This is a genomic window from Pseudomonas anguilliseptica (assembly GCF_021375795.1).
Classification (GTDB): Bacteria; Pseudomonadota; Gammaproteobacteria; order Pseudomonadales; family Pseudomonadaceae; genus Aquipseudomonas; species Aquipseudomonas anguilliseptica_A.
In genome coordinates this window covers 1-106,759 of the sequence record NZ_JAEIOI010000007.1, presented here as the reverse complement: position 1 = coordinate 106,759, position 106,759 = coordinate 1, and the positions used below count along the sequence as shown (strand labels likewise).

Below are 106,759 nucleotides of genomic sequence, written 5' to 3'. Positions count from 1 at the left end.
GATTTCGAAAATTTCTTTTCAATCTCAACCACTTGCGCTTTCGATCAACTTCTAGCTTCTCGTCAGCGGGAGGCGAATTCTACAGCGTTTCAAACCACTGTCAACCGCCTCTTTTACCGCTGTCGATCTACCCGACCGAACCTCCTCAGACTCAAACACTACCACCTGAAGAGGTGGCGCATTCTACGCAGCTTTCGCTGCTTTGCAAGTCCTATTTTAAATCTAACTTCTTGTTTTACAAGAAGTTTAAGGAGCCGCTTACGCCTGAAGAGCTGCGCATTATAGGGACAGAAAATCCAAGGTCAACCGAATATTGCGCTTTTGTTTCACCCTCCCAGCAAAAGCCTGCGCAACAATCCAGCACCGCGCCGCCTGCAGAAACGACAAAGCCGTTGAAGCTGACGCTTCAACGGCTTTGTCGAACCACACACCCAATTGCTAGGCGCTTTTACCGCGACGCAGACGCAACAAGTACTGGATCGGACCTGAAGCTGCGTAGGCCAGGAAGATGATCAGCAGAATCCGCGGAGGATCACTGAACACCACAGCGAACACTAGTACCACCGCCAGAATCGCCACGAATGGCACACGACCTTTCAGGTCAAGATCCTTGAAGCTGTTGTATTTGATATTGCTGACCATCAGCATACCGGCAGCTGCCACCAGAAGCGCTACCACAAAGGCCATGTTCGAGCCTTTAATACCGAAATCACTGAACGCCCACACCGTACCCGCCACCACACCAGCAGCAGCCGGGCTGGCCAACCCAATAAAGTAACGCTTGTCGACACTGCCAATCTGCGTATTGAACCGTGCCAGTCGCAGCGCAGCACCGGCTACATAGATAAAGGCGACCATCCAGCCAACCTTGCCCATGCTACCCAGCGCCCACTCAAACGCCAGCAGCGCGGGCGCCACACCAAAGGCAACCATATCGGACAACGAGTCATACTCGGCACCGAAAGCACTTTGCGTATTGGTCAGACGCGCCACACGCCCATCCAGACCATCGAGCACCATGGCCACAAACACAGCCGCAGCCGCCACATAGAAATTGCCGTTCATGGCGTTGATGATGGCGTAAAAACCAGCGAACAGATTGGCTGTGGTAAAGAGGTTAGGCAGCAGATAAATGCCACGATGGCGCACCTTACGCCCTTCAGCATCATGGCCCTCCTCTACATGCTCATCGATCGGCAGCAGACTTTCGGCGTCGGCGGGAGACTGGGGCTCATCTGGACGTTCATTCATGAACAACACCTTGCAACGGATTTGGAAAATTTCGACAGATGTCGACGCTAAGCGTTCACGACAACACCCATGCACACCCAGGCTTTATACCAGAAGCATTGCGCAACCATGAAAAAACGCGGCCGTAGCCGCGTTTTTCTCACATCGACAGCGCTTAGTTCTTGGCTTTGTCGACGATCTTGTTGGCACCAATCCACGGCATCATGGAGCGCAGTTGCTCGCCGATGATTTCGATACCGTGAGCGGCGTTGTTACGACGCTTGGCGGTCATCGACGGGTAGTTGGTAGCACCTTCGCTGATAAACATCTTGGCGTACTCGCCGTCCTGGATACGCTTCAGCGCATTACGCATGGCCTGACGGGATTCGGCGTTGATAACTTCCGGACCAGTTACGTACTCGCCGTACTCCGCGTTATTGGAGATCGAGTAGTTCATGTTGGCGATACCGCCTTCGTACATGAGGTCAACGATCAGCTTCAGCTCGTGCAAGCACTCGAAGTAAGCCATTTCCGGCGCGTAACCCGCTTCAACCAGGGTTTCGAAACCGGCTTTGACCAGCTCAACGGTACCACCACACAGAACAGCTTGTTCGCCGAACAGGTCGGTTTCAGTCTCGTCCTTGAAGGTGGTCTCGATGATGCCAGTACGGCCGCCGCCTACGCCCGAAGCATAAGACAGGGCAACATTCTTGGCATTGCCGGAAGCGTCCTGATAGATAGCAATCAGGTCAGGGATACCGCCGCCCTTGACGAACTCGGAACGCACGGTGTGGCCCGGGGCCTTCGGCGCGATCATGATCACATCGAGGTCGCTGCGCGGCACAACTTGGTTGTAATGAATAGCGAAACCGTGGGAGAAGGCCAAGGTAGCGCCCTTCTTGATGTTCGGCTCGATTTCATTCTTGTACAGCTGAGACTGGAACTCGTCCGGGGTCAGGATCATCACCAGGTCGGCAGCAGCAACAGCAGAGGCCACGTCGGTCACTTTCAGGCCATGGGCTTCTGCCTTGGCAACGGTAGCCGAGCCTTTACGCAGACCAACAGTAACGTCAACACCGGAATCTTTCAGGTTGCACGCCTGAGCGTGGCCCTGGGAGCCGTAACCGATGATGGCAACTTTCTTGCCCTGGATGATCGAGAGGTCACAGTCTTTGTCGTAATAAACTTTCATGTTCTTGGCTCTTTTAATCGAAATGGGTTGGGGTGCAATGCACCGCGACGAGGACACCTTAAGTGATCCTCACCATTGCGTAAAATGATATATTTGCAATACAACATGCCGATATTTGAAATCAATATGGACAGTCACGCACTCCGGCTCTTCCTCGCCCTGGCTGATAACCTGCACTTCGGCAAAACCAGCCGTGAGCAGCATGTCAGCCCCTCCGCCCTCAGCCGTAGCATCAAGCAACTTGAAGACGAACTCGGTGCCACGCTGTTTCTACGCGATAACCGCTCAGTACGCCTGACCCGTGAGGGGCAGCAATTTCGCGAATATGCAGGCGAAGTCATGAACAGCTGGCAAGCTATACGGCAGACATTCCAGCAGGATCAGCTCATCCTCCACGGCGAACTTTCGCTCTACTGCTCGGTGACAGCTAGCTACAGCTTCCTCTATAACATCTTGAGCAGCTTTCGCCAGGACTACCCACGCATTGAAATGAAGCTGCACACTGGCGACCCAGCAAAAGCTGTCGAGCGCGTACAGGAAGGACTGGAAGATCTTGCTATCGGCGCCCGCCCAGACAACCTGCCAGCCGGCATCGCATTTCAATCCATCGCTCGCTCGGCGCTGTGCTTTATCGGTCCACTGTCACCCCAACTGCTCACCGAAGAACAAGTGAAACACCCCGGTACTAACACCTGGAAGGACGTACCGATGATTCTCTCGGAAGAAGGCCTCGCCCGAACTCGCACCGACCGCTGGCTGAAAAGCCACAGCATCAAACCGCGTATTTACGCCCAGGTCAGCGGCAATGAAGCCATCGTCAGCATGGTCAGCCTGGGCTTTGGCATTGGCGTAGTGCCACAGATCGTTCTCGACAACAGCCCCCTTACAGCGCGCATCCGCATCTACGACATTCAACCGCCTCTGACGGCCTATGACATCGGCCTGTTCGCGCTGGAGAAACGCCTGAAAGAGCCCTTGATCAACGCCTTCTGGAACCGCCAACGCTAATAAGCCGGCAATGACCATAGGCGAAGCACCTACTTGCCAGAAAGCAAAAAGCCCTCGGGAGACATTCCCCGAGGGCTTTTGCTTGCATCAGTGCAACGTAATCAGATGCTCAGCACCTTGTCACCGCGGGCAATGCCGGTGACACCACTGCGCACGGTCTCCAGAATCGACGTAGTGCCAATAGCCTGAATAAAGCTATCGAGCTTGTCGCTCGTACCGGCCAGCTGGATGGTGTAGACGCTACTGGTCACATCGACGATCTGTCCACGGAAGATGTCGGTAGTACGTTTGACTTCAGCACGCTGTGCGCCAGTCGCCTTGACCTTCACCAGCATCAGCTCGCGCTCGACGTGAGCACTTTCCGACAGGTCGACCAGCTTGACCACCTCGACCAGCTTGTTGAGGTTTTTGGTGATCTGCTCGATGACCTCATCATGACCGACAGTGGTCAGGGTCAGACGCGACAGGGTCGGGTCTTCAGTCGGCGCCACAGTCAGGCTTTCGATGTTGTAGTTGCGCTGCGAGAACAGACCGACCACACGGGACAATGCGCCGGGCTCGTTTTCCAGCAGCAGGGAAATAATGTGTCGCATGATTAGGTACGCTCCGTCTTGCTCAGCCACATATCGCGCATCGCACCGTCTTTGATCTGCATCGGATAGACGTGCTCACTGGTATCAACCTGGATGTCGAGGAACACCAGGCGATCTTTCATCGCAAAAGCCTCTTCCATCTTCGGCTTGAGGTCTTTGAGGTCAGTGATGCGGATACCAACATGGCCATAGGCTTCGGCCAGCTTGACGAAGTCCGGCAACGACTCCATGTAGGAGTGCGAGTGACGGCTGCTGTACATCATGTCCTGCCACTGACGCACCATACCCAGCGCGCCGTTGTTCAGGTTGACGATTTTCACCGGCAAACCGTATTGCAGGCAGGTCGACAACTCCTGAATGTTCATCTGGATGCTGCCTTCACCTGTTACACAGGCTACTTCTTCATCCGGGAAGTTCAGCTTCACACCCATGGCGGCCGGGAAACCGAAGCCCATGGTGCCCAGACCACCGGAGTTGATCCAGCGATTCGGTTTGTTGAAGCGATAGTACTGCGCGGCAAACATCTGGTGCTGACCGACGTCCGAGGTCACAAAAGCATCGCCCTTGGTCACTTCGGAGAGCATTTCAATCACCGCCTGCGGCTTGATGATGCTGCCATCACCTTCGTTGTACGGGAACAGACGGCCACTGCCGCGCCACTCGTCGATCTGCTTCCACCAGCTCGCCAAGGCATCCTTGTTCAGCTGCTCACCGATCTCTTTGAGGATGGCGACCATTTCGGTCATCACGCTATCAACCGGGCCAACGATAGGAATATCGGCCTTGATGGTTTTGGAGATGGAGGCTGGATCGATATCGATGTGAATGATCTTGGCATTCGGGCAGAACTTGCTCGCACCGTTAATCACGCGGTCATCGAAACGCGCACCGATCGCCAGAATCACATCAGCGTGGTGCATCGCCAGGTTGGCGGTGTAGCTGCCGTGCATGCCAAGCATGCCGAGGAACTGGCGATCAGTACCCGGATAGCCACCCAAGCCCATCAGGGTGTTGGTGACGGGCAGGTTGAGCATTTGTGCCAGCTCAGTCAGTGGCGCGGCAGCACCGCCCATGATCACGCCACCACCGGAGTAGACGATCGGGCGCTTGGCTGTCAGCAACAGCTCGGCTGCCTTGCGAATCTGCCCGGAGTGACCGCGCAGGGCCGGGCTGTAGGAGCGCAGCTTGACCTTCTTCGGATAGACATACTCGAACTTCTCAGCCGGGTTGGTCATGTCCTTGGGAATATCCACAACCACCGGGCCTGGACGGCCGGATTGTGCCAGGTAGAAGGCTTTTTTCAGGACTTCCGGGATTTCCGAGGCGTGCTTGATCATGAAGCTGTGCTTCACGATCGGCCGGGAGATACCGATCATGTCGGTTTCCTGGAAGGCATCGGTACCGACCATGTTGCTCGGCACTTGGCCCGACAGCACCACCATCGGAATGGAGTCCATGTAGGCAGTGGCAATACCGGTAATGGCATTGGTCGCGCCAGGGCCAGAGGTCACCAGCACCACACCGGCTTTGCCGGTGGCACGGGCGTAACCGTCTGCCATGTGAGTAGCCGCTTGTTCGTGGCGAACCAGGATGTGATTGACTTCCGGTTCTTTGAACAGGGCATCGTAGATATGCAGCAGGGCACCGCCCGGGTACCCATAGATATTCTTAACGCCTTCGTCACGCAAAAAGCGGACGACCATTTCAGCGCCGGATAAAAGCTCCACGTTATTCACCTCTTGTACGCCAGAATGCCACCCAACAACGGGCAGCCCTAAGTAGGTCTTACTGTCAGCGGACGCGCACGACGGTGATCGCGGATTCGAAACATCAGCTTGACGAGTAACGGAGCAGCCCATGGTCTTGCGGGGCTGACCCTCCCAGCGCGAGGTAACGCGTTGCGGGTGTCACGGTTCGGCGCGGATAGCGCCTCTGTTCGCTGAGCTGGAGGACACTTGCGGTGGACCCCACTACAGCGAACGGTGGATTGTTCGGATTCGGCGCAGCCAAGTCAAGCGATCTGTGACTTAACCTGCAATCTTCTGCTGTGACGCAGCGCAGGATGACGATTCGAACATTTTGGTTATAGTAGTCAGCAGGCACCGCAGCTCAACATAAGGAAACCGCATGCGCCGCATGATTATCACCAGCAGCTTGCTGCTCGCCATGAGCACCACTGCCATGGCCAGCCAGGTTTACAAGTGGGTCGACGCCCAGGGCGTGACGCACTTCAGTGCGCAGCCCCCGCAGGGTCAAGAGGCGACCAGCATCAATACCGCCGTGCCGGCCGCCAAACCAGCCGCCAGTGAAACACCAAAACCTGCACCGACTTTCGAAAGCATTGCCGACCCCGAACAGGCGGCCATCGACGCGAAGGTCAAACAGGACGTTGCCGCCAAGGAAGCCGAGCGCAAAAAGTATTGCGCCGACGTGCGCACCAACCTTGCGCAACTGCAGAACAATCCGCGCCTGCGCATGGAAGTGGACGGTGAAGTGCGCCGCCTGAGCGAAGATGAGCGTCAGGCACGTATCAGCGAGACGCAGAAGTCGATTGCCGACAACTGCCAGTGAAGTGATCGGCGCGACTCAGGTCGCGCCAGCAATCAACCGATCGAACTCACCCAAGAGCCTGATTAACTCCCGCGCACCCCCCATCTCACCCTGATAAACCTGCTCGGCCATTGGCTGAATACCAGATGCTGCCGGCAAGGCTGCGGCTGACTCAAGCAGCTGTTTCATGCGCGGCAGAAATATCCACTGCAACCATTGTTCAAACGCCAGGGTATCGACACAGAACGGCTGCTGACTGGCCAGCGCTTCAGCCGCAGGCGGTTGTTCGCTCCACCAGTTCTGCAGACGCAATTCACGCTCAATCAATAGCAACTGCTCTGCCAGCAGCGGGATGCGCGCATCCATCACAGACTGACTCGCGCCTGCTCACGGGCTTGCGCAGCGCCGGCGGCATCACCTTGGCGCTCACGGGCCTGGGCAATCAGGTTCCACAGGCTGGCCTGCAGCGCCGGACGACCACTGGCATAGCTCAAACCACGCCTGGCAAATTGTTCGGCCTGTGCCGCATCACCTTGCGCCAGACGCACCTCAGCCAGGCGGTAGAGCACCTGCGGCTCACGTGGAGCAATGCGCTGAGCACGCTCCAAGCTGGAGGCTGCACCATTCAGGTCACCGCCACCCTGCTGCTGCTGAGCAGTGGTCAGCAGGGCAAGCACCGGACCATCCAGTTGCTCATCCATGGCCAGGCCACCACTGGGAATACCACTGGGGGCCGGCGCCGCATAACCACCCTGGGTAGCCGGCGGCGTTGCGCTCCATGGCTGGCTCGACGTGCCGGTGTCCAACGGCGCGTTACCGGCCGGGAACGATTGAATCGGCGTCGTGGTACCGCCACCTGGAACCATCACCACCACACCGGAATCTTCCGGCAAAGCCTGCACCTGGGGCGTTGCTGCCGGGTAACCGCTGGTAGCGGAGGCCTGGCCGGATGAAATCGAAGAGCCGCCTTCAACCACAGGAATCGAGCCGCGTGGCACGCTGCTGCAGCCCGCCAGTACCAGCGAAGCCGTTACAGCTGGAATCAACCATTTATTCACAACACACCCTCTCACTTAATCCAACCAGCCGCGTACCCAATCCATCACTTCGTTAACCGGTGCCTGAATACCGCAGGCCGGCCCAGCGACAGGCTGGCTGCCGCGAATATAAGGCATCTGTACCGCGTTCGGACAACTCGGATCCGTACCCTGCCCGCTAGTGGCATCGATCCAGGCCTGCACCACATTGTCTGGTACTGGCATGTCCAGCGGCAGCGGATCAGCCTTGCGCATGAAATCAGTCCACACCTGCAGCGCTCCGGTAGCGCCGGTCAAGGGCGTCGGTCCATTGTCATCGCGGCCCAGCCAGACTACGGCCAGAACATCCTGACTGAAGCCGGCAAACCAGCTGTCGCGCGAGTCGTTACTGGTGCCCGTCTTGCCGGCCAGCGCCAGCGAGCGCGGCAACTGACTGTACACCGAGCGCCCTGTGCCTTCTGACATCGTGCGCTGCATGGCGTTCTGCAGCAGGTAGATGGCGCCACTGTCGAAGCGTTGCTGAATCTGGAAGGGATAGCGTTTCAACGGCTGACCATCGGCCGCCAGCACATTGCGGATGCTGCGCAGAGGCGTATTGAACCCACCATTGGCCAAGGTCTGGTACATGTTCGCCACGCTCATCGGGCTCAGCCCACCCGCGCCCAGCAACATCGACGGATAAGCCGGCCACTCCTGCTCGACGCCCAGACGATTCAGCGTCTTCAGCACGTCCGGCACACCGATCTCCAGCCCCAGCTTGGCGGTGGACAGGTTGTAGGAGTTGACCAAGCCCTGATACAGGTAAATAGTGCCATGGGCCTTGCGGTCGTAGTTCTGCGGACTCCATACCTGACCATTGGCGCCTTTGATGGAGAACGGCTGATCTTCCAGCAGGCTGGTCAGGGTGTACTGACTCGGTCGCTCAAGCGCCGTCAGGTAAATCGCCGGTTTGATCAGCGAGCCAATCGGCCGTACCGCATCCAGCGCCCGGTTGAACCCGGCAAAGCGTGGCTGACGGCTGCCAATGATCGCCTGCACCTCGCCACTTTCCGGACTGGTTACGACCATGCCCGCCTCAACCTGATCAACCCCTTTGCGCCCAGACAGGCGCTTGAGCGTGTCCGCCAGAGCGCTTTCTGCCTTGAGCTGCAGAATCGGATCGAAGCTGGTGAAAATGCGCAGCCCTTCTTCGGTCAGGTCCTGTTCCTGGTAGTCCTCACGCAACTGGCGCTTGACCAGATCGAGGAAGGCCGGGAATGAACTGTCTGCCAGACTGCCGCGACGGGTGATGCCCAGCGGCTTCTGCTTCGCCGCCTCCACCTCTTCGACACTGGCTACGCCCTGCTCTGCCAGCACATCCAGCACCAGATTACGGCGCTCCAGCGCGCGCTCCGGGTTACGCCGCGGGTTGTAGTAAGTCGGCCCCTTGACCATACCGACCAGCAAGGCGACCTGATCAAGCTTCAGTTCGGACAGCGGCTGGCTGAAAAAATACTGACTGGCCAGACCAAAGCCATGCACCGCGCGCTGACCGTCCTGACCGAGGAAAACCTCGTTGAGGTAGGCTTCAAGAATATCCTTCTTGTCGTAATGCAGCTCCAGCAGCACCGCCATCATGGCTTCGGTGGCCTTGCGCGAGAGACTGCGCTCATTAGTCAGGTAAAAGTTCTTCACCAACTGCTGAGTCAAGGTACTGCCGCCCTGACGCAGCTGACCGGCGGTGGCGTTGATCCACACCGCACGAGCAATGCCCTTGGGCGACACGCCGAAGTGATTGAAGAACTCGCGATCCTCGATCGCCACCAGGGTTTCCACCAGATAAGGCGGCACCTGCTCCAGCTTGATCAGCACGCGATCTTCCTGATGCGCGGGGTACAAGCCGCCAATCAGTAACGGCTCAAGCCGCGCCACGGCCAGGTTGCCACCACCGGCCTGAGTCAGCCCGGCAACGTAATCACCAGAAAAACGCACACGCACACGCTGCGCAGGCTCGGTGCTTTCATAGAACTGGAAACCGCGCGAATGCAACTCGATGTTATTGCCCGCCACCGAAACGCCCCCTGGGCCCGCCACCGTGTTTTCACGGCGATAGCCCAAAGCGTCCAACTCCTTGAGGAAGTCATCCTTGGCCAGCTTCTGCCCCACGAACAGCTCCAGCGGCCTTGCATAGACCTTGGCGGGCACGGTCCAGCGCTTGCCGGAGAACTTCTCCTGGACCACAGCATCGAGATAAACCGCAAACACAGCGAGCACCACCAGACCGACCAGACTGAGCTTGAGAGCCCAGCCCAGCCAGGGGCGCATGCCACCGGTACGGCGTTTAGAACGGGGACGGGAAGATCGGGTACGAGTCATGGCGCGGCATTATACGCACTTTGCCCGTTTGCCAGCAGGCCGCCGCTGCGGTTTGCAGACTGATCTTGAGCGGCCATAATGGCCGCCTCTTATTTCAGTACAACGCCAAGGACCGCCCGTGAGCCAAGCTCTGATCGCCGCATTGCAGAACCCGGCACTCTACCCGCACCCGGTGGAGCAGTTTCAGGTCATCGAAACCCATATTTCCTGGGTGATACTCACTGGCCCCTTCGCCTACAAAATCAAGAAACCGGTGAATTTCGGCTTCCTCGATTTCACCGAGCTGAGCGCCCGCGAGCACTTCTGCAAGGAAGAGCTGCGCCTCAACCAGCGCCTGACTCAGGGCCTGTACCTGGACGTGTTGCCAATCAGCGGCAGCCTCGAGGCCCCACAACTCGGCGGCAGCGGCGCAGCTATCGAATACGCGTTGAAAATGCGCCAGTTCCCACAAAGCCAGCTGCTCAGCGATGTACAAGCTCGCGGCGAGCTGACTGAAGCGCACATCGATGGCCTGGCCAAGCAGATTGCCGACTTCCATGTCGCCACCCCTGCCGTGGCCACCAGCCATGTGCTGTGTTCACCAGAGTCCATCGCCGCGCCAATGCGGCAGAACTTCGAGCAGATCCGCCCGCTGCTCACTGACGCGGCTGACCTGCAACAACTGGAAGCCCTGCAAGCCTGGACCGAAGCCACCTACACCCGACTGGAGCCGCTGTTGGCCGAGCGCGCCAGCAATGGCTCGGTCCGCGAATGCCACGGTGATATCCACCTGGGCAACGCCACCTTGCTCGACGGCCAGGTGGTGCTGTTCGACTGCATTGAGTTCAACGAACCGTTCCGCCTGATCGATATCGCCTCGGATGCCGCCTTCCTCGCCATGGACCTAGAAGACCGCGGCCTCAAGGCCCACGCCTGGCGCTTCGTCAATGCCTGGCTGGAACACACTGGCGACTACGCGGCCCTGCAACTGCTGAATTTCTACAAGGCCTACCGCGCCCTGGTGCGTGCCAAAGTCGCGCTGTTCAGTCTGGCCCACCAGACCGATGCCGTGCAGAAGGCCGTCACCCTGCGCCAGTACCGCAACTATGCCAATCTGGCGGAAAGTTACAGCGCCATCCCGTCCAGCTTCCTGGCTATCACCCACGGGGTTTCTGCTGTGGGCAAAAGCCATGTGGCCATGCGTCTGGTTGAAGCCCTCGGGGCGATTCGTCTGCGTTCTGATGTAGAACGCAAGCGTCTGTTCGGCGAGCAAAAGGATGCCGACCTCGGCAAACTCAGCGCCGGCATCTACAGTCAGGATGCCAGCGCGGCCACCTACCAACGCCTGCACCAGCTGGCCGAGTCAGCCCTGCGCGCCGGCTTTCCCGTTGTTATCGACGCCACCTATCTCAAGCAAGCTCAGCGTGATGCCGCCAGCCAGGTGGCCGAGTCCTGCGGCGCGCCCTTCCTGATTCTCGAATGCCATGCACCTGACGAGGTGATTGCCAGCTGGCTGGAACAACGCCAAGCCGCCGGCACCGACCCCTCCGATGCCACCATGGACGTTGTGCGCGCCCAGCACGCCAGCCGTGAAGCGCTCAGCGAAGACGAACAGCTGCACAGCAAGCGCGTCGACACCCATGAAAGCGCCAGCCTGGACACCTTGATCGCACGCATCCGCCAGCGTCTTCCAGGGCTGTAAACCTCGCAGGGGAAACCCACCCGCGGCGCGAGCAGAGCGCGCCGCGGCCTCTATACTGAGGAAAACCCTCATATGGAGATGCCCCATGAGTCAGCCCAGACAACTGGACAACCCGTTGTATGCCCTGATCCACAACGAAAAGATTTCGGCCTTCAACGCGCAGAAACCCAAGGACGCCATCGTCGACCTGAGCGATGGCGACTTTCGCGGGCTCGACCTGCGGGCCCTGGACGCCCAGGGGATCAATTTCACCAACGCCTACTTCCGCGGTACCGACCTGCGCGGCCTGGATCTGCGTAACGCCAAACTCGAAGGCGCCAGCCTGGCCCATGCCCAGATATCCGGGGCTTACTTCCCGGTCGAGCTGACGGCGGACGAGATTCTCATGTCAGTGAATTTCGGCACGCGCCTGCGTTACAACACTCGTTGAGCAGCCAACCCATCAGCCAAGTGCTCGGTACGCGGCCAGCATCACCGATTGTCGCGCACGAGGTCTGCGAGACCACGTTGCGAGCAGCAAAACGGCCATGACCCGTTGCAACAATTGGAGCCTGAACGGCCCCAGCTCCAAGGTGATGCCAAACCGCCACGCTTTATCCAGTGGCCGCTACACTTTCTCTAAGGAACGCCATACTGACTCCATCCGCACGACTGCCAAGCAGCGCAAGGAGGCCTGATGAACGATGAACTGCAGCACCTGAAGAACCTCGGAAAAACCTCGGCCCAGTGGTTACACGCAGTAGGCATCCACAGTGCGAACGACCTGCGCCGACTGGGTGCGGTCAGCGCCTACCGAGCAGTGCGCGCCCGTGGCTTCAGGGCCTCCAAAGTGCTGTTGTATGCCATTGAAGGCGCCTTGCTGGATGTGCACTGGAACGACCTGCCGCCGGGGCACAAGGCCGAACTGAACGGCCAACTCGACGAAAGTTCACACCACAACAAGAGCTAGCTCACAACCTCTCTGCCTTTTGATTTACCTGAAGCCCGCTGGCAACTATTGTTTTAGGGACGTTCGTGCGGTTTAGTATGCCCAGCCAGTTCAAGGAAATTCGCTCATGTATTTACTCGGGGAGCAACCGGCTTACGCCGATCAGCTGATCAACCGACTACAAAGCATCCCCACCCAATTGCTCGAAGGCCTTGCGCCTGCGGGTTCTTCATTGCAACTGGAGCGGGCGGATGATCTGGCCAAGATTCTGCCGGGCAATCAACTGTTCATCATTGAAAACGGCCTGCTGCACGCCGTGGTTGACGAGCGTCCGCTGTTCTACCTGCAGGAAGGTGATTTGGTTGGCCTGCGCCAAGGGCTGGACATGCCGAGCTGCCGCTATAGCAGCGAAGAACAACTGAGTCTGATCCCCTACTCGCGCAGTGATGTGTTCAAACATATCTACGCCAGCGAGCAGCGCCAGGAGCTGTTCATTCAGTACCTGATTGGCCATACCGCTCTGCTGTCTGACGCACTCGCACGCCTGAAACAGCCTGAAATTCGTCCGTCCACCGGCTTCCAGCACTTTGCCGCCGGTGAAGAGCTGATTCATCAGGGCGATGTCGCCGATAACGTCTTTATCATTATCGAAGGCCACGCCGAAGCGTACGTCGATGGGCACAAGGTCGGCGATGTACAAAAAGATGAAATCTTCGGCGCCATGGCCGTGTTCACTCGCGAGAAGCGCAGCGCCACTGTACTGGCTAGCGAGCCGTGCACCGTGATGGTCATCCCTAAAGAGCAATTCCTCAGCCTGATGCAGAGCAACCCACGAATTGCCCACAGCCTGATCGAGAGCATGGCCAAGCGCATCGACCTCCTCAACAAGGAAGTCACCCAGCTACGCCTGCCCGCTGCAGACGCCTGATTACAAGGTGCAAGCAAACAAACCCGGCCTGGCGCCGGGTTTGTTGTTTACGGCGTCACAGATTCCGCAGGTGCAGTAAAAAGTTTTGCCTGACGTGTTGACTTGAAAATGAGAATTGTTATTATTATCTCAACTGGTCGCGAGATCAGCCGATAAGCTTAAGAGACCTTCAGTCGGCCTCTTCAGATTATCTCCTCATCAGGCTAATCACGGTTATTGACCCGGCTTTTGCCGGGTCTTTTTTTGCCTGTCGAAAAGTACGCTCAGCAACCTTTAGTAATCGACCTGCGCCAACCATTCCGGCAGATTGAAGTGCTGGCTTACCCGACAGATCTTGCTGTCACGAATCTCGAAGAAACTTGCTGCCGTCAGCTGATAGCTCTGGCCACAGGCGTCCGGCATACCATCATCAGTACTCAGGTATTCACCGCTCAGGGTGAACTCGCAGGCGGCGCGCTGCCCACTTGGCTCGGTGAGGATCTGCAGGTTATCGATGCTTTCGCGGTAGCAGCGCTGGGTACGCGCCAGATAATCGGCGAAAGCTTGTACGCCTTGCTCGCGCGCCCCCTGGTTAATATCCAGCAGCACATCATCCGTGAGCAGAGCCAGGCAGGCGCGGCTATCGCGCTCGTTGAGGGTGTTGAAATAACGAGTAATCAGGGCGTGGGCAGCGGCTGGCATCGGCGGTCTCCGGTAAAAACCGCAGACTACCTGCTCAGCCGCAGGCAAGTCGGGCTAGGGTCGCAGTTTTGCGCAGTGATCCTGCTCAGGTTGCGCCGGGGTGAACCAAACGTAATCGGCCGATTGCGCTGCCACCTGGCTACCGACCTCCGCCAGAATCAGCACCTGTACGCCTTCAGCAGCGCCTAGATCCTGCAGATGCAAGGGCACGCCTAGCTCACGGCGCACATGAAAGGCGCCAGCAAACAGCAGACTCGGCTCTGGGGCGGCCGTCAATGCTTCGGCCATACGCCGATCCCGCTGTTGCTGCACGGCAAGCATGGCAGGCAACTGGCTGTCCGGCAGCAGGTTGCAATGCGACTGGCGAATCTGCTCAAACAACGCCTCGCGCACCGGCTCAGCCGTGGAGGCCGGACCTTGCAGTTGTGGCACCTGGGCGTAAATCTGCATGACTTCACGACGCTCAAGGTTGGCAGCCAACAACGGGTACGGCTGACGCAGCGCATGCTGTACCAGCGGCCCGTACAACGACCAAGCCCAGCCCGGCTGCCAGCTCAAGGCTCCAAGTATGTCCTGCGGCGCCTGCCCGGCCGCAATGCCGGCGCGTACCTGATCGACTTTGACCTGCTGATCCGGCGTCAGCATTTCCAGCAGCAGGCTGCCTTGTGGCCGCTGCGCAGCCAGAGCGCGCAATAACCAGAGCTGCAGCGCATGGTGATCGGGATTGTCATGCCGCTCGCCAACCAGCACCTTGGGTGCTGCGGCCAAACGCTCCAGCAGCTGCGCCGGAGTAAGCCGCGCGCCAGTACGCAACTCGACAATCTGCCCCAGCTCAGGCTGCTGCAAACCTTCCGGGCTTTGCCAGGCGGGTAACGCCGGTAGCGAGGCCTGGCAAGCGCTCAACAGCGCCACCACAAGCAGTAATGCAATACGCATAAACACAACCCTAGCGAGCAACAATTAAGGGATGACCCCGTTCTGGATGCTGCTGCACCAGCACCTCAAGCCCGAACACGGCCTGCAGCGGCTCGGCGCGCAGCACTTCATCGGGGCTACCGAGCGCATGAGGGCGACCACGCCCCAGCAGCAACAAACGGTCGCAGTAGCGCGCGGCCAGATTGAGATCGTGAAGAATCACCAGCACCGCTGCGCCCTGCTCGACGAATGCTCGAGTGGCCTGCAATGTGGTGTGCTGATGCAGCGGGTCAAGCATTGAGGTCGGCTCATCGAGCAGCAGCATCTGCCCTTCCCCGCCCGGCCAGAGCTGTGCCAGCACCCGCGCCAGGTGCACGCGCTGACGCTCTCCGCCGGATAACGCCAGATAACTGCGTCCGGCCAGGTGCAAAGCATCGGCCGCTTCCAACGCCAGCTTGATAATCTGCGCATCGCGCACACGTCCACTGGCGTGGGGTAAACGGCCCATGCCGACCACTTCTTCCACGCGAAAGGCGAAGTTCAGCGTCGAGGTCTGTGGCAAAACCGCCAGGCGTTGCGCACGCTCGCTGCCGGGCCAGTCCTGCAGTCGCCGCTGATCCAGCCACACGTCGCCGTGGCTCGGTTGTAACTCGCCACACAAAGCACCGAGCAAGGTGCTCTTGCCGGCACCATTGGGGCCCAGCACGCCGAGCACTTCCCCCGGACGCAGCTCAAGGTTGATATCCGCCAACACCGTGCACGGGCCGCGCTGTACCGCCAGATTTTCCGCGCGCAGCATCAGGTACGCCCCCGCAGCAACAGATAAAGGAAGAACGGCGCGCCAATCAGCGCCGTGACGATACCGATCGGCAGTTCCGCTGGCGCCAACACCAGCCGCGCGGCCAGATCCGCCAGCAGCAGCAGACTGGCACCCGCCAACGCTGACGCCGGCAACAGCACACGATGATCCGGCCCCACCAGCAGGCGTACCAGATGCGGCACCACCAGGCCGATAAAGCCGATCATCCCCGCCGCCGCCACGGCCGCGCCGACACCGAGAGCAGTGCAGAACACCAGCTCGAACTTGACCCGTTCAACCGCAAAGCCCAGGTGACGCGCCTCGGACTCGCCCAGCAGCAAGGCATTCAACGCCTTGGCCCGGCGCGGCAGCCACAGTGCCACGGCAGCCGTCACCAGCAGCAGCGGCCACAGCCGCGGATAACTGGCACCGTTGAGGCTACCCAGATTCCAGAACGTCAGGGTGCGCAAGGTGGCGTCATCGGCCAGGTAAGTGAACAGGCCGATGGCTGCACCGGCCAATGCAGTGAGGGCGATGCCGGCCAACAGCATGGTCGCCACATGGGTTTCACCATCACGCCGACCCAGGCGATAAACCAGTGCCGTCACCCCCAGGCCGCCGATAAAGGCACACAACGACAATAGATAAGGCGCGAACGCTTCTGGTAAGCCGCCCAGTGCCGCGCCACCGACAATTGCAATCGACGCGCCGAGCGCCGCGCCGCTGGATACGCCGATCAGGCCCGGGTCAGCCAGCGGGTTACGAAACAACCCCTGCATCGCCACGCCGCATAGCGCCAGCACCGCGCCGACCAGCAAGCCCAGCAGGGTTCGCGGCAGGCGAATCTGCCCGAGAATCAACTCGGCCTGGACCAACTCGTCACCCGCTTGCGCCCAGCCAAGCAGGCGTAGTGCTGCCTTGAGGGTGTCGAGCAGCGGCAGACTGACCGGCCCCAGTGCCAGGGATAACCAGAGCGCGAGCGCCAGCAACAGGCTCAGTGCGATAAACAGTGAGCGCGGTCGAATAACAGGATTCATGGCGTGGGCTTAGCTTCGGCGACCAGAGGTTGGCTGGCAGGATAAAAGGCTGCGGACAAGGCCGCCAGCCCATCCGGCAAACGCGGGCCAAGCCCCCCGACCAGCAGCGTCGGATCGAGCATCAGCAAACGCTGGTTACGCGCTGCCCGAGTCGCCGCCAGCGCCGGGTTCTGCTGCAGCAATGCCTCACGCGCGGCGTCACCGGACAGGCTGCGGTCGGCGATGATCACCACCTCGGGATCAAGCGCCAGCAGGGCTTCGGTGGAGAGGGCCTTGAAACCGCTGTGACTGGCCAGGTTGCGCCCACCAGCGCGCTCGATCAGCCAATCGGCCGAAGTGTGCTTGCCACCGACCATCGGGCTGCCGCCGGCATGACCAAGCAACAGCAGTACTCCCGGCGCCGTCTGTTGCCGCTGCGCGGTCACCAGCCAGTCGGCCTGCTGCTGCAAGCGCTGCTGATAAGCCGCAAAGGCCTGAGCGGCGCGTTGCGGCTCGCCCAACAACGTGCCAATGCGCTGCAGACTGGCCTGTAAACTGTTCAGATCCGCCTTGGACGAGAGCATTTCCACCCGTACACCAGCACCACGCAATTGCGCCAGCACGGGCGGCGGCCCCATCTCTTCACTGCCGATCAAGATATCCGGACGCAGGGCCAGCATGCCTTCAGCCGCCAGCTGGCGCTGATAGCCGATACTGGACAACGTGCGTAACGATTGCGGGTGCTGACTGGTGCTATCCACCCCAACCAGACGGCTTTCACCGCCCAACACCACCACCCACTCGCTGAGCGAGCCGCCGGAGCTGATCCAGCGTTGCGGCAACGGTTCGGCGGCCATCAGCCAGGAACAGGACAACAGGCTCGCACCCAGGGCGAGCAGAGAACTAAAGCGCTTCATGAGGATTCTCTAGGGAAACAGACATGAACGCCGGCCCTGGCCAAGCCAGTGACGCGGCGCTGCAACTACAAACGGATAAACCGACTCAGACCGGCAGAGCCACGGCTTCCTCGGCCAGGGCACGCCAGTCTTCACGCTCAGGAACACCCGGTTTGCGCGCACCGAACAGCTGCACCACCAGCTCACCGTCAGCGTCAAATGCCTCCCAGCTGGTGATCACGCCATCACTGCTGGGCTTGCGCACACGCCACAGTTCGGTCACGCCAGGGGTTTTCAGGTGCAGGTTGAACTCGGGGTCCAATACGTTGAACCAGGTGTCCATCCAGCGCAGGTTTTTCACCGGCCCGGAGTGGATCTGAATGCAGTGGCGGTTGCCGACAAACACCATGATCGGCACTTGCCGTGCGCCAGCCTGCTCCAACAGCTTCGGCAACTCACTCACCGGCAGAGGTTCGGCCCATTCACGCCCCGCTAGACGCAGCGCCTGGGTGCGGGTGGTGCCGTGCTTCTTCAGCAGGGCAAAGAAGTGGTGGGTATCCTTCAGCGTCGACCAGCCCACGCGCAAGGCATTGGCATCAATCACTGCATCGGCCTGGGCTGGAGTCGCCTGCGGCAGGGGCTGCAAGTCCAGTTCGGCACACTGTTCACTGGCGGCAAAACGCTCCAGCAACGGTTCCCAAGCCTGTAGCTGGCTGTCCTCGGTGAGGTACACCTTGTGTACCGCTGTACCTTGGCGATCAAACACCTGAATGCTGCGCTGGGTGCCCTTGCCGGTTTGCTCTTCAATGGCAAACACACTGGCCCAGCCGCCGAGGAACAGGCGCAGGTCGATATCCGCCGACACCACCAGCCCCATCTGACCATTACCGGTAACAGTCACCTCGCGGTAGTAGCCCTTGCGTTCATGCACGCAATGCTCGTTGCGAGTCAGGGCCATCACATAACCCAGCTCACCCAATGCAGGCAGCAACTGCGCCCACTCCGGGCGCAGACGCAGGGTATCGATGCCCAGGCGGCTGGCGACCAACTCAGCCTCGCTGACCGCCAGGCGCTCAGCGGCATCACGTGCGCGCAGACGCGGCTGCTCATTACGCAGAACTTGCCAGGCCAGGTAGAGATCATTGGTAGCCGCAATGGGCTGGGCATGTGTAGTCATGAAAAACTCCTCACTGGTAATCACCGGCTCGCCGTCAGGGCAAACTGGATCGGGATATGGACCCGGCTAGGAACTGCCTGGCCATCTGTGGTTTCAGGGTTGAAGCGCCAAGCGGCAACAGCCTGCAACGCCGCACGGTCAAGACTCTCAACGCCAGAGGAACGCAGCACATTGAGGCTGCGCTGCTGCCCCAGCGCATCCAGGCGCACCTCCAGCAGAACAACTCCCTGCTGGTTGCGACGGCGCGCCTGGGATGGGTAACTCGGTTGACGCGGTGGCTCACGAAAACTCGGCTTGCGACTGAGCACTTCCGCAGCGACTGCTGCACTGGCTGGCCTGGCTGACTCGACCTGTGCCGGCGCAGAAACAGCTGCCTGTGCACTGGCAACCTCAACAGGTGCGGAGCGCACGACGGTTGGCTTCACGTCTGCCGGCAACGGCGCAGGTTTTGCCTGAACCGCCAGCTCCGGTCTGAACGTCTTCACCGCCACCGGCTTGCTCGGTAACGCGACCTTGGGCGGCGCAACAGGCAATGACGGCGCGCTGTGCGTCACCGCCGCAGGGGCCAACAACACCGCCGTGATAGACGGTTCCGGTGCTTGCACGGTCGCGTAAGCGGCACTCAACAACACAGGTTGCGCCATGCCAAACAGCTGCCAGCCCGCAAGATGCAGCGCCACTGACAGCAGCAGGGAGAGCAATAGACGAAGCATGCCGATACGCACCAATTCAAATACGAATCTATTTGATAATTATTTGCATTAACGTGTCAACATGGTTTAGCTTGCCGGCCGATGCCAACCCGGCGGTCAGAGCAACCGCCCGCATGCCCCTGGAGCCCCCATGCACAGAAGTCCTCCATTTGCCCGTCGTCCCTGGCTTGCCCTGCTGTTGCTAAGCCCTTCGCTGGCGCTGGCCGCAGAAAAAGCCCCCAACCAGTTCGATACGGTCACCGTCACGGCGACCCGCACCGAGCAAACCCTAGATCAGGTGCCCAGTACCGTGTCGGTGCAGACCGAACGCGATATCGACCAGCAGAACATCAAGAACATCAAGGATCTGGTGCGCTACGAGCCCGGCGTGTCGGTCGGTGGCAGTGGTGATCGCTTCGGCCTCTCGGGCTTTACCATCCGCGGCATTGGCGGCAACCGCGTACTGACCCAAGTGGATGGTGTCGGCATGCCAGACGCCTTCTCCTTCGGCGGTTTCCTCAGTGCCAAACGCGATTACGTTGACGTCGACACCGTCAAACAGGTGGAAATCATCCGTGGCCCGGCCAGCTCGCTGTACGGCAGCGATGCAATTGGCGGCGCGGTGAGCTTCCTGACCAAAGATGCCGGCGACTATCTGGACGAAGGCGATGACGCTTACGCGCGCCTGAAAACCGGTTACGACGGCAGCGATGACAGCTGGCAGCGCAGCGCCACCTTCGCCGCGCGCCTGGGCCAGGTCGACGGCCTGCTGCACCTGGGCCGACGCAGTGGCCAGGCCACCGATACCCACGGCGGCTTGGCTGGTATCGGCGCTACCCGCGAACAGGCCAATCCGCTGGATTACCGCACCGACAACCTGCTGAGCAAATTCGGCTGGGATTACAGCGACAGCGGCCGCCTGCAACTGACCTACGAGCGTTACCAGGACGACACCGACACCCGCGTGCTGAGCAACTACAGCAATACCGCCACCATTCGCACCCAGGATGCTGAAGACCGGGTTGATCGTGAGCGCTACTCCCTCGCCCATACCCAGCAACTCGACACCCTGTTGGTTGATCAGATCCACAGCCAGCTCAGCTACCAGGACAGCCAGACCCGCCAGCAAACCTTCGAGGACCGCGTGGTCGGCGGCCAGCCACGCTACCGCACCCGGGATTCGTACTACGAAGAAAAGCTCTGGGCGTTCAACACCAAACTGGACAAGGCCTTCAGCATCGGCAGCACGCAACATGCGCTGGTTTATGGTCTGGACATCAAACACCTGAAGAACGCAGACCTGCGCGAAGGCGGCGAAACGGTACTGGCCACCGGCGTGACCACGCCTGTTTTGCCCACCAGCGACTTCCCCGATCCAACGACCAAGGAATACGCCCTGTTCGCCCAGGACAGTATCAGCATCGGCCGCTGGACCCTGCTACCCGGTCTGCGCTACGACCACTATGAGATGAGCCCACACGTCACCCAGAAATACCTCAACAGCCAGGCAACGGATCGCAATCCGAGCGACTTCAAGGATTCAGCGTTGTCGCCCAAGTTCGGTGTGACCTATCAACTGGACGACGCCCACAGCGTCTACGGTCAGTACGCGGCTGGTTTCCGCGCCCCCCAGGCGATCGAGATCTTTGGCGAGTTCGCCAACCCCGGCATGTACCGCACCCTGGCCAATACCAACCTGAAAGCCGAAACCAGCGACAGCTTCGAGCTTGGCCTGCGTGGCCAGTACGCCATCGGCAGCTTCGGTGCGGCGCTGTTCTACAACCAGTACGACGACTTTATTGAGCAGGTCAGCCGGCCCTCCAGCGTGCCGGGCTTCCCCTTCGGCGAGTTCCAATACGTCAACCGTGACCGCGTGACCATTCGCGGTGCGGAAGCCAAAGGTGAGCTGTTCCTCGACCAACTGGGTCTGCCGGCTGGCTGGAAAGCCCGTGGCAGCGTGGCGTACGCCCGCGGCAAGGATGAAGGCACGGGCCAGCCGATCAACAGCGTCGACCCGCTCAAGGGGGTGTTCGGCCTGGGCTACAGCGAGCCGAGCGGAAAATTTGGTGGCGAACTGAGCTGGACCCTGGTGGCAGCGAAAACCCGCGTCGACATGAGCCAAACCGCCAATCACGCCGAAACCTCGGGTTATGGCGTACTCGACCTCAACGGCTGGTGGCAGATGACTGATGCCTTCGCCGTGAATGCCGGCCTGTTCAACCTGACCGACAAAGAATACTGGCAATGGGGCGACGTACGCGGCCTGACTGAAAATAGCCCAAGCATGGGCCGCTTCAGCCAGCCGGGCCGCCACGCGGCCGTCAACCTGGTCTGGGAAATCTGACCCAACAACACGTTTACCGCGCGATTAACCCGTCCCGAAAAGCGTTCCACTTGGCGCAAGGATGCGCCCTCCTCTTTCACTTCCACGCCAGGGCGGCATAATGCCGGCCTGGCGGGGAGGTTCTTATGTTGCGTTTATGTGCACCGGATGAAGTGGCCGAAGGCCAGAGCCGGGGCTTCGAGATAGCGGGTGAAAAGCTGTTTGCCGTGCGCAAGGACGGCCAGTTGTATGCCTATCGCAACCGCTGCCCGCACCGCGGCATCCCGCTGGAATGGCTGCCCGACCAGTTTCTCGATCACAGCGCCAGCCTGATCCAATGCGCCACCCACGGCGCGCTGTTTCTCGTCGAATCCGGCGAATGTGTCGCCGGTCCCTGTGCCGGGCAATCGTTGCAAGAGCTTGCCATCCGCGAAGATGATCAGGGCATCTGGATCGAGCTAAACGAAGTCTAAAGGCCTGCTGCCTGTAGCCGCTGCGCATGTTCGACAAACAATTTGACCGGCTCTGCGCCCTTGCCGACCAGACCGAAGGTCTGATTGATGATGTCGAAGTGATCCAGCGGGTACTGATCACCAATCACCACGCCCAGGTGTGAGCTGTAGCGCCCGACCATGCCGTCGCACTGCCCCGGTTCACGCTGAAAGGTTTTGGCAAATAGCCGGCAGGCAACATTCGGCCCATCGAAGCGGTTGCCACCTTTATTGGTGATACCCGGCTGCAGGGTGCCGGACCAGGAGTAGTAGCGCACGCCGTTGACCTCAGCCGCGCCCTCACCGCCCCAGACCTCCGGCAAGCCCTGCGGGTACTGCCGGTTGAAGGCCGCCACCCCGTCCAGGGTTAGCGATTGCTGCGCAGCGGCCACATCCATCGGCAGTGGCTCACCTTTATAGCCGCGCTCCAGCCAGGCCATGCAGCGGGCCACGCCACGCAGCAAAGCGCTCAATATGCGCTCACGCAGACTGCCGTGCGGGGCTTTGCGTTTGAGAAAGTCCGCCAGTTCCGAGCCATGGTTGGGCCCGGCCACCGAAGTCACGGACGCTACCCATTCGGGTTTTAGTGCGGCCGCATAGCGTGCAGTGAGGGCGCCCTGGCTATGGCCGATCAGATGGACCTTTTCGGCGCCAGTCTGCTGCAACACATCGGCGATGCGCAGCAGCAGTTGCTCACCGCGCACTTCAGTGGAGTGCACCGAAGACACCAGCACCGGGAAGACCTGTGCACCGAGGCGGCGCAGCGCCGTGACGATGCCATACCAGTAGGGATATCCGAGCAGGCTGACAAAGCCGAGTAAACCTGGCACCAGAACCAGGGGATAACGGGGTGCAGAAGCTGTCGACATAGCAAACTATCCTTGTGTCATACCGCCGAGAAAGAAGTGCGAACCACAAAACGTGCCAGGGCCGCGTATTGGGTAGGCGAGCTGTGCGTGCCTGGCATATAGTCCCGGCTCCTCTTTGCGCTGCCATGACCATGCATACCATCGAACGGATTTACCCGAAGGACCTCAACCCGCAGAACCCGGATGATCAGGCCAGCCTGCATATTCACATGCAGCGCTACGAGTTCGCCGCCGACCACTTGAGCGGCCAACGCGTGCTGGATATGGCCTGTGGTTGCGGTTATGGCACCGCCCTGCTGGCCCAGCGCAACCCTGACAAACAGGTCACTGGCGTGGACATTGACCCTGCGGCCATTGCCTACGCCCGCGAGCATTACCAGCTGCCCAACCTGCGTTATGAATGCGCCGACGCCGAACAGTTCCATGACGCCGAGGGCTTCGACTGCATTGTCAGTCTGGAAACCATCGAGCACCTGCCGCGTCCGCAGCAACTGCTAGCCAACTATGCGCGTTTATTGGTGCAAGACGGCAAAGTGATTGCGTCGGTGCCGATCACTCCAACCCTGGATGGCAATCCTCACCACCTGCATGATTTCAGCAAACGCAGCTTTCATGCGCTGTTCCGCCAGCACGGGTTGCATGCCCACCAGCACCTGGAGCAGATTCAGTGGTGGCAGTTCAAAGGATTATTTTCGAAACAGGTGGATCAACAGAAACAGCACCGCAGCGAAGGCGTCGGCAATGCCGTGCTGCTGTATTACCGCCAGCACCCGCTGTACCTGTTCAGTCGGCTGTATTCGATGCTGCGCTACGGTTTCAGCAATCGCTACCTGACGTGCGTGTTTACCCGCTGACCTTGTAGCCCGGATGTAAGCGCCCCGGATTGCATACGGGCTACGGCGTATTCGTAGGGTGAATGGTTCACGCCGTTAAGCGCCCACCGGCACGGCCTCGACCGGAGGCCGGCGGTAGATCCAGATACGTCTAAGCACCGTCCTGAACTGCCGCCACAGGCTGCCGTGGTTGTAGACCTGGCCATAACGCTCGGCAATCTCGCGTACCTCAACGGCCATCTCCGCATAGCGCCGCGCCGGCAGATCGGGGAACAGGTGGTGTTCGATCTGGTGGCTGAGGTTGCCCGTCAGAATATGAAACAGCGGCCCACCATTGAGGTTGCTGGACCCGCGCAGTTGACGCAGGTACCAGTGCCCGCGACTCTCACCGACCACCGACTCCTTGCTGAACACCGCTGCCTGCTCGGTAAAGTGGCCGCAGAAAATCACCGTGAAGGTCCACAGGTTGCGGATCAGGTTGGCCACGGCATTACCGGCGAGCACTGCCAGGGCATTGGCACCGATCAGCAGCGCCAGCAGTGGAAAGAACAGATAATCCTTGCCCCACTGACGCAGTACCTTGGCGTTGAACTGTTTGATCAGCGGACGCACTTCGGCCTTGCTCAGCTTGCCCTTGTAGACCTTGTCCAGACGCAAGTGCTGGATCGCCACCGAGTACTGGAACAACAGCGCCTGAATCGTCACCCACAGCGGCTGCCAGCGGTAGAACGGCTTCCAGCGCTGCTCGGGAAACAGCCGCACCACGCCATAGCCGACGTCATCATCCATACCCAGCACATTGGTCCAGGTGTGGTGCACATGGTTGTGGGTGTGCCGCCAGAAGTCGCTCGGCCCGGCGATATCCCACTCATAGTTGCGCCCGGCAAACTCGGGGTCATTCATCCAGTCGTACTGACCGTGCATGACGTTATGCCCCAGCTCCATATTCTCCAGAATCTTGCCCAGGCCCAGCAGCAAGGTGCCGAGCAACCAGGTCGGCGGAAACCAACCAAGCATCAGCAGGCCGCGCCCACTCCAGCAACAGAAACGTACCGCTGCGCGAATGCGGCGGATATAGCGGGCGTCCGCCTCGCCAAGCGAGGCCAGGGTTCGCTGGCGCAGCGCATCCAGCTCATGGCCGAATGCATCCAGCTCGGCAGCGGACAGGTGACGGTCAGCGCGCATGGGGTTACCTCGCAAGTTAAAGATCGATTTCCAGATCAGCGTGGGGCGCGCTGACGCATAAACGAATCGGCTGCCCCGGTTCGCTGAACAGCGCACCACTGCGCATATCGCGCACCGTGCCGCTGAGCAGGGTGCAGGTGCAGCTGGCACAGATGCCCTGACGACAGCCATGGGCCGGCTGCAAACCCTGCGTTTCAGCCAGTTCCAGCAGGCTGTGCTGGTTATCGGCTTGCATCTGCTGATGACTGCGGGCAAAACCCAGGCGCACCGCACGCAGTCCCTCGACGGCATTGAATGCTGGCGGGGTAAAGGCCTCTACTTGCAATGCACCAGGCAAGGCAGCCTGCTGCCACCACTGTTGCACCTGGGCGACAAAGCCCGCCGGGCCACAGGCCAGCACGCGGCACTGGTGCAGCGCGGTGACCGAGTGCAGATGCTCAGCCGTAAAGCGCCCGGTCAATTCTCCGGCTTCGGCAATGGCTGCCGTCAGCGACCAGCGCACCTGCAGGTTGCTGTACTGCGCCTGCAGCGCCTGCAATTCGGCAGCAAAGGCACGCTGGCCCTGCTCGCGCACGTAATGCAGCAGCGTGATCGGCGCACTGAAACCCTGCGCCAGCGCGGCACGCAGCAGGCCCAGCAGCGGTGTGATGCCACTGCCCGCCGCAAGCAGCAGCACAGCGTCCGGCGTCTCGGGCCAACTCAACTCGCCCTGCACCGGGCCCAGTTCCAGCACATCCCCCACCGCCAAGTGTTCCAGCAGGTAAGGCGACACCCGCCCACCCGCCTGATGCTTGATGGCGATCTGCACGCGGCCTTTGGCCTGCACGGCGGTCAGGCTGTAACTGCGACTCAGGCGTACGCCATCACGTTCGAGGTACAGCTGCAGGTGCTGACCTGGCTGTGCGCCGCGCCAGTTGCCGTTGGCCTGCAAGGTCAGTTCGAGCATGTCATCGGCCACCCACTGGCGCTGGGTTACCCGGGCGAACACGCGGTTCAGACGCAATGCCGGGTGCAAGAGCACCAGCACGGCGTCGACATCGCTTTCGCGCAACCAGCCATGCGCAACCAGCCGTCGCAACGGCCCTAACAACCGTGAACAGGCGCGCACCCAGGCAAATGGAATCAGGGTCATGAGCGACTCCAGTGAACAATTGCTCACCAGGCTGACAGAGCAACCACCATTCAGTCAACACTCGTACACTCAAATACAACGCACGCCGTGGTTCGACGCCTACAACACCGCTTTGTTAGAGTGCGGTGCTGAACGCCATGCCGAGCCCTGAAGTTTGAAACCACTACAACCGCGCGCCGAACAAAAACTGCAAACCCGCCACGCCCTGATGGACGCCGCCCGCAGCCTGATGGACAGCGGCCGAGGCTTTGGCAGCCTGAGCCTGCGCGAAGTGGCGCGCTGTGCGGGCATCGTGCCGACTGGTTTCTATCGACACTTTGACGACATGGATGCCCTTGGCCTGGCCCTGGTGGCCGAAGTAGGGGAAACCTTTCGCGAAACCATTCGCCAGGTTCGCCACCACGAATTCGAACTGGGCGGCGTGATTGACGCCTCGGTGCGCATCTTTCTCGACGCCGTGGCGGCCAACCGCTCGCAGTTTCTGTTTCTCGCCCGTGAACAGTACGGTGGCTCGTTGCCGGTGCGCCTGGCCGTAGGCGCTTTGCGTGAACGTATCACCGCTGACCTGGTGGCGGATCTGGCGCTGATGCCCAAGCTGCAGCACTTCGATACGCCAGCGCAGAACGTGCTGGCCGACCTGGTGGTCAAGACCGTATTTGCCACCCTGCCCGAACTGATCGATCCGCCCGCCCGCGCCCTACCACGGCATGCCACCCCCGAAGCGAAGATGATCGAGCAGCTGCGTTTTATCTTTATCGGCGCCAAGCACTGGCAAGGCTTGGGCCAGCACAACGACTAAACGCACCACAACTGAGCACGCAATTCGTGTGCGCACCAAAGCGCAGCCATCAATGCCCAATACTTAGGCACGACACACGCCGCACAGCCCGCATCATGCGGCCAGGCAGCAGTTTGGCAAGACCCTTGCTCTATAACCGGCATTGAACTGCCGGAAACTGCCCCATGTTGGTGATTCACCGCCGTATTGCCGCCCAGCCCAACTGGGACGCCGAACTCGAACTGAGCTTCGAGGCCCGCAGCAAAAGCCGCCTGCGCTGCTTCAGCCGCACCGGCGAGGATGTCGGCCTATTCCTCGAACGCGGCCAGCCGGCGCTGCACGATGGCGAATGCCTGCAAGCCGAAGACGGCCGCATCGTGCGCGTACTCGCCCGCCCCGAGCCGCTGCTACACGTCACCTGCGCCAACCCTTTCGAACTGATGCGCGCCGCCTATCACCTGGGTAACCGCCACGTGGCCCTGCAACTCGGTGATGGCTGGTTGCGCCTGCCAGATGACTACGTGCTCAAGGCCATGCTCGAGCAGCTCGGCGCCACGGTGCAGCTGATCGAAGCGCCCTACCAACCTGAGCAAGGCGCTTACGGTGGCGGCCATCACCACTCCCATGCCGGCGATGCCGAATTCAGCTATGCACCACGTCTGCATCAATTCGGTGCACGCAAGTGAATAAAGCCTGGCAGCTACTACGTCTGGCCAGCCCCCAACTACCGATCGGTGGTTACAGCTATTCCCAGGGCCTGGAAATGGCCGTGGAACAGGGTCGGGTCGATAGCGCCGAGAGCGCCCAGCGCTGGATTGCCGATCAGTTGCTGCTGAACTTGGCTCGCTTTGAAGCGCCGCTGCTGCTTGCCCATTGCCAAGCCGCCGCCAGCGAGAACTGGGCCCAGCTGCGCCACCTCGCCGAACAGCAACGCGCCAGCCGCGAAACCCGCGAGCTGCGCCTGGAAAGCCGGCAGATGGGTTACTCCCTGCAGCAGTTGCTCAGCGGTCTGCCGGAACTAGACTCGCCAGCACAGCAGCTATTCAACGAACTTGAAGAGCCCGGCCTGGCTGTGGGCTGGGCACTGGCAGCACGGGCCTGGCAGATCACGCCAGAAGATGCCCTCGCCGCCTGGCTGTGGGGGTGGCTGGAAAACCAGCTGGCGGTGCTGATGAAAACCCTGCCGCTGGGTCAACAAGCCGCCCAGCGTTTGACCTCAGAGCTGCTGCCGATGCTCGACCAGGCGCAGCGCCACGCCAGTGAACTACAACCCGAACACTGGGGCAGCGCCGCCTTCGGCCTGGCCCTGGCGAGCATGGCGCACGAGCGTCAGTACAGCCGTTTATTCCGTTCTTGATGATAAGGAAGACTTGAAGATGAACAGCCAACCCCTGCGTGTCGGCATCGGTGGCCCGGTCGGCTCCGGCAAGACCGCCCTGACCCTGGCCCTGTGCCTGGCCCTGCGCGAGCGCTACAACCTGGCGGTGGTGACCAACGACATCTACACCCAGGAAGACGCGCAGTTTCTGGTGCGTAACGAAGCTCTGGTGCCGGAGCGGATCATCGGCGTGGAAACCGGCGGTTGCCCGCACACCGCCATCCGCGAAGACGCCTCGATCAACCTGGAAGCAGTCGACCAGCTCAACCGGCGCTTTCCGGGCCTGGACCTGATCATCGTCGAGTCCGGCGGCGACAACCTCTCGGCCACCTTCAGTCCGGAGCTGTCGGACCTGACCATCTACGTGATCGACGTATCTGCCGGAGACAAGCTGCCGCGCAAAGGCGGTCCAGGCATCTGCAAATCCGACCTGCTGGTGATCAACAAGGTCGACCTGGCACCACTGGTCGGCGCCTCACTGGAGGTGATGGAGCGTGACACCCTGAAGATGCGCGGCGACAAGCCGTTTGTGTTCAGCAACCAGAAGATCGGCCAGGGGCTTGATCAGATCATCGCCTTTATCGAACGCCACGGCATGCTCACGGCCGCTTGAGAATCTATTCAGTCAAGGAGACACCCCATGAACCTGCGTAAATCCCTGTTCGCCCTCGCCCTGTTTCTCAGCCCCGCCGTGGCCTTCGCCCACGCTGGCCACGACCACTCCGGGTTGATGGCCGGACTGGCGCACCCGGTATTCGGCCTCGATCACCTGCTGGCGATGCTCGCCGTTGGTCTATGGGCCGCGCAGCAATCCGGCGCGGCGCGCTGGGCGCTGCCGCTGACCTTTGTTGGCACCATGCTGATTGGCGGCCTGCTGGGCTTTAACGGCCTGGAAATTCCGCTGATGGAAACCGGCATCGCTGCCTCGGTACTGGCGTTTGGCTTGCTGGTGGCCGTCGCCATTCGCCTGCCGATGGTGATCGCCATCGCCCTGACTGCACTGTTCGCCCTGACCCACGGCGTCGCCCACGGTCTGGAGCTGCCAGAGCTGGCCAGCCCATGGGGCTATGCCGCCGGTTTCGTGGTCGCAACCGCCGCTCTGCACGCCAGCGGTTATGCCCTGGTGCGCCTGCTGCCCCAGGCCGCTGCGCCGGTGGTGCGCGCACTCGGCGCGGCTTCAGCCGTGACCGGCGCCTGGCTGCTGGCAGGCTGAGTTGCAGGTTCGGGTGGACGGCCGGCGTCCACCCGCATCCGCCACGCCAACCATCCCTGACCGCAAAGGTCGCTAGGCTGGCGCATTTCGCCTCTCGTATGGCCTTCATGGCTTTGTCATAGTCGAGGTGTATTCAAGCTCATCCCTGACTGTCCTGGACCCTGACCATGCTGCGCGTTGCCCGCTTTCTCTCTGTTCCACTGCTGTTGCTGGCCATCGCCATCGGCGTACTGACCATGACCAGTAAACCGGCCCAACCCGCCGCAGTGCTTAGCCGCTTTGCCGAACAACCGCTGGTGATTGCCCACCGCGGCGGCAAAGGCCTGTGGCCGGAGAACAGCCTGTTTGCCTTCGACCGTGCCAGCGCGCTGGGCGTGGACATGCTGGAGATGGACCTGCACCTGTCCAGTGACAGTGAGCTGGTGGTGATCCACGACCGCACTCTGGATCGCACCACCAATGGCGAAGGCCCGGTTGCCGCGCTCAGCCTGGCGCAGCTGCAAGCACTGGACGCCGGCTACCGCTGGAGCGCCGATGGCGGCCAGAGCTACCCTTACCGTGGCCAGGGCGTGCGTATCCCTACCTTTACTGAGGTGCTCGAACGATTCCCCGATATCCCCAAGGTGATCGAGATCAAGGTGCCGGATGTCGGTATGGAAGCGCAGCTATGTGACGCCCTCACCGCCCACCAGCAGCGCGACAAGGTGATTGTTGGCAGCTTCTATGACCGTAGCCTGCAACTGTTTCGCGAACAGTGTCCGGGAGTGGCAACCTCTGCCGGGCCCGGTTCGGTGCGTCTGCTGCTGGCTCTCAACTGGGTTGGCCTGAGCAGTGTACTGTCGCCGTCCTACCAGGCGCTGCAGATTCCCGAAGCGCACAGTGGCCTGCCCATCGCTAGCCGCAGCCTGTTACAGACCGCCAGTCAACGCGGCCTGAATGTGCAGTTATGGACCATCAACGAGCAACCGGACATGCGCCGCCTACTTGACCTCGGGGCCGACGCGCTGATCACCGACTACCCGGACCGTGCCCTGCAAGTACTGGGGCGCTCGACCCGCATCAGCGCACTGGAAGCAGACTGAGGTCACTGTACAAAAAACAGCCAACACAGCTCAGGCCAAGCCCAGCGTGGCCTGAGCACAGGCGTGCGCAGGTTATCCACAGATCGTTCCACAACAACCTGGGATAAGTACCTGACAAAGGCCTTAATCACCACACTAAACCCTTGAATTAACGCGATTATTGCTTGACTCGGCGAACACAAAGTGAAGCCTTGGAAGGATGCAGCAAACTGCTCAAAAAGCGATCAAGTGGCGCAAAACCAGGCATCATCAGCCTTGCAAACAGCCATACCAAAGTTATCAACAGTTCTACCCACAAGAGTCGTGGACAACTTCAGCGCCGGCCCACACCGCTCTGAATAGACCGCTTAAGCTGTTGTTTTCACATAAAATAATGCGCTGATCAAAAACTGTACAACCACCGCAAACAGACAGCTGACTAGGCGTACATACGGCTACGCCCACCTTATCCACAACTCACTCCACAGCCTTTGTGTACAACTATCTGCACCACTCGCCTGCGCGGTGCATAAGTACTGATCAGGCTGCTGGCTATGGACGCCATCAATACAATCAACAGCCCAAGCACCAAGCAGCGGCGTAAGGTCGTGCCATCACCCAAGGAGATGTGCCATGCCTATCCATGACCTGTTACGCAGCCTGCTCGCCGCCTATGCCGGGGGTGCCAGCGGCAGCAGCGACTAGCAACCGCCGGTTTTCGTGCGGCGCGCTAAACACGTGACGGCAGCCTATGGCTGACGGGCGTGGACTCACGTATAAATCTGCGCACCATCGCCTGCTGTTCTGCCGGGCGATTACCCGAAAACCTAGAAAGGAATCCCCTGCATGGCCGGCGCTAGCCTGTTAACCCTGCTCGATGATATTGCCGCAGTGCTCGATGACGTAGCGGTGATGACCAAAGTCGCTGCCAAGAAAACCGCCGGCGTCCTCGGTGACGACCTGGCGCTGAATGCCCAGCAGGTCACCGGCGTGCGTGCCGAACGTGAGCTGCCGGTGGTTTGGGCCGTGGCCAAGGGCTCATTCAGGAACAAGCTGATTCTGGTGCCTGCAGCATTGCTGATCAGCGCCTTCGCGCCTTGGGCGGTCACCCCACTGCTGATGTTCGGCGGCGCCTTCCTCTGTTACGAGGGTTTCGAAAAACTCGCGCATAAATTCCTTCACAGCCAGGCGGATGCCCAGGCGCAGCACGCCGAGCGGCTGCACGCAGTGGCCGACCCGGAGGTGGATATCCTGGCGTTCGAACAGGACAAGATCAAAGGCGCGATCCGCACCGACTTCATTCTCTCGGCCGAGATCATCGCCATCACCCTGGGCACCGTGGCCCTGGCCAGTTTTGGCAAGCAGGTCGCAGTGCTATCCGGTATCGCCATCCTGATGACTGTTGGCGTCTACGGCCTGGTGGCGGGCATCGTCAAACTGGACGACGCCGGCCTGTACCTCAACCAGCGCAGCGGCGCAGGACTGGGCAAACGTCTGCAACGTGCCGTCGGTCGCGGCCTGCTGCTGACCGCACCCTATCTGATGAAAGCCCTGTCGGTGCTCGGCACTGCGGCAATGTTTATGGTCGGCGGCGGCATCCTCACCCACGGCGTACATGCTGCCCAGGCGTGGATCGACCAGTTGGCGCAAAGCGTTGCCGTCAGCAGCGGCCTGCTCGCCGCCCTGCTGCCAACCTTGCTGAATGCCATCGCCGGGATCATCGCCGGCGCCATCGCGCTGTTGCTGGTCAGCCTGGCCACGCACGTGTGGAAAGTGATCAAGCGCTAACTCGCCAACGGCAGCACCGTCACCTGCACCTCAGGGTCGTGGCTGCCGCCACCGAGGATCACCCCGCGCAGCGGTGAGACATCGGCAAAATCACGGCCCCAGGCCAGGGTGATATGTTCCAGAGCCGGTCGAATATTGTTGGTTGGGTCGAAATCCACCCAGCCCTGCTCTGGGCAGAACACCGAGACCCAGGCGTGCGAGGCATCGGCACCGATCAGCCGAGGCTGGCCAGGCGGCGGTTGAGTGAGCAGGTAACCACTGACATAGCGCACCGCCAGGCCGCGTGAACGCAGGCAGGCGAGCATCAGGTGGGCAAAGTCTTGGCACACACCGCGGCGCTCTTCCAGCACCTGTAGCAAAGGCGTCGCCACCTGGGTCGCCGCCGCATCAAAGCTGAATTCGGCAAAAATCTTCTGCATCAGCCCATCCACCGCCACCAATAACGGCCGGTCTGGGGTAAAGCAATCCGCCGCGTAATCGCTGAACACCTGCTTGAGGTGCACATAGGGCGACTCGAAGCGAAAACGCGCCGCCTCCAGCACATCGGGCAGTAGCGCCTGGCCGCTATAACGCAGCGCCGTGCAGGCCTGTTCCCAGGCTGGCGACTGTGTCAAATCCAGCTCGTCGCGCGCCAGCACTTCGACCTTGAGCCGCGCGCTGACCATAAGCTCATCATGCGGACGCTCAAACACCAGGCGGGTCAGCGGGTTGCCGAACACATCCAGGGCATCCTGGCGCTGGCACGGCTGTGGGCTGACCAACAGCTGCTGTTCATGATTGCGCTGCCAGGGGCAGGCGCGCGGCCACAGGTGTGCCAGCTGCTGGGCCAGCGATACCGGCGCGGCATAGCGGTAATGGGTGTCGTGCAGAATCTGGTAGAAGGCGCTGCTCATGAGGATTGCGTCCGCTGGCTGGCATCAACATGGGCAAAGAAGCGCAGGCCCAGGCGGTCTGAGGTTTGCGCAGCGGCCTGGCTGATGCTGGTCAGTAGCTCGGCCAAGCCGGCGAGTACCTCCTGCACACTGGCCGCGCCAAACAGCGGGTTCTCCAGGCTGGCCAGGCTAAAGCGCGCCAGCTGCTGCTCAAGATGCTGCAAGCGCCGCTCGGCCGGCAGTTCGAAGTGTTCACCGAGGCGCTCCAGTGAACGCAACAATGTGCGTATCTGAAACAACACTGCATGCGGGTTCTGCTCATCCAGCAGCAACAGGTCGAGCACTGGAATCAGCTGCGCCGAGGCCAGGTAACGGGTGCGGTAGGTGATGCTGCTGTTACCCAGTTCCAGCAGCCACGCCAGCGCCGATTGATCCTGCGCCGCGCTGCTGGTGAGGAAGTTGGCCAGGCTGTCGCAGAGAAACTGCAGGCGTTCGATACAACGCCCGAGCATCAGAAAACGCCAGCCGTCATCGCGAGTCATATCGTCCAGGGCAAAGCCTGAGAGCGCCGCCAGCGACAGCAGCAGGCGGTCGAGAAAATCCAGCAGCTCGCCAAAGTCGGCCTGCTCGCTGCTCAGTGACTGGGCCTCACGCTGCAATTCGAGCAGGGCCTGCCAGTTGGCCTGAGACAGCTTGCCACGCACGCTGCCAGCCACCCATTGCAGACGCTGCAGATTGCCGCGCAGGCTATCCGGCCAGTCTTCTCCGAGCAGCGCTTCGAGCAGGCGCTGCTGCAGTTCGCCGCTGTCGGCGTCCGGTAGCAAGCCCAGGCTCTCGGCCAGGCTCAGGGCGGTTTGCAGGGCTTGAGGATCATCGTCGTCATCCACATAGCGCGCCAGCATGATGCGCAGCAGCCGCGCACCGTCTTCGCAGCGTTCGCTGTAGCGACCGAACCAGTAGAGATTTTCCACCACCCGTGAAGGCAGGTAGGGGTCGCTGCGCACCAGATCGGCCACGCCCAGCGGGCGCAGCCATTGCCAGGGTTCACCGCCAGCATGCCGTTCGCCGAGTACCCAGGTGTCCTTGCTGGCGCCACCGCGTTGCATCGACACCACTTCGGCGTCGGCTTCGGCGGCGACCCGAGTCAGGCCACCGGGCATCACCCGATAGCCCTCGGCGCTGGCCACGGCGAATACCCGCATACCAATCGCACGCGGTGCCAGCGTCGCGTCCTCTGGCTGCCAGACCGGCGCCTGTGACAGTTGCGCCAGCGCCTGGGCGACATAGGCATAGGGCCGCGCCTTGAGCCGTTCAGCCAGCTCGGCGCGCTGCGTTTCATCCAGATCACGGCCAAACACCGGGGCAAAACTCTGCGAGGGAAAGCTGGCGCGCACCAGCAGCTCGTCGAGCTGTTCCAGAGCCTTGTCCAGCACCGGCGGCTCGCCGCACCACCAACTGGCGATAGAGGGCAGCAGCAGTTCTTCGCCCAATAATTTTTCCGCGATGGCCGGGAGAAAGCCCGGCAAGCCAGGGGACTCCAGCACGCCACTGCCGAGGGCATTGGCCACCAGCACATGGCCCTGGCGCACGGCTTCGAGCAGGCCGGGCACGCCGAGGGCCGAGTCGGTGCGCAGCTCCAGCGGATCGCAGAAGTCATCATCCAGACGGCGCAGCACCGCATGCACGCGGCGCAGGCCAGCCAGGGTTTTCAGGTAGACCTTGGCATCACGCACGGTCAGGTCGCTGCCTTCCACCAAGGGGTAGCCGAGCTGGCGCGCCAGGTACAGGTGCTCGAAATAGCTCTCGTTAAAACGCCCCGGGGTCAGCAGCACCACCAGCGGCGTTTCACCCGCATCAGTTGGAGCCTGGCGCGCCAGGGTGTCCTGCAGGGTGCGGAAGAAGCCGGCCAGGTATTGCACGCGCAGGTCGCGGTACAGCTCAGGAAAGGCTCGCGAGACGATCTGCCGGTTTTCCAGGGCATAACCCGCGCCAGACGGGGCCTGGGTGCGGTCGGCGGTGACCCACCAGCGGCCATCCGGCGCCCGGGCCAAGTCCACCGCATACAGGTGCAGGTAGGTGCCGCCGGGGGGCTGGACGCCCTGGCAAGGCCACAGGTAGTTGTTGTGGCCAAACACCAGCTCGGCAGGCAGCAGCCCGTCGGCCAGCAGCTGTTGCGGGCCATACAGGTCGGCCAGCACGCTGTTCAGCAAAGTGGCACGCTGCGCCACGCCAGCGGCGATCTGCTGCCATTCCTCGGCGGGGATCAGGTTGGGCAGCAGGTCCAGCTCCCACGGCCGGTCGGCGCCATCGGGGTCGGCGTAGACGTTGTAGGTCACGCCGTTTTCCTGAATCTGCCGCGCCAGCAGGGCCTGACGCTGGGCCAGCTGCGCCGGGCTGCTGCGCTGCAGACGCTCCAGCAACAGGCGCCAGTGCGGGCGCACCTGACCGGCGGTGTCGAACAGTTCGTGATAAGCCCCTGGCGTCAGGGGGTAGTCGGCAAGCAGGTCGGGCATGGCAGGCTCGGCAGTGGCAAGGCAATACGGCTTTACGCTCCCCTCCCCCATTTATGGGAGAGGGGACTGGTCGCGAAAGCCTTCATTCAAGTGAGCGACATTACGTCAAACAAGGCGCAGATCCAGGGTCATGGGCAGTTCATTATTGTTGATCGGGGCCAGTGTCGGGCGCTTGCCGGGGCTGTGGCCCAAACGGAAGAAGCGCGCCATGCGCCGGCTCTCAGCCTCGTAGGCATTCACCGGCAGGCTGTCGTAGTTACGTCCGCCGGGGTGGGCGACATGGTACTGGCAGCCACCCAGAGAGCGGTTCATCCAGCTGTCCAGCAGGTCGAAGACCAGCGGCGCGTGCACTTCGATGGTCGGGTGCAGGCAGTTGGCCGGCTGCCAGGCGCGAAAGCGCACGCCACCGACAAACTCACCGACTTTGCCGGTGGGCCGCAGCGGCACCGGCACGCCGTTGCAGGTCAGCACATAGCGGTCACTAGGCAGGCCGCTGAGTTTGACCTGCATGCGTTCCAGCGAGGAATCGACATAGCGCACCGTACCGCCGCCACCGCCCTCTTCGCCCAGCACATGCCAGGGTTCCAGGGCCTGACGCAGTTCCAGCTCGATGCCCTTGACGTTGAAGTCGCCGGATTTGGGAAAGCGGAACTCGAAGTGCGGGGCAAACCACTCGCTGTGCAGGCGATAGCCGCAGCCGTCCAGCTCCTGCAGCACGTCGGCAAAATCCTGCTCGATAAAGTGCGGCAGCAGGTAACGGTCATGCAGCTCAGTGCCCCAGCGCACCAGCCGTGCTGGCTGATAGGGTTCGCGCCAGAAGCGCGCGATCAGCGCGCGAATCAACAGTTGCTGGGCCAAGCTCATCTGCGCATGGGGCGGCATCTCGAAGGCGCGCAGCTCCAGCAGGCCGAGGCGACCGGAGGCGGAGTCCGGCGAGTACAGCTTGTCGATGCAGAACTCGGCACGGTGGGTGTTACCGGTCACGTCCACCAGCAGGTTGCGCAGCAGGCGGTCGACCAGCCAGGGCTGACAGTCGCGGCCAGCCTCGGGCATCTGCGCGAAGGCGATTTCCAGCTCGTACAGCGCGTCGTTGCGCGCCTCGTCGATACGCGGCGCCTGCGACGTTGGGCCGATAAACAGGCCGCTGAACAGGTAGGACAGCGACGGGTGGTTGTGCCAGTAGCTGATCAGGCTGCGCAGCAAATCCGGCCGGCGCAGAAACGGTGAGTCCGCTGGCGTCGCGCCACCGAGAACAAAGTGATTACCGCCGCCGGTGCCAGTGTGACGGCCATCGATCATAAATTTCTCGCTACTCAGGCGACACTCGCGGGCCTGTTCGTAGAGAAACTCGGTGCGCTCGACCAGCTCATCCCAACTGGCAGCCGGGTGGATATTCACCTCGATCACGCCGGGGTCCGGGGTTACGCGGAAGAACTGCAGGCGCGGGTCCAGCGGCGGCTCGTAACCTTCCAGCAGCACCGGGCACTTCATCTCTGCCGCAGTGGCTTCGATGGCCGCCACCAGCTCCAGGTAGTCTTCCAGGCGCACCAGCGGCGGCATAAACAGATAGAGCTTGCCGCCCCGCGGCTCGGCGCACAGCGCGGTGCGCACCACACCGGCGGCGGACTGACCCAGCAGCGGGCGTTTGTTCGTGCTGGTCTGGCTGCCCGACCAGACACCGCGCGACTGCGGTTTGATCTGCGCCGCTGCTGGCAACGGGGCGAAGCGCTGGCTCGGGTCTTCCGGGGTAATGTAGGGGTAGTCGGCCTCGCTGACCCAGGGCTGAGAATCCAGCGGCAGGCGGTAGCCCAGCGCCGAATCGCCCGGTATCAGCCGGCAATGCTCATCACGCAGAAACCAGCTGCCACTCTGCCAGCCCAGCTGCTTGGCCTGCCGGGCCAGCGGCAGGATATGCCCGACGACCTTATCCAGCCCCTGTTCGAACACCTTGCGCAGCCGTTCGCGCTCCAGCGGATCGGCCAGACGTGGGTCTTCGGCGCTGACGTTGATCGGCAGCCTGCGCTCGCGCCACAGGTAGTAGAAGCGGTCCTCATAGGCCGGCACGCAGTATTTAGCGTCCACGCCCAGGCGCTCGGCGAGCAGGGTAAGAAAGTCGGCGGCCTTGGCCGCATCGACGCCGTAGTCTTTTTGTTCATCGGCATACAGCGCCGGGTTGTGCCAGATCGGCTCGCCGTCACGCCGCCAGTAGGCATTCAACGACCAGCGCGGCAGCTGCTCGCCGGGGTACCACTTGCCCTGACCGAAGTGCACCAGCGCACTCGGCGCGTAATGCTCGCGCAGGCGATGAAACAGGTCGCTGGCCAGGCGGCGTTTGTTCGGCCCGAGGGCAGCGGTGTTCCACTCCGGATCATCCGGGTAGTCGAGGGCGACAAAGGTCGGCTCGCCGCCCATGGTCAGGCGCACGTCCTGCTCCTGCAGGTCCTCATCGATCTTTTGCCCGAGGTCGACAATCGCCTGCCACTGCACCTCGCTGTAAGGCTTGCTGACCCGCGGCGCTTCCCAGATACGCTCCACCCACATCTCGTGACTGAACTCGCATTCGCACTCATCCACACCGCCGCTGATTGGCGCCGCCGAAGATGGCTCGGGGCTGCAGGCCAGCGGGATATGGCCTTCGCCGGCGAACAGCCCGGACGTCGGATCGAGGCCGATCCAGCCGGCGCCGGGCAAATAGACCTCGCACCAGGCATGCAGGTCGGTGAAGTCCACCTCGGTGCCGGAGGGGCCGTCGAGGGATTTCACATCGGCTTTCAGCTGAATCAGGTAACCGGAGACAAAACGCGCCGCCAGGCCCAGGTGACGGAACAGCTGCACCAGCAGCCAGGCCGAGTCACGGCAGGAACCGGAGCCTTTTTCCAGGCTTTCCTCCGGGGTTTGCACACCCGGCTCCAGGCGAATCAGGTAGCTGATATCGGTGGAAAGACGCTGATTGAGTGCCACCAGAAAATCCACGCTCGGCAGCGGCGTGCGCTCGATGCTGGCCAGGTATTTGGCGAACAATTTGCCGGCCGGCAGCTTGACCAGATAAGGCGCCAGCTCCAGCTGCTCGCCCTCGGTGTAGGCAAAGGGGATTTTCTCGGCGTAAGGCTCAAGGAAGAAATCGAAAGGGTTGAACACTGCCATCTCGGCGACCAGATCGACCTCGATCTTCAGCTCACGGGTCTTTTCCGGAAACACCAGGCGCGCCAGGTAGTTACCCTGAGGGTCCTGTTGCCAATTGATAAAGTGCTCGCCCGGCTCGACCTTCAACGCGTAGGACAGCACCCGGGTACGGCTGTGCGGCGCAGGACGCAGGCGCACGACCTGCGGGCCAAGATTGACCGCGCGGTCGTAGCGATAGTGGCTGACATGGTGCAAGGCGATATGGATCGACACAGCGGGCCTCCTGCGAGCCTGGGCGATAACCCAGCAGCGCAAGACTTATGCCAGTGGCCCACCCCAGCGCTGGCGCGGCCTGGCGTACTTACCCACCGCTGACGCGCACCACAACAGGGCCAGGCATGCCCCACGCCTGCGGCGGCGCACGAAAACAGGTCGCACACTGACCTCAGGGCACCACCAGAGCCGTGGGAGGGGCTTTAGCCGCGAAAACTGCTCGCCGCTGAAGCGCCTCCCACAGCTAATAGCCCCTCAACAATCCCCTTGCAGGCTGGCAATCCAGCGTTGCAGTACGTCCACACCCTCGCCATGCACAGCGGAGCGGCCCAGCTCAGGCATCATGATGCTCGGGTCGACACTTTCCACACGGAACAGCAGCACCGATTTATCCGGCTGGCCGGGGTGAATATCCACCAGGCGATCACCCGATCCTTTACCCGCCGCCACCGGCTGCTTGCACAGGCCATAGCTGATGCCGATAGCGGTGGTCGGATCAAGCAACAGCCCAGAAGTACGCCCCGGCCCTTTGGGGTTGTGGCAATGGCTGCAGTTGGCATCCAGGTAGCTGCGCGCCTGCTGCTCCAGGCTTTCGCCAGCGCGCGGCGTCGGCCATAAGGCGTTCTGCGGCACGCCCTGCAATTCGGCCGGTACCGCCTGCAAACGACCCTGCTGCTGCCAATGCTGCAACTGATTGTGCGTGCCGTCGGCGTAGGCAAAATCCTTGTTCAGGTGCCGCGCCTTCGGCCCCAACGGATTGACGCCCTGCCCTGCGGTTTCCTCATGACAGCCAGCACACTGGTTGGCGTCTGGCACCTGATAGGCCACCGCCTGGGTTTTGCCTTCGGCATTCAGCAGGCTTAACTCGCGGCTGTCACCCGCCCATTCCAGATGGGCTTCCTGCTGCAGCTCATCCCACACATAGGGTAATGCCACCCAACCGTCTTGCTGCTTGAGCAGGATGCGCGTTTCGATCAGCTGCACACGCGCCAACTCCAGACCGCGCTGCGGGTCACGGTCATCCTGCTCGTTCAGCAGCAGGCGCCCCTGGGCATCTTTGGGGTAGTAGAAGGTCTTGCTCAGCACCGTGCCGACCGGGTAATCGAAGTGCGCCTCGGCGTAGGTCGCCGCTGTACCCGCCGGCATCCACACGCTGCGCAGCTTGTGTGCGTAGTCGGTAAACAACGGGGTATTCAGGTCGTAGGGCAAGGCCTCGGCAACGGGCGCGATAAAACCATCGGCGCGCTGCAGCATGCCCCACTCGCTGAGGGTTTGCGGGTAGTTGTCACCCTGCGGCAGGTACAGCGGCGCCGGCTGCTGCTCGCAGCCGGCGAGGAGCAACAGCGCCCCCAGTAACAGACGACGCATCAGGCCCCCTGGTCGGCGTCAGCCGAGGCCAGTTTGACCGCTGGCAGTGGCGGCAGGCTGCAACGGTAGTTGGTCATGTCAGTGCTGATGTTTTTGTAGTTGTTTGGCCCGTCGACGTTGATCATCCCCGCCTCGCCGTTATTGATGCAGATCGCCCGGTCCGCCGGCAGCTTGCCGTCCACCAGGATGTCGAGGTTGACGTAGCCGTCCCAGAGAATATCCGGCAGGCGGCCGTTCAAGCCGAACTGGCTGACCTTCAGCGCTTTCAATTCCAGGTGATCCGGACTGTCGCCACCGGGGCCGAAGCGGTTGCCATGGATATGAATGCCTTCCGGATAAGGGTCGAAACTCTCCGCCGTGGACAGGTCGGTATAGCCGGTACTGAAGTAGCTGCTGATGATCACGTTGGCGGTCTTGTGGTTGCCAATGTCGTTGTCGAACACCTCGACATCATCGTTGGAGTTGATCACCACCCCGGAACCTGCCGGCACGCTGGCCACCGGCGTGCCCTTGTGGCCGAAATTCTTGTGGTTGTTGCCTTCGATCTTGTTACGGAACACCCGCGTCACCCGTCCGGCCTGCGGCAGGTTGGGCATGTTAAACACCAGAATGCCGCCGGTGTTACCGGTAGCGACGTTGTCATACACGTCGGCGTCGATGGTGTTCTCGATTTCAATCCCGGCGACGTTGCGCTCGGCGCGGCTGTTGCGCACCACCACGTTGCGCGACTGGCCGACATAGATACCGGCATCCGATGCGCCGATGGCCACCGCACCGTCGATCAGGGTGTTCTCGGTCTGCACCGGGTAGATGCCATAGGCGCCGTTCTCGGTGGCCGGGCCGTTGGTCCACTCGGTGCGTACACGGCGAATGATGATGTTCTTGCCGCCCACCACTTTCAGCGAATCGCCTTTGGTGTCCTCGAAGGCGATGTCTTCGATGGTGAAATCAGAGGCATCCACCAGCAGGCCTTCGGCGCCGGACTTCTGCCCTTTGAAGTTGAGGATGGTTTTGTCCATGCCTGCGCCCTTGATGGTCACGCCGCTGACTTTCAGGCTCAGGCTGCGATCAAGCTGGTAGGTGCCGGCCGGAATCTCGATCACCGTACCAGGCTTGGCCTTGATCAGCTGGGTTTGCAGGTCCTTCTGGAAATCCAGGTTGGCCACCGGGGCCGGTTCTTCACCGCAAGCGGCGAGCAGCACAGACAGGGTAAGCACGGAAAGCGGGGCAAGGCGCATGGCAATCTCCAGCGTTGTTCTTATTAAGTGGAACGATAGTACCAATTAATAGAAAAAAGCCAACCCCGCACCCGCACATACCCGCCACCCGACCAACAGCCAGCCTACGCAGAGCGCCACGCATCCGTTACCATCGCTAGGGTCTGTTGCCGTTTCGTTCGGGGCCGCGCCGGAGCCTGTTATAGCGCGAGACAAGGCACGAGACACGAAGTTTGGTTGTTCCAAATGAGTGTCGAGAAACGCAGCATCGCGCTAAAACAGGCCCGGCCCTTTGGGTTGCGCGAAAAATCTCGCCATGCGGCGTTGGAGGGCTTGGCAAGGGAACAACCATTACCTGCGCCCTCCGCCTGGCCTGGCGAGATTTTTCACTGCAACGCGGCTCGCGACGAAACGGCAACAGACCCGAACAATTAAGCGAAGAGATGCGGCATGTATATCTATCGATTGGTGCTGATCCTGGTGGTGGGGATCTACCTGTTCTCCCCGGCCATCATGGACTGGTGGATCGACCCCAATGGGGCCTGGTACCGCCCCTACCTGCTGTGGCTGATCCTGATAGTCGTGACCTTCATCCTTCAGAGTCAGCGTGATGCCGATGAGCTTTAACCTGTGGCAGCGCGACCTGCGTGAGCGCTCCTTACCCCTATTCGCTTCAGAGCCAACGTGATGCTGACGAGCTTTAGCCTGAGCCAGCTGATTCTGATCAGCGCCGCCTACCTTCTTATCCTGTTCGGCGTGGCCTGGATCAGTGAACACGGCCTGATTCCACGCTGGGTAATCCGTCACCCACTGACCTACACCCTGTCACTCGGCGTCTATGCCAGCGCCTGGGCCTTCTACGGCACCGTGGGGCTGGCCTATCAATACGGCTACGGTTTTCTCGCCAGTTACCTCGGGGTGTCCGGAGCGTTTCTGCTGGCGCCGGTGCTGCTCTACCCGATTCTGCGCATCACCCGTACCTACCAGCTGTCATCACTGGCCGATCTGTTTGCCTTCCGCTTTCGCAGCACCTGGGCCGGCGCCCTGAGCACCGTATTTATGCTGGTGGGCGTGTTGCCGCTGCTGGCCCTACAGATTCAGGCGGTGGCCGACTCCATCGGCATTCTCACCCGCGAGCCGGTGCAGGAACGCGTGGCGCTGGCCTACTGCGGGTTGATCATTCTGTTCACCATCCTCTTCGGCGCGCGGCATATCGCCACCCGCGAGAAGCATGAAGGCCTGGTATTCGCCATCGCTTTCGAGTCGGTGGTCAAGCTGGTGGCGATCAGCGCCATCGGCCTGTATGCGCTGTATGGCGTGTTCGACGGCCCGCAGGATCTGCAATCCTGGTTGGTGCAAAACCAGTCGTCGCTGACCAGCCTGCACACGCCGTTGCAGGAAGGCCCGTGGCGCACACTGCTGCTGGTGTTTTTCGCCTCGGCCATCGTCATGCCGCACATGTATCACATGACCTTTACCGAGAACCTCAACCCGCGCGCCATGGTCAGCGCCAGTTGGGGCCTGCCGTTATTCCTGCTGCTGATGAGCCTGGCGGTGCCGCTGATCCTCTGGGCCGGGCTGAAACTGGGCGCCACCACCAACCCGGAATACTTCACCCTCGGCGTCGGCATCGCGGTCAACAGCCAGACGCTGGCGCTGATTGCCTATGTCGGCGGGCTGGCCGCCTCCAGCGGATTGATCATCGTCAGCACCCTGGCGCTGTCGGGCATGGTGCTCAACCATGTGGTGCTACCGCTGTACCAGCCGCCGTCGGAAGGCAATATCTACCGCTGGCTGAAGTGGACGCGGCGCGCGCTGATCCTGCTGATCATCATGGCCGGTTACGGTTTCTATCTATTGCTCGGCGCCGAACAGGACCTGGCCAACCTCGGCATCGTCGCCTTCGTCGCCACCTTGCAGTTCCTCCCTGGCGTGCTCTCGGTGCTGTACTGGCCAACCGCCAACCGTAAAGGCTTTATCGCCGGGCTGCTGGCGGGTATCGGTGTGTGGGTGGTGAGCATGCTGCTGCCGATGCTCGGCAACCTGCAGGGCTTTTACCTGCCCTGGTTCAACGTCATCTATGTCCTGGATGACAGTAGCTGGCACCTGGCCGCCATTGGCTCGCTGGCCGCCAACGTGCTGGTGTTCACCCTGGTGTCACTGTTTACCGAAGCCAGCCCGGAAGAAAAGAGCGCCGCCGAAGCCTGCGCCGTGGATAACGTGCGCCGCCCGCAACGCCGCGAGCTGCTGGCCGCCTCACCGCAGGAGTTTGCCGCGCAACTGGCCAAACCCCTGGGCGCCAAGACCGCCCAGCACGAAGTCGAGCAAGCCCTGCGCGACCTGCATCTGCCCTTCGATGAAGGCCGCCCCTATGCCCTGCGCCGCCTGCGCGACCGCATCGAGGCCAACCTCTCCGGCCTGATGGGCCCCAGCGTGGCCCAGGACATCGTCGAGACCTTCCTGCCGTATAAAGCTGGCAGCGAAACCTACGTCACCGAAGACATTCACTTTATCGAGAACCGCCTGGAGGACTACCACTCGCGCCTCACCGGCCTGGCCGCCGAACTCGACACCCTGCGCCGTTACCACCGCCAGACCCTGCAGGAATTGCCCATGGGCGTCTGCTCGCTGGCCAAGGATCAGGAGATCCTGATGTGGAACAAGGCCATGGAAGAACTCACGGAAATCCCCGCACAACGCGTGGTCGGCTCGCGCCTGAACACCCTGGGCGAACCCTGGCGCGGGCTGCTGGAACGGTTTATCGAACTGCCCGACGAGCACCTGCACAAACAGCGCCTGGCCCTCGATGGCCAGACCCGCTGGCTCAACCTGCACAAGGCCGCCATCGACGAGCCCCTGGCGCCGGGTAACAGCGGCCTGGTGCTGCTGGTTGAGGACCTCACGGAAACCCAGATGCTCGAAGACAAGCTGGTGCACTCCGAGCGCCTGGCTTCCATCGGTCGCCTGGCCGCCGGTGTGGCGCATGAGATCGGCAACCCGATCACCGGTATCGCCTGCCTGGCGCAGAACCTGCGCGAAGAGCGTGAAGGCGACCCCGAACTGACCGAGATCAGCGAGCAGATCATCGAGCAGACCAAACGCGTGTCACGCATCGTCCAGTCGCTGATGAGCTTTGCACATTCCGGCAGCCATCAGAACAGTGAGGAACCGGTGTGCCTGGCGCAGGTCGCTCAGGATGCGATTGCCCTGCTGGCACTCAACCGGCGCAGTGTCGAAGTGCAGTTCTTCAATCTCTGCGATTCCGATCACTGGGTAGTGGGTGATCCGCAGCGCCTGGCACAAGTGCTGATCAACCTGCTCTCCAACGCCCGCGATGCCTCACCACCGGGCAGCGCGATCAGGGTCAAGAGCGAACGTTTCGAGCACACCGTCGACCTGATCGTCGAGGACGAAGGCAGCGGTATTCCCAAGGCGATCATCGACCGCCTGTTCGAACCTTTCTTCACCACCAAGGACCCGGGCAAAGGTACGGGGCTGGGCCTTGCACTGGTCTATTCGATCGTGGAAGAGCATTATGGACAGATAACAATCGACAGCCCGGCCGACCCCGAGCTCCAACGCGGCACCCGTATTCGGGTCAGCCTGCCGCGGCATGTCGAGACGACGTCCATAGCGACTTAAACCAGCTACCAGCGAGCATGCCTGCCAGGCCCTTTAGCCCAGCGGCATGCCCCGAGACCGTCGAGAGACCGAATTGATGCCTCATATTTTGATCGTCGAAGACGAAACCATTATCCGCTCTGCCTTGCGTCGCCTGCTGGAACGTAACCAATACGAAGTCAGCGAAGCCGGCTCGGTACAGGAAGCGCAAGAGCGCTTCAGCATCCCCAGCTTCGACCTGATTGTCAGCGACCTGCGCCTGCCCGGCGCGCCCGGCACCGAACTGATCAAGCTCGGCCAAGGCACCCCGGTGCTGATCATGACCAGCTATGCCAGCCTGCGCTCGGCGGTCGACTCGATGAAGATGGGCGCGGTGGACTACATCGCCAAACCCTTCGACCACGACGAAATGCTCCAGGCCGTGGCGCGTATCCTGCGCGATCACCAGCAGGCCAAGAGCGCTCCAGCGCCTGCCGCCAGTGTGGCAAAAGCCAGCACCGACAAGGTGGTGGACAACAGCAACGGCGAAATCGGCATCATCGGCTCCTGCGCCGCCATGCAGGAGATGTACAGCAAGATTCGCAAGGTCGCGCCCACTGATTCCAACGTACTGATCCAGGGTGAGTCCGGCACTGGTAAGGAACTGGTCGCCCGCGCCTTGCACAACCTTTCGCGCCGAGCCAAGGCACCGCTGATTTCGGTGAACTGCGCCGCCATCCCGGAAACCCTGATCGAGTCCGAACTGTTCGGCCACGAAAAAGGTGCCTTTACCGGCGCCAGCGCCGGGCGTGCCGGCCTGGTCGAAGCCGCTGACGGCGGTACTCTGTTCCTCGATGAAATCGGCGAGCTGCCGCTGGAAGCTCAGGCGCGTCTGCTGCGCGTATTGCAGGAAGGCGAGATTCGCCGGGTCGGCTCGGTGCAATCACAAAAAGTCGATGTGCGTCTGATCGCCGCGACCCACCGTGACCTGAAAACCCTGTCGAAGATCGGTCAGTTCCGTGAAGACCTGTATTACCGCCTGCATGTGATTGCGCTGAAACTGCCGCCACTGCGCGAACGCGGCGCCGACGTGATCGAAATCGCCCGTGCCTTCCTGATCCGCCAGAGCAGCCGCCAGGGTCGCCTCGACCTGAGCTTTGCCAGCGACGCCGAACAGGCCATCCGCCATTATCCCTGGCCGGGCAACGTGCGCGAGCTGGAGAACGCCATCGAACGCGCGGTAATCCTCTGCGAAGGCAACAGCATCTCGGCCGAGCTGCTGGGCATCGATATCGAGCTGGATGATCTGGAAGACGACTTCACCGGCCTGCCCGCGCAAAGCGGCGGCCTGGGCCATGAGCCGAGCGAGCCGACCGAAGACCTGTCCTTGGAAGACTACTTCCAGCACTTCGTTCTGGAACACCAGGACCACATGACCGAGACCGAACTGGCGCGCAAACTCGGTATCAGCCGCAAATGTTTGTGGGAACGCCGCCAGCGCCTGGGTATCCCACGGCGCAAATCTTCGGGGGCAACCGCAGGCTAGAGCCCTGCGCATGGGTGACAGATGTGTGCGCCAGAGGTTCCACAGTCTGTTACCCATTCAACACTTAGTAACAAAAGCCGGGTCTTATGGTAACGAGAGCCCGGCTTTTTTATGCCACCTCGCCACCCCGCAAACAGCTCAAGCCATTGTTTTTAAAGTGATTTCAAAAACTGGCACGGGTTCTGCTTTATTGCTGGCACAACAACAATAACAAGCACGCTCCAAACCTAATAAAAATAAGACGTACCGACTCCAGCACAATAAAAACAACAACGCGGAGGCGCAGCTAACTGATTCTTTTGGAAAGGAATTGCCTTTGGGGTTCACCCCAAAACCAGGCCGAGAACAATAAAACTGCCCTAAGGCAGCGCCAGTACTGGTTGGGTCACGGTGTGATCATGGCAGCGTCAGCATCCAAAGCAATCCGTTTGCTCTTGATTCCCAGCTTGGGAAGTTTTCCAAAGGTCCTTGACTGGATGGAACGGGTAAATCAACAAAAACAACAAGCCCGCCATAATAATAAAAATAGAGCACGCACCAATTTGGGGGGGAGCTTCGGCTCCCCCAGTAGCTTCAAATCCCCCGCCTGCCAGCCTTTCCTGTCGTTTCCTGCATCAATCCCCGACTCAATGCTAGAATCCGCGCCATTCCTGCGGCCGGCATATACTCTGGCCAGTCATTTAGTCAAACAGTGCCTCCCATGCTGAAAAAGCTGTTCAAGTCCTTCCGTACGCCCACCCGCCGTGGCAAACACTCGCACAGCACACCTGAAGTGCTGAGCCGCAGCCAACATCCGATCGAACGCGGCGAGATCAGCCGCTACGCCATCAGTGTGGTCGAGCGCCTGCAACAGGCCGGCTACCAGGCGTATCTGGTCGGTGGCTGCGTGCGTGATCTGCTGCTGGATATCGAGCCCAAGGATTTCGACGTAGCCACCAGCGCCACGCCCGAGCAAGTGCGTGCCGAGTTCCGTAACGCGCGGGTAATCGGTCGCCGCTTCAAGTTGGTTCACGTACATTTCGGTCGGGAAATAATCGAAACAGCAACCTTCCGCGCCAATCACCCCGAAGGTGATGAAGAAGAGAACAGCAACCTGTCCTCGCGCAACGAAAGCGGGCGCATTTTGCGCGACAACGTTTACGGCACCCTCGAAGACGATGCCCAGCGCCGCGACTTCACCATCAATGCGCTGTACTACGACCCAGTCACCGAACGCATTCTCGACTACGCCAATGGCGTGCACGATATCCGCAACCACCTGATCCGCTTGATCGGCGACCCGACCCAGCGCTACCAGGAAGACCCGGTGCGCATGCTGCGCGCCGTGCGTTTTGCCGCCAAGCTGGATTTCGACATCGAAAAACACAGCGCCGCACCGATCTACAAACTGGCTCCGCTGCTCGGCGGCATCCCCGCCGCACGCCTGTTCGATGAAGTGCTCAAGCTGTTCCTCGCCGGCTACGCGGTGTACACCTATGAGCTGCTGGTCGATTACGGCCTGTTTGGCCAGCTGTTCCCGGCCAGCGCCGAAGCGCTGAAACTCAACCCGGACTACACCGATCAACTGATCCGCAATGCCCTGGATAACACCGACCTGCGCATTCACCAGGGCAAGACCGTCACGCCGGCCTTCCTCCTGGCGGCGCTGCTCTGGCCTGCACTGCCGGCCCGCGTGATCAAGCTGCAGGAGCGCGGCATGCCGCCGATCCCGGCCATGCAGGAGGCTGCTCACGAGCTGATCAGCGAACAGTGTCAGCGCATTGCTGTACCCAAGCGCTTCACCATGCCGATCCGTGAAATCTGGGATATGCAGGAACGCCTGCCACGGCGCAGCGGCAAACGCGCCGATATGCTGCTGGAAAACCCACGCTTCCGTGCCGGTTACGACTTCCTCCTGCTGCGTGAAAGCGCCGGTGAAGAAACCGGTGGCCTGGGCGACTGGTGGACCCGTTATCAGGATGTCAGTGACAGCGAGCGGCGCAATATGATCCGCGACCTCAGCAACAAGGACGACGCACCTGGCGCGCCGCGCAAGCGTAAACGCAGCAACAGCAAGCGCAAACGTGGCCCGGCGAGCGAAAGCCCAAGCAACCCTGCTGGCGAATAATGGAACGCGTGTATATCGGCCTGGGCAGCAACCTGGCCACCCCGCTCGAACAACTGCGCAGCGCGCTAGCCGCCCTGGCCGCGCTGCCGCAAACGCAGCTGGTTGCGCAATCATCCTTCTATGCCAGCGATCCGCTCGGCCCGGCGGATCAGCCGCGCTACGTCAATGCTGTAGCGGCGCTGGATACCGAACTCAGCCCACTGGCCCTGCTTGATGCACTGCAAACCATCGAGCTGGAACAGGGTCGCACGCGCAAAGCCGAACGCTGGGGCCCGCGCACCCTCGATCTGGATATCCTGCTATTCGGCGAACGCCAACTGGATGAACCACGCCTGACCGTGCCGCACTACCACATGCACGCCCGCGCCTTTGTCCTCTACCCGCTGGCTGAAATTGCCCCCGACCTGAAGCTACCAGATGGCCGCGCGCTGACCGAGCTGCTTGATGCCTGCCCCTTTGTCGGGCTGGAACGGCTCAACGAAACCGCGCGAGTCTGAAACCGATCAATCTCGACTGCCGAGTCATGCCACTGCGCAGCGCTAACCTCGGCAGCCAGCAGGTGCATTGGCGGTAACGCCAGTAACAGGCCGGTAACACCTGCAATTGACTTCGAGCCCCCCCATCAGGACTATAGGCGTCCCGTTGCCCCGCACCGGTGCAATTCGAGGCCAATGCAGGCCAACTTGAAGCAGCACAACTGCTGACTGAACGCCTGAGTGAGGACAGTTTTCATGCCTGATGTAACCCTGACCACCCTGCAAAGCCTCAAGCAGAGCGGCGAGAAAATCGCCATGCTGACCTGCTATGACGCCACGTTCGCCCAGACGGCCTGCCAGGCCGGAGTCGATGTGCTGCTGGTGGGCGATTCCCTCGGCATGGTCTTGCAAGGCCATGACAGCACGCTGCCCGTCACTGTCGCCGAAATGGCGTACCACACCGCCAGCGTCAAACGTGGCAACCAGGGCGCGCTGATTCTCGCCGATCTGCCCTTTATGGCCTACGCCACTCTTGAGCAGGCCCTGAACAACAGCGCAGCACTGATGCAGGCCGGCGCCCACATGGTCAAGCTGGAAGGTGCCGCCTGGCTGGCTGAGCCGATTCGCCAACTGGCCGAACGTGGCGTGCCTGTCTGCGCCCACCTGGGCTTGACCCCACAGGCAGTGAATATCCTTGGTGGTTATAAAGTGCAGGGCCGCCAGGAAGCCCAGGCCCGGCAAATGCGCGCCGACGCCATGGTGCTGGAACAGGCCGGCGCGGCCATGCTGCTGCTCGAATGTGTGCCCAGCGAGCTTGCTGCTGAAATTAGCCAGGCAGTAAAAATCCCGGTGATCGGCATCGGTGCCGGCGCGGCCACCGACGGCCAGGTGCTGGTACTGCACGACATGCTTGGCCTGTCGTTGAGCGGTCGTACACCGAAGTTCGTGAAGAACTTCATGGCCGGCCAGAGCAGCATCCAGAACGCCATCAGTGCTTATGTCAAAGCGGTCAAAGACCAGAGCTTCCCAGCAGCCGAACACGGATTTTCTGCATGAACACAGTTAAAAGCGTGCGCGAGTTGCGCGCCGCTGTCGCCCAGGCGCGCGCCGAAGGCAAACAGATCGCCTTTGTGCCGACCATGGGCAACCTTCACGCCGGCCACGCCGCACTGGTGGAAAAAGCCGCCCAGCGCGCCGACTTCGTGGTCGCCAGCATCTTCGTCAACCCGTTGCAGTTCGGCCCCAGCGAAGACCTCGACAAATACCCGCGCACCCTGCTCGCTGACCAGGAGAAGCTGGTCGAAGCCGGCTGCCACCTGCTGTTCACCCCGGATGTCGAGGAAATGTACCCCAGTGGCATGGACGGCCAGACCCGCGTCAGCGTGCCTGGTGTGTCCGAAGGCCTGTGCGGCGCCAGTCGTCCTGGGCACTTCGAAGGGGTCGCCACGGTCGTGAGCAAGCTGTTCAACATGGTGCAGCCGGACCTGGCGATTTTTGGCCAGAAGGATTTCCAGCAACTGGCAGTGATCCGCACTCTGGTGCGCGACCTGAATATGCCGATCCAGATTATCGGTGAGCCCACCGTACGCGCCGACGACGGTCTGGCACTGTCTTCGCGCAACGGTTACCTGACGGCCGAGCAACGTGCTGCCGCCCCGGTGCTGTACCGCACCCTGCGCGAGATGGCCGCCGCCATCCAGGCAGGCGAACGTGACTACGCCAAGCTGATTCATGCCGCCCAGGCACAACACAGCGCCGCCGGCTTTCGCCCTGACTACCTAGAAGTGCGTGAAGCCAACGGTTTGCGCCCGGCCACTGGCGATGATCAGCAACTGGTCATTCTGGTGGCCGCCTTTATTGGCAGCACAAGGCTGATCGACAACCTGGCATTCGAGCTCGATACTTCCGCCTGAGAACAGGCACTGACCAACCGCTGCACACACCGCCTTGGTAACCTGAGCCGGGTTCAGTGGTCTACTTGAGCAGGCTCGCCAACCGCACCTGCCAGCTACACTCCAGGCCCGGATCACTCCGGGCCTTTTTGCATGATTGATTAGCCGCACCCAGGAAAGGAACACGCACCAATGGCTTACTACCAGCAGCCGCATGATGTCACCAACCTGCCCGCCTGGCAGGCACTGCGCGAACATCGTCAGCAGATGAACGACTTCAGCATGCGCGAGGCCTTCGCCAGCGATCCGCAGCGCTTCTCGCGGTTCTCCCTGAGCGGCTGCGGGCTGCTGCTGGATTACTCGAAGAACCTGATCAACGACACGACTCTGCAACTGCTGGTGCAACTGGCCGAACAATGCCAACTGGGCGAATCCATCCAGGCACTGTTCAAAGGCGAGCAGGTCAACGCCTCGGAAGGCCGCGCAGCCCTGCACACGGCCTTGCGCAGCCCGATTGGCCGCAGCCTGAAACTCGACGGCGTGGACCTGATTCCCCAGGTGCACCGCGTACTCAATCAGATGACCGAGCTGGTCAGCCGCATCCACAGCGGCCTGTGGCGCGGCTACAGCGACAAGCCGATCACCGAAGTGGTGAATATCGGCATCGGCGGCTCATTCCTCGGCCCACAGCTGGTATCCGAAGCGCTGCGGCCCTTTACCCAGCGCGGCGTGCGCTGCCATTACCTGGCCAATATCGACGGAAGCGAATTCCGCGAGCTGACCGCCCGCCTGAATCCGCAGACCACCTTGTTTATCGTCTCGTCGAAATCCTTCGGCACCCTGGAAACCCTGAAGAACGCCCTGGCGGCACGGGACTGGTACCTGGCCCTGGGCGGCCCGGAAGCCGAGCTGCACAAACATTTTATTGCGGTCACCAGCAACCAGAAGGCTGCCATCGAGTTCGGCATCAAGGCGGAAAATATTTTCCCGATGTGGGACTGGGTCGGCGGCCGTTATTCACTGTGGTCAGCCATCGGCTTGCCTATTGCGCTAGCCATTGGCATTTCCAACTTCAAGGAGCTACTGGCCGGTGCCTACGCCATGGACCAGCATTTCGCCCAGGCACCGCTGGCGGAAAACATGCCGGTGCTGATGGCCCTGCTGGGTATCTGGTACGGCAATTTCTGGGGCGCGAAAAGCCAGGCGATCCTGCCCTACGACCACTACCTGCGTAACTTCACTAAGCATTTGCAGCAATTGGACATGGAGTCCAACGGCAAGAGCGTGCGCCAGGACGGCAGCCCCGTGGACTTCAGTACCGGCCCCGTGATCTGGGGCGGCGTGGGTTGCAACGGCCAACACGCGTATCACCAGTTACTGCACCAGGGCACCGAGCTGATCCCGGCGGACTTTATCGTCCCAGTCAACAGTTTCAGCCCGCTGGCCGACCACCACCAGTGGCTGTTTGCCAACTGTTTGTCGCAAAGCCAGGCCCTGATGCACGGCAAGACCCGCGAGGAAGCCGAAGCCGAGTTGCGCGCCAAGGGGCTCGACGAGGGCGAAGTACAACGCCTGGCACCGCACAAGGTGATCCCCGGTAACCGCCCGAGCAATATCCTCGCGCTCAACCGCGTCGACCCGTTCAACCTCGGCGCACTGGTCGCGCTGTATGAGCACAAGGTGTTTGTCCAAAGCGCCATCTGGGGCATCAACGCCTTCGACCAGTGGGGCGTCGAACTGGGCAAGGAGCTCGGCCAGGGAGTTTATCAACGCCTCACCGGTCAGCTCGACGAGCCTGCCAGCGACGCCTCGACCCAGGGACTGATCCAGCACTTCCGCGAACGCCATCGCGGCTGATCGAAGCCGGCTAAGCACAAGGCCAGCACTTGAACCAAGCACCCGCTTGGTTCACCCTTACGAACATTGCGGAACACAACAACAAGGACCCGCCATGTTCGAAATCACTCGCCACCCCGTGCCCGATGCAGTGCGCCAACGCGCCCACCTGGATAACGACGACTACCTGCGCTTGTACCAGCAGTCGATCGAGCAACCGGAAACCTTCTGGGCCGAGCAGGCCAAGGCCTTTCTCGACTGGAGCAAACCCTGGGACAGCGTGCAGCAGGGCGACCTGCTCAGCGGCTCGGGCTCCTGGTTCAAGGGCGGGCAGCTGAACGTCAGCTACAACTGCATCGACCGCCACCTGCAGCAGCGCGGCGAGCAGATCGCGCTGATCTGGGAAGGCGACAACCCCAGCGAATCGGCACATATCACCTACAAGAAACTGCACCACAACGTCAGTCGCCTGGCCAACGTGCTGAAAAGCCGTGGAGTGAAAAAGGGCGACCGAGTGTGCATCTACATGCCGATGATCCCCGAGGCCACCTACGCCATGCTCGCCTGCACGCGCATCGGTGCGGTGCATTCGGTGGTGTTCGGCGGTTTCTCCCCCGACGCGCTGCGTGACCGTATTCTGGATGCCGATTGCCGCACGGTGATCACCGCCGATGAAAGCGTGCGCGGCGGCAAGTACGTGGCGCTCAAGGCCAACGTCGACAAGGCGCTGCAGAGCTGCCCGGCCGTCAGTACGGTGGTGGTGGTCGAGCGTACCCAGGGCGAGATCGACTGGGTCGACGGCCGCGACATCTGGTATCACGAAGCCTTGCGTGAAGCCTCCGGCGACTGCCCACCGGAGCCGATGGACGCCGAGGACCCGCTGTTTATCCTCTACACCTCAGGCAGCACAGGCAAACCCAAGGGCGTGCTGCACAGCACTGGCGGCTATCTGCTAATGGCGGCGATGACCCACAAGTACGTGTTCGACTACCACGAAGGCGATGTCTACTGGTGCACCGCCGACGTCGGCTGGGTCACCGGGCACAGCTATATTGTCTACGGCCCGCTGGCCAACGGCGCGACCAGCCTGATCTTCGAGGGTGTACCCAATTACCCCACCGCCTCGCGCTTTTGGCAGGTGATCGACAAGCATCAGGTAAACATCTTCTACACTGCGCCCACCGCCCTGCGCGCGCTGATGCGTGAGGGCAGCGGCCCGGTCGAATGCACCGAGCGTAACAGCCTGCGCCTGCTCGGCAGCGTCGGCGAGCCGATCAACCCGGAAGCCTGGGAGTGGTATTACAACGTGGTCGGCGAGCGCCGCTGTCCGATCGTCGACACCTGGTGGCAAACCGAAACCGGCGCCATTCTGATCACCCCACTGCCCGGCGCCACCGACCTCAAACCCGGCTCGGCGACCCGGCCATTTTTCGGCGTGCAGCCGGTGCTGCTGGATGAACAGGGCAAGGAGATTGAGGGGGCTGGCAGCGGCGTACTGGCAATCAAGGACAGCTGGCCGAGCCAGATCCGCAGCGTTTACGGCGACCATCAGCGGATGATCGACACTTATCTGAAGCCCTACCCCGGTTACTACTTCAGCGGCGACGGCGCTCGCCGCGACGAGGACGGTTACTACTGGATCACCGGGCGGGTGGATGACGTGATCAATGTCTCCGGCCACCGCATCGGCACCGCCGAGGTGGAAAGCGCCCTGGTGCTGCATGACGCCGTCGCCGAAGCCGCCGTGGTCGGTTACCCGCACGACCTCAAAGGCCAGGGTATCTATGCCTTCGTCACACCGATGAACGGCGTGGAAATCAACGACGCGCTGAAACAGGAGCTGTTAGCCCTGGTTGGCAAGGAAATCGGCAGCTTCGCCAAGCCCGAGCTGATCCAGTGGGCGCCTGGCTTGCCGAAGACCCGTTCGGGCAAGATCATGCGGCGCATCCTGCGCAAGATCGCCTGCAACGAGCTGGAAAACATGGGCGACACCTCGACTCTGGCCGACCCTACAGTCGTGGACGGTTTGATCGAACAGCGCCTGAACCGATAACCGCGCCAGGTGTAGGGTGGATCGCTAAAGCGCGATCCACCCTACACCTGCAAGCGAACAGCCTATTCCATGGAATTTCTCCGTCGTCGTATTGAAGGCCAGGTCCTTAGTCTGAGCGGTATCGCCCTCGGCCAGATCGACTTCGAAAACCCCAAGGGCGACCCCGGCCTGTTTGGCCCGGACTCGGTGAGCTGGCAGGTACACGGCGACTTCACCAGCATGCTGATTGGCGGCATCAGCGCCCTGCTTCTGCAAGCCCTGCACCCTCTGGCCTTGGCCGGCGTGTGGGATCACTCGAACTTTCGCGAAGACCTGCTCGGCCGCCTGCGCCGCACCGGGCAGTTTATCTCCGGCACCACCTACGGTTCGCGCGCCGACGCCGACTGGCTGATCGACAAGGTCAAAACCATTCACCTGAAAGTCACAGGCACCGCTCCGGATGGCCGCGCCTATGCAGCCAGTGACCCGGCGCTGCTGACCTGGGTGCATGTGGCCGAGGTGCACAGCTTTCTCCAGGCCCATCTGCGTTACCGCAATCCAGAGCTGAGCGAGGCCGATCAGGATCGCTACTACGCGGAAATTGCGCTGATCGCCGAACGCCTGGGTGCGACCCAGGTGCCGCGCTCGCGCTCCGAGGTCGCGGCCTACCTGGCCGATATTCGCCCACAATTGCTCTGCGACGAACGCTCACTGGAAATTCTGCGCATCCTGCTTAACGCACCAGCCCCCAGCGCCCTAGCCGCACCGGCGGCCAAGCTGCTGATGCAGGCCGGTATCGACCTGCTGCCGGCTTGGGCCCAGCAGATGCTCGGCCAGCAGATCAGCCCGGCGCACAGCCGAGTGATCTACAGCGGCGTGCATAGCCTGGCCCCCGTGCTGCGCTGGGCAGTACGCGGCGGCGCGATCCACCGCGCGCGCAAACGTTTGCAGTTGCCACCGCGCGGCTGACCGGCCGGTTCGCGTGCTGGCCGTAAACAAAGCCGCTGTGCCACCATAGCGACCTTTCGCGGCCAGCCGCGCCTGTCATTTGTGAGGATCGCGTTATGCAAGACGTCGTCATCGTTGCCGCCACCCGCACCGCCATCGGCAGCTTCCAGGGTTCGCTGGCAAATATCCCGGCACCGGAACTGGGCGCAGCGGTAATCCGCCGCCTGCTGGAACAGACCGGCCTGGACGGCGCGCAGGTCGACGAAGTGATCCTTGGCCAGGTACTCACCGCCGGCAGCGGGCAGAACCCGGCACGTCAGGCAGTGATCCTCGCTGGCCTGCCGCACGCCGTACCCGCTCTGACCCTGAACAAGGTCTGCGGCTCGGGCCTGAAAGCCCTGCACCTGGGCGCTCAGGCGATCCGCTGCGGCGACGCCGAGGTGATCATCGCCGGCGGCATGGAGAACATGAGCCTGGCCCCCTACGTGATGCCTGGCGCGCGCACCGGCCTGCGCATGGGCCACGCCAAGCTGGTCGACACGATGATCACCGACGGCCTGTGGGACGCCTTCAACGACTACCACATGGGCATCACCGCCGAGAATCTGGTGGAGAAATACGAGATCAGCCGTGAAGCGCAGGACGCCTTCGCCGCCGCCTCGCAGCAGAAGGCCGTGGCCGCCATCGAAGCCGGGCGCTTTGTCGATGAAATCACCCCAATCCTGATTCCCCAACGCAAAGGCGACCCGGTGGCTTTCGCCACCGACGAGCAACCACGCGCCGGCACCACCGCCGAGTCCCTGGGCAAACTGAAACCGGCGTTCAAGAAGGATGGCAGCGTCACCGCCGGCAACGCCTCCAGCCTTAACGATGGTGCCGCCGCCGTGCTGCTGATGAGCGCAGAAAAGGCCAAGACCCTGGGCCTGCCGGTGCTGGCGAAGATCGCCAGCTACGCCAACGCGGGCGTCGATCCGGCGATCATGGGCATCGGCCCGGTCTCGGCGACCAAGCGCTGTCTGGAGAAAGCTGGCTGGCAACTGGCCGACCTCGACCTGATCGAAGCCAACGAAGCCTTCGCCGCCCAGGCTCTGTCGGTGGGCAAAGAGCTGAACTGGGATGCCAGCAAGGTCAACGTCAACGGCGGCGCCATCGCCCTCGGCCATCCGATTGGCGGCTCCGGCTGCCGCGTACTGGTCACCCTGCTGCACGAGATGATCAAGCGCGACGCCAAGAAAGGCCTCGCCACTCTGTGCATCGGCGGCGGTCAGGGCGTGGCACTGGCCATCGAACGGGCCTGAAACTGTTGACCTTGTGGGAGGGGCTTTAGCCGCGAGCTTGCTGAATCAAGCCCCTCCCACAGAAAAGCGCAGTGGTAAACTGCGCGCCTTCCTCACTCCGAGTCGCCGTGCATGCCCGCTCTCGATCAGGCGCTGCGCGCCGCCCTGCATAACCGTCAGAACCTGCTAGCCGAACTGCATCAGCAAGGTACTGACTGCTATCGCCTGTTCCACGGCAGCCAGGAAGGTGCCGGCGGCCTGACCATCGACCGTTACGGCCTGCAACTGCTGGTGCAGAGTTTTCACCAGAGCCTGAGTCGCAACGAGCTACTGCAGCTGGCCGAGCAATGCCAGGCCAGCCTTGGCGAGCAATTGCTGCTGGTATACAACGACCGCTCCCAGGGCAACTCGCGCATTGATCGCAGCGACCCGGTCTACCAGGCCGAGCCGGCTGCACTGGAAGACCTGATCGGCCATGAATGGGGCCTCAATTACCGCGTACGTGGCCGCCATGCTGGGCAGGACCCGCTGCTGTTTCTCGACCTGCGTAACGCCCGTGGCTGGGTCAAAGTGCACAGCGCCGGTAAATCCGTACTCAACCTGTTCGCCTATACCTGTGGCGTCGGTTTGAGCGCGGCGGCCGGCGGCGCGCGGGAAGTGGTCAACCTGGATTTTGCCGAAGGCAACCTGGCCGTCGGCCGCGAGAATGGCGCACTCAACCCGCAGCTGGCTCCCATGCAATTTGTGCAATCGGATTATTTCCCGGCGATTCGCCAACTGGCCGGCTTGCCTATAAATGCGCGGCGCGGGCAGAAGCTGCCGCACTATCCGCGCCTTGAGCAACGCCAGTTCGACCTGGTACTGCTCGACCCACCGGCCTGGGCTAAAAGTGCGTTCGGCACCGTCGACCTGCTGCGCGATTATCAGAGCCTGCTCAAGCCGGCGATCCTCGCTACCGCCGAGAACGGCGTGCTGATCTGCTGCAACAACCTGGCAAAGGTCGCCCTCAGCGATTGGCGCGAGCAGGTGCTGCGCTGCGCGGAAAAACTCGGCCGTCCGGTGCGCGACTGGCAAGTGCTGCCGCCAGCCAGCGACTTCCCCTCGCAGGATGGTCAGCCACCGCTGAAGACCCTGATCCTGCAGTTCTGACGCCCCCGCCAGCGTGAAGAAAATCCCCGCGTAGAGCCTCTGCGGAACTGCGCACGCGTGCCATACTCCAAGGCACTTCTCGTCGGGACAGATGACGTTCATATGCTTAAAGGAATAAAGCGCGCTGCCAGCGCCATTGCCATCGCCGTTGCTCTCTACAGCCTGCTTGGCTTTCTGATTCTGCCCGGTATCGGCCTGCGTATCGCCAATCAGCAACTGGCGCAGTACGCCGCGGTACCGGCGTCCCTGCAACGTCTGCAACTCAACCCGTTCAGCCTCGAAGTCAGCCTGTGGGGCCTGCAGATTGGCGAAGCCGAACAGCAGCAGATCGCCTTTGAACGCCTGTATGCCAACCTGCAACTCGACAGCCTGTGGAGCGGCATGCTGAATCTGGCCGACATCGAGCTGGACAAGCCGCACAGCGAAATTCTCTTCAGCCAGGATGGTCAGCTCAACCTGACGCAACTGTTCAAGCTACCCGCCAGCCCGCAGCCGGCTGCCGAAGAGCCGGCTGGAGACCCCTTCCCACTGCGGATTGCGCGGATCAAGCTGAGTGGCGGCAACGTGCATTTTCAGGATCTGCGCCCTAGCGAACCCATCGAGTTTCTCTACGACGACCTCAACCTCGAGCTGTTCAATCTCAGCACCCTGCCCGATGACAATGCCGACATGAGCCTGGTGGCCACCGGCCCTACCGGCGGGCGGATTGACTGGAGCGGGCGCATCAGCCTGGTGCCGATCAGCTCCAGCGGCAGCCTGAAAGTCACCGACGGCAAGCTGAAAGCCTTCTGGCCCTATGTACGTGATGCCGTACCGCTGGTTCTGGAAGATGGCAGCATCAACCTCAGCAGCGATTACAGCCTGAACCTGGCCAAAGGCACCGAATTGCTGTTGAGCAACACCCAGCTCAACCTCAGCAGCTTTGCCATCAAGAGCCCGGCGGACAAACCGCTGCTGCGCCTGGCCAGCCTGGATATCAGCGAAACCAGCATCGACCTGGCCAAGCAGCAGGTCATCGTCGGCAAGATTCGCAGCCAAGAGCTGGAAACCTGGGCCGCCCGCGAAGCCGACGGCCAGCTCGACTGGCAAAAGCTACTGGCCAGCCAGCCCGCCAAGCCAGCTCCAGCTCCAGCTCCAGCTCCAGCTCCAAATGAGGGTGGCGCAGGCTCCACTGCAACGACAGAACCCGAGCCGATAGCTGAGACCTCCGAGGCGCCAACTACACAGCAAGCCGCGGCGCCACAAACCGCCAGCGCAGCGCTCCCTGAGGAGCCGAGCAAGCCCTGGCAAGTGATCCTGCGCGATGTGCAACTGCGCGACTATCAGGTCCACCTGGCCGACCGCGCCGCCGGGCAGGACGTGAAAATCGATCTGGCACCACTCAATCTCGACCTGAGCGACTTCGACAGCCTGGGCACCTCGCCCTTCACCCTCAAGCTCGACACTGGCGTGAACAAAACCGGGCAGATCAAGGCGGCAGGCCAGGTACAACTGACCCCGACCACGGCCAAGTTGCAGGTGGTCACCCGTGATATCGACCTGCGCCTGGCGCAGGCTTATCTGAGCCCCTTCGTACGCCTGGAACTGCGCAGCGGCAAGCTCGGCAGCGACCTGGCGGTTGACCTGAAAAGCGTCGAACCGCTGACCTTCAGCATTGCCGGGCAGGCCGAAATCAACCAGCTGCACACCCTCGACACCCTCAAGGACCGTGATTTCCTCAAATGGCAGCAGGTGCTGGTGGAAGGTCTCGATTATCAACATGGCAAAGGCTTGGTGATAAGCCAGGTCAAGCTACAGCAGCCCTACGTACGCTTTATCATTAACGAAGACCTGACCACCAACATCAACGACCTGCTGGTGCCCCAGCCTGCCAGCAGCAAACCGGCCAGTGCCGCAGCTGAAAAGCCACTTCCGATCCGCATTGGCGGAATCAGCATCAAGGACGGTTCGGCCAACTTTGCCGACTTCAGCCTGCGCCCCAACTTCGCCACGGCCATCGGTCAACTCAACGGCCAGATCGGTACCCTGGATAACCAGAGCCCGAAAGCGGCCAGCGTGGATATCCAAGGCAAGGTCGATAAATACGCACCTGTCAGCATCAAGGGCAAACTCACCCCGTTTGATCCGCTGAACAGCCTGGATATCGCCACCAGCTTCAAAAATGTCGAGCTGACCACGCTCACGCCCTACTCAGGCAAGTTCGCCGGTTTCCGTATTCGCAAGGGCAGACTCAACCTCGACCTGCACTACCAGATCGAGAAAGGCAACCTCAATGCCGAGAACAAGTTGCTGCTGGAAGACCTGCAACTGGGCGAGAAAGTCGACAGCAAGGATGCCATGGACCTGCCGATCCGCCTGGCCGTGGCACTGCTCAAAGACACCAAGGGCAATATCGAGATCCAGCTACCGGTACAGGGCAACCTCAACAGCCCGGAATTCAGCGTGATGCCGATTGTCTGGCAAACCCTGCGCAATCTGGTGCTGCGCGCGGCTCAGGCACCGTTCAAGTTTATCGGCGGGCTGGTCAGTGGCGGCAGTGATGTCGATCTCAGTACCGTGCGTTTCAGCGCAGGTGGCAGCGTGCTTGACGATAATGCACAGAAGACCCTGGACACCCTGGCCAGCGCCTTGAAGGAGCGCCCGACCCTGCGTTTGGAAATCGAAGGCATGAGCGCCCAGAGCAGCGATGGCCCACCATTGGCGGCCGAACGACTGGAGCGTGAATACCAGAGCACCTGGTACAAGATCCTGCAGCGCCGTGGTGACAAGGTGCCCGCAGACCCGAGCGAACTGCAGGTGGATGAGGACGATAAAGCCGTGCTGCTTGAAGGCATCTACCGCGCACGCCTGAAACAGCAGCCGCCAGCCGAGTGGGCCAACCTGGCCGATGAGGAGCGCCACGCGAAGATGCGCGAAGGCGTGCTGCAATCCTGGTCGCAAAGCGGCCTGCTGCAACGTCAGCTAGCTCAAGCGCGCGCCGCCGAGATCAAGAGCTACCTGGTTGAACGGGGCGGCCTGGCGGCAGAACGTATCTACCTGCTGGATGTCAATATGGCACAAGCCGACGCCGATGGACGCGTCGCCACCACTCTGCATCTGGGTAGCGAATAAGGTAGACGAAGTTGATGCGTACACGCTCCGTAATCTCGCTGCTCGCCTTGAGCGCAGCCAGCACCCTGGCGCAAGCTGAAACGCTGCGCTGCGGCAGCCAGTTGGTCAGCCTGGATGACCGCCGTTTCGAGGTACTGCAAAAGTGCGGCGAGCCGGCTTTTCGCGATTTGGTAGGCTACTCTCTCGGCCCCAATGAACGGCGCGAATACCAGATCGAGGAATGGGTCTACGGCCCGGATAACGGCATGCTGAGCATCCTTACGTTCGAAGGCACGCGCCTGCGCGCCATCGAACGCCGTCGAAGCCGCTAATACTTGCCATGGAAAGCCCACTGATGAAAAAACTACTTTGTAGTCTGCTGATATTGTTTCCACTGGGCGCCCATGCCTCATCCACCCTGCGCTGCGACAGCGGCTTGATCAGCCTGGAGGACTCGACCAGCGTAGTCACCAGCAAATGTGGTGAGCCCATCAGCCGAGAGTTTGTTGGCTACCGAGAAGTGCTTGATGCCTATGGTTTTCGTAACGAAGTAGCCGTGGAAGAATGGGCCTATGGCCCGCGCAACGGCATGTACCAGTTTCTGCGCTTCGAGGGTAATCGCCTGGTCAAAATAGAAAGTAAGCGCGGCAGATAATCCCGACAGCCACTAAAAAGCCCCGCTGATAAGCCAGCGGGGCTTTTTTATGCCTGCTTACAGCTTATTGCTGAAATCCCGCAGCTCATCCTGAGCCTTTTCCTTGGTCCAGCCGTAACGTTCCTGCAGCTTGCCTGCCAGGTATTCGCTATGGCCCTCAGCTACATCCAGATCATCGTCGGTCAGGTTGCCCCAACGCTCCTTGATGTGGCCATTGATCTGCTTCCACTTGCCTTTGATGATATCGGCATTCATTACGCTGTCCTCGTCGTTGAGTGGCGGCCAGACACTGTTACCGTGCCTGGCACACATCCATGGATTACTGGGCGGTTTCCAGGGCTTCGGCGGCTACAGCCTTAACACCTTTGATCTCTCCGGCCTTGGCGATCGCCAGGTCACGCTCAGCCGAGCTGGCCACAATACCGGACAGTGCCACTACCCCCTGATTAGTCTCGACCTTGATGTCGAGGCCGCTCAGGTTGCTATCGGCCAGAAAGGTCGATTTCACTTTGCTGGTGATCCAGGTATCGGAAACCGCATCTTCGGCCTTATCCATCGTTTCACTGGCAGCCAGCATCAGTGGTTGAGCGCTAGGAACACCAGCGGCCAAAGCCGGTCCGGCGAGCAGTACACTCAGAGCGGTGGCGGTCATGGCGGTTACAGCAAAATGCTTGATTGGCGTTTTCATGGGTAAAGCCTCCTGCGTTTACTGAACAATCTGCAAGCCACTACGAGCTGCAGCCTCCCCAGTACTATCGCAAGCGCTGTGCCAACCCGATAAATTTAAATTTATTTATAAATATCAATAACTTATAAATAAATCAGAACAGCTTGATTCGTGCAATCTGCATGTTCGACCTTACCGCGCAAGGCATATTGCACGACACCTGTGGTCGCACAGCAGCATGGTCGCCCGGAGCTTTTTGCAGGCAAAAAAAGAGGGCCCCTGAGGGCCCTCTTTATGCAGCGCAAAGCGACTCAGCGATTAGACGCCCGAAGCCTTGGCAGCAGCAACGTCCTTGATGGACAGCTTGATACGGCCGCGGTTGTCCACGTCCAGTACCAGTACTTCAACTTCCTGACCTTCTTTCAGCACGTCGGTGACCTTCTCTACGCGCGCATCGCTGAGCATGGAGATGTGCACCAGGCCGTCCTTGCCCGGCAGGATGTTGACGAAGGCACCGAAGTCGACGATGCGCTCGACCTTGCCAACGTAGATCTTGCCAATCTCGGCTTCCGCGGTGATGCCCAGAACGCGCTGACGCGCTGCTTCTGCAGCTTCCTTGGTTTCGCCGAAGATCTTGATCGAGCCGTCGTCTTCGATGTCGATCGATGCCTTGGTTTCTTCGCAGATGGCACGGATGGTCGCGCCACCTTTGCCGATCACGTCGCGAATCTTGTCCTGGTCGATCTTCATGGCGATCATGGTCGGTGCGTTGGCCGACAGTTCGCTGCGGGACTGAGCAATGACCTGGTTCATCTGGCCGAGGATATTCAGGCGCGCTTCCAGGGCCTGGCCCAGAGCGATTTCCATGATTTCTTCGGTGATGCCCTGGATCTTGATGTCCATCTGCAGCGCGGTCACGCCATTGGCGGTACCGGCCACTTTGAAGTCCATGTCGCCCAGGTGGTCTTCGTCACCGAGGATGTCGGTCAGAACAGCAAATTTCTCGCCTTCTTTAACCAGACCCATGGCGATACCGGCAACCGGTGCCTTCATCGGTACACCAGCGTCCATGAGGGCCAGGGAAGCACCGCAGACGGATGCCATCGAGGACGAACCGTTGGACTCGGTGATTTCCGATACCACGCGGATGGTGTACGGGAACACGTCGGCGGCCGGTAGCATGGCCTGCACCGAACGACGGGCCAGACGACCGTGACCGATTTCGCGGCGGCCGGTGGCGCCCATGCGACCACACTCACCGACCGAGTACGGCGGGAAGTTGTAGTGCAGCATGAAGGGGTCTTTCTTCTCGCCTTCCAGGGTGTCGAGCAGCTGCGCATCACGGGCGGTACCGAGGGTGGCAACGACCAGGGCCTGGGTTTCGCCACGGGTGAACAGAGCCGAACCGTGGGTCTTGTCCAGTACGCCGACTTCGATGTTCAGGCCACGTACGGTACGGGTGTCACGGCCATCGATACGCGGTTTGCCGTTAACGATGTTCTCGCGCACGGTGCGGTATTCGATTTCACCGAAAGCGTCTTTGACTTCACCAGCAGACGGCTGGCCTTCTTCGCCGGAGAACTTGGCAACCACCTGATCTTTCAGCTCGCCCAGACGCGCATAGCGGTCCTGCTTGATGATGATGGTGTAGGCCTTGGAGATTTCCTCACCAAACTCACTGCGGATAGCATTGAGCAGCGCGGTGTTTTCCGCTTTCGGCTGCCAGTCCCAGGTCGGCTTGGCGGCTTCGGCGGCCAGCTCGGATACGGCTTTGATCACAGCCTGGAATTCGTCGTGGGCGAACAGTACGGCGCCCAGCATCTGGTCTTCGGTCAGCTCTTTGGCTTCCGACTCAACCATCAATACGGCGTCCTTGGTACCGGCCACGACCATGTCCAGGCTGGAAGCCTTGAGTTGCTCGTAGGTCGGGTTCAGCAGGTAGCCGGTTTCCGGGTGGAAGGCCACGCGCGCGGCACCGATCGGGCCGTTGAACGGGATGCCGGAGATGGCCAGGGCAGCCGAGGTACCGATCATCGCAGCGATGTCCGGATCGGTCTTCTTGCTGGTGGAAACCACGGTGCAAATGACCTGCACTTCGTTCTGGAAACCTTCCGGGAACAGCGGGCGGATCGGACGGTCGATCAGGCGCGAAGTCAGGGTTTCTTTTTCGCTCGGGCGCGCTTCACGCTTGAAGAAACCGCCAGGGATCTTGCCGGCTGCGTAGGTTTTTTCCTGGTAGTGCACGGACAGCGGGAAAAAGCCTTTGCTTGGGTCGGCAGTTTTTGCGCCGGTGACAGCAACCAGTACGGTGACGTCATCGTCAACGGTGACCAGTACTGCGCCGGAGGCTTGACGGGCGATGCGGCCCGTTTCGAGGGTAACGGTCGATTGACCGAACTGGAACTTCTTGATTACCGGGTTCACGGTGTTTTCCTTCTCTTTGTTGCCCTTGGGGAAAGCGTTTCTTGCAGCCGTTGCTCAGCATGTGAACAGACGGGTCTTACAGAATGAGTGGGCGGTTACGGGAATCGGACCCGCTATCGTCCAAAACAGCCAAAGCAGAAAAGCAAAAGCTGGAAGCAGGGTAAACCCCACTTCCAGCTTCGGCAGTCAGCTACGCGTAAGCATTGCTTAGCGACGCAGACCCAGGCGACCGATCAGGGCGCTGTAACGACTGGTGTCTTTACCCTTCAGGTAGTCCAGCAGCTTACGACGCTGGTTAACCATACGGATCAGACCACGACGGCTGTGGTGATCTTTACCGTTGGCCTTGAAGTGGCCTTGCAGCTTGTTGATGTTGGCGGACAGCAGTGCAACTTGCACTTCCGGGCTACCGGTGTCGCCTTCAGCTTGCTTGTAGTCGTTAACGATCTGGGCTTTTTCTTCAACGCTGAGTGCCATGGGGCAATCCTCTCAGTTAGGCAACTGCCGAAACAGTCGCAATAGGCCAGGAATCGCTTCCCGTGTTTTTAAAATGAGGTATGACCGCGCCTATTAACAGCCACCCTCGATACACGCAGACCAGAGCCGAAACCCCTGCCTGCGCTACGGTCTTACTGACCGAATCCAGCACCACAGGCCAGAAGCCTGCAGCAGCAACCCAGGCTAGGCCTTGGTTGAAATCAATCGACGCGGCGCAATACGCCCGTCTTCGCTCACTTCACCGATACCGATAAAGCGACCGTTGTGATCTTGCACCCGAACCATGCCGAACTTCGGCGCTTCCGGGGCACGTACCGGCTGACCTTGCAGCCAGTAGAACGAACTGTGCTCGGAAAACTGCAGCAATGGCCAATGTTGCAAGCCGCTGTCGACCGGTTGCAGGAACTGATCAACCGCTTCGTTGCCACCTTCAGCGTGCACCCGCTCCAGCTCTTCGAGCGTTACGGTGCGGCTCAGATCGAAGGGACCCGCTTTGGTTCTACGCAGCTCTGCAACATGTGCACCGCAACCCAACAGGTGGCCAATGTCCTCGACCAGGGTGCGAATATAGGTGCCTTTGCTGCAGTCAACCGCCAGGCGCGCTTGCTCCGCCTCGCAGTCCAGTAATTCCAGGCGCGCAATAGTAACAGAACGCGGCTCGCGCTCCACTACTTCGCCAGCACGGGCAAGCTTGTAAAGCGGTTGGCCATCACGCTTGAGCGCCGAGTACATCGGCGGTATCTGGCTGATTTCACCACGAAATTGTGGCAGCAGCGCTTCGATATCGGCGCGACCAACGGTCACCGGACGACGCTCCAGCACCTCGCCTTCAGCATCGGCGGTGGTGGTGGTGATGCCCAGTTGCATCAGGGTCTCATAGCCCTTGTCAGCATCCAGCAGGTACTGGGAGAACTTGGTCGCTTCACCGAAGCACAGCGGCAGCACGCCGGTGGCCAGCGGATCAAGGCTACCGGTGTGCCCAGCCTTCTCGGCATTGAGCAACCAGCGCACCTTCTGCAATGCGGCGTTGGAGCTAAAGCCCTTGGGCTTATCCAGCAGAATGATGCCGTCGACGGCACGACGAATACGTTTGACCTGAGCCACGCGCTTACTCCTTGGCCTCGGTGGGTGCATCGTCATGCTGACGGTCTTCGCTGACGGCACGCTCGATCAGTGCCGACAGCTGCGCACCGCGAATCACGCTCTCGTCATAGTGGAAGCGCAGGTGCGGTACGCTGCGCAGCTTCATTGCGCGACCCAACTGCATACGCAAAAAGCCGCTGGCATCGTTAAGCACCTTGATGCTCTGCGCCACGCTGTCCACACCTTCCTGCGACTCACCCCCCATAACGGTGACGTACACCTTGGCATGGCTGGAGTCACGGCTGACGTCCACAGCGGTGATGGTCACCAAACCACCCAGGCGCGGGTCTTTGACTTCCATGCGGATCAACTGCGCCAACTCGCGCTGTATCTGGTCGCCGATGCGTTGAGCCCGGCTGAATTCTTTGGCCATTTGTACTACCTTCACTCGCCACGCTGCCGCAAAAAGCAGCGGACCTAAAAGCGGCAAACGCCCGGCCGCGCAAAAGCGGGGCCGGGCGCTGCATGTTGCAACTCGTGCTTACAGGCTACGAGCCACTTGGACTTTCTCGAACACTTCGATCTTGTCGCCGACCTTGACGTCGTTGTAGCTCTTCACGCCGATACCGCACTCCATGCCATTACGCACTTCGGAAGCATCGTCTTTGAAGCGGCGCAGGGATTCCAGCTCGCCTTCGAAGATCACCACGTCGTCGCGCAGTACGCGGATCGGGCGGTTACGGTAAACCGTACCCTCGACCACCATACAACCGGCAATCGCACCGAACTTCGGCGAACGGAACACATCACGCACTTCGGCAATACCCAGGATGTTCTCGCGAACATCGCTGCCGAGCATGCCGGTCAGGGCTTTCTTGACGTCCTCGATGATGTCGTAGATCACGTTGTAGTAACGCATATCCAGACCTTCCTGCTCGACGATCTTGCGCGCGCCGGCATCGGCACGCACGTTGAAACCGAACAGTACAGCGTTGGAGGCCAGCGCCAGGTTGGCATCGGATTCGGTGATACCACCGACGCCGCCACCGACCACACGCACTTGCACTTCATCGTTACCCAGGCCGCTGAGCGAGCCTTGCAGCGCTTCCAGCGAACCACGGACGTCGGATTTGAGGACGATGTTGAGCGTCTTCTTCTCTTCCTGGCCCATGTTCTCGAAGATGTTTTCCAGCTTGCCGGCGTGCGCACGGGCCAGTTTCACTTCGCGGAACTTGCCTTGACGGAACAGTGCGACTTCACGGGCTTTCTTCTCGTCAGCCAGCACGCTCATGTCGTCGCCAGCATCTGGAGTGCCGTCCAGGCCGAGAATCTCGACCGGGATCGACGGGCCTGCTTCTTTGATCGGCTTGCCGTTCTCGTCGAGCATGGCGCGGATACGGCCGTAGTTCGAGCCGATCAGGACCATGTCGCCTTGACGCAGGGTACCGTCCTGAACCAGTACGGTCGCTACCGGGCCACGGCCTTTGTCGAGACGCGATTCAACCACCACACCACGGCCAGGAGCCGACGGAGTAGCTTTCAGTTCGAGGATCTCAGCCTGCAGCAGTACGGCTTCGAGCAGCTCGTCGACGCCGGTACCGACTTTCGCCGACACAGGTACGAACGGCGTATCACCGCCCCACTCTTCCGAGGTCACGTTGTGTACCGACAGTTCACTACGGATGCGATCAAGGTCAGCACCCGGCTTGTCGATCTTGTTCACTGCCACCACCAGCGGCACGCCAGCTGCCTGAGCATGCTGAACGGCTTCAATGGTCTGCGGCATCACGCCATCGTCAGCAGCAACCACCAGAATTACGATGTCAGTCGCCTTGGCACCACGGGCACGCATGGCGGTAAACGCGGCGTGGCCTGGGGTATCGAGGAAGGTGACCATGCCGCGCTCGGTTTCTACGTGGTAGGCACCGATGTGCTGGGTAATGCCGCCAGCTTCACCAGCCGCCACCTTGGCGCGACGAATGTAGTCGAGCAGCGAAGTCTTACCGTGGTCAACGTGACCCATTACGGTCACAACCGGCGCACGGGCAAAGGTCTCGCCTTCGAACTTCAGCGACTCTGCCAGGGAGTCTTCCAGTGCTGTATCGCTGATCAGGGTGACCTTGTGGCCGAGCTCTTCAGCAACCAGCTGGGCAGTTTCCTGATCCAGCACCTGGTTGATGGTCGCCGGGGTACCCAGTTTGAACATGAACTTGATGATTTCAGCAGCCTTGACCGACATCTGCTGAGCGAGATCGCCCACAGTGATGGTTTCGCCGATCTTCACGTCACGCACGATTGGCCCAGTCGGGCTCTGGAAACCGTGCTGGTTACGTTTCTTCAGCTTAGCCTTGCCACGACCACCGCGACGGAAGCCATCGCTTTCCTCATCAATGGTACGCGGAGCAACGCGCGGTGCCGGTGCCTTCTCTTTGACGGTCGGACGATGCTGGGTGGTCTTGCGCTCACCGCCACGACGGTCGGCATCATCATTACGCGCCTTGTCGGGACGACGTGGCTCGTCTTTTTTGCGTTCTTCGACAACCGGTGCAGCAACCACTGGCAGCTCGATTTCGACAGCCGGAGCAGCTTCAACAGGCGCCTCAACAGCAGCAGGCGCTGCGGCCGCACGCTGCGCGTCCTCAGCAGCGCGCTGCTTGGCTTCTTCTTCCGCCTTCAGACGCGCCGCTTCAGCAACAGCACGCTGCTCAGCCAGTTCACGCTGCTTCTCTGCTTCAATTTCTTCGGCGCTGCGCTTAACGAAGGTTTTCTTCTTACGCACTTCAACGCTGATGGTTTTGCTACCGGCAACACGCAGGGTGCTGGTGGTTTTGCGCTGCAAGGTGATCTTGCGCGGCTCTTCCACTTTCTCGCCGTGACTGCTCTTGAGATAAGCCAACAGGGCTTGCTTCTCACTGTCGGTTACTGCTTGCTCGGCGCTTTTGTGCGGCAAACCAGCCTCACTCATTTGCTGCAGCAGGCGTTCAACCGGCGTATTGACCACTTGGGCCAGTTCTTTAACCGTGACTTGCGTCATGCATTTCTCTCCTCAGGCCGCAACTGCTTACTCGAACCAATGGGCTCGGGCGGCCATGATCAACTTGCCGGCTCGCTCAGCGTCGATACCGTCGATGTCGAGCAGGTCATCAATCGACTGCTCGGCCAGGTCTTCGCGGTTAATAACGCCGCGCACTGCCAGTTCATGCGCAAGCGCCTTATCCATCCCCTCAAGCGAGAGCAAGTCTTCGGCTGGGTGGGCATCTGCCAGCTTTTCCTCGTTGGCAATGGCTTTGGTCAGCAAGCGATCTTTGGCGCGAGCGCGGAGCTCGTTGACGATATCCTCGTCGAAGCCATCGATGCTGAGCATCTCTTCCATCGGTACGTAGGCAATTTCTTCAAGGCTGGTGAAGCCCTCTTCGACCAACACCTGAGCCAGTTCTTCGTCGACTTCCAGCTCGTCGATAAAGCGCTGCAAGATGTCGCCTGTTTCCGCCTGCTGTTTGGCCTGAATGTCCGCCTCGGTCATTACGTTGAGGGTCCAACCAGTCAGCTGACTGGCCAGACGCACGTTCTGACCGCCGCGGCCAATGGCCTGAGCAAGGTTGTCTGCACCAACGGCGATATCCATGGCATGGGCATCTTCGTCGACAATGATGGCGGCCACTTCGGCCGGCGACATGGCGTTGATCACGAACTGCGCGGGGTTGTCGTCCCACAGCACGATATCGACACGCTCACCGGCCAACTCGCCGGATACCGCCTGCACGCGCGAACCACGCATGCCGATACAGGCACCTTGCGGATCGATACGTTTGTCCTTGGAACGCACGGCCAGCTTGGCGCGCGAACCCGGGTCGCGGGATGCGCCCATGACTTCGATCAGTTCTTCAGCGATTTCCGGCACTTCGATGCGGAACAGTTCAATCAGCATTTCTGGCGCAGTGCGCGACAGAATCAGCTGTGGGCCGCGGTTCTCGGTACGGATTTCCTTGAGCAGTGCGCGCAGACGCACACCGACGCGGAAGGTTTCGCGAGAGATGATGTCTTCACGAGCCAGCATTGCTTCAGCATTGTTACCCAGGTCAACGATGACGCTGTCGCGGGTCACTTTCTTCACGGTGCCGGAGATGATTTCACCCAGACGCTCGCGATAGGCTTCAACCACCTGAGCACGCTCAGCTTCGCGAACCTTCTGCACAATCACCTGCTTGGCGGTTTGCGCAGCAATGCGGCCGAATTCGATGGATTCGATCTTCTCTTCCAGCACATCGCCAACTTTGGCGTTAGCTTCAACTGCACGCGGCATGTCTGTGGTGACCTGGTGCGCAGGATCATCAAAGTCACTTTCTTCCACCACCGTCCAGCAGCGGAAAGTTTCGTAGCTTCCGTTGTGGCGGTTGATCACCACACGCAACTCGACTTCGTCCTCAAAACGCTTTTTCGTAGCAGTGGCCAAAGCCAGCTCCAGCGCCTCAAAAATTACGCCCGCCGGTACGCCCTTTTCGTTGGACACCGACTCAACAACCAGCAGTACTTCTTTGCTCATCGTACGCCTCGCCTTTCGCAATCCATTGGATCCGCGCTATCCGCGCCACTTGCGCGGGATCCGCGTCTCAATCAAATCTGGGGATAATGTTGGCCTTGTCGATCATGTCGATCGGCAACAGGAACTCGTGGTCATCCACCTGCACTACCACATCCTGCTCTTCCACACCGCGCAGAAGGCCCTGGAAGTTGCGTCGCCCTTCAAAAGGCGAACGCAGCTTGATCTTGACCTGCTCACCAACATGGCTGGCGAACTGTTCGAGGGTGAACAGTGGCCTATCCATGCCTGGCGATGACACCTCAAGGGTGTACTCGGCGCTGATCGGGTCCTCTACATCGAGCACACCACTGATCTGCCGACTGACAATTTCACAGTCTTCGATCACTACGCCGTCAGGCTGCTTATCAATATAAATTCGCAGCAGAGAATGCCGCCCTTGTGACAGGAACTCGACACCCCAACATTGGTAGCCAAGAGCCTCGACTACCGGGGCCACCAAGGCCTGCAACTGTTCTAGCTTGCTCGACACCTGAACCCCTCGCGCATGCTGTAAAAATAAAAAATGGGCGAATCGCCCATCATCAAACCGCCCTCTAAAGGCCGGCAAAGCTGTCGCCCAGCTAGCAAAAAGCCCCTTAAAAGGGGCTCCTCTGCAACTCAATGCGGGGGCTGGTTTAACCCAGCCAGCAACGGACTCACATCCGAGGAGCGACTTTACTGCTCAATCCCACATCAAAGCTGGGGCCGGATTATACGACTTAACCCAGCCAAGGGTCAATCGACACTCCAGCAACAAAAAGGCCCGCATCGAGCGGGCCTTTCTGAAAATTGGTACCGAGGAGGGGACTCGAACCCCTACAGCCTATGGCCACTACCACCTCAAGGTAGCGTGTCTACCAATTCCACCACCTCGGCAAAATCGTTTGTTGCGTAACGCGTGTTGCTACTTACTGCTGCTCAGGAGCCTGAGGTACGTCTGCCGCTTCATTAGCCGGCTTAGCTGCATCCAGAACAGGCACATCTTCAACAGCTGGCTTAGCCTGTTGTACTTCCAAGACTGCTGGATCAGGCAAACCAACCTGAGCCATACCATCAGCTTTGTCTTTAGCAAAGAACGCTAAACCCAAGCTAGTCATGAAAAAAGCGGTGGCAAGTATAGCAGTAACTCGACTCAAAAAGGTAGAGGAACCTTGGCTTCCGAATACAGTTGCCGAAGCACCCGAACCAAAAGACGCACCCGCGTCGGCACCCTTGCCTTGCTGCAGCAAAACCAGCGCAACAACACCAATGGCACCCAGCAGATGAAGAACAACGATAACTGTTTCCAGCATTTTCTTAGCTTCCTGCGGCGCGACAAATCGCACCGAACTCATCCGCATTCAGAGAGGCTCCACCCACAAGCCCCCCATCGATATCCGGCATACCGAACAACTCGGCAGCACTGGCGGCCTTAACACTGCCACCATAAAGAATTCTTACTTTTCCAGCCAACTCAGCACTTTTCGCCGCCAGCTGCGCACGAATCGCCGCATGAACTTCCTGAGCCTGCTCAGGCGACGCAGTCAATCCAGTGCCTATCGCCCAAACCGGCTCATAGGCAATGACCGCATCGGCAAACACATCAACACCCAGTCTGTCAGTCACTGCCGCCAACTGCGCCGCAACCACATCAAGGGTTTGACCTGCCTCACGCTCAGCAAGGGTTTCCCCCACACAAAGCACAGGCAAGAGCCCAGCAGATTGCGCCGCAGCAAACTTGCGCGTCACAACCTCATCACCCTCAGCCAGCAACGACCTGCGCTCAGAGTGACCAATCAACACCATCGAGCAACGCGCATCCGCCAATTGGCTTGCTGCCACTTCACCCGTCAAAGCACCTTGCTGCGCTTCAGTCGAACAATCTTGCGCACCGACCGCAACAACCTTGCCGACCAGACCATCAACAACTTGGGCTATATGCAGGCAAGAGGGAAAAACCGCAACATCTACACCAGCAGGCAAAGCCTGCTGGTTGAGACCGTTGATCAGCTCTGCGACGCTGGCGCGGGTACCGTGCATTTTCCAGTTACCAGCAACCATTGGGCGACGCATGCTTTACCTCGTCGGTCAAAGAGGGCGCAGATTTTACCCAACAGCTTACCGACTGGCAAGCCGAATCAAGCACATACATCAGCAACAATTTTAGCTAATTCATCGGCATAGCCGCGAACCAGGCTTTCATCATCACCCTCAACCATGACACGCACCAAGGGCTCGGTACCCGATTTGCGCAACAACACACGACCCCGCCCCGCCATCTGCTCGGTCACACGGGCACTGGCTTCCTGCACAACAGGATGCTCCAGCGGATCGACGCCTCCAGCAAAACGCACGTTAACCAGCACCTGCGGACACTTCTGCATACCCAGTCGCGCCTCACCTAGCGTCTGCCCACGGCGCTTGAGCGCCATCAGCACCTGCAACGCAGCGATGATCGCATCACCCGTGGTGGTGTGCTGCAGACACAACAGATGCCCGGAGTTTTCGCCGCCCAATTGCCAATTACGCGCCAGCAACTCGGCGATCACATAACGATCACCGACCTTGGCCCGAGCAAAGGGAATACCCAGATCGGCCAGAGCCAGCTCAAGCCCCAGATTACTCATCAGCGTGCCGACCACGCCGCCCTGCAGCTTGCCACGTTCCAGCAGATCGCGAGCAATGATGAACAGCAACTCATCGCCATCCACAAGGGCGCCGGAATGATCGACCATCAACACGCGATCCGCATCGCCATCGAAAGCAATGCCCAGATCAGCCTGCTGCGCCAGCACCTCAGCCTGCAGCGCTTCGATATGCGTCGAGCCACAGTTGTCATTGATATTCAGGCCGTTTGGCTGCGCCGACAGCACAGTGACATGCGCACCCAACTCGCGGAATACGCTTGGCGCCACCTTGTACGCGGCACCATGAGCGCAATCGATGACGATCTTCAGCCCGGCGAAGTCGGTGCTGCTTGGCACACTGCTCTTGCAGAATTCGATATAGCGCCCAGCAGCATCGTTGATTCGCGAGACCTTGCCTAACTGCTCGGACTCGACCACGGTCATCGGCTGATCCAGTAACTCTTCGATCATCAACTCGATTTCGTCCGGCAGCTTGGTGCCCTGACCCGAGAAGAACTTGATGCCATTGTCATGGTGCGGGTTGTGCGAAGCACTGATGACGATACCGGCCTCTGCATGAAAAGTGCGAGTCAGGTAGGCGATGGCTGGCGTTGGCATCGGCCCCAGCAGCATCACATCGGCACCCGCCGCAGACAGACCCGCCTCAAGAGCCGACTCAAACATATAGCCGGAAATACGCGTGTCTTTACCGATCAGGATGCGGCACTTGCCTTGCTTGCGGAATGCCATGCCGGCCGCCCAGCCGAGCTTGAGCATAAAATCCGGCGTGATCGGGAAATCACCCACTCGCCCACGAATCCCGTCAGTACCAAAATATTTTCTAGCCATCCCGCCAATCCCTCTAACTTATTCTGCTGCTTCAACTGCGGCGATCATGCGCACCACATCAACCGTTTCCGCCACATCATGCACGCGCAGGATGTGGGCTCCCTTACTGACAGCCAGAGCAGCCAGCGCCAGACTGCCATATAAGCGCTCGCCAACTTCATGACCCAATACTTTGCCAATCATGCTTTTACGCGAAGCCCCTACCAGCAGAGGACGACCCAGCGCATGTAAAGTCTTGAGATGCTTGAATAACGACAGGTTGTGCGCCAGGGTTTTCGCAAAGCCAAAACCCGGATCAAGAATAATCCGCTCAGCAACAATCCCCGCCGCAGCACAGGCAACCATGCGCTCAAGCAGAAAATCACGCACCTCAACCACCACATCAGCGTACTGAGGATCCTGCTGCATGGTGCTTGGCTCACCGTGCATATGCATCAGGCACACCGGCAAACCCGTATCGGCCGCCGCATCCAGAGCGCCATCGCGCTGTAACGAACGCACATCATTGATAAGCCCCGCCCCCAGACGGGCTGTTTCCCGCATGACAGCTGGCGTCGAGGTATCCACCGAGATAATCACATCCAACTCGGCAGCAATGGCCTCAACAATCGGCGCAACCCGCTCCAACTCCTCAACTGGAGAAACCGCACGCGCGCCCGGACGAGTCGACTCACCACCGACATCGATCAGCGTCGCACCAGCCCGCAGCATTGCCTCAGCATGACGCAATGCTGCGTCACGCTGGCCGTAGCGCCCACCATCGGAGAAAGAGTCAGGGGTTACGTTGAGGATGCCCATCACTTGCGGACGGCTTAAATCAAGAAACCGGCTGCCACAGGGCAGCCGGTCAAAGGTAGGCACAACAGACATGAAGAACCTTAATGCTCAGCGGCAGGACCACCAATGGGCTTTTCCGCAGACTCGACGATCTCAATAGGCGCAGTCGGCGTGCCGTTATTGTCGTCACCACCCTGCCAGCCTTTCGGCTCACGTGGCGCCAGACCATTCATGATGTCGTCGATCTGCTCAGCATCAATGGTCTCGTACTTCATCAACGCTTCTGCCATGGCATCAAGCTTGTCACGATTTTCCACCAGCAACTTCTTCGCAGTGGCGTAGCACTCGTCAATGATGCGGCGAACCTCTTCATCGATCAGCTTGGCCGTCTCACCGGAAACATTGCTAGCCTGGCTACCCATGCTACGCCCAAGGAAAACTTCACCCTCCTCTTCGGCATACATCAGCGGCCCAAGCTTTTCCGACAAACCCCACTTGGTGACCATGTTCTTGGCCAATTGGGTGGCGCGCATGATGTCATTGGACGCCCCGGTGGTGACGCCGTCGAAACCCAAGGTCATCTCTTCGGCAATCCGCCCACCGAACAGCGAGCAGATCTGGCTGGTCAGTGCACGCTTGCTCAGGCTGTAACGGTCTTCTTCAGGCAGGAACATGGTCACGCCCAGGGCACGACCACGCGGAATGATCGACACCTTGTAAACCGGATCGTGCTCGGGCACCAGACGACCGACGATGGCATGGCCAGCCTCGTGGAACGCGGTGTTGAGCTTCTCCTTGTCAGACATGACCATGGTTTTGCGCTCGGCACCCATCATGATCTTGTCTTTAGCCAGCTCGAACTCCTTCATCTCGACCAGACGCTTACCGGCACGCGCAGCGAACAGTGAGGCCTCGTTGACCAGGTTGGCCAGATCAGCACCGGAAAAGCCGGGAGTACCGCGCGCAATCACCGCCGGCGCAACGTCTTCGCCCATCGGCACTTTGCGCATGTGCACTTTCAGAATCTGCTCACGACCACGGATATCCGGCAGACCGACCACGACCTGACGGTCAAAACGACCTGGGCGCAACAAGGCAGGATCAAGAACATCAGGACGGTTGGTGGCGGCAATCACAATGATGCCGTCATTCATTTCAAAGCCGTCCATCTCTACCAGCAACTGGTTGAGGGTCTGCTCGCGCTCATCGTGACCACCACCCATGCCAGCACCACGATGGCGACCAACGGCGTCAATCTCATCGATAAAGATGATGCACGGCGCATGCTTCTTGGCCTGATCAAACATATCGCGGACGCGGCTGGCGCCAACACCGACAAACATTTCAACGAAGTCGGAACCAGAGATGGTGAAGAACGGCACCTTGGCTTCACCAGCAACCGCTTTGGCCAACAGTGTTTTACCGGTACCAGGCGAACCCACCATCAGCACGCCACGGGGGATACGACCACCCAGGCGCTGGAACTTGCCCGGATCGCGGAGAAATTCAACCAGCTCGCTGACTTCTTCCTTGGCTTCGTCGCAACCGGCGACATCTGCAAAGGTGGTCTTGACCTGATCTTCGGACAGCAGGCGCGCCTTGGACTTACCGAAGCTCATCGGCCCGCCCTTGCCACCAGCGCCGCCCTGCATCTGGCGCATGAAGAACATAAACACGGCGATGATCACCAGAATCGGGAAGCTGGCCACCAGCAACTGAGTCCAGATGCTCTGCTGTTCAGGCTGCTTGCCGACGATCTCGACGTTATTGTCCATCAGGTCCTTGATCAGGCCGTTATCCTGAATCGCTGGACGCACGGTCTCGAACGAGGAGCCATCGATACGCGTACCACTGATGGTGAAACCATCCACGGTCACGCGCTTGACGCTACCGCCTTGAACCTGCTGGATAAATTCCGAGTAGTTGAGTTTGTTCGACTCACTCGGGCTGGAGAAATTGTTCATCACCGTCACCAAGACGGCGGCGATGATCAGCCACAGGACCAGATTCTTTGCCATGTCGTTCAATTAACTACCCTCTGAAGCAGGCCCCGTGCCGAAGCGCACTTCGCATGACGACCAGTTATGTACCGATCTAACTTACTACACAACGCCCACCCCTGGCAGACGCCGTCTGTAACCCTTTATTTGTTCTGTGACCGCAAAGCCCCGGAACAATTCGCACCTTTACGGCAGCCATCAGGCGCCGCGGAAACCACGCGCCAGCAGATACTGTTCACGCGAGCGATCTCGCGAAGAGAGCGGCTTGCGCATCTGCACCTTGTCGAACATCTGACGCGTCTGCTTGTGGTACTGATCGAAGCCTTCGCCCTGGAAGATCTTGATCAGAAAATCACCACCCGGCCGCAAGACTCGCGCCGACAAATCCAGAGCCAGCTCACACAGGTACATGGCGCGCGGCTGATCTGCTTCCCTTACACCACTCATATTGGGGGCCATATCTGAAATCACAAGGTCTACCTGATTATCCCCGATGGCATCGAGGATCTGCGCGAACACACCATCATCAGTAAAGTCGCCCTGAATGAAGGTGACATCCGGGATGCTGTCCATCTCCAGAATATCTGACGCGATCAGCCGCCCTTTGTCGCCGATCACCCGACTGGTGACCTGCGACCAACCGCCAGGCGCCGCACCCAGATCGACTACAGTAATGCCAGGCCTGAGGATGCGGTCCTTTTCCTGGATTTCCAGCAGCTTGTAGCTGGCGCGCGAACGATAGCCGTCCTTCTGCGCCATTTTCACGTAGGGGTCGTTGAAATGCTCTTTCAGCCAACCTTGACTGGTCTTGGAACGGGCCACGCAATACCTCGAACTGTGCAACGCATGAATATCTGGGCGGCCCCGAAGGCGCTCGGGTAAACTAATCGCCGTTTTTTACCAGATTAAATGCAGGAATCAGATTATGCCGCTCACTCAAGAGCAGAAGAAACAATTCAAATCTATCGGCCACCACCTGAAGCCTGTATTGATCGTGGCGGACAACGGTTTGACCGAAGGTGTGCTGGCTGAACTGGAGCGCGCACTGAGCGATCATGAACTGATTAAAGTGCAATTACGCATCATCGAGCGCGAAGATCGCCTGGCCGCTATCAGCGAGCTGTGCAAAGCCGGCAATGCCGAGACCGTGCAGGTGATCGGCAAGATGGCGCTGATTTACCGCAAGAACCCCAAGGTGAACAAGAACCTGTCCAACGTGCACCGCTACCAGGGCTGATGCACCTGCATGGCAAGGCGCACAGCGCCTTGTCATGCCCCTCCCGGCTAGAGCTTACGTCGCAACCGATCCGGCACTGGCTGCAGCACCAGCAGCAAACCACAGAACGCCATCACCAGATAACTGAACATCAACCACAGTTCAGCCTCTGGCAACAGTTGGCGAACCGCAAAATAACTACCCGCCATCGCGGCCACAACCAGCAGCAACTGCCCGCGCATATCCCGCCACAGATTGTTCCACTGTTCGGCACGCAGCAAAACCAGCACCTGCACCGCCACGCAAATTGCACTCAAGCCCACCAGCAAAGGGCGCAGGGTATTACCGATTTCTTCGACCAGCAAAGACGCCAGGCCCATTTTGCTGATCGCCGGCAACAGCAGAAAATGCAGCAACCACAGGCCACCCACCCAGAGTGTCTGAACCAGCAGCCAGCTGATTGCACCAGCATCACGCGCACCGGGCTTAGAGATGGCGAACCTCGACAATCTCATACTCCAGCGCGCCACTCGGCGTCTGCACGACAACCACATCACCCTCACTCTTGCCGATCAGGGCGCGGGCGATGGGTGAGCCGACAGAAATCTTGCGCTGTTTGATGTCCGCTTCGTCTTCACCGACGATCTGGTAAACCACGCTTTCATCGGTCTCGCAGTTGGCGATTTCCACGGTAGTGCCGAAAATCACCTTGCCGGTGTGCTCAATGGTGGTGACGTCGATGATCACCGCATTCTGCAGGCGACCTTCGATGTCACGGATACGCGCCTCGACCATACCCTGCTGCTCGCGCGCGGCGTGGTACTCGGCGTTTTCCTTGAGGTCACCCAGCTCGCGTGCGGTGCCGATGTCCTGACTGAGTTTGGGGCGCACTACCTTGGTCAGGTGCGCCAACTCTTCTTCCAGGGCGCGCGCGCCCTGGACGGTCATAGGGTACTTGGTCATGCCTTGATCCCTGCATGCAGATCCTGCAGCCGGCGCACGGTCTTCTCGGGACCGAATTTCAGCGCCTCGCAGATCGCCTGCCCCGCCGCGATGGTGGTGGTGCAGTAGATCTTGTGCTGCAGAGCGTTACGACGGATGGAGTAGGAGTCAGCGATGGACTGACGACCTTCGGTGGTGTTGATGATCAGGGTGACTTCGTCATTCTTGATCATATCGACCACGTGCGGACGGCCCTCGGTCACCTTGTTGACGCGACGAACCGGCAAGCCAGCCGCCTCGATCAGCTTAGCAGTGCCGGCGGTGGCAACCACTTCAAAGCCCAGGCCGATCAGGTCACGGGCCACGTCCGCCACCAGCGGCTTGTCGTCGTCACGCACACTGATAAAGGCGCAGCCGGAATTCGGCAGAATCTCGCTGGCACCCAGCTGAGCCTTGGCGAAGGCTTCACCGAAGGTATCGCCAACACCCATCACTTCACCGGTGGACTTCATCTCTGGGCCGAGGATCGGGTCAACGCCAGGGAACTTGGCAAACGGGAATACCGCTTCCTTGACGCTGAAATACGGCGGAATGATTTCCTGGGTGTAACCCGCTTCGGCTAGGTTCTTGCCCGCCATCACACGCGCCGCCACTTTGGCCAGGGACACCCCGACGCACTTGGAGACGAACGGCACAGTACGCGAGGCGCGCGGGTTCACTTCGATAACGAAGATGTCTTCGCCTTGCACGGCCATCTGCACGTTCATCAGGCCAACGACGCCGAGCTCCAGAGCCATTTTCTTGACCTGGTCACGGATCTCGTCCTGGATGTGCATCGGCAGTGAGTACGGCGGCAGCGAGCACGCCGAGTCACCGGAGTGCACACCGGCTTGCTCGATATGCTGCATGATCGCGCCGATCACCACGGTTTCGCCGTCGCACACCGCATCCACGTCCACTTCAATGGCGCAGTTAAGGAAGTGATCGAGCAGTACCGGGCTGTCGTTGGACACTTTTACCGCTTCGCGCATGTATCGCTTGAGCTCGTCTTCCTGATAGACGATCTCCATGGCACGACCGCCCAGCACATAGGATGGACGCACCACCAGCGGATAACCGATGGTTTTGGAATGCGCCAGGGCTTCGTCTTCACTGCGCGCGGTGGCGTTGGCCGGCTGACGCAGGCCGAGGCGCTGAACCATCTGCTGGAAGCGCTCACGGTCTTCAGCGCGGTCGATGGCGTCCGGGCTGGTGCCGATGATCGGCACGCCGGCTTCTTCCAGGGCGCGGCAGATCTTCAACGGAGTCTGGCCGCCGTACTGCACGATTACGCCTTTCGGCTGCTCGACGCGGACGATTTCCAGCACGTCTTCCAGGGTCACTGGCTCGAAGTACAGGCGATCAGAGGTGTCGTAGTCGGTGGAGACGGTTTCCGGGTTGCAGTTGACCATGATGGTCTCGTAGCCGTCTTCACGCATGGCCAGCGCCGCGTGCACGCAGCAGTAATCGAACTCGATACCTTGGCCGATACGGTTGGGGCCACCACCGAGGATCATGATCTTGTCGCGACTCGACGGATTGGCCTCGCACTCTTCCTCGTAGGTCGAATACATATAGGCGGTGTCGGTGGCGAACTCGGCAGCGCAGGTGTCGACGCGCTTGTACACCGGTAGCACTTTCAGTTTGTGGCGGTGGCTGCGCAGGTTCTTCTCGGTCACACCCAGCAGCTTGGCCAGACGGGCATCGGAGAAGCCTTTGCGCTTGAGCTTGTACATGGCATCGCGATCGATGCTGGACAGGCCGAGGGTCTTGACCCGCTCCTCGTCCTTGATCAGGTCTTCGATCTGTACCAGGAACCACTCGTCGATGTTGGTCAGCTGGAAGACCTCCTCGACGGTTTTACCGGCGCGGAAGGCATCCGCCACATACCAAATGCGGTCAGCACTAGGCACGGTCAGTTCGCGGCGTAGGGTGCTTTCCGCTTCCGGGTCGTTCAGATCGAGCTTCGGATCGAGGCCGGCCACACCAACTTCCAGACCGCGCAGGGCTTTCTGCAGGGACTCCTGGAAGGTGCGGCCAATGGCCATGACTTCACCCACAGACTTCATCTGAGTGGTCAGACGGGCGTCGGCTTTCGGGAATTTCTCGAAGGCGAAACGCGGGATCTTGGTGACGACGTAGTCGATGGCCGGCTCGAACGAGGCCGGAGTGCGTCCGCCGGTGATGTCGTTCTGCAGCTCGTCGAGGGTGTAACCCACGGCCAGCTTGGCGGCGATCTTGGCGATCGGGAAACCGGTGGCCTTGGAAGCCAGCGCCGAGGAACGCGACACGCGCGGGTTCATCTCGATCACCACCATGCGACCGGTATTCGGGCAGATACCGAACTGCACGTTGGATCCGCCGGTTTCCACGCCAATCTCGCGCAGCACCGCAAGCGATGCGTTACGCAGGATCTGGTATTCCTTGTCGGTCAGGGTCTGCGCAGGAGCCACGGTGATCGAGTCACCGGTGTGCACGCCCATCGGGTCGAAGTTTTCGATGGCGCAGACGATGATGCAGTTGTCCTTCTTGTCACGGACCACCTCCATCTCGTATTCCTTCCAGCCGATCAGCGATTCGTCGATCAGCAGCTCGCTGGTCGGCGACAGATCCAGGCCGCGCGCGCAGATTTCTTCGAACTCTTCGCGGTTGTAGGCGATACCGCCACCAGTGCCGCCCATGGTGAAGGACGGACGGATGATGCAGGGGAAGCCCACCTTCTCCAGTACGCCGTAGGCTTCTTCCATGTTGTGCGCGATGCCGGAAACCGGGCAGGCCAGACCGATGTCTTTCATCGCTTTGTCGAAGCGTGAACGGTCTTCAGCCTTGTCGATTGTGTCGGCGTTGGCACCGATCATCTCAACGCCGAATTTCTCCAGGATGCCGTGCTTTTCCAGGTCCAGTGCGCAGTTCAGCGCGGTCTGGCCACCCATGGTTGGCAGCAGAGCGTCCGGGCGCTCCTTCTCGATGATCTTGGCCACGGTGGCCCACTTGATCGGCTCGATATAGGTGGCGTCAGCCATGGCCGGGTCGGTCATGATGGTGGCCGGGTTGGAGTTCACCAGAATGACGCGGTAGCCCTCTTCTTTCAGCGCTTTACACGCCTGAGCACCGGAATAGTCGAACTCGCAGGCCTGGCCGATAACGATCGGGCCAGCACCGAGGATCAGGATACTTTTAATGTCTGTACGCTTTGGCATGTTCTCTCTCTCGAATCCTTGGGTCAGTCGGCGGGTTTAACGGCGCTTGGCCATGGCTTCGATAAAACGGTCAAACAAGGGGGCTACGTCGTGCGGGCCGGGGCTGGCTTCAGGGTGACCCTGGAAGCTGAACGCATCCTTGTCGGTGCGCTCGATACCCTGCAGGGTGCCGTCGAACAGCGACTTGTGGGTGGCGCGCAGGTTGGCCGGCAGGCTCGGCTCGTCCACGGCAAAACCGTGGTTCTGACTGGTGATCATTACCACGCCGGTCTTCAGGTCCTGTACCGGGTGGTTGGCACCGTGGTGACCAGTGCCCATTTTCACGGTCTTGGCGCCGGAGGCCAGGGCCAGCAGCTGGTGACCGAGGCAGATACCGAACACCGGAATCTCGGTATTGAGAATTTCCTTGATCGCGGCGATGGCGTAGTCGCACGGCTCAGGATCGCCAGGGCCGTTGGAGAGGAATACACCATCCGGGTTCAACGCCAGTACTTCGGCAGCCGGAGTCTGCGCCGGCACCACAGTCAGGCGGCAACCGCGCTCGACCAGCATACGCAGGATGTTGGTTTTGACCCCGTAGTCGTAAGCGACCACGTGGTACTTGAGTTCGCTGGCCGGGATTTGCGGGTGGCTGTCATCTTTCAGATTCCACACGCTGGAGCGCCACTCGTAACGCTCGGTGCAGCTGACCACCTTGGCCAGGTCCATGCCTTTCAGGCCAGGGAAGCTGCGCGCCAGTTCCAGGGCTTTTTCCTCGGTAGCGTCATCGCCTACCAGGATGCAGCCGTTCTGCGAGCCCTTTTCACGCAGGATGCGGGTCAGGCGGCGGGTATCGATACCGGCGATGGCAACGGTGCCGTTTTCCTTGAGGTACTCGTCCAGTGGCTGCTTGTTACGCCAGTTGCTGGAGATCAGCGGCAGGTCACGGATGATGAGGCCTGCGGCCCACACGCGATTGGATTCGGCATCTTCCGGCGTGGTGCCGGTGTTGCCGATATGCGGGTAGGTCAGGGTCACGATCTGCTGGGCATAGGAAGGATCGGTAAGGATTTCCTGATAGCCGGTCATGGCGGTGTTAAAAACCACCTCTCCAATAGTCTGGCCATCGGCACCGATGGCCTCGCCGCGAAAAATGCTGCCATCAGCAAGAGCCAAAATGGCAGGTTTAAGGGCTGGCTTACTCAAGAAAACCTCCGAAAATCAAAACGTGAAGCAAACGCAGATTGTAAAAAAGCGGGATGACGTATCGACCGTCACCCCGCTTCTTTATCTGATTCATTCTGCGCAACTTTAGTGGACACACTAAAGCAGAAAGCTTACAGGAAAGTCCCTTTTCGGTCCACCGCCAGTTGCAGGCAAGGCGCAGTTAACTGCGCCAATGCGACAGCATGCCTCAGTTCAGGCCGAGAACATCCTGCATGTCGTACAGCCCAGGCTGGCGATCCTGCAGCCACAGAGCTGCACGCACCGCACCTTTGGCGAAGGTCATACGGCTCGAGGCTTTGTGGGTGATCTCCACGCGCTCGCCATCGGCGGCGAACAGTACGGTGTGATCGCCGACCACATCGCCAGCACGCACCGTGGCAAAGCCAATGGTTTCACGCTCACGCGCACCGGTCTGGCCTTCGCGACCGTAGACCGCGACTTTCTGCAGATCGCGCCCCAGGGCATTGGCCACCACCTCCCCCATACGCAAGGCGGTGCCAGACGGCGCATCGACCTTGTGGCGATGATGGGCTTCGATGATTTCAATATCCACGTCATCGCCCAGCACCCGTGCCGCAGTGTCGAGCAACTTCAGGCACAGGTTGACGCCGACACTGAAGTTGGCAGCAAACACGATCGGAATCTGCTTACCGGCCTCAGCCAACAACTGCTTTTCTTCCGGGGAAAAACCGGTGGTGCCGATCACCATGGATTTACCGGCCTGACGGCAGATTTCCAGGTTCTTCAGGGTGACCGATGGGTGAGTGAAATCGATCAGCACATCGAACTGATCGAGCACCGCATTCAGATCGCCGGCCAGGTTGACGCCGATCTTGCCCTGCGCCACCAGCTCACCGACATCCGCGCCGACCAGACTGCTGTCAGCACGATCGATCGCCGCGCTCAGGCTTGCGCCATCGACCAACTGCACGGCCTCGATCAGGGTCTTGCCCATGCGCCCGGCGGCGCCCATCACAGCAATACGTTGCATAGCTATCAGCTCCAAGCTGTCGCCACAGACTGCAGCCGCCATTTAGCGAGCGAGCAGCCTGTCAGCGGGATTTACAGGTCGCCAAAGAAGCGCTTAACACCTTCGAACCAGCCATTGGCTTTCGGCGAGTGCGAGCTGTCGCCTTCCAGGGTCTTGCGGAATTCATCCAGCAGTTCGCGCTGACGACGATCCAGGTTGACCGGGGTTTCCACCGCCACCTTGCACATCAGATCACCGGCACCACCACCGCGCACCGGCGCAACGCCCTTGCCGCGCAGGCGGAACATCTTGCCGGTCTGCGTACCTTCCGGGATTTTCAGCTTGACCCGACCATCGAGGGTCGGTACTTCCAGCTCGCCACCCAGGGCTGCATCGGCAAAGCTGATCGGCACTTCGCAGTACAGGTGCTTGCCGTCACGCTGGAAGATCGCGTGCTCGCGCACATTCACCACGACGTAAAGGTCGCCTGATGGGCCACCCATGGCGCCCGCCTCACCTTCGCCGGACAGGCGAATACGATCACCGGTATCCACGCCAGCCGGCACTTTAACCGACAGGGTCTTGTGTTCTTCCACACGGCCATGGCCATGGCAAGAACCGCACGGATCAGTAATCATCTTGCCGCTGCCGTGGCAACGTGGACAGGTCTGCTGTACCGAGAAGAAGCCCTGTTGCATGCGCACCTGGCCGATCCCGCCACAGGTGGTACAGGTCACCGGACTGGTGCCCTTCTTCGCCCCGGTACCATCGCATGGTTTGCAGTTGACCAGAGTCGGCACGCGAATGGTTACCGTGGTGCCACGCACCGCCTCTTCCAGATCCAGCTCCAGGGTGTAACGCAGGTCACTGCCGCGCTGCGCACCGCCGCGCTGACCACCACGACCACCGCCACCGCCGAAGAAATCACTGAACACATCGCCAAAAATATCGGAGAAGTTCGCCCCACCGAAGCCCGCACCACCGCCCCCGCCACCCATCTGCGGATCAACACCGGCATGACCATACTGGTCATAAGCCGAGCGCTTGGCGGCATCGGAAAGCACTTCGTAAGCCTCGTTGGCTTCCTTGAACTTCTCTTCCGAGGCTTTATCGTCGGGATTGCGATCCGGGTGATACTTCATGGCCAGACGGCGGTAAGCCTTTTTCAGCTCCGCTTCGCTGGCACCGCGCTCGACACCGAGCACCTCGTAATAGTCACGTTTAGCCATAAGTCTTCAACACCTTCAAATCGTCTACTCCAGACACGCCAACGCGGGAGCAAGCTCCCGCGCGGCGGATCATGCCGGGCGTGGCTTGCGCCACACCCGGCCAGAGCGGCATAAGCTTGCGCTTACTTGTTGTCTTTGACCTCTTCGAACTCAGCGTCGACCACGTCGTCCGCTGCGTCCTTGGCTTGCTCGCCACCGGCCGCCTGAGCACCCGGCTGTGGCTGCTCGGCGTACATTTTTTGCGCCAGCGATGCAGTCACTTCGGACAGCGCAGTCATCTTGGCTTCGATCTCGGCCTTGTCGTCACCCTTGATCGCTACTTCCAGCGCGCTCAATGCGGTTTCGATGGCTGCTTTCTCATCAGCCGTGGCCTTGTCGCCCGCTTCGGTGATCATCTTGCGGGTGGCATGCACCAACTGATCGCCCTGGTTACGCGCACCGGCCAGCTCCTCAAACTTGCGGTCTTCCTCGGCATTGGCCTCGGCGTCACGCACCATTTGCTGGATCTCTTCCTCGGACAGACCGGAGTTGGCCTTGATCACGATGGACTGCGACTTGCCAGTGGCCTTGTCCTTCGCACTGACGTGCAGGATGCCGTTGGCGTCAATGTCGAAGGTCACTTCGATCTGCGGCACTCCGCGCGGCGCTGGCGGAATCTCGGCCAGGTCAAACTTGCCCAGCGACTTGTTACCGCTGGCTTGCTTACGCTCGCCCTGCAGCACGTGAATGGTCACCGCGCCCTGGTTGTCGTCCGCAGTGGAGAACACCTGCGACTTCTTGGTCGGAATGGTGGTGTTCTTCTCGATCAGCGCCGTCATCACGCCACCCATGGTTTCGATACCCAGAGTCAGCGGGCTGACGTCCAGCAGCAGTACGTCCTTGACGTCACCAGCCAGAACGGCACCCTGAATGGCTGCCCCCATGGCTACGGCTTCGTCGGGGTTGACGTCCTTGCGGGCTTCTTTGCCGAAGAAGTCAGCCACGGTTTTCTGCACCAGCGGCATACGGGTCTGACCACCGACCAGAATCACGTCGTTGATCGAACCCACGTCGATGCCGGCATCTTTCAGCGCGATGCGGCAAGGCTCGATGGTGCGCTGCACCAGATCCTCAACCAGGGCTTCCAGCTTGGCGCGGGAAATCTTCACATTAAGGTGCTTCGGCCCGCTCGCGTCTGCAGTGATGTACGGCAGGTTGACGTCGGTCGACTGGCTGGAAGACAGCTCGATCTTGGCCTTCTCAGCAGCTTCTTTCAGGCGCTGCATGGCCAGCGGGTCACCCTTGAGGTTCATGCCGCTTTCTTTCTTGAATTCGTCAACGAGGTAGTCGATCAGACGAATGTCAAAGTCTTCACCGCCGAGGAAAGTGTCACCGTTGGTGGCCAACACTTCGAACTGGTGCTCGCCATCGACTTCAGCGATTTCGATCACCGATACGTCGAAGGTACCGCCACCCAGGTCATAGACGATCACGGTGTGGTCGCCCTTGGCCTTGTCCATACCATAGGCCAGCGCGGCTGCGGTCGGTTCGTTGATGATGCGTTTGACGTCCAGACCGGCAATACGGCCGGCGTCCTTGGTGGCCTGGCGCTGGCTGTCGTTGAAGTAAGCCGGAACAGTGATCACGGCCTCAGTAACCGCCTCACCGAGGTAGTCTTCGGCGGTCTTCTTCATTTTCTTCAGCACTTCGGCGCTGATTTGCGGCGGCGCCATTTTCTGGCCGTTGACTTCCACCCAGGCGTCACCGTTGTCCGCCTTGGCGATCTTGTACGGCACCATCTGGATGTCTTTCTGTACCACGTCTTCTTCGAAGCGACGGCCGATCAGACGCTTTACCGCATACAGGGTGTTGTGCGGGTTGGTCACTGCCTGACGCTTGGCCGACTGACCTACCAGAATTTCGCCATCATTGGCGTAAGCGATGATCGATGGCGTGGTGCGTGCGCCTTCGGCGTTCTCGATAACCTTGACGCTGCCGTTTTCCAGAATAGAGACGCAGGAGTTGGTGGTCCCCAGGTCGATACCAATAATTTTGCCCATATTCACTCTCCCGAAACTTTGATAATTCCGCCGCTGTAACTGGTCAGCGGCGGTAGCACTAAAACGCTTGACTGTTTAATGGGGGCTGCCTGACGAATTTCAAGCCTGCTCATCAATCGATGGTGGCGCTTCGGCCGGCGCCTTGCTGACCACCACCATCGCGGGGCGCAGCAGACGACCATTGAGCATGTAACCCTTCTGGAACACCTTGAGCACACTGTTGGGCTCGACATGGGTGCTTTCCTGCAGCGCCATGGCCTGGTGATGCTCAGGGTTGAACGGTGCACCGTGTGGATCAATCGCCTCCAGCTGGAAACGCTTGAGGGTGTCGTGGAACAGCTTGAGCGTCAGCTCCATGCCTTCACGCACCGCCTTGATCGCCTCATCGTCCGGATTCGACAGCTCAAGGCCACGCTCCAGGCTGTCCACCACCGGTAGCAGGTCGTTGGCGAATTTTTCCAGGGCGAACTTGTGTGCCTTCTCGACATCCTGCTCGGCGCGGCGGCGCACGTTCTGCAGATCGGCAGCCATGCGCAGCGACTGATCCTGCGCAGTGGCCAGTTGCTCTTCCAGCGCTTGCACGCGGGCAACCAGGTCATCGCCCGCAGCCGCGTCGGCAGCTGTTTGTACATCGGGGTTCTGCGTATCCAGGGTCTGTTCGTCAGCCATGCGTCTCTCCTCTTGAAATTCGACGCGAGCCTCAACTCACGTGTCTGACCGCTATATGGGGCCAAAAAATGTGGTTTCAAGGACCGCGTACGGATTGTCAGCCCACAAAAAAACACTGTATAAATAACCAGACATGAACTTGGGAGGCCCTCGCCATGCTGGTGCACCTGTCCGTACACAACTACGCCATCGTTGAACACCTTGATCTAGAGCTGGACACCGGCATGAGCGTGATCAGCGGTGAGACCGGTGCGGGTAAATCGATCATGCTCGACGCCCTTGGCTTGACCCTGGGTGATCGCGCTGACAGTGGCGTGGTGCGTCCCGGTGCGGACAAGGCCGACATCCTCGCCAGCTTTGACCTGACCGATATCCCCGAAGCCCGCGCCTGGTTGGCCGAGCGCGACCTGGACAATGACGGCCCCTGCATCCTGCGCCGGGTGATCACCGCCGAAGGCCGCTCGCGCGGCTATATCAATGGCGCACCCTGCCCACAAGGCGACCTCAAAGCGCTGGGCGAACTGCTGATCGATATCCACAGTCAGCATGAACACCAGTCGCTGCTCAAGGCCGACACTCACCGCCGCCTGCTCGACGAGTACGCCGGCAGCCAGGAGCTGGCGCGCCAGGTGCAACTCGCCGCACAGCGCTGGAAGCAGACGCGCAACGAACTGGAGCGCGTCTCCAACATCGGCGACGAACAGCGTGCCCGTCATCAACTGCTCAGCTATCAGCTGGAAGAGCTCGACAACCTGGCCTTGGGCGAAGACGAACTTGAGCAGTTGGAGCAGGAACACAAAAACCTGACCAACGCCGAAAGCCTGCTCAGTGCCTGCCGCCTGGTGATCGAACAATGCAGCGAGAATGACGCGGGCAACGTGCTGTCCGCCCTGACCAGCAGCCTGAATCGCCTCGGCGCATTCAAGGGTCAGCCAGGCGCATTGAGCGAAGCCAGCAACCTACTGGCCAGTGCACAGATCCAGATCGAAGAAGCGGTTGGTGAGCTCAATCGTTTCCTCGATCACTTCGAGGCTGACCCGGAACGCCTGCAACAGATGGAAGAACGCCTGGACGCGATCTACACCCTGGCGCGCAAGCACCGCATTCAGCCCAGCGAACTGGGTGCCATGCAACAGCAACTGTTCGAAGAGCTGGAGAGCCTGAATGCCGACGACCAGGCCGCCGAGCGCCTGAGCGAAGAATTGGCCGCTTTTGAACGGCACTACCAGGAAAAAGCCGCCGAACTGAGCGCCCTGCGCCATAGCGCTGCCAGCCAGCTGGCCAGTGCAGTCGAACAGGAAATGCAGACCCTTGGCATGCCAGGCGGGCGCTTCACCATCAAGCTAACGACCAACAGCAGCAGTGAACCGCAGCCTAATGGCCTGGAACAACTGGAGTTTCTGGTCAGCGCCAACCCTGGCCAACCGCTGAAAGCCCTGGCCAAAGTGGCCTCGGGCGGTGAATTGTCACGCATCAGCCTGGCGATTCAGGTGATCACCGCACAAACCTCACGGGTACCCACACTGGTGTTCGACGAAGTCGACGTTGGTATCGGCGGCCCCACCGCCGAAGTGGTGGGGCAACTGCTGCGCCGCCTCGGTGAACGCGGCCAGGTGCTGACTGTCACCCACCTGCCACAGGTTGCCGCGCAAGGGCACCAGCACCTGTTCGTGCACAAGGTGCGTGACAGCGATGCCACACGTACTGCGGTCAGCAAGCTAAGTCCCGCCGAACGCGTCGAGGAAATCGCCCGCATGCTTGGCGGCGTTGATCTCACCGAAGAGTCCCTGGCCCACGCGCGACAAATGGTCAGCAGCGCCCAAGCCTGATCAATCCACCACAATGCAAAAAGGCGACCCGAGGGTCGCCTTTTTCATAGCAGTCGTAATCAGCTTTTCTTGCGTACGTACAGCACCAGATTGTGATCGACCAGCTCGAAGCCGTGCTCCTTGACGATTTCCTTCTGACGCCTCTCGATCTCGGGATCAAAGAACTCGATCACCTCACCCGAGTCGACACACACCATGTGGTCGTGGTGCCCGCTGTCAGCCAGTTCAAATACTGCGTGACCACCATCAAAGTTGTGGCGCACCACCAGACCTGCGGCTTCGAACTGAGTCAGTACACGGTAAACAGTGGCCAGGCCAACATCGTCGCCCGCCTCCATCAGGGATTTGTAAACGTCTTCTGCACTCATATGGCGCTGACCGGCCGAGTCGAGCATTTGCAGAATCTTGACCCGTGGCAGGGTCACTTTCAGGCCAGCCTTGCGTAGTTCGCTATTTTCAACCATGGTCTGCTTTCTCGCGGAAGCGGCTTCGCAGCTTCCCTTATTGCGGGTATGATCCGGGTTTATGTTGCCCAGCCAAGATAGTGGAAGTCACCCTCCGATGCAAAAAACCAAGCTCCTGCTGACCAGCCTCACCCTCACGGGGCTACTCGCACTCGCCGGTTGTTCATTCCCCGGGGTTTATAAAATCGACATTCAACAGGGCAATGTCGTGACGCAGGACATGATAGACCAGTTGCGCCCAGGAATGACCCGCAAACAAGTGCGGTTTATCATGGGCAACCCGCTGCTGACTGACACCTTCCACGCCAATCGTTGGGACTATCTCTACAGCATCCAGCCCGGCGGCGGTCAACGTCTGCAAGAGCGCGTCAGCGTCAACTTCAACGCCGACGACCAACTGGTAGGCCTGTCCGGTGACTTTATGCCGGGCGTCAGCCGTGACCAGGCAATTCTCGGTGAAGACAGCGGCGTTACCACCCCGCAGACGACCCAACAGCCAAAAGCCGAAGAGAAGCCGGCACCAGGCTCACTGCTTGAGCAGATTCAACGCGAAGTGGACGATGTAAAAGTGGTTCCAGTGCCTGTACCAGAACCCCTGGAAAGCACGCCGCAGTAATATTCGCTCATACAAAAAGCCCGGACATGTCCGGGCTTTTTCGTTTCAGGGTGACCCGTTCAGCACTCAGTTTCCGCCGCCCTCAGCTCTGGTCTGTGCCGCCTTGGCCGCGCGCTGTTTGCGCACCTCTTTTGGGTCAGCGATCAGTGGTCGGTAGATTTCCACCCGCTCACCGTCTTCCAATACCCGCTCATCCGGCTTGCTGACGGCTTTGCCAAAAATGCCAAGCGGGCTGTTCTGCAAATCCAGGCCGGGGAAATGCGCCTGCATACCGGACTGCAAGGCAGCCTGACGTACTGTGGTGCCATACGGCAGGCTCAGGCGCAGCAATTTCTGCTTGTCAGCAAGGGCATAAACCACTTCAACCACAATGTTCGGCTTATCCATAGAGTTGCTTGGCCCGTTGGCAGAAGGCATCCACCAGCGTATTGGTGGCCTGGTTGAACAAGGGCCCCAGCGTCGCCCGCACCAGCGGCCCGGCGTAGTCAAACGTTAAGTCCAGGCTGATTTTGCAGGCCTTGTCACCCAGCGCCTTGAACTCCCACTGGCCATATAACTGAGTAAACGGCCCTTCGACCAGGTTCAGCTTGATCGACTCCCCTGGCACCAGGGTATTGGCCGTGACGAAGCGCTGACTCAAACCGCCCTTGGCCACCGCCAGGCTGGCACGCATATGGGTTGCGCTGACATCCAGTACTTCACTGGCCGAACACCAGGGGAGGAACTGCGGGTAGCTGGCCACATCATTGACCAGATCAAACAATGCCTGGGCCGGATAGGGCAGCAGCGCCGAACGCTGAATATGGGTACTCATAACGCAATCACTTCACTTAACCGTCTGCAGGCCATTGGCACTGCCATGGAAACCACCACCCGAAAGGCGCGGCCATACGAATCAGCCACTGACCAGGCACTTGATACACTGCGTCATCAGCGCGGCAATTATACCCAGCAATACAACTCAGAACCGCTTTCTCTGTAACAGCGACCGTATTGCCGTATCGCACACATAGCGCCCGCGTCAGTGACTCCCTATAATGCGCGCCCTATGGCTAAACAAAAGAAACACCCGCAAGGCACCATCGCGCAAAACAAGAAGGCGATGCACGACTACTTCGTCGAATCCAGGTTCGAGGCTGGCTTGGTCCTGGCCGGCTGGGAAGTGAAGAGTCTGCGCGCCGGCAAAGCTCAGCTGGTCGACAGCTACGTGCTGCTCAAGGACGGCGAGGCCTGGCTGATGGGTTGCCACATCACCCCCCTGAAAACCGCCAGCACCCACGTGATTGCGGACCCAACCCGCACCCGCAAGCTGCTGCTGAACAAGCGTGAGCTGGACAGACTGTTCGGGGGCGTGCAGCAGAAAGGCTACACCTGCGTGGCCACATCGTTGTACTGGAAGGCGCACCTGATCAAATGCGAAATCGCCCTGGCCAAGGGCAAGAAGGATTTCGACAAGCGCCATACCGAGAAAGAGCGCGACGCCGACCGCGAAGTGCAGCGTGCTATGCGCAGCAAAGGCAAAGACGAGTAAGCCCGCCGACTCAACGAAAAAGCCCCGCAAATGCGGGGCTTTTTCATAACAGGCACCAGGCCTAGCGCAACTCGCTGAAGGCCAGTTTCACCCCGAGCCCCACCAGTACCGCACCCATCAACCGATCAAACCAGTGGCCCATCCGCGCAAACCCGGCACGCACCCGCTGGTGACTGAACAGCTGGGCCACCATACAGAACCACAATGCCGTGGCTACCGCGAGGTAGACACCGTAGCCCGCTTGCACCGGCAACGGCGTATGCGGGTTGATCACCACGGTAAACAGCGACAGGAAGAACAGCGTAGCCTTAGGGTTCAAGCCGTTGGTTACAAAGCCCGCGACAAACGCAGCGCGCGGTGAACGCCCTGCTGCCTCCAGGCTCAACTCTGCATCAGCAGGCACCGCCGGCTTGGCGCGCAATGCGCGAATACCGATATACAGCAGATAGCCTGCCGCCAACCATTTCAGCGCATTGAACAGCACAATTGACTGCGACACGATCAAACCGATCCCCAGCAGCGAATAGGCCACATGGATAAAGATGCCGCAGCCCACGCCTATCGCACTGAAAACCCCAGCTCGCCGGCCATGGGTCACGCTCTCACGTACCACAATTGCGAAGTCCGGGCCCGGGCTGGCCACAGCCAGCAAGTGGATCAGGGCCACAGCTAAAAACTCGGTCCAGTACATGGGGCGGCTCCGCGACGTCGAAATGATTCTGTTAGGCTCGCCACCTTACTCCCCGCCCAAACCCGCAGGATAGATACAGCTGATGAGTAACAGTCACCGCGCGGTCTTTCTCGACCACAGTTCCCTCGACCTGGGCGACCTGGACCTGTCCAGCCTGAGCAGCTGCTTTGCCGACCTGCAGCTGTATCCACACAGCACCCAGGCACAAACCATCGAACGCCTGCAGGGCGTACAGGTCGCCATCAGCAACAAGGTGCCGCTGAATGCCGAGGTGTTCGCCGCCTGCCCGGAGCTGAAGCTGGTGCTGGTGGCCGCCACCGGTACCAACCCGATTGACCTGACTGCCGCCCGCGCCCACGGCGTCAGTGTGTGCAATTGCCAGGGTTACGGCACGCCCTCAGTGGCGCAGCATACGCTGATGCTGCTACTGGCACTGACCACGCGGCTGTCCGATTACCAGCAGGACATTCGCGCTGGCCGCTGGCAACAGGCACAGCAGTTCTGCCTGCTCGACCATCCAATTATCGAACTGCACGGCAAAACCCTCGGCCTGCTCGGCCATGGTGAACTGGGTGGCGCAGTGGCCAAACTGGCCGAAGCCTTTGGCATGCGTGTATTGCTCGGCCAGCTACCTGGCCGCCCTGCGCGCGCCGACCGCCTGCCACTGGATGAACTGCTGCCTCAGATCGACGCACTGACCCTGCATTGCCCGCTGAACAACGACACCCTGAATATGATCGGCGCTCGCGAACTCAACCTGATGAAGCCCACGGCCTTTCTGATCAACACCGCCCGTGGCGGCCTGATCAACGAACAGGCACTGGCTGACGCACTGCGTGCAGGCCACCTGGGCGGTGCGGCAACCGATGTACTGACCCAGGAGCCACCAAAAGACGGCAACCCCTTGCTCGCTGTCGATATTCCAAGGCTGATCATCACCCCGCACAGCGCCTGGGGCAGCCGCGAAGCGCGGCAACGCATCGTCGGCCAGCTCAGTGAAAATGCTCTGGCCTTCTTCAACGGCACGCCCATACGCGTTGTCGGCTAAGCTACGCGACTTTTTTCAAGGAGCGCTTATGGACCCGCGAAGCGAAGTACTGCTACGCCAGGCCGATCTATTCAAAGGCTCGCTGCTGCTTGCCGGTTTGCCAGCGGATGACCTGCTTGCCCAATGCCCTGAGGCCCACGGCTGGAGCTGGCATGCCGGTGAACACGCACTGCTGGACGCCCGCTTCAGCACTCGCTGCCACTTTGGCACCCAGCCCGGTGAGCGCGACTTTCACGCAGCCGTACTGTTTCTGCCGAAGTCCCGCGAGCTGACCGAATACCTGCTCAATACCCTGGCGGCGCGCCTCGACGGGCGCGAGCTGTTTCTGGTCGGAGAAAAACGCGCCGGCATTGAACGCGCGGCCAAGCAACTAGCGAACTTCGGCAAAGCACGTAAGCTCGACAGCGCGCGGCACTGCCAGCTCTGGCAAGTACGGGTTGAGCACGTATCCGCCGCGCCGAACCTGCATAGCCTGGCGCAACGCTATGAACTGCAACTGGCTGATGGCCCACTCAGCGTGCTCAGCCTGCCCGGCGTATTCAGCCACGGCCGCCTGGATGTCGGCAGCGCCCTGCTCCTCGAACACCTCGACGATCTACCCAGCGGCCATATTCTGGATTTCGGCTGCGGCGCTGGCGTACTCGGTGCGGCGCTGAAACGCCGCTACCCGGACAGCCGGATTACTCTGCTGGACGTGGACGCCTTTGCCGTCGAAAGTAGCCGCCTGACCTTGGCCGCCAATGGTCTTGAAGCCGATGTCATCAATGGTGACGGTATTGATGCCGCGCCCACGGGATTGAGTGCAATCCTCAGCAACCCACCCTTTCACCAGGGAGTGCACACCCATTACCAGGCCACCGAGCACCTGCTACGCCAAGCCAGCCAGCACCTGGCCAGCAAAGGCGAATTGCGCCTGGTCGCCAACAGTTTTCTCAAATACCCACCGCTGATCGAACAGCATCTCGGCCCCTGCCAGACCCTGGCCGACGCCCAGGGCTTTCGCATCTACTGCGCCCGCAAAGGCTAAACGGGACTTGCCCTATTACGGATGCGCGGGCAGAATGCGCGCGTCCTAGGGGAGTAGTCTCCCGCGAGCGCCAGCTCGCCCGGCACGCGTCAACATACTTGCTCCGCAGAGCATGGCGCGTGCGACCCAAGGCCCACTCAGAGGGGCCTGCGGTTTGACAAGACCTATGACACGCACACCTTACCCGGGGCGGGAAGGCTGTACGTGTCATAGCCGTGTCGACCCGCCCCTTTAGGAAAGCCTGATGCTCGAATCCCTGTTTGTCCCAACCTTTATCGTTGCCCTCGCCGAAATTGGCGACAAGACCCAACTGCTGGCCTTGCTGCTGGCGGCGCGTTTTCGCAAACCTTGGCCGATCATCTGGGGCATCGTCGTCGCGACCCTGGCCAACCACTTTGCCGCCGGGGCGATCGGTAATTGGGTTGCCAGCTTCTTCTCCCCTGCCACCTTGAGCTGGATCCTCGCCGCCAGTTTTGTCGCCGTAGCGCTGTGGACCCTGATTCCCGACAAACTGGATGACGACGAAAGCTCCAGCTTCAAGCGCTATGGCCCATTCCTGACCACGCTGATCGCCTTCTTCCTGGCGGAAATGGGCGATAAAACCCAGGTAGCCACGGTGATGCTCGCCGCGCAGTACCCGCATTTCATTCTGGTGGTCATCGGCACCACGCTGGGCATGTTGATCGCCAACGTACCTGTGGTACTGGCGGGCAACTTTGCCGCCGAACGTTTGCCACTGACCCTGATTCGCCGCCTGGCCGCCTGCGCCTTTGCAGCACTGGCGGTGTACGCGGGGTATCAAGCGCTGAAATTCAGCGGCTTTATTTGACATCGGTTTGACGCCAGGTCGCTGGCGTTTCGGCCAATACTCCGACTTTCGGACGGCTGTAAAGTGCGCAACATCCTGCCCACTCAGCCGTCAGGGAGACATGCATGTCACTGGATGATCGTAAAAAACTGGTTCGCCACCATATCGAACTCTCGTGGAACAAGGGCCGCACCGCGCTCGCCGAGCACATGCACAGCCCAGACTTTCTCTATAAAAGCTCATTTATCGGCCGACCACTGTCCAGCGCTGCCTTTGCCCAGATGGTGCAGGACATTCGCCATGCCATGCCTGACCTGCAAGTAGTGGTCGAGGAGTGCATCGCCGAGGGCGATAAGGTGGTGACCTGGAGCACCCTGATCGGCACCATCCAGAAACCTGCTCTGGGCTATCCGCCGAGTGACAAGGTGCTGAGCATTTCCGCCATGGCGTTCTGGACGCTGACACCGAACAACGAGATCAAGGAAATCTGCACCATGTTCGACATGGAGAGTTTCCGCGCACAACTCGGCCTGGCCACTCAGCCCTTTGCCGCCAAGGCATTGCCCTGAATAAATAGCACACAACAAAAACCGCCTAATTAGGCGTTTTTTTGTTTACCGCGTGTTAGCGCGCTTGCTCATACAACGGCATCACCTTGGGAATTGCCGCCTGCAGAGAAGCGATTCGGCTGCTCGACGAGGGGTGTGTGCTCATAAACTCTGGCGGGGCACCTTCGCTGGCGGCGGCCATTTTCTGCCATAGGCTGACTGCTGCATTGGGGTTGTAGCCGCCACGGGCCGCCAGCTCCAGACCGATGAGATCAGCCTCGTTCTCATTGCCGCGACTGTTGGGCAGCATCATGCCGTATTGCACGGCCGCATCTGCCAGGGCCAGACTGTCAGAACCCAGACCGAGCAAGGCACCCGCGCCCTGTTTGGCCAGCTCGACACCATAGGCTTTGGACATCGCCTCGCGGCTGTGCTCGCGCAGGGCGTGGGCCATTTCGTGGCCCATGATCGCGGCAATCTCATCGTCGGTGAGCTTGAGCTTTTCGATGATCCCGCTGTAGAAAATGATCTTGCCGCCTGGGCCGCAGTTGGCGTTCAGCTCAGGGCTCTTGATCAGGTTGACCTCCCATTGCCACTGCGCCGCATCCGGCCGGAACAACGGGGCATGCTTGATCAGGCGGTCGGCAATGGTGCGCAGGCGCTTGGCATTATTGCTGGTTTTATCCAGCACACCCTTGGTCGATGCTTCGCTCAGCGTCTGCTGGTAGGACTGCGCATACATCTGGTTGACCTCTTGGGTCGAGAGCATGCTGAACATGTACTGCTTACGCTCGACACCTACGGCGCCGCCACTGGTGGTATTCACAGCCTGGCATCCTGCCAGCAGCAAGGCCGCGACCAGCGCGGATAATGGCAACAACTGTTTCATGCTGAATCTCCTGGTGAACAAGCCTCGTATGCTAGGCCGCCCCTCCCGGCCGGGCAACCACCGAACTTGCAGAATGAGCAGAGGCCATCTTTTATCAGCACAGGGCGATTAAGGATTTCAGACAAACCTGCCGATAGCCTGGGATAGGCACATACCTCTTGCCGGAGTACCCATGAAGCTCAAGTCCATCCAGTTTTCCGTTGCCGCACTGGCCGGCGCGAGCGTCCTCGCCGTGGTCGTCGCGCTGGTGCTGTACGCCCTGTTTGCCAGCAACCGCAGTCAGGTACTGGTGCAGGAACGCACTCAGGGCTTGCTCGAACAGGTTATTGAACAACGCCTGACGGCCCTGGCCCAAGCGCAGGTATTGGAGATCCAGCGCGAACTGGAGTCACCCCTGCAGATCACCGCCGACCTGGCACGGGTCAATGCCTTGCTGGGCATGCAGGACAGCAATGGCAGCCCCCTGCTGTCGACCAGCCGCGAAGAACTGACCAATCTGGTGCACGAAACCACCGCACAGAACCCCAAACTGCTGGGCAGCTACATCGGCTGGGAGCCGAATGCCTTCGACGGCAACGACGATGTCTATGCCGGGCCCAAGGACAATGGCTACGATGGCACCGGACGCTTCATTCCCTGGTGGTTCCGCAATGCCGACGGTAGCCTGGGGATTGATTCGCTCGGTTCTCTGGAAAGTGAAACCCTGCTGCCCACCGGGGTACGCGAAGGCGAATACTACCTCTGCCCGAAAGAACGCAAACGCCCCTGTGTGATCGATCCCGCGCCCTATGACGTCGGCGGCAAGATGATCATGCTCGCGTCCTTCACCTCGCCCATCCTGGTCAACGGCGAATTCCGCGGCATTGCCGGGGCTGACCTGGCGGTGAACTTCATTCAGGAACTGCTGCTCAAGGCCAACAACCAGCTGTATGACGGCGCTGGGGAAATGGCCCTGATCGCCAGTAACGGCCGTCTGGTGGCCTCCACCCAGGCCCCGGACAAACTCGGCAAGCCGGCCAACGAGCTGCTTGATGCCAATGAAGTGGCTAATCTACAAGCCCTCAAGGCCGGCCAGGCAACCTACAACATCGACGAACAGGATGACCCGGCGAAGAATCACATCGAACTGTTCCTCAGCTTCAACATCGGCAACACCGATGCGCGCTGGGTGCTGATGCTGTCGCTGCCCGTCACGACTGTCATGGCCGACCTGCACAGCATGCAGGCCGACCTGCGCGCACAGGGCGAGGCAGACACCTTTGGCATGGCTCTGGTCGGCCTGCTGATTGCAGTGATTGGTCTGCTGGTGGTGTGGTTTGTCGGCTACGGCATCGCCCGTCCGTTGAAACAGATGGTGGCAATGCTCGATGACATCGCCCAGGGCGAAGGCGACCTGACCCGCCGCCTGAGCACCGACCGCGCGGACGAACTGGGTTTGATCGCCCTCGGCTTCAACACCTTCCTGAGCAAGCTGCAGGCCATGATCAGCCAGGTGGTCACCTCGGTACAGAAGGTCAGCGACTCCTCAGAGCACACCGCCGACATCGCCATCCGCACCAACCAGGGCGTGCAGAAGCAGATGGCGGAGATCGAACTGGTCGCCACTGCCGTGCATGAAATGACCGCCACCGCCCAAGATGTGGCGCGAAATGCCACCCATGCCGCCGAGGCCGCCAACCACGCGGACCGTGCTGCCAACCAGGGCAAACAGACGGTGCAGCATACCGCCGATGCGATCGCCGCCCTGGCCCAGGAAATCGGCCGGGCCGTGACCGTGGTGCAGACGCTGGCCAAGGACAGCGAAAACATCAACGCCATCCTAGTGGCCATCCGCGGGATTGCCGAACAGACCAACCTGCTCGCCCTCAACGCCGCTATCGAAGCCGCCCGCGCTGGCGAGCAAGGCCGTGGCTTTGCCGTGGTGGCCGACGAGGTACGCAACCTGGCACAAAAAACCCAGCAAGCCACCGAAGAAATCCAGACCATGATCCAGCAACTGCAACAGGGCACCCGCGATGTGGTCAAGGTGATGGAGGACAGTCAGAGCAAGACTGAAGTCAGCGTGCAACAGGCCAGCCAGGCAGCCGCCGCGCTGGAATCGATCACCCAGGCGGTCTCGGTGATCAACGACATGAACACGCAGATCGCCAGCGCCGCCGAGGAGCAAAGTGCCGTAGCCGAAGACATCAATCGCAACGTCACCAATATCGGCCAGGTGGCCAATGAAGTGGCCAGCGGTGCCGACGAGGCCAGCCAGGCCAGCGCCGAGCTGACCAAGCTGGCCGAGCAGCAGCGTCGCCTGATCAACCAGTTCAGGGTTTGATCCTGGCAGCAATAAAAAGGGCAGGCTGCGCGATAGCCTGCCCTTCTATCACCCAGTTCAATTTAGGCCGGCGTCAGGCATTCCGGCGCATCCAGCTTGGGATCGTTGACCAGATTAGCCAGCACCCGCTCGCGTAACTGTGGCTGCGGGCTGCTCAGCAACGCTTGCAGCTGCGCCGGAGAAGCATCTGCATCCAGCCAGGCATCTTGCGCCTCTTCACTGAGAATCAGTGGCCGACGCTGACTGGCCGCCGCCTGAGTCACCACTGCCACACTGAGGTAGACATGCCCCTCAACCGGATACGCCTCCCACAAGGCAGCAAAGTGCAGCAACGGCACGCCGTCGCCGCTTAACCAATACGGCCGCTTGCGTGCCGCCCCCCGCCACTCGTAGAAACCATTGGCCGGCAACAAACCACGACGCAGGCGAAACGCCTCGCGGAACATCGGCTGCTCGGCCAGGGTTTCAGCCCGCGCCTGGGCTGGGGTCTTGGTCAGGTCCGTCAGCCAGGGCGGCGTCAGTCCCCAGCGTGCACGCGCCAACTGACGCACGCCCTCGACATTGCGCAGCAGCAGCACCTGGCTATTGGGCGAGATGCTCCAATGTGGCAACTGGTCAGTGGGAAAACCGGGAGTGGCCGCAAAGGCAGGCGTCCAGCGAAACAGGGCAAAGCGTCCACACATGGGCAACTCGATGGCAAAGACAAAAAGACAGTGAATTCGGCGGGCGGCCTCAGCAGAGCAGCGTACCCTGGATACTCTCCGGCTCATCGCCAGGTAGCGGCAGCGCGGCATTGTACGCGGCGATAAGCTGTTGTGCGCTGTGTGCCTGCGCGTCCTCAACCATCACGCCGAGCAGACCGCAGGCAGGTAACTCACCCACCGCACCCGCCAAGTGCTGCCCGGTGAGATAGGCGTCGATCCCCTCACTGGCCAGCATCCCCAGCAACAGCTCACCTTCCATAAGGTCCTGCGGCTCGTAGATTCGCTGCATCAGTCATTCTCTCCACGCACGTCCAGGCTCCAGTCTTCGCCGTCGGTCTGCAGCGAAAACACGATGGGCCGACAGCACACCGGGCAATCCTCGATGTACTGCTGATCCCCCGCAGACAGATCAAGCAACGCCTCCACCTGCTCGCCGCAATAAGGGCACTGATAGTCCTGGCTTTCCAGCATCGCAGTCTCCTTGTGACTTGGGCGTATGATCGCTTACGCCTAACAATCTCTCACAACCCCTTATTTTTAGCCTCTTTTAGCCCCTCTACCGCCTCAATCTCTCACAATCTTGAACGAAAAATAGCCTTTGTAGTCACCCAGCCTTAGGTGCATTTAGTCATCTTTTTCCTTTCTCTAGTGACGATCCCTTCCGAAATCATGTAGTTTCCCACGCCGTCTGTGCCCGTTTCATGATGCGTAGCTTTATCTACTGCTACTGCACTTCACAGCATCCAACCAAGCACGGCTGCCTACACGCTCCAAACTAATAATTAAAAGTTTTCACCAACAAGAGAAAAGGAACATATCTTGTTTGACATCAACAATCACATTGTCAATATTTCTGACTCTAAAATAGATGCAGTAGTAAAACCTTGTTTTGATTTTTTTGAAGGCACTCCATATTTTCAACTTAACAACCTTCCAATATTCAGTGGCGCCGGAGTTTATGCTCTATTTCTGAAATCAACCGAAGGCTTGTGTTACGAAGGTATTTTGCCGCCCATGCATCCTATCTACGTTGGCAAAGCTGTGCCTTCAGGCTCAAGACAGGGCTTGAGAACTTTAAACAATGCAGCCTTACGATTAAGATTAAATAAACATCTTAGAAGTATTTCGGAAGCTAGAAACCTTAGGGAATCTGATTTTCTTTGCAGATTTATGATTCTTCAAGGCAGAGCAACTGATATGATAGGAGCAATGGAGTCCTACTTGATCAGGCAATACAATCCTCTTTGGAACTCATATATTGATGGATTTGGTATTAACGCACCCGGCGCGGGAAGGTATAATCAGTCCCCATCAGAGTGGGATACCTTACACCCTGGACGATACTATGCAGCCCAACTAACAGGGCAACCAAGAGCAATAGAGTTTATTATGCAAAAAATAAATGCATACAAACCTCCAAGAAGAGAATACTAAACAAATGCCAAGATTAAATTCAATTGAGCTTTTTGCTGGTGCAGGCGGCCTTGCAATAGGGCTTCATGATGCGGGTTTCACACCTAAAGCCATTGTTGAATTTAACAAAGATGCCTGCCAAACCATCCGTTCAAATAAAATATTTGATCACGGATCTTCTCTTTACGAAGGTGATGTATCTAAGTTTGACTACTTAAGCGTAACCGACACAGTAGATCTTGTTTCCGGCGGCCCACCTTGCCAGCCTTTCTCCCTTGGTGGAAAGGCTAAAGGCAACACAGATGCTAGAGACATGTTCCCTGAGGCTGTTCGTGCTATTCGCGAAAAAAGACCTCGCGCCTTTGTCTTCGAGAACGTTAAAGGATTACTCCGCAAGAGCTTCATCAATTATTTTGAATATATTATTTTACAACTGCAATATCCGTCTATTGCAAAAGAGCCTCAAGAAGACTGGCTACAACATCGATCAAGACTTGAGCGCTACCACACTCAAAGCAGTCATACAGAACTTGAGTACAATGTTGTATATCGACTTTTAAATGCTGCCGACTATGGCGTCCCTCAAAAACGCGAACGAGTATTTATTGTTGGATTTCGATCTGACATTAATGCCAACTGGTCATTCCCTCAGCCAACACACTCAGAAGATTCCCTACTATGGGACAAGTGGGTCACCAAATCTTATTGGGCAAGACACGGCATAAAAAACCCATTAGATAATGCAAAAGAAAAACATGCTGCTGAAAAGCTTATAAAAAAGTATGGTTTATTTGAACCCCAGCATAAGCCTTGGGTGACTGTTCGTGATGCAATTTGTGATCTTCCAGACCCTAGATCGCCTCTTGCTAAATCATACAATCACCATGAATTCAAAAGCGGCGCAAAAGTTTACCCTGGTCATACCGGAAGCTATATCGACGAACCCTCTAAGACCTTAAAAGCCGGAGGGCATGGCGTTCCTGGCGGTGAAAACATGATCAGGTTTGAAGATGGAAGCGTTCGCTACTTCACCGTTAGAGAAAGTGCGCGAATACAGACTTTCCCTGATTCTTTCGAGTTCCAAGGTGCTTGGGGTGAAGTAATGCGTCAGCTTGGTAATGCCGTACCTACCGAACTAAGTAGAAAAGTTGGCCAGTCAATATTTCAAGCTCTCCACTTGAATAAGACCGCTTGACAAGCAGCTTTCTACTTTACGTTGTTGTCCTTCCGAACCATCGCCGGGCCACTTCCGCTGTTATCTGCTGCCCGCTTTTTGTTCTGCTAATTTTCCATCCGCTTCGCTGTACCCCGGACTGATCTGTCCACGTCCGGGGTCTATCTCCCCGTGAACGATGTACAGCTCATACTCCGGGTACGCCTTGATCAGCGCAGCGAAGTCCTCAAGCCTCGCTTTCGTCCTTATGTCGGTCGCAACCGTCTGCCAGCGCTGCCGCTCTTTACCGGTGCGCTTGGCCAGCGTTGAGGGCCCTATATAACGGACAACCTCTCTTAGCCTTTCTTCCATATTCTAAATTCATCTAAAAAATGAGGAACATTACCTGTGTGAGGAAATATTCATGAGGTATTATTCCTCACAAATGAGGAAATATTCCTCACACTTACTTATTAGACATTATGAGACTTTGTGAGGTTAGCGGCTATGGCAGGCACACGTAATCAACAGGGAGTGGCACGCTAATGCAGGTTATCGTGACGTTTCCCCCATTCTGCACCCGTGAAGAATTCGCCCGCCTGACTGGCCTTGAAGCCAAGGGCAAAACCGTTGTGCTTGGCATGTGCAACGTAGCCACCCTTCCAACCGTCAACGTTGGCCGTCATTCCCTGGTGAACGTCCACCAGCTCCTTCAAGACCTCCAGCAAGGCAAAACCGAGTTTTTGCCCGGCGACTACAGCTAAGGGGGTTTGCATGAGCCATGAACCTCTACTCTCCAGCCCAGCACGCCGAGAACTGCGACTGCTCTGTCTGCTGGTCAAAGGCCGAGATGGCCAAGCCCACTACTGGCCAGTCCAAACCCTGCGACCAATGCCGCCCCGCGTCTGCTTCGCGAGTGCGTATTACACAAATGCGTTTAATCGGTGGCGTCTGGAAGGTTCAACAGGCGCAGTGGTCAATAACCCCGGCCTTTACCTGCGAGAAACACACGCCAAGCGACCGACCGCCCAAGTATTGGAGCGTTGTGGAAAACATCGGCAAGCCGGTGCCTTTCGTGCCGCTACACGAACCTTTCGAGCTGACGGGGTGAGCGCATGATCGGCTTTGACCCTCTTTCTACGTTTGTTCTCTGCCTAGTCCCGATTGTCTGCGTGATTGGTGGCTACTGGCTCGGCCGTATGGCCAGCACTCCAACGCTTGGCAGGACTGATCCACGTTTGGCCTATACACACGCCGAGCGCCTCGGTTTTACCTTCGGCATTGTTGCTGCCTTGGCAATCATTCAAAGCAAGACAGGCCCACCCAGTAGATCGCCGCCTGTGTCCGGGACTGGTTCACCAGTCGCGGGCGCAGGTGGCGAAACGGGATGACAAGGGCGAGGCCCTTGGTGTTCACCGCAAAACAGTTCAACGCATAACCCGGCTTTAAACCCCGGCAAGTCGAGAAAACCACTCTCGGGAAAAAACGAAAGTTTCCCCGCGTGGACTCGCTCGGCCTGCTGAAAGGTAAATCAGCGCAATAACGCGCAACTAAGCGAGGAAGTAAACATGGCACGCACAACTATGGAATTGGCATTTATCAGCGCTGAACGCGTGAAGTTCGACAACGTGGATCTGGTGAAGGTCTATCTGGGCGATGAACCGGACGGCGAAAAGGACGTGGGCATTTCTCTGCTCTCAATGCAGGTATCCGAAGACGTTCGCGATGAAGTCTGGAACTCCTGCAAAGACCTCGATGTGCTGGAGCCCGTCCGCGTCACCGTTGAAATCGAACGCGGCTCAAAGAACGCCGGCAAATTCATCGTGCTGCACGTCGAGTCTGCCAAGACAGCCCCCCGCGCTGCAGCTCCACAACCCAACGGCCAACAAGCCAAACCAGCGGCCCAGGCTGCTGACCCGGCCAAGTCCTAAGCAGGCCGGCTCCCGTGGTGTGGATGTTCTGCAATCACTGCCGCAAGACCTCGCCGGCTACTAGCTGGCGTGTGATCTGCGCCTG

The 106,759-nt window shown here is 60.1% G+C and carries 98 protein-coding genes, 1 tRNA gene, 2 pseudogenes and 1 riboswitch; of the genes and pseudogenes, 45 read left to right on the top strand and 56 right to left on the bottom strand.

Annotated elements, in window-relative coordinates:
* Positions 1–438 precede the first annotated feature (438 nt).
* Together pssA and ilvC are read right to left on the bottom strand one after the other, a co-directional pair.
* Complete coding sequence (gene pssA, locus IOD17_RS18535; protein ID WP_233686503.1) at positions 439–1,251, bottom strand: CDP-diacylglycerol--serine O-phosphatidyltransferase; 813 nt, start codon at positions 1,249–1,251, stop codon at positions 439–441.
* A 154-nt stretch (positions 1,252–1,405) separates the two neighbouring features.
* Complete coding sequence (gene ilvC, locus IOD17_RS18530; protein ID WP_233686502.1) at positions 1,406–2,422, bottom strand: ketol-acid reductoisomerase; 1,017 nt, start codon at positions 2,420–2,422, stop codon at positions 1,406–1,408.
* Between the two features lie 126 nt (positions 2,423–2,548).
* Here ilvC and ilvY point away from each other — a divergent pair, with 126 nt between their 5' ends.
* Positions 2,549–3,430 (top strand): HTH-type transcriptional activator IlvY, encoded by an 882-nt coding sequence (gene ilvY / locus IOD17_RS18525; RefSeq protein WP_325175674.1) that lies wholly within the window; start codon positions 2,549–2,551, stop codon positions 3,428–3,430.
* Between the two features lie 101 nt (positions 3,431–3,531).
* On the opposite strand, the gene ilvN is transcribed toward ilvY, so the two are convergent.
* Together ilvN and IOD17_RS18515 are read right to left on the bottom strand one after the other, a co-directional pair.
* Positions 3,532–4,023, bottom strand: coding sequence for an acetolactate synthase small subunit (ilvN, locus tag IOD17_RS18520; RefSeq protein WP_108488665.1), 492 nt, complete (start codon positions 4,021–4,023; stop codon positions 3,532–3,534).
* A gap of 2 nt (positions 4,024–4,025) precedes the next feature.
* Complete coding sequence (locus tag IOD17_RS18515; protein ID WP_233686500.1) at positions 4,026–5,750, bottom strand: acetolactate synthase 3 large subunit; 1,725 nt, start codon at positions 5,748–5,750, stop codon at positions 4,026–4,028.
* A 400-nt stretch (positions 5,751–6,150) separates the two neighbouring features.
* Between IOD17_RS18515 and IOD17_RS18510 the strand changes: the two genes are divergently transcribed.
* Positions 6,151–6,594, top strand: a complete 444-nt coding sequence (locus IOD17_RS18510) for a DUF4124 domain-containing protein (protein ID WP_233686499.1) — start codon at positions 6,151–6,153, stop codon at positions 6,592–6,594.
* A 15-nt stretch (positions 6,595–6,609) separates the two neighbouring features.
* On the opposite strand, the gene IOD17_RS18505 is transcribed toward IOD17_RS18510, so the two are convergent.
* From IOD17_RS18505 to mrcB, 3 genes are read right to left on the bottom strand one after another with little or no spacing between them, the layout of a single operon-like run.
* A complete protein-coding gene (locus IOD17_RS18505; RefSeq protein WP_233686498.1) occupies positions 6,610–6,939 on the bottom strand; it encodes a YqcC family protein in 330 nt (109 codons plus the stop codon).
* Positions 6,939–7,631, bottom strand: coding sequence for a tetratricopeptide repeat protein (locus IOD17_RS18500; RefSeq protein WP_233686497.1), 693 nt, complete (start codon positions 7,629–7,631; stop codon positions 6,939–6,941). The genes IOD17_RS18505 and IOD17_RS18500 overlap by 1 nt, the downstream gene beginning before the upstream one ends.
* A gap of 15 nt (positions 7,632–7,646) precedes the next feature.
* Positions 7,647–9,965 (bottom strand): penicillin-binding protein 1B, encoded by a 2,319-nt coding sequence (mrcB, locus tag IOD17_RS18495; protein WP_233686496.1) that lies wholly within the window; start codon positions 9,963–9,965, stop codon positions 7,647–7,649.
* Between the two features lie 118 nt (positions 9,966–10,083).
* Here mrcB and IOD17_RS18490 point away from each other — a divergent pair, with 118 nt between their 5' ends.
* The 4 genes from IOD17_RS18490 (at position 10,084) to IOD17_RS18475 (ending at position 13,502) form a co-directional block, all read left to right on the top strand.
* A complete protein-coding gene (locus IOD17_RS18490; protein ID WP_233686495.1) occupies positions 10,084–11,646 on the top strand; it encodes an AAA family ATPase in 1,563 nt (520 codons plus the stop codon).
* A gap of 85 nt (positions 11,647–11,731) precedes the next feature.
* The gene (locus tag IOD17_RS18485; RefSeq protein ID WP_233686494.1) at positions 11,732–12,076 is read left to right on the top strand and encodes a pentapeptide repeat-containing protein; all 345 of its coding nucleotides are present in this window, start codon (positions 11,732–11,734) and stop codon (positions 12,074–12,076) included.
* A gap of 246 nt (positions 12,077–12,322) precedes the next feature.
* A complete protein-coding gene (locus tag IOD17_RS18480) occupies positions 12,323–12,595 on the top strand; it encodes a TfoX/Sxy family protein (RefSeq protein WP_233686493.1) in 273 nt (90 codons plus the stop codon).
* 106 nt (positions 12,596–12,701) lie between these two features.
* Entirely contained in the window at positions 12,702–13,502 is an 801-nt protein-coding gene (locus IOD17_RS18475; RefSeq protein ID WP_233686492.1) for a Crp/Fnr family transcriptional regulator, read from the top strand.
* Between the two features lie 273 nt (positions 13,503–13,775).
* Here the strand turns inward: IOD17_RS18475 and IOD17_RS18470 are convergent, their stop codons facing one another.
* From IOD17_RS18470 to IOD17_RS18440, 7 genes are all read right to left on the bottom strand, one after another.
* Positions 13,776–14,183, bottom strand: a complete 408-nt coding sequence (locus tag IOD17_RS18470; RefSeq protein WP_233686491.1) for a nuclear transport factor 2 family protein — start codon at positions 14,181–14,183, stop codon at positions 13,776–13,778.
* A gap of 54 nt (positions 14,184–14,237) precedes the next feature.
* Positions 14,238–15,119 (bottom strand): ChaN family lipoprotein, encoded by an 882-nt coding sequence (locus IOD17_RS18465; protein WP_233686490.1) that lies wholly within the window; start codon positions 15,117–15,119, stop codon positions 14,238–14,240.
* A 10-nt stretch (positions 15,120–15,129) separates the two neighbouring features.
* Complete coding sequence (locus IOD17_RS18460) at positions 15,130–15,897, bottom strand: heme ABC transporter ATP-binding protein (RefSeq protein WP_233686489.1); 768 nt, start codon at positions 15,895–15,897, stop codon at positions 15,130–15,132.
* Positions 15,897–16,934, bottom strand: coding sequence for a FecCD family ABC transporter permease (locus IOD17_RS18455; protein ID WP_233686488.1), 1,038 nt, complete (start codon positions 16,932–16,934; stop codon positions 15,897–15,899). Before IOD17_RS18455 ends, IOD17_RS18460 begins: the two co-directional genes overlap by 1 nt.
* The gene (locus tag IOD17_RS18450) at positions 16,931–17,830 is read right to left on the bottom strand and encodes a heme/hemin ABC transporter substrate-binding protein (protein WP_418904293.1); all 900 of its coding nucleotides are present in this window, start codon (positions 17,828–17,830) and stop codon (positions 16,931–16,933) included. Before IOD17_RS18450 ends, IOD17_RS18455 begins: the two co-directional genes overlap by 4 nt.
* Before the next feature lie 85 nt (positions 17,831–17,915).
* The gene (locus IOD17_RS18445; RefSeq protein WP_233686487.1) at positions 17,916–18,986 is read right to left on the bottom strand and encodes a hemin-degrading factor; all 1,071 of its coding nucleotides are present in this window, start codon (positions 18,984–18,986) and stop codon (positions 17,916–17,918) included.
* Between the two features lie 20 nt (positions 18,987–19,006).
* On the bottom strand, positions 19,007–19,699 hold the full coding sequence (locus tag IOD17_RS18440; protein WP_233686486.1) for an energy transducer TonB: 693 nt from the start codon (positions 19,697–19,699) through the stop codon (positions 19,007–19,009).
* A gap of 130 nt (positions 19,700–19,829) precedes the next feature.
* Here IOD17_RS18440 and IOD17_RS18435 point away from each other — a divergent pair, with 130 nt between their 5' ends.
* Both IOD17_RS18435 and IOD17_RS18430 read left to right on the top strand, forming a co-directional pair.
* Positions 19,830–22,022 (top strand): TonB-dependent hemoglobin/transferrin/lactoferrin family receptor, encoded by a 2,193-nt coding sequence (locus IOD17_RS18435; RefSeq protein ID WP_233686485.1) that lies wholly within the window; start codon positions 19,830–19,832, stop codon positions 22,020–22,022.
* A 125-nt stretch (positions 22,023–22,147) separates the two neighbouring features.
* Entirely contained in the window at positions 22,148–22,474 is a 327-nt protein-coding gene (locus IOD17_RS18430) for a Rieske (2Fe-2S) protein (RefSeq protein ID WP_233686484.1), read from the top strand.
* Here IOD17_RS18430 and IOD17_RS18425 read toward each other — a convergent pair.
* Positions 22,471–23,361: an esterase/lipase family protein gene (locus tag IOD17_RS18425; RefSeq protein WP_233686483.1), complete on the bottom strand. Its 891-nt coding sequence runs from the start codon at positions 23,359–23,361 to the stop codon at positions 22,471–22,473. The genes IOD17_RS18430 and IOD17_RS18425 overlap by 4 nt on opposite strands.
* Before the next feature lie 125 nt (positions 23,362–23,486).
* Between IOD17_RS18425 and IOD17_RS18420 the strand changes: the two genes are divergently transcribed.
* The gene (locus tag IOD17_RS18420; protein ID WP_233686482.1) at positions 23,487–24,215 is read left to right on the top strand and encodes a class I SAM-dependent methyltransferase; all 729 of its coding nucleotides are present in this window, start codon (positions 23,487–23,489) and stop codon (positions 24,213–24,215) included.
* Between the two features lie 75 nt (positions 24,216–24,290).
* On the opposite strand, the gene IOD17_RS18415 is transcribed toward IOD17_RS18420, so the two are convergent.
* The gene (locus IOD17_RS18415) at positions 24,291–25,379 is read right to left on the bottom strand and encodes a fatty acid desaturase family protein (RefSeq protein ID WP_233686481.1); all 1,089 of its coding nucleotides are present in this window, start codon (positions 25,377–25,379) and stop codon (positions 24,291–24,293) included.
* 16 nt (positions 25,380–25,395) lie between these two features.
* Positions 25,396–26,511, bottom strand: coding sequence for a flavin reductase family protein (locus tag IOD17_RS18410; protein ID WP_233686480.1), 1,116 nt, complete (start codon positions 26,509–26,511; stop codon positions 25,396–25,398).
* A 208-nt stretch (positions 26,512–26,719) separates the two neighbouring features.
* Here IOD17_RS18410 and IOD17_RS18405 point away from each other — a divergent pair, with 208 nt between their 5' ends.
* The 7 genes from IOD17_RS18405 to IOD17_RS18375 all read left to right on the top strand — a co-directional run bounded on the left by IOD17_RS18405 (position 26,720) and on the right by IOD17_RS18375 (position 32,729).
* Entirely contained in the window at positions 26,720–27,310 is a 591-nt protein-coding gene (locus IOD17_RS18405; protein ID WP_090256045.1) for a TetR family transcriptional regulator, read from the top strand.
* Positions 27,311–27,474: 164 nt separating this feature from the next.
* Entirely contained in the window at positions 27,475–27,975 is a 501-nt protein-coding gene (gene ureE / locus IOD17_RS18400; protein WP_233686479.1) for an urease accessory protein UreE, read from the top strand.
* Positions 27,972–28,646, top strand: coding sequence for an urease accessory protein UreF (locus tag IOD17_RS18395; RefSeq protein WP_233686478.1), 675 nt, complete (start codon positions 27,972–27,974; stop codon positions 28,644–28,646). Before ureE ends, IOD17_RS18395 begins: the two co-directional genes overlap by 4 nt.
* Before the next feature lie 19 nt (positions 28,647–28,665).
* Positions 28,666–29,280: an urease accessory protein UreG gene (ureG, locus tag IOD17_RS18390; RefSeq protein ID WP_233686477.1), complete on the top strand. Its 615-nt coding sequence runs from the start codon at positions 28,666–28,668 to the stop codon at positions 29,278–29,280.
* Between the two features lie 27 nt (positions 29,281–29,307).
* Positions 29,308–29,880: a HupE/UreJ family protein gene (locus IOD17_RS18385; protein ID WP_233686476.1), complete on the top strand. Its 573-nt coding sequence runs from the start codon at positions 29,308–29,310 to the stop codon at positions 29,878–29,880.
* Positions 29,881–30,047: 167 nt separating this feature from the next.
* Positions 30,048–30,962 (top strand): glycerophosphodiester phosphodiesterase, encoded by a 915-nt coding sequence (locus IOD17_RS18380; RefSeq protein WP_233686475.1) that lies wholly within the window; start codon positions 30,048–30,050, stop codon positions 30,960–30,962.
* A gap of 825 nt (positions 30,963–31,787) precedes the next feature.
* Positions 31,788–32,729 (top strand): DUF808 domain-containing protein, encoded by a 942-nt coding sequence (locus tag IOD17_RS18375; protein ID WP_233686474.1) that lies wholly within the window; start codon positions 31,788–31,790, stop codon positions 32,727–32,729.
* On the opposite strand, the gene IOD17_RS18370 is transcribed toward IOD17_RS18375, so the two are convergent.
* From IOD17_RS18370 to IOD17_RS18350, 5 genes are all read right to left on the bottom strand, one after another.
* Complete coding sequence (locus tag IOD17_RS18370) at positions 32,726–33,622, bottom strand: transglutaminase family protein (RefSeq protein ID WP_233686473.1); 897 nt, start codon at positions 33,620–33,622, stop codon at positions 32,726–32,728. The two genes, IOD17_RS18375 and IOD17_RS18370, sit on opposite strands and share 4 nt — an antisense overlap.
* Positions 33,619–36,114, bottom strand: coding sequence for a circularly permuted type 2 ATP-grasp protein (locus IOD17_RS18365; RefSeq protein ID WP_233686472.1), 2,496 nt, complete (start codon positions 36,112–36,114; stop codon positions 33,619–33,621). Before IOD17_RS18365 ends, IOD17_RS18370 begins: the two co-directional genes overlap by 4 nt.
* A 105-nt stretch (positions 36,115–36,219) precedes the next feature.
* Complete coding sequence (locus tag IOD17_RS18360) at positions 36,220–39,510, bottom strand: DUF2126 domain-containing protein (RefSeq protein ID WP_233686471.1); 3,291 nt, start codon at positions 39,508–39,510, stop codon at positions 36,220–36,222.
* A gap of 255 nt (positions 39,511–39,765) precedes the next feature.
* Positions 39,766–40,878, bottom strand: a complete 1,113-nt coding sequence (locus IOD17_RS18355) for an SO2930 family diheme c-type cytochrome (protein ID WP_233686470.1) — start codon at positions 40,876–40,878, stop codon at positions 39,766–39,768.
* Positions 40,878–42,116, bottom strand: a complete 1,239-nt coding sequence (locus IOD17_RS18350; RefSeq protein ID WP_233686469.1) for a parallel beta-helix domain-containing protein — start codon at positions 42,114–42,116, stop codon at positions 40,878–40,880. Before IOD17_RS18350 ends, IOD17_RS18355 begins: the two co-directional genes overlap by 1 nt.
* A 429-nt stretch (positions 42,117–42,545) precedes the next feature.
* Here IOD17_RS18350 and IOD17_RS18345 point away from each other — a divergent pair, with 429 nt between their 5' ends.
* The 15 genes from IOD17_RS18345 to IOD17_RS18275 all read left to right on the top strand — a co-directional run bounded on the left by IOD17_RS18345 (position 42,546) and on the right by IOD17_RS18275 (position 62,703).
* Positions 42,546–42,722 carry a hypothetical protein gene (locus IOD17_RS18345; RefSeq protein ID WP_003244646.1) on the top strand — a complete coding sequence of 59 codons (177 nt, stop codon included), beginning with the start codon at positions 42,546–42,548 and terminating at the stop codon, positions 42,720–42,722.
* A 60-nt stretch (positions 42,723–42,782) separates the two neighbouring features.
* Positions 42,783–45,737, top strand: coding sequence for a sensor histidine kinase (locus IOD17_RS18340; RefSeq protein ID WP_233686468.1), 2,955 nt, complete (start codon positions 42,783–42,785; stop codon positions 45,735–45,737).
* Between the two features lie 76 nt (positions 45,738–45,813).
* Positions 45,814–47,241: a sigma-54-dependent transcriptional regulator gene (locus IOD17_RS18335; RefSeq protein WP_233686467.1), complete on the top strand. Its 1,428-nt coding sequence runs from the start codon at positions 45,814–45,816 to the stop codon at positions 47,239–47,241.
* A 700-nt stretch (positions 47,242–47,941) separates the two neighbouring features.
* The gene (locus IOD17_RS18330) at positions 47,942–49,348 is read left to right on the top strand and encodes a polynucleotide adenylyltransferase PcnB (protein WP_233686466.1); all 1,407 of its coding nucleotides are present in this window, start codon (positions 47,942–47,944) and stop codon (positions 49,346–49,348) included.
* Positions 49,348–49,845, top strand: coding sequence for a 2-amino-4-hydroxy-6-hydroxymethyldihydropteridine diphosphokinase (folK, locus tag IOD17_RS18325; RefSeq protein ID WP_233686465.1), 498 nt, complete (start codon positions 49,348–49,350; stop codon positions 49,843–49,845). Before IOD17_RS18330 ends, folK begins: the two co-directional genes overlap by 1 nt.
* A 234-nt stretch (positions 49,846–50,079) precedes the next feature.
* A complete protein-coding gene (panB, locus tag IOD17_RS18320) occupies positions 50,080–50,880 on the top strand; it encodes a 3-methyl-2-oxobutanoate hydroxymethyltransferase (RefSeq protein ID WP_233686464.1) in 801 nt (266 codons plus the stop codon).
* The gene (gene panC, locus IOD17_RS18315; protein WP_233686463.1) at positions 50,877–51,737 is read left to right on the top strand and encodes a pantoate--beta-alanine ligase; all 861 of its coding nucleotides are present in this window, start codon (positions 50,877–50,879) and stop codon (positions 51,735–51,737) included. The genes panB and panC overlap by 4 nt, the downstream gene beginning before the upstream one ends.
* A 171-nt stretch (positions 51,738–51,908) precedes the next feature.
* Positions 51,909–53,573, top strand: coding sequence for a glucose-6-phosphate isomerase (gene pgi / locus IOD17_RS18310; RefSeq protein WP_233686462.1), 1,665 nt, complete (start codon positions 51,909–51,911; stop codon positions 53,571–53,573).
* 94 nt (positions 53,574–53,667) lie between these two features.
* Entirely contained in the window at positions 53,668–55,605 is a 1,938-nt protein-coding gene (acs, locus tag IOD17_RS18305; protein ID WP_233686461.1) for an acetate--CoA ligase, read from the top strand.
* 69 nt (positions 55,606–55,674) lie between these two features.
* On the top strand, positions 55,675–56,553 hold the full coding sequence (locus IOD17_RS18300; protein WP_233686460.1) for an oxygenase MpaB family protein: 879 nt from the start codon (positions 55,675–55,677) through the stop codon (positions 56,551–56,553).
* Between the two features lie 95 nt (positions 56,554–56,648).
* Positions 56,649–57,830: an acetyl-CoA C-acetyltransferase gene (locus IOD17_RS18295; RefSeq protein ID WP_233686459.1), complete on the top strand. Its 1,182-nt coding sequence runs from the start codon at positions 56,649–56,651 to the stop codon at positions 57,828–57,830.
* Positions 57,831–57,941: 111 nt separating this feature from the next.
* Positions 57,942–58,958, top strand: coding sequence for a class I SAM-dependent rRNA methyltransferase (locus tag IOD17_RS18290; protein WP_233686458.1), 1,017 nt, complete (start codon positions 57,942–57,944; stop codon positions 58,956–58,958).
* Positions 58,959–59,060: 102 nt separating this feature from the next.
* Positions 59,061–62,069 carry a DUF748 domain-containing protein gene (locus IOD17_RS18285; protein ID WP_233686457.1) on the top strand — a complete coding sequence of 1,003 codons (3,009 nt, stop codon included), beginning with the start codon at positions 59,061–59,063 and terminating at the stop codon, positions 62,067–62,069.
* A gap of 14 nt (positions 62,070–62,083) precedes the next feature.
* Positions 62,084–62,380, top strand: a complete 297-nt coding sequence (locus IOD17_RS18280) for a DUF2845 domain-containing protein (protein WP_233686456.1) — start codon at positions 62,084–62,086, stop codon at positions 62,378–62,380.
* 23 nt (positions 62,381–62,403) lie between these two features.
* Positions 62,404–62,703, top strand: coding sequence for a DUF2845 domain-containing protein (locus IOD17_RS18275; protein WP_233686455.1), 300 nt, complete (start codon positions 62,404–62,406; stop codon positions 62,701–62,703).
* Between the two features lie 57 nt (positions 62,704–62,760).
* Here IOD17_RS18275 and IOD17_RS18270 read toward each other — a convergent pair whose 3' ends face one another.
* The 16 genes from IOD17_RS18270 to rlmE all read right to left on the bottom strand — a co-directional run bounded on the left by IOD17_RS18270 (position 62,761) and on the right by rlmE (position 79,011).
* Positions 62,761–62,958: a CsbD family protein gene (locus tag IOD17_RS18270; RefSeq protein ID WP_233686454.1), complete on the bottom strand. Its 198-nt coding sequence runs from the start codon at positions 62,956–62,958 to the stop codon at positions 62,761–62,763.
* 64 nt (positions 62,959–63,022) lie between these two features.
* Positions 63,023–63,391: a BON domain-containing protein gene (locus tag IOD17_RS18265; RefSeq protein ID WP_233686453.1), complete on the bottom strand. Its 369-nt coding sequence runs from the start codon at positions 63,389–63,391 to the stop codon at positions 63,023–63,025.
* Positions 63,392–63,688: 297 nt separating this feature from the next.
* Complete coding sequence (gene pnp / locus IOD17_RS18260; RefSeq protein WP_233686452.1) at positions 63,689–65,794, bottom strand: polyribonucleotide nucleotidyltransferase; 2,106 nt, start codon at positions 65,792–65,794, stop codon at positions 63,689–63,691.
* Between the two features lie 207 nt (positions 65,795–66,001).
* Positions 66,002–66,271: a 30S ribosomal protein S15 gene (rpsO, locus tag IOD17_RS18255; RefSeq protein ID WP_042554902.1), complete on the bottom strand. Its 270-nt coding sequence runs from the start codon at positions 66,269–66,271 to the stop codon at positions 66,002–66,004.
* 204 nt (positions 66,272–66,475) lie between these two features.
* Entirely contained in the window at positions 66,476–67,396 is a 921-nt protein-coding gene (gene truB, locus IOD17_RS18250; RefSeq protein ID WP_233686451.1) for a tRNA pseudouridine(55) synthase TruB, read from the bottom strand.
* A 4-nt stretch (positions 67,397–67,400) separates the two neighbouring features.
* The gene (gene rbfA, locus IOD17_RS18245) at positions 67,401–67,808 is read right to left on the bottom strand and encodes a 30S ribosome-binding factor RbfA (protein WP_233686450.1); all 408 of its coding nucleotides are present in this window, start codon (positions 67,806–67,808) and stop codon (positions 67,401–67,403) included.
* 108 nt (positions 67,809–67,916) lie between these two features.
* Entirely contained in the window at positions 67,917–70,409 is a 2,493-nt protein-coding gene (infB, locus tag IOD17_RS18240; protein ID WP_233686449.1) for a translation initiation factor IF-2, read from the bottom strand.
* Between the two features lie 27 nt (positions 70,410–70,436).
* Positions 70,437–71,918, bottom strand: coding sequence for a transcription termination factor NusA (gene nusA / locus IOD17_RS18235; RefSeq protein ID WP_233686448.1), 1,482 nt, complete (start codon positions 71,916–71,918; stop codon positions 70,437–70,439).
* Positions 71,919–71,985: 67 nt separating this feature from the next.
* A complete protein-coding gene (gene rimP / locus IOD17_RS18230) occupies positions 71,986–72,447 on the bottom strand; it encodes a ribosome maturation factor RimP (RefSeq protein ID WP_233686447.1) in 462 nt (153 codons plus the stop codon).
* 300 nt (positions 72,448–72,747) lie between these two features.
* Positions 72,748–72,833, bottom strand: a tRNA-Leu gene (locus tag IOD17_RS18225).
* Positions 72,834–72,865: 32 nt separating this feature from the next.
* Positions 72,866–73,249 carry a preprotein translocase subunit SecG gene (gene secG / locus IOD17_RS18220; RefSeq protein WP_233686446.1) on the bottom strand — a complete coding sequence of 128 codons (384 nt, stop codon included), beginning with the start codon at positions 73,247–73,249 and terminating at the stop codon, positions 72,866–72,868.
* Positions 73,250–73,253: 4 nt separating this feature from the next.
* Positions 73,254–74,009 carry a triose-phosphate isomerase gene (gene tpiA, locus IOD17_RS18215; protein WP_233686445.1) on the bottom strand — a complete coding sequence of 252 codons (756 nt, stop codon included), beginning with the start codon at positions 74,007–74,009 and terminating at the stop codon, positions 73,254–73,256.
* Between the two features lie 65 nt (positions 74,010–74,074).
* Entirely contained in the window at positions 74,075–75,412 is a 1,338-nt protein-coding gene (gene glmM / locus IOD17_RS18210; protein WP_233686444.1) for a phosphoglucosamine mutase, read from the bottom strand.
* An 18-nt stretch (positions 75,413–75,430) separates the two neighbouring features.
* Positions 75,431–76,282 carry a dihydropteroate synthase gene (gene folP, locus IOD17_RS18205; protein WP_233686443.1) on the bottom strand — a complete coding sequence of 284 codons (852 nt, stop codon included), beginning with the start codon at positions 76,280–76,282 and terminating at the stop codon, positions 75,431–75,433.
* A gap of 8 nt (positions 76,283–76,290) precedes the next feature.
* Positions 76,291–78,207, bottom strand: coding sequence for an ATP-dependent zinc metalloprotease FtsH (ftsH, locus tag IOD17_RS18200; RefSeq protein WP_233686442.1), 1,917 nt, complete (start codon positions 78,205–78,207; stop codon positions 76,291–76,293).
* Between the two features lie 180 nt (positions 78,208–78,387).
* Positions 78,388–79,011: a 23S rRNA (uridine(2552)-2'-O)-methyltransferase RlmE gene (gene rlmE / locus IOD17_RS18195; protein WP_233686441.1), complete on the bottom strand. Its 624-nt coding sequence runs from the start codon at positions 79,009–79,011 to the stop codon at positions 78,388–78,390.
* Positions 79,012–79,114: 103 nt separating this feature from the next.
* On the opposite strand from rlmE, the gene yhbY reads away from it, so the two are divergent.
* Positions 79,115–79,426 carry a ribosome assembly RNA-binding protein YhbY gene (gene yhbY, locus IOD17_RS18190; RefSeq protein WP_233686440.1) on the top strand — a complete coding sequence of 104 codons (312 nt, stop codon included), beginning with the start codon at positions 79,115–79,117 and terminating at the stop codon, positions 79,424–79,426.
* Positions 79,427–79,473: 47 nt separating this feature from the next.
* Here yhbY and IOD17_RS18185 read toward each other — a convergent pair whose 3' ends face one another.
* The 8 genes and pseudogenes from IOD17_RS18185 to grpE form a co-directional block, all read right to left on the bottom strand.
* Positions 79,474–79,920, bottom strand: coding sequence for a DUF4149 domain-containing protein (locus tag IOD17_RS18185; protein ID WP_233686439.1), 447 nt, complete (start codon positions 79,918–79,920; stop codon positions 79,474–79,476).
* On the bottom strand, positions 79,892–80,368 hold the full coding sequence (greA, locus tag IOD17_RS18180; RefSeq protein WP_233686438.1) for a transcription elongation factor GreA: 477 nt from the start codon (positions 80,366–80,368) through the stop codon (positions 79,892–79,894). The genes IOD17_RS18185 and greA overlap by 29 nt, the downstream gene beginning before the upstream one ends.
* On the bottom strand, positions 80,365–83,586 hold the full coding sequence (gene carB, locus IOD17_RS18175; RefSeq protein WP_233686437.1) for a carbamoyl-phosphate synthase large subunit: 3,222 nt from the start codon (positions 83,584–83,586) through the stop codon (positions 80,365–80,367). The genes greA and carB overlap by 4 nt, the downstream gene beginning before the upstream one ends.
* Positions 83,587–83,622: 36 nt before the next feature.
* A complete protein-coding gene (gene carA / locus IOD17_RS18170; RefSeq protein WP_233686436.1) occupies positions 83,623–84,771 on the bottom strand; it encodes a glutamine-hydrolyzing carbamoyl-phosphate synthase small subunit in 1,149 nt (382 codons plus the stop codon).
* A gap of 208 nt (positions 84,772–84,979) precedes the next feature.
* Positions 84,980–85,783, bottom strand: coding sequence for a 4-hydroxy-tetrahydrodipicolinate reductase (gene dapB / locus IOD17_RS18165; protein WP_233686435.1), 804 nt, complete (start codon positions 85,781–85,783; stop codon positions 84,980–84,982).
* Between the two features lie 71 nt (positions 85,784–85,854).
* Positions 85,855–86,991, bottom strand: coding sequence for a molecular chaperone DnaJ (gene dnaJ / locus IOD17_RS18160; protein WP_233686434.1), 1,137 nt, complete (start codon positions 86,989–86,991; stop codon positions 85,855–85,857).
* A 122-nt stretch (positions 86,992–87,113) separates the two neighbouring features.
* Positions 87,114–89,030: a molecular chaperone DnaK gene (gene dnaK / locus IOD17_RS18155; RefSeq protein WP_233686433.1), complete on the bottom strand. Its 1,917-nt coding sequence runs from the start codon at positions 89,028–89,030 to the stop codon at positions 87,114–87,116.
* Positions 89,031–89,129: 99 nt separating this feature from the next.
* Positions 89,130–89,702, bottom strand: a pseudogene (gene grpE / locus IOD17_RS18150) (nucleotide exchange factor GrpE); the annotation flags it as partial.
* Between the two features lie 152 nt (positions 89,703–89,854).
* Here grpE and recN point away from each other — a divergent pair.
* Positions 89,855–91,528 (top strand): DNA repair protein RecN, encoded by a 1,674-nt coding sequence (recN, locus tag IOD17_RS18145; protein ID WP_233686431.1) that lies wholly within the window; start codon positions 89,855–89,857, stop codon positions 91,526–91,528.
* A 59-nt stretch (positions 91,529–91,587) separates the two neighbouring features.
* Here the strand turns inward: recN and fur are convergent, their stop codons facing one another.
* Positions 91,588–91,992 carry a ferric iron uptake transcriptional regulator gene (fur, locus tag IOD17_RS18140; RefSeq protein ID WP_233686430.1) on the bottom strand — a complete coding sequence of 135 codons (405 nt, stop codon included), beginning with the start codon at positions 91,990–91,992 and terminating at the stop codon, positions 91,588–91,590.
* A 97-nt stretch (positions 91,993–92,089) separates the two neighbouring features.
* On the opposite strand from fur, the gene IOD17_RS18135 reads away from it, so the two are divergent.
* Positions 92,090–92,608, top strand: a complete 519-nt coding sequence (locus IOD17_RS18135; RefSeq protein WP_233686429.1) for an outer membrane protein assembly factor BamE — start codon at positions 92,090–92,092, stop codon at positions 92,606–92,608.
* A 66-nt stretch (positions 92,609–92,674) separates the two neighbouring features.
* Here IOD17_RS18135 and IOD17_RS18130 read toward each other — a convergent pair whose 3' ends face one another.
* Together IOD17_RS18130 and IOD17_RS18125 are read right to left on the bottom strand one after the other, a co-directional pair.
* Positions 92,675–92,995, bottom strand: coding sequence for an RnfH family protein (locus IOD17_RS18130; RefSeq protein ID WP_233686428.1), 321 nt, complete (start codon positions 92,993–92,995; stop codon positions 92,675–92,677).
* A complete protein-coding gene (locus IOD17_RS18125) occupies positions 92,988–93,422 on the bottom strand; it encodes a type II toxin-antitoxin system RatA family toxin (protein WP_233686427.1) in 435 nt (144 codons plus the stop codon). Before IOD17_RS18125 ends, IOD17_RS18130 begins: the two co-directional genes overlap by 8 nt.
* Positions 93,423–93,656: 234 nt before the next feature.
* On the opposite strand from IOD17_RS18125, the gene smpB reads away from it, so the two are divergent.
* The gene (gene smpB, locus IOD17_RS18120) at positions 93,657–94,139 is read left to right on the top strand and encodes an SsrA-binding protein SmpB (RefSeq protein WP_233686426.1); all 483 of its coding nucleotides are present in this window, start codon (positions 93,657–93,659) and stop codon (positions 94,137–94,139) included.
* A 61-nt stretch (positions 94,140–94,200) separates the two neighbouring features.
* On the opposite strand, the gene IOD17_RS18115 is transcribed toward smpB, so the two are convergent.
* Positions 94,201–94,830, bottom strand: coding sequence for a LysE family transporter (locus tag IOD17_RS18115; RefSeq protein ID WP_233686425.1), 630 nt, complete (start codon positions 94,828–94,830; stop codon positions 94,201–94,203).
* A gap of 82 nt (positions 94,831–94,912) precedes the next feature.
* Between IOD17_RS18115 and IOD17_RS18110 the strand changes: the two genes are divergently transcribed.
* The 4 genes from IOD17_RS18110 (at position 94,913) to IOD17_RS18095 (ending at position 98,282) form a co-directional block, all read left to right on the top strand.
* Complete coding sequence (locus IOD17_RS18110) at positions 94,913–95,878, top strand: 2-hydroxyacid dehydrogenase (RefSeq protein WP_233686424.1); 966 nt, start codon at positions 94,913–94,915, stop codon at positions 95,876–95,878.
* A gap of 28 nt (positions 95,879–95,906) precedes the next feature.
* Entirely contained in the window at positions 95,907–96,905 is a 999-nt protein-coding gene (locus IOD17_RS18105) for a class I SAM-dependent methyltransferase (protein ID WP_233686423.1), read from the top strand.
* A 36-nt stretch (positions 96,906–96,941) separates the two neighbouring features.
* Positions 96,942–97,077, top strand: a riboswitch (yybP-ykoY riboswitch).
* Positions 97,078–97,149: 72 nt separating this feature from the next.
* Positions 97,150–97,734 (top strand): TMEM165/GDT1 family protein, encoded by a 585-nt coding sequence (locus tag IOD17_RS18100; protein ID WP_233686422.1) that lies wholly within the window; start codon positions 97,150–97,152, stop codon positions 97,732–97,734.
* A gap of 104 nt (positions 97,735–97,838) precedes the next feature.
* On the top strand, positions 97,839–98,282 hold the full coding sequence (locus IOD17_RS18095) for an ester cyclase (protein ID WP_233686421.1): 444 nt from the start codon (positions 97,839–97,841) through the stop codon (positions 98,280–98,282).
* A 55-nt stretch (positions 98,283–98,337) separates the two neighbouring features.
* On the opposite strand, the gene IOD17_RS18090 is transcribed toward IOD17_RS18095, so the two are convergent.
* The gene (locus IOD17_RS18090) at positions 98,338–99,150 is read right to left on the bottom strand and encodes a M48 family metallopeptidase (protein WP_233686420.1); all 813 of its coding nucleotides are present in this window, start codon (positions 99,148–99,150) and stop codon (positions 98,338–98,340) included.
* A 172-nt stretch (positions 99,151–99,322) separates the two neighbouring features.
* Here IOD17_RS18090 and IOD17_RS19560 point away from each other — a divergent pair.
* A pseudogene (locus tag IOD17_RS19560) lies at positions 99,323–100,618 on the top strand (HAMP domain-containing protein); the annotation flags it as partial.
* Positions 100,619–100,630: 12 nt separating this feature from the next.
* Positions 100,631–101,473 (top strand): methyl-accepting chemotaxis protein, encoded by an 843-nt coding sequence (locus tag IOD17_RS19555; protein ID WP_418904294.1) that lies wholly within the window; start codon positions 100,631–100,633, stop codon positions 101,471–101,473.
* A gap of 62 nt (positions 101,474–101,535) precedes the next feature.
* On the opposite strand, the gene IOD17_RS18080 is transcribed toward IOD17_RS19555, so the two are convergent.
* From IOD17_RS18080 to IOD17_RS18070, 3 genes are read right to left on the bottom strand one after another with little or no spacing between them, the layout of a single operon-like run.
* Positions 101,536–102,156, bottom strand: coding sequence for an SOS response-associated peptidase (locus IOD17_RS18080; protein ID WP_233686418.1), 621 nt, complete (start codon positions 102,154–102,156; stop codon positions 101,536–101,538).
* A gap of 49 nt (positions 102,157–102,205) precedes the next feature.
* Entirely contained in the window at positions 102,206–102,466 is a 261-nt protein-coding gene (locus IOD17_RS18075; RefSeq protein WP_233686417.1) for a putative signal transducing protein, read from the bottom strand.
* Positions 102,466–102,648, bottom strand: coding sequence for a CPXCG motif-containing cysteine-rich protein (locus IOD17_RS18070; protein ID WP_090375916.1), 183 nt, complete (start codon positions 102,646–102,648; stop codon positions 102,466–102,468). Before IOD17_RS18070 ends, IOD17_RS18075 begins: the two co-directional genes overlap by 1 nt.
* A 348-nt stretch (positions 102,649–102,996) precedes the next feature.
* Here IOD17_RS18070 and IOD17_RS18065 point away from each other — a divergent pair, with 348 nt between their 5' ends.
* Together IOD17_RS18065 and IOD17_RS18060 are read left to right on the top strand one after the other, a co-directional pair.
* Positions 102,997–103,611 carry an Eco29kI family restriction endonuclease gene (locus IOD17_RS18065; protein ID WP_233686416.1) on the top strand — a complete coding sequence of 205 codons (615 nt, stop codon included), beginning with the start codon at positions 102,997–102,999 and terminating at the stop codon, positions 103,609–103,611.
* Entirely contained in the window at positions 103,580–104,785 is a 1,206-nt protein-coding gene (locus IOD17_RS18060) for a DNA cytosine methyltransferase (RefSeq protein WP_233686415.1), read from the top strand. The genes IOD17_RS18065 and IOD17_RS18060 overlap by 32 nt, the downstream gene beginning before the upstream one ends.
* Positions 104,786–104,845: 60 nt before the next feature.
* Here IOD17_RS18060 and IOD17_RS18055 read toward each other — a convergent pair whose 3' ends face one another.
* The gene (locus IOD17_RS18055; protein WP_233686414.1) at positions 104,846–105,115 is read right to left on the bottom strand and encodes a DNA-binding protein; all 270 of its coding nucleotides are present in this window, start codon (positions 105,113–105,115) and stop codon (positions 104,846–104,848) included.
* A gap of 170 nt (positions 105,116–105,285) precedes the next feature.
* Positions 105,286–105,519: a hypothetical protein gene (locus IOD17_RS18050; protein ID WP_233686413.1), complete on the bottom strand. Its 234-nt coding sequence runs from the start codon at positions 105,517–105,519 to the stop codon at positions 105,286–105,288.
* Positions 105,520–105,524: 5 nt separating this feature from the next.
* Between IOD17_RS18050 and pflM the strand changes: the two genes are divergently transcribed.
* Together pflM and IOD17_RS18040 are read left to right on the top strand one after the other, a co-directional pair.
* Positions 105,525–105,854: a lysogeny maintenance protein PflM gene (pflM, locus tag IOD17_RS18045; RefSeq protein WP_233686412.1), complete on the top strand. Its 330-nt coding sequence runs from the start codon at positions 105,525–105,527 to the stop codon at positions 105,852–105,854.
* Positions 105,855–106,311: 457 nt separating this feature from the next.
* Positions 106,312–106,674: a hypothetical protein gene (locus IOD17_RS18040; RefSeq protein ID WP_233686411.1), complete on the top strand. Its 363-nt coding sequence runs from the start codon at positions 106,312–106,314 to the stop codon at positions 106,672–106,674.
* Positions 106,675–106,759 lie beyond the last annotated feature (85 nt).

What these genes read in the sequence shown, in the direction of transcription:
- IOD17_RS18455 (WP_233686488.1), bottom strand. Translation starts at nt 16,934, where the DNA reads ATGAATCCTGTTATTCGACCGCGCTCACTGTTTATCGCACTGAGCCTG.
- IOD17_RS18485 (WP_233686494.1), top strand. Translation starts at nt 11,732, where the DNA reads ATGAGTCAGCCCAGACAACTGGACAACCCGTTGTATGCCCTGATCCAC.
- IOD17_RS18135 (WP_233686429.1), top strand. Translation starts at nt 92,090, where the DNA reads ATGCAAAAAACCAAGCTCCTGCTGACCAGCCTCACCCTCACGGGGCTA.
- IOD17_RS18130 (WP_233686428.1), bottom strand. Translation starts at nt 92,995, where the DNA reads ATGGATAAGCCGAACATTGTGGTTGAAGTGGTTTATGCCCTTGCTGAC.
- IOD17_RS18110 (WP_233686424.1), top strand. Translation starts at nt 94,913, where the DNA reads ATGAGTAACAGTCACCGCGCGGTCTTTCTCGACCACAGTTCCCTCGAC.
- folP (WP_233686443.1), bottom strand. Translation starts at nt 76,282, where the DNA reads ATGTCTGTTGTGCCTACCTTTGACCGGCTGCCCTGTGGCAGCCGGTTT.
- IOD17_RS19555 (WP_418904294.1), top strand. Translation starts at nt 100,631, where the DNA reads ATGATCAGCCAGGTGGTCACCTCGGTACAGAAGGTCAGCGACTCCTCA.
- ilvN (WP_108488665.1), bottom strand. Translation starts at nt 4,023, where the DNA reads ATGCGACACATTATTTCCCTGCTGCTGGAAAACGAGCCCGGCGCATTG.
- yhbY (WP_233686440.1), top strand. Translation starts at nt 79,115, where the DNA reads ATGCCGCTCACTCAAGAGCAGAAGAAACAATTCAAATCTATCGGCCAC.
- IOD17_RS18295 (WP_233686459.1), top strand. Translation starts at nt 56,649, where the DNA reads ATGCAAGACGTCGTCATCGTTGCCGCCACCCGCACCGCCATCGGCAGC.
- IOD17_RS18075 (WP_233686417.1), bottom strand. Translation starts at nt 102,466, where the DNA reads ATGCAGCGAATCTACGAGCCGCAGGACCTTATGGAAGGTGAGCTGTTG.
- IOD17_RS18410 (WP_233686480.1), bottom strand. Translation starts at nt 26,511, where the DNA reads ATGACCCTGATTCCATTTGCCTGGGTGCGCGCCTGTTCACGGTTGTTA.
- dnaK (WP_233686433.1), bottom strand. Translation starts at nt 89,030, where the DNA reads ATGGGCAAAATTATTGGTATCGACCTGGGGACCACCAACTCCTGCGTC.
- IOD17_RS18040 (WP_233686411.1), top strand. Translation starts at nt 106,312, where the DNA reads ATGGCACGCACAACTATGGAATTGGCATTTATCAGCGCTGAACGCGTG.
- fur (WP_233686430.1), bottom strand. Translation starts at nt 91,992, where the DNA reads ATGGTTGAAAATAGCGAACTACGCAAGGCTGGCCTGAAAGTGACCCTG.
- pssA (WP_233686503.1), bottom strand. Translation starts at nt 1,251, where the DNA reads ATGAATGAACGTCCAGATGAGCCCCAGTCTCCCGCCGACGCCGAAAGT.
- ftsH (WP_233686442.1), bottom strand. Translation starts at nt 78,207, where the DNA reads ATGGCAAAGAATCTGGTCCTGTGGCTGATCATCGCCGCCGTCTTGGTG.
- IOD17_RS18285 (WP_233686457.1), top strand. Translation starts at nt 59,061, where the DNA reads ATGCTTAAAGGAATAAAGCGCGCTGCCAGCGCCATTGCCATCGCCGTT.
- ureG (WP_233686477.1), top strand. Translation starts at nt 28,666, where the DNA reads ATGAACAGCCAACCCCTGCGTGTCGGCATCGGTGGCCCGGTCGGCTCC.
- IOD17_RS18420 (WP_233686482.1), top strand. Translation starts at nt 23,487, where the DNA reads ATGACCATGCATACCATCGAACGGATTTACCCGAAGGACCTCAACCCG.
- IOD17_RS18475 (WP_233686492.1), top strand. Translation starts at nt 12,702, where the DNA reads ATGTATTTACTCGGGGAGCAACCGGCTTACGCCGATCAGCTGATCAAC.
- dnaJ (WP_233686434.1), bottom strand. Translation starts at nt 86,991, where the DNA reads ATGGCTAAACGTGACTATTACGAGGTGCTCGGTGTCGAGCGCGGTGCC.
- IOD17_RS18430 (WP_233686484.1), top strand. Translation starts at nt 22,148, where the DNA reads ATGTTGCGTTTATGTGCACCGGATGAAGTGGCCGAAGGCCAGAGCCGG.
- IOD17_RS18090 (WP_233686420.1), bottom strand. Translation starts at nt 99,150, where the DNA reads ATGAAACAGTTGTTGCCATTATCCGCGCTGGTCGCGGCCTTGCTGCTG.
- IOD17_RS18125 (WP_233686427.1), bottom strand. Translation starts at nt 93,422, where the DNA reads ATGAGTACCCATATTCAGCGTTCGGCGCTGCTGCCCTATCCGGCCCAG.
- IOD17_RS18185 (WP_233686439.1), bottom strand. Translation starts at nt 79,920, where the DNA reads ATGAGATTGTCGAGGTTCGCCATCTCTAAGCCCGGTGCGCGTGATGCT.
- IOD17_RS18405 (WP_090256045.1), top strand. Translation starts at nt 26,720, where the DNA reads ATGGACGCCGCCCGCAGCCTGATGGACAGCGGCCGAGGCTTTGGCAGC.
- IOD17_RS18450 (WP_418904293.1), bottom strand. Translation starts at nt 17,830, where the DNA reads ATGAAGCGCTTTAGTTCTCTGCTCGCCCTGGGTGCGAGCCTGTTGTCC.
- IOD17_RS18355 (WP_233686470.1), bottom strand. Translation starts at nt 40,878, where the DNA reads ATGCGTCGTCTGTTACTGGGGGCGCTGTTGCTCCTCGCCGGCTGCGAG.
- IOD17_RS18345 (WP_003244646.1), top strand. Translation starts at nt 42,546, where the DNA reads ATGTATATCTATCGATTGGTGCTGATCCTGGTGGTGGGGATCTACCTG.
- IOD17_RS18350 (WP_233686469.1), bottom strand. Translation starts at nt 42,116, where the DNA reads ATGCGCCTTGCCCCGCTTTCCGTGCTTACCCTGTCTGTGCTGCTCGCC.
- acs (WP_233686461.1), top strand. Translation starts at nt 53,668, where the DNA reads ATGTTCGAAATCACTCGCCACCCCGTGCCCGATGCAGTGCGCCAACGC.
- IOD17_RS18425 (WP_233686483.1), bottom strand. Translation starts at nt 23,361, where the DNA reads ATGTCGACAGCTTCTGCACCCCGTTATCCCCTGGTTCTGGTGCCAGGT.
- IOD17_RS18055 (WP_233686414.1), bottom strand. Translation starts at nt 105,115, where the DNA reads ATGGAAGAAAGGCTAAGAGAGGTTGTCCGTTATATAGGGCCCTCAACG.
- IOD17_RS18440 (WP_233686486.1), bottom strand. Translation starts at nt 19,699, where the DNA reads ATGCTTCGTCTATTGCTCTCCCTGCTGCTGTCAGTGGCGCTGCATCTT.
- greA (WP_233686438.1), bottom strand. Translation starts at nt 80,368, where the DNA reads ATGACCAAGTACCCTATGACCGTCCAGGGCGCGCGCGCCCTGGAAGAA.
- IOD17_RS18415 (WP_233686481.1), bottom strand. Translation starts at nt 25,379, where the DNA reads ATGCGCGCTGACCGTCACCTGTCCGCTGCCGAGCTGGATGCATTCGGC.
- ilvC (WP_233686502.1), bottom strand. Translation starts at nt 2,422, where the DNA reads ATGAAAGTTTATTACGACAAAGACTGTGACCTCTCGATCATCCAGGGC.
- pgi (WP_233686462.1), top strand. Translation starts at nt 51,909, where the DNA reads ATGGCTTACTACCAGCAGCCGCATGATGTCACCAACCTGCCCGCCTGG.
- panC (WP_233686463.1), top strand. Translation starts at nt 50,877, where the DNA reads ATGAACACAGTTAAAAGCGTGCGCGAGTTGCGCGCCGCTGTCGCCCAG.
- ilvY (WP_325175674.1), top strand. Translation starts at nt 2,549, where the DNA reads ATGGACAGTCACGCACTCCGGCTCTTCCTCGCCCTGGCTGATAACCTG.
- IOD17_RS18465 (WP_233686490.1), bottom strand. Translation starts at nt 15,119, where the DNA reads ATGCGTATTGCATTACTGCTTGTGGTGGCGCTGTTGAGCGCTTGCCAG.
- IOD17_RS18435 (WP_233686485.1), top strand. Translation starts at nt 19,830, where the DNA reads ATGCACAGAAGTCCTCCATTTGCCCGTCGTCCCTGGCTTGCCCTGCTG.
- IOD17_RS18335 (WP_233686467.1), top strand. Translation starts at nt 45,814, where the DNA reads ATGCCTCATATTTTGATCGTCGAAGACGAAACCATTATCCGCTCTGCC.
- IOD17_RS18300 (WP_233686460.1), top strand. Translation starts at nt 55,675, where the DNA reads ATGGAATTTCTCCGTCGTCGTATTGAAGGCCAGGTCCTTAGTCTGAGC.
- IOD17_RS18460 (WP_233686489.1), bottom strand. Translation starts at nt 15,897, where the DNA reads ATGCTGCGCGCGGAAAATCTGGCGGTACAGCGCGGCCCGTGCACGGTG.
- nusA (WP_233686448.1), bottom strand. Translation starts at nt 71,918, where the DNA reads ATGAGCAAAGAAGTACTGCTGGTTGTTGAGTCGGTGTCCAACGAAAAG.
- IOD17_RS18340 (WP_233686468.1), top strand. Translation starts at nt 42,783, where the DNA reads ATGCTGACGAGCTTTAGCCTGAGCCAGCTGATTCTGATCAGCGCCGCC.
- secG (WP_233686446.1), bottom strand. Translation starts at nt 73,249, where the DNA reads ATGCTGGAAACAGTTATCGTTGTTCTTCATCTGCTGGGTGCCATTGGT.
- folK (WP_233686465.1), top strand. Translation starts at nt 49,348, where the DNA reads ATGGAACGCGTGTATATCGGCCTGGGCAGCAACCTGGCCACCCCGCTC.
- ureE (WP_233686479.1), top strand. Translation starts at nt 27,475, where the DNA reads ATGTTGGTGATTCACCGCCGTATTGCCGCCCAGCCCAACTGGGACGCC.
- rpsO (WP_042554902.1), bottom strand. Translation starts at nt 66,271, where the DNA reads ATGGCACTCAGCGTTGAAGAAAAAGCCCAGATCGTTAACGACTACAAG.
- IOD17_RS18370 (WP_233686473.1), bottom strand. Translation starts at nt 33,622, where the DNA reads ATGAGCAGCGCCTTCTACCAGATTCTGCACGACACCCATTACCGCTAT.
- IOD17_RS18470 (WP_233686491.1), bottom strand. Translation starts at nt 14,183, where the DNA reads ATGCCAGCCGCTGCCCACGCCCTGATTACTCGTTATTTCAACACCCTC.
- IOD17_RS18105 (WP_233686423.1), top strand. Translation starts at nt 95,907, where the DNA reads ATGGACCCGCGAAGCGAAGTACTGCTACGCCAGGCCGATCTATTCAAA.
- recN (WP_233686431.1), top strand. Translation starts at nt 89,855, where the DNA reads ATGCTGGTGCACCTGTCCGTACACAACTACGCCATCGTTGAACACCTT.
- IOD17_RS18080 (WP_233686418.1), bottom strand. Translation starts at nt 102,156, where the DNA reads ATGTGTGGACGCTTTGCCCTGTTTCGCTGGACGCCTGCCTTTGCGGCC.
- IOD17_RS18270 (WP_233686454.1), bottom strand. Translation starts at nt 62,958, where the DNA reads ATGAATGCCGATATCATCAAAGGCAAGTGGAAGCAGATCAATGGCCAC.
- smpB (WP_233686426.1), top strand. Translation starts at nt 93,657, where the DNA reads ATGGCTAAACAAAAGAAACACCCGCAAGGCACCATCGCGCAAAACAAG.
- IOD17_RS18480 (WP_233686493.1), top strand. Translation starts at nt 12,323, where the DNA reads ATGAACGATGAACTGCAGCACCTGAAGAACCTCGGAAAAACCTCGGCC.
- IOD17_RS18050 (WP_233686413.1), bottom strand. Translation starts at nt 105,519, where the DNA reads ATGCAAACCCCCTTAGCTGTAGTCGCCGGGCAAAAACTCGGTTTTGCC.
- rbfA (WP_233686450.1), bottom strand. Translation starts at nt 67,808, where the DNA reads ATGGCCAAAGAATTCAGCCGGGCTCAACGCATCGGCGACCAGATACAG.
- IOD17_RS18265 (WP_233686453.1), bottom strand. Translation starts at nt 63,391, where the DNA reads ATGAAAACGCCAATCAAGCATTTTGCTGTAACCGCCATGACCGCCACC.
- IOD17_RS18095 (WP_233686421.1), top strand. Translation starts at nt 97,839, where the DNA reads ATGTCACTGGATGATCGTAAAAAACTGGTTCGCCACCATATCGAACTC.
- tpiA (WP_233686445.1), bottom strand. Translation starts at nt 74,009, where the DNA reads ATGCGTCGCCCAATGGTTGCTGGTAACTGGAAAATGCACGGTACCCGC.
- IOD17_RS18375 (WP_233686474.1), top strand. Translation starts at nt 31,788, where the DNA reads ATGGCCGGCGCTAGCCTGTTAACCCTGCTCGATGATATTGCCGCAGTG.
- IOD17_RS18380 (WP_233686475.1), top strand. Translation starts at nt 30,048, where the DNA reads ATGCTGCGCGTTGCCCGCTTTCTCTCTGTTCCACTGCTGTTGCTGGCC.
- IOD17_RS18290 (WP_233686458.1), top strand. Translation starts at nt 57,942, where the DNA reads ATGCCCGCTCTCGATCAGGCGCTGCGCGCCGCCCTGCATAACCGTCAG.
- IOD17_RS18100 (WP_233686422.1), top strand. Translation starts at nt 97,150, where the DNA reads ATGCTCGAATCCCTGTTTGTCCCAACCTTTATCGTTGCCCTCGCCGAA.
- dapB (WP_233686435.1), bottom strand. Translation starts at nt 85,783, where the DNA reads ATGCAACGTATTGCTGTGATGGGCGCCGCCGGGCGCATGGGCAAGACC.
- IOD17_RS18365 (WP_233686472.1), bottom strand. Translation starts at nt 36,114, where the DNA reads ATGCCCGACCTGCTTGCCGACTACCCCCTGACGCCAGGGGCTTATCAC.
- IOD17_RS18385 (WP_233686476.1), top strand. Translation starts at nt 29,308, where the DNA reads ATGAACCTGCGTAAATCCCTGTTCGCCCTCGCCCTGTTTCTCAGCCCC.
- IOD17_RS18070 (WP_090375916.1), bottom strand. Translation starts at nt 102,648, where the DNA reads ATGCTGGAAAGCCAGGACTATCAGTGCCCTTATTGCGGCGAGCAGGTG.
- IOD17_RS18445 (WP_233686487.1), bottom strand. Translation starts at nt 18,986, where the DNA reads ATGACTACACATGCCCAGCCCATTGCGGCTACCAATGATCTCTACCTG.
- carB (WP_233686437.1), bottom strand. Translation starts at nt 83,586, where the DNA reads ATGCCAAAGCGTACAGACATTAAAAGTATCCTGATCCTCGGTGCTGGC.
- IOD17_RS18060 (WP_233686415.1), top strand. Translation starts at nt 103,580, where the DNA reads ATGCATACAAACCTCCAAGAAGAGAATACTAAACAAATGCCAAGATTA.
- mrcB (WP_233686496.1), bottom strand. Translation starts at nt 9,965, where the DNA reads ATGACTCGTACCCGATCTTCCCGTCCCCGTTCTAAACGCCGTACCGGT.
- pflM (WP_233686412.1), top strand. Translation starts at nt 105,525, where the DNA reads ATGAACCTCTACTCTCCAGCCCAGCACGCCGAGAACTGCGACTGCTCT.
- infB (WP_233686449.1), bottom strand. Translation starts at nt 70,409, where the DNA reads ATGACGCAAGTCACGGTTAAAGAACTGGCCCAAGTGGTCAATACGCCG.
- IOD17_RS18330 (WP_233686466.1), top strand. Translation starts at nt 47,942, where the DNA reads ATGCTGAAAAAGCTGTTCAAGTCCTTCCGTACGCCCACCCGCCGTGGC.
- IOD17_RS18275 (WP_233686455.1), top strand. Translation starts at nt 62,404, where the DNA reads ATGAAAAAACTACTTTGTAGTCTGCTGATATTGTTTCCACTGGGCGCC.
- IOD17_RS18280 (WP_233686456.1), top strand. Translation starts at nt 62,084, where the DNA reads ATGCGTACACGCTCCGTAATCTCGCTGCTCGCCTTGAGCGCAGCCAGC.
- panB (WP_233686464.1), top strand. Translation starts at nt 50,080, where the DNA reads ATGCCTGATGTAACCCTGACCACCCTGCAAAGCCTCAAGCAGAGCGGC.
- IOD17_RS18510 (WP_233686499.1), top strand. Translation starts at nt 6,151, where the DNA reads ATGCGCCGCATGATTATCACCAGCAGCTTGCTGCTCGCCATGAGCACC.
- IOD17_RS18505 (WP_233686498.1), bottom strand. Translation starts at nt 6,939, where the DNA reads ATGGATGCGCGCATCCCGCTGCTGGCAGAGCAGTTGCTATTGATTGAG.
- IOD17_RS18115 (WP_233686425.1), bottom strand. Translation starts at nt 94,830, where the DNA reads ATGTACTGGACCGAGTTTTTAGCTGTGGCCCTGATCCACTTGCTGGCT.
- glmM (WP_233686444.1), bottom strand. Translation starts at nt 75,412, where the DNA reads ATGGCTAGAAAATATTTTGGTACTGACGGGATTCGTGGGCGAGTGGGT.